Source organism: Halomonas beimenensis (genome assembly GCF_002549795.1).
Lineage (GTDB): Bacteria > Pseudomonadota > Gammaproteobacteria > Pseudomonadales > Halomonadaceae > Halomonas > Halomonas beimenensis.
In genome coordinates this window covers 2,237,979-2,352,504 of record NZ_CP021435.1, presented here as the reverse complement: position 1 = coordinate 2,352,504, position 114,526 = coordinate 2,237,979, and the positions used below count along the sequence as shown (strand labels likewise).

101 protein-coding genes (2 of these 101 only partly in view) are annotated in these 114,526 nt (G+C 66.6%); 68 read left to right on the top strand and 33 right to left on the bottom strand.

The features are described from left to right. Window positions 1–95 carry the 3' portion of a serine/threonine protein kinase gene (locus BEI_RS11060; RefSeq protein ID WP_097789586.1) on the top strand. Its footprint begins 892 nt before the window's first position, so the window shows 95 of its 987 coding nt (coding positions 893–987); its start codon lies beyond the left edge, outside the window; the stop codon is at window positions 93–95. 57 nt (window positions 96–152) lie between these two features. On the opposite strand, the gene BEI_RS11055 is transcribed toward BEI_RS11060, so the two are convergent. Further along, window positions 153–668, bottom strand: a complete 516-nt coding sequence (locus BEI_RS11055; RefSeq protein WP_097789585.1) for a TraB/TrbI/VirB10 family type IV secretion system protein — start codon at window positions 666–668, stop codon at window positions 153–155. 283 nt (window positions 669–951) lie between these two features. Between BEI_RS11055 and folE the strand changes: the two genes are divergently transcribed. The 3 genes from folE (at window position 952) to BEI_RS11040 (ending at window position 3,488) form a co-directional block, all read left to right on the top strand. Further along, complete coding sequence (folE, locus tag BEI_RS11050) at window positions 952–1,509, top strand: GTP cyclohydrolase I FolE (protein WP_097789584.1); 558 nt, start codon at window positions 952–954, stop codon at window positions 1,507–1,509. A gap of 11 nt (window positions 1,510–1,520) precedes the next feature. Beyond that, window positions 1,521–1,931: a dihydroneopterin triphosphate 2'-epimerase gene (gene folX / locus BEI_RS11045; RefSeq protein WP_097789583.1), complete on the top strand. Its 411-nt coding sequence runs from the start codon at window positions 1,521–1,523 to the stop codon at window positions 1,929–1,931. A gap of 96 nt (window positions 1,932–2,027) precedes the next feature. Further along, window positions 2,028–3,488 (top strand): NAD-dependent succinate-semialdehyde dehydrogenase, encoded by a 1,461-nt coding sequence (locus BEI_RS11040; protein WP_097789582.1) that lies wholly within the window; start codon window positions 2,028–2,030, stop codon window positions 3,486–3,488. A gap of 269 nt (window positions 3,489–3,757) precedes the next feature. On the opposite strand, the gene purH is transcribed toward BEI_RS11040, so the two are convergent. From purH to dsbD, 7 genes are all read right to left on the bottom strand, one after another. Then, window positions 3,758–5,335, bottom strand: a complete 1,578-nt coding sequence (purH, locus tag BEI_RS11035) for a bifunctional phosphoribosylaminoimidazolecarboxamide formyltransferase/IMP cyclohydrolase (protein WP_097789581.1) — start codon at window positions 5,333–5,335, stop codon at window positions 3,758–3,760. A 78-nt stretch (window positions 5,336–5,413) separates the two neighbouring features. After that, complete coding sequence (gene fis / locus BEI_RS11030) at window positions 5,414–5,752, bottom strand: DNA-binding transcriptional regulator Fis (protein ID WP_097789580.1); 339 nt, start codon at window positions 5,750–5,752, stop codon at window positions 5,414–5,416. Continuing rightward, a complete protein-coding gene (dusB, locus tag BEI_RS11025) occupies window positions 5,749–6,807 on the bottom strand; it encodes a tRNA dihydrouridine synthase DusB (protein WP_097789579.1) in 1,059 nt (352 codons plus the stop codon). Before dusB ends, fis begins: the two co-directional genes overlap by 4 nt. 76 nt (window positions 6,808–6,883) lie before the next feature. After that, on the bottom strand, window positions 6,884–7,828 hold the full coding sequence (prmA, locus tag BEI_RS11020) for a 50S ribosomal protein L11 methyltransferase (protein WP_097789578.1): 945 nt from the start codon (window positions 7,826–7,828) through the stop codon (window positions 6,884–6,886). A 75-nt stretch (window positions 7,829–7,903) separates the two neighbouring features. Continuing rightward, on the bottom strand, window positions 7,904–9,244 hold the full coding sequence (accC, locus tag BEI_RS11015) for an acetyl-CoA carboxylase biotin carboxylase subunit (RefSeq protein WP_097789577.1): 1,341 nt from the start codon (window positions 9,242–9,244) through the stop codon (window positions 7,904–7,906). A 29-nt stretch (window positions 9,245–9,273) separates the two neighbouring features. Continuing rightward, a complete protein-coding gene (gene accB / locus BEI_RS11010; RefSeq protein WP_097789576.1) occupies window positions 9,274–9,744 on the bottom strand; it encodes an acetyl-CoA carboxylase biotin carboxyl carrier protein in 471 nt (156 codons plus the stop codon). Between the two features lie 194 nt (window positions 9,745–9,938). After that, window positions 9,939–11,771: a protein-disulfide reductase DsbD gene (gene dsbD, locus BEI_RS11005; RefSeq protein WP_227644449.1), complete on the bottom strand. Its 1,833-nt coding sequence runs from the start codon at window positions 11,769–11,771 to the stop codon at window positions 9,939–9,941. A 293-nt stretch (window positions 11,772–12,064) separates the two neighbouring features. Here dsbD and BEI_RS11000 point away from each other — a divergent pair, with 293 nt between their 5' ends. Further along, window positions 12,065–13,309 (top strand): DUF2333 family protein, encoded by a 1,245-nt coding sequence (locus BEI_RS11000; protein ID WP_097789574.1) that lies wholly within the window; start codon window positions 12,065–12,067, stop codon window positions 13,307–13,309. A 70-nt stretch (window positions 13,310–13,379) separates the two neighbouring features. On the opposite strand, the gene ppa is transcribed toward BEI_RS11000, so the two are convergent. Further along, the gene (gene ppa, locus BEI_RS10995; protein WP_097789573.1) at window positions 13,380–13,910 is read right to left on the bottom strand and encodes an inorganic diphosphatase; all 531 of its coding nucleotides are present in this window, start codon (window positions 13,908–13,910) and stop codon (window positions 13,380–13,382) included. A gap of 203 nt (window positions 13,911–14,113) precedes the next feature. Here ppa and BEI_RS10990 point away from each other — a divergent pair, with 203 nt between their 5' ends. Continuing rightward, window positions 14,114–15,835 carry a bifunctional protein-serine/threonine kinase/phosphatase gene (locus tag BEI_RS10990; protein WP_097789572.1) on the top strand — a complete coding sequence of 574 codons (1,722 nt, stop codon included), beginning with the start codon at window positions 14,114–14,116 and terminating at the stop codon, window positions 15,833–15,835. Window positions 15,836–16,008: 173 nt separating this feature from the next. Here the strand turns inward: BEI_RS10990 and BEI_RS10985 are convergent, their stop codons facing one another. After that, window positions 16,009–17,268, bottom strand: a complete 1,260-nt coding sequence (locus tag BEI_RS10985; protein WP_097789571.1) for a 6-phosphofructokinase — start codon at window positions 17,266–17,268, stop codon at window positions 16,009–16,011. Window positions 17,269–17,525: 257 nt separating this feature from the next. On the opposite strand from BEI_RS10985, the gene mpl reads away from it, so the two are divergent. The 3 genes from mpl (at window position 17,526) to BEI_RS10970 (ending at window position 20,265) form a co-directional block, all read left to right on the top strand. After that, window positions 17,526–18,905 carry a UDP-N-acetylmuramate:L-alanyl-gamma-D-glutamyl-meso-diaminopimelate ligase gene (mpl, locus tag BEI_RS10980; protein ID WP_097789570.1) on the top strand — a complete coding sequence of 460 codons (1,380 nt, stop codon included), beginning with the start codon at window positions 17,526–17,528 and terminating at the stop codon, window positions 18,903–18,905. Continuing rightward, complete coding sequence (locus tag BEI_RS10975) at window positions 18,898–19,527, top strand: flavin prenyltransferase UbiX (protein WP_097789569.1); 630 nt, start codon at window positions 18,898–18,900, stop codon at window positions 19,525–19,527. Before mpl ends, BEI_RS10975 begins: the two co-directional genes overlap by 8 nt. A gap of 114 nt (window positions 19,528–19,641) precedes the next feature. Further along, entirely contained in the window at window positions 19,642–20,265 is a 624-nt protein-coding gene (locus BEI_RS10970) for a LysE family translocator (protein WP_097789568.1), read from the top strand. Window positions 20,266–20,445: 180 nt separating this feature from the next. On the opposite strand, the gene BEI_RS10965 is transcribed toward BEI_RS10970, so the two are convergent. The 3 genes from BEI_RS10965 to BEI_RS10955 all read right to left on the bottom strand — a co-directional run bounded on the left by BEI_RS10965 (window position 20,446) and on the right by BEI_RS10955 (window position 23,725). Beyond that, window positions 20,446–21,849 carry a bifunctional DedA family/phosphatase PAP2 family protein gene (locus BEI_RS10965; protein ID WP_097789567.1) on the bottom strand — a complete coding sequence of 468 codons (1,404 nt, stop codon included), beginning with the start codon at window positions 21,847–21,849 and terminating at the stop codon, window positions 20,446–20,448. 78 nt (window positions 21,850–21,927) lie between these two features. Further along, window positions 21,928–22,863 (bottom strand): GGDEF domain-containing protein, encoded by a 936-nt coding sequence (locus BEI_RS10960; RefSeq protein ID WP_097789566.1) that lies wholly within the window; start codon window positions 22,861–22,863, stop codon window positions 21,928–21,930. Beyond that, entirely contained in the window at window positions 22,856–23,725 is an 870-nt protein-coding gene (locus BEI_RS10955; RefSeq protein WP_097789565.1) for a hypothetical protein, read from the bottom strand. Before BEI_RS10955 ends, BEI_RS10960 begins: the two co-directional genes overlap by 8 nt. Before the next feature lie 91 nt (window positions 23,726–23,816). On the opposite strand from BEI_RS10955, the gene BEI_RS10950 reads away from it, so the two are divergent. From BEI_RS10950 to lipB, 11 genes are all read left to right on the top strand, one after another. Further along, window positions 23,817–25,109: a glutamate-5-semialdehyde dehydrogenase gene (locus BEI_RS10950; RefSeq protein ID WP_097789564.1), complete on the top strand. Its 1,293-nt coding sequence runs from the start codon at window positions 23,817–23,819 to the stop codon at window positions 25,107–25,109. A 29-nt stretch (window positions 25,110–25,138) separates the two neighbouring features. Next, complete coding sequence (gene nadD, locus BEI_RS10945) at window positions 25,139–25,765, top strand: nicotinate-nucleotide adenylyltransferase (RefSeq protein WP_097789563.1); 627 nt, start codon at window positions 25,139–25,141, stop codon at window positions 25,763–25,765. An 86-nt stretch (window positions 25,766–25,851) separates the two neighbouring features. Then, the gene (gene rsfS, locus BEI_RS10940; protein WP_097789562.1) at window positions 25,852–26,220 is read left to right on the top strand and encodes a ribosome silencing factor; all 369 of its coding nucleotides are present in this window, start codon (window positions 25,852–25,854) and stop codon (window positions 26,218–26,220) included. Next, complete coding sequence (gene rlmH / locus BEI_RS10935) at window positions 26,217–26,684, top strand: 23S rRNA (pseudouridine(1915)-N(3))-methyltransferase RlmH (protein WP_097789561.1); 468 nt, start codon at window positions 26,217–26,219, stop codon at window positions 26,682–26,684. Before rsfS ends, rlmH begins: the two co-directional genes overlap by 4 nt. Window positions 26,685–26,706: 22 nt before the next feature. After that, window positions 26,707–28,602, top strand: a complete 1,896-nt coding sequence (gene mrdA, locus BEI_RS10930; RefSeq protein WP_097789560.1) for a penicillin-binding protein 2 — start codon at window positions 26,707–26,709, stop codon at window positions 28,600–28,602. Between the two features lies 1 nt (window position 28,603). Then, entirely contained in the window at window positions 28,604–29,764 is a 1,161-nt protein-coding gene (rodA, locus tag BEI_RS10925; protein WP_097789559.1) for a rod shape-determining protein RodA, read from the top strand. Between the two features lie 33 nt (window positions 29,765–29,797). Beyond that, window positions 29,798–30,856 carry a lytic murein transglycosylase B gene (gene mltB / locus BEI_RS10920; protein WP_097789558.1) on the top strand — a complete coding sequence of 353 codons (1,059 nt, stop codon included), beginning with the start codon at window positions 29,798–29,800 and terminating at the stop codon, window positions 30,854–30,856. Further along, window positions 30,853–31,758, top strand: a complete 906-nt coding sequence (locus BEI_RS10915) for a septal ring lytic transglycosylase RlpA family protein (RefSeq protein WP_097789557.1) — start codon at window positions 30,853–30,855, stop codon at window positions 31,756–31,758. Before mltB ends, BEI_RS10915 begins: the two co-directional genes overlap by 4 nt. A gap of 56 nt (window positions 31,759–31,814) precedes the next feature. Next, complete coding sequence (locus BEI_RS10910; RefSeq protein ID WP_227644448.1) at window positions 31,815–33,029, top strand: D-alanyl-D-alanine carboxypeptidase family protein; 1,215 nt, start codon at window positions 31,815–31,817, stop codon at window positions 33,027–33,029. A 70-nt stretch (window positions 33,030–33,099) separates the two neighbouring features. Continuing rightward, window positions 33,100–33,414 (top strand): HP0495 family protein, encoded by a 315-nt coding sequence (locus BEI_RS10905; protein ID WP_097789555.1) that lies wholly within the window; start codon window positions 33,100–33,102, stop codon window positions 33,412–33,414. Between the two features lies 1 nt (window position 33,415). Beyond that, the gene (gene lipB, locus BEI_RS10900; protein ID WP_097789554.1) at window positions 33,416–34,063 is read left to right on the top strand and encodes a lipoyl(octanoyl) transferase LipB; all 648 of its coding nucleotides are present in this window, start codon (window positions 33,416–33,418) and stop codon (window positions 34,061–34,063) included. A 167-nt stretch (window positions 34,064–34,230) separates the two neighbouring features. Here lipB and lipA read toward each other — a convergent pair whose 3' ends face one another. Next, the gene (gene lipA / locus BEI_RS10895; protein ID WP_097789553.1) at window positions 34,231–35,292 is read right to left on the bottom strand and encodes a lipoyl synthase; all 1,062 of its coding nucleotides are present in this window, start codon (window positions 35,290–35,292) and stop codon (window positions 34,231–34,233) included. A gap of 101 nt (window positions 35,293–35,393) precedes the next feature. Further along, window positions 35,394–36,380 (bottom strand): LysR family transcriptional regulator, encoded by a 987-nt coding sequence (locus tag BEI_RS10890; protein WP_097789552.1) that lies wholly within the window; start codon window positions 36,378–36,380, stop codon window positions 35,394–35,396. A 92-nt stretch (window positions 36,381–36,472) separates the two neighbouring features. Here BEI_RS10890 and BEI_RS10885 point away from each other — a divergent pair, with 92 nt between their 5' ends. The 4 genes from BEI_RS10885 (at window position 36,473) to BEI_RS10870 (ending at window position 43,207) form a co-directional block, all read left to right on the top strand. Further along, window positions 36,473–37,384, top strand: coding sequence for an ATP-binding protein (locus BEI_RS10885; RefSeq protein WP_097789551.1), 912 nt, complete (start codon window positions 36,473–36,475; stop codon window positions 37,382–37,384). Between the two features lie 116 nt (window positions 37,385–37,500). Continuing rightward, a complete protein-coding gene (locus BEI_RS10880; protein WP_097789550.1) occupies window positions 37,501–39,867 on the top strand; it encodes a DUF3141 domain-containing protein in 2,367 nt (788 codons plus the stop codon). Window positions 39,868–40,106: 239 nt separating this feature from the next. Next, entirely contained in the window at window positions 40,107–42,746 is a 2,640-nt protein-coding gene (topA, locus tag BEI_RS10875; RefSeq protein WP_097789549.1) for a type I DNA topoisomerase, read from the top strand. After that, window positions 42,743–43,207, top strand: coding sequence for a DUF6586 family protein (locus BEI_RS10870; RefSeq protein WP_097789548.1), 465 nt, complete (start codon window positions 42,743–42,745; stop codon window positions 43,205–43,207). The genes topA and BEI_RS10870 overlap by 4 nt, the downstream gene beginning before the upstream one ends. A gap of 9 nt (window positions 43,208–43,216) precedes the next feature. Here BEI_RS10870 and BEI_RS10865 read toward each other — a convergent pair whose 3' ends face one another. After that, window positions 43,217–43,669, bottom strand: a complete 453-nt coding sequence (locus BEI_RS10865) for an ion channel (RefSeq protein ID WP_097789547.1) — start codon at window positions 43,667–43,669, stop codon at window positions 43,217–43,219. Between the two features lie 140 nt (window positions 43,670–43,809). On the opposite strand from BEI_RS10865, the gene BEI_RS10860 reads away from it, so the two are divergent. After that, complete coding sequence (locus BEI_RS10860; RefSeq protein WP_227644447.1) at window positions 43,810–44,274, top strand: 2-hydroxyacyl-CoA dehydratase; 465 nt, start codon at window positions 43,810–43,812, stop codon at window positions 44,272–44,274. A gap of 67 nt (window positions 44,275–44,341) precedes the next feature. Then, window positions 44,342–45,580 carry a GspE/PulE family protein gene (locus BEI_RS10855; protein ID WP_097789546.1) on the top strand — a complete coding sequence of 413 codons (1,239 nt, stop codon included), beginning with the start codon at window positions 44,342–44,344 and terminating at the stop codon, window positions 45,578–45,580. On the opposite strand, the gene BEI_RS10850 is transcribed toward BEI_RS10855, so the two are convergent. Next, window positions 45,564–47,987, bottom strand: a complete 2,424-nt coding sequence (locus BEI_RS10850) for a phosphoketolase family protein (protein ID WP_097789545.1) — start codon at window positions 47,985–47,987, stop codon at window positions 45,564–45,566. The two genes, BEI_RS10855 and BEI_RS10850, sit on opposite strands and share 17 nt — an antisense overlap. A gap of 124 nt (window positions 47,988–48,111) precedes the next feature. Here BEI_RS10850 and BEI_RS10845 point away from each other — a divergent pair, with 124 nt between their 5' ends. From BEI_RS10845 to BEI_RS10770, 16 genes are all read left to right on the top strand, one after another. After that, entirely contained in the window at window positions 48,112–48,738 is a 627-nt protein-coding gene (locus BEI_RS10845) for a L,D-transpeptidase family protein (RefSeq protein WP_097789544.1), read from the top strand. A 180-nt stretch (window positions 48,739–48,918) separates the two neighbouring features. Next, window positions 48,919–49,182, top strand: coding sequence for an Lpp/OprI family alanine-zipper lipoprotein (locus BEI_RS10840; RefSeq protein WP_097789543.1), 264 nt, complete (start codon window positions 48,919–48,921; stop codon window positions 49,180–49,182). A 715-nt stretch (window positions 49,183–49,897) separates the two neighbouring features. After that, window positions 49,898–51,211 (top strand): collagen-like triple helix repeat-containing protein, encoded by a 1,314-nt coding sequence (locus BEI_RS10835; RefSeq protein ID WP_193765097.1) that lies wholly within the window; start codon window positions 49,898–49,900, stop codon window positions 51,209–51,211. Window positions 51,212–51,520: 309 nt separating this feature from the next. Continuing rightward, on the top strand, window positions 51,521–53,152 hold the full coding sequence (locus BEI_RS10830; RefSeq protein WP_097789541.1) for a ShlB/FhaC/HecB family hemolysin secretion/activation protein: 1,632 nt from the start codon (window positions 51,521–51,523) through the stop codon (window positions 53,150–53,152). Window positions 53,153–53,226: 74 nt separating this feature from the next. Further along, window positions 53,227–53,463 carry a Flp family type IVb pilin gene (locus BEI_RS10825; protein ID WP_097789540.1) on the top strand — a complete coding sequence of 79 codons (237 nt, stop codon included), beginning with the start codon at window positions 53,227–53,229 and terminating at the stop codon, window positions 53,461–53,463. An 82-nt stretch (window positions 53,464–53,545) separates the two neighbouring features. Next, window positions 53,546–54,490 carry a Flp pilus assembly protein CpaB gene (cpaB, locus tag BEI_RS10820; RefSeq protein ID WP_193765096.1) on the top strand — a complete coding sequence of 315 codons (945 nt, stop codon included), beginning with the start codon at window positions 53,546–53,548 and terminating at the stop codon, window positions 54,488–54,490. Between the two features lie 81 nt (window positions 54,491–54,571). Further along, entirely contained in the window at window positions 54,572–55,903 is a 1,332-nt protein-coding gene (locus tag BEI_RS10815; RefSeq protein WP_227644446.1) for a type II and III secretion system protein family protein, read from the top strand. 69 nt (window positions 55,904–55,972) lie between these two features. Then, window positions 55,973–57,163, top strand: coding sequence for a TadA family conjugal transfer-associated ATPase (locus BEI_RS10810; protein WP_227644445.1), 1,191 nt, complete (start codon window positions 55,973–55,975; stop codon window positions 57,161–57,163). Continuing rightward, window positions 57,160–58,038 carry a type II secretion system F family protein gene (locus BEI_RS10805; protein ID WP_097789537.1) on the top strand — a complete coding sequence of 293 codons (879 nt, stop codon included), beginning with the start codon at window positions 57,160–57,162 and terminating at the stop codon, window positions 58,036–58,038. The genes BEI_RS10810 and BEI_RS10805 overlap by 4 nt, the downstream gene beginning before the upstream one ends. Window positions 58,039–58,060: 22 nt before the next feature. Continuing rightward, window positions 58,061–58,969, top strand: a complete 909-nt coding sequence (locus BEI_RS10800) for a type II secretion system F family protein (protein WP_097789536.1) — start codon at window positions 58,061–58,063, stop codon at window positions 58,967–58,969. Between the two features lies 1 nt (window position 58,970). Then, window positions 58,971–59,705 (top strand): tetratricopeptide repeat protein, encoded by a 735-nt coding sequence (locus BEI_RS10795; protein WP_097789535.1) that lies wholly within the window; start codon window positions 58,971–58,973, stop codon window positions 59,703–59,705. Window positions 59,706–59,736: 31 nt separating this feature from the next. Then, window positions 59,737–60,072 (top strand): DUF3613 domain-containing protein, encoded by a 336-nt coding sequence (locus BEI_RS19275; RefSeq protein ID WP_097789534.1) that lies wholly within the window; start codon window positions 59,737–59,739, stop codon window positions 60,070–60,072. Continuing rightward, window positions 60,072–61,898, top strand: a complete 1,827-nt coding sequence (locus tag BEI_RS10785; RefSeq protein ID WP_097789533.1) for a pilus assembly protein TadG-related protein — start codon at window positions 60,072–60,074, stop codon at window positions 61,896–61,898. The genes BEI_RS19275 and BEI_RS10785 overlap by 1 nt, the downstream gene beginning before the upstream one ends. 282 nt (window positions 61,899–62,180) lie before the next feature. Continuing rightward, window positions 62,181–62,621 (top strand): TadE/TadG family type IV pilus assembly protein, encoded by a 441-nt coding sequence (locus BEI_RS10780; RefSeq protein WP_193765095.1) that lies wholly within the window; start codon window positions 62,181–62,183, stop codon window positions 62,619–62,621. Beyond that, entirely contained in the window at window positions 62,618–64,972 is a 2,355-nt protein-coding gene (locus BEI_RS10775) for an EAL domain-containing protein (RefSeq protein WP_097789531.1), read from the top strand. Before BEI_RS10780 ends, BEI_RS10775 begins: the two co-directional genes overlap by 4 nt. Continuing rightward, window positions 64,969–65,931: an EAL domain-containing protein gene (locus BEI_RS10770; protein WP_097789530.1), complete on the top strand. Its 963-nt coding sequence runs from the start codon at window positions 64,969–64,971 to the stop codon at window positions 65,929–65,931. Before BEI_RS10775 ends, BEI_RS10770 begins: the two co-directional genes overlap by 4 nt. Window position 65,932: 1 nt before the next feature. On the opposite strand, the gene BEI_RS10765 is transcribed toward BEI_RS10770, so the two are convergent. Both BEI_RS10765 and mfd read right to left on the bottom strand, forming a co-directional pair. Next, window positions 65,933–66,997 carry a L,D-transpeptidase family protein gene (locus BEI_RS10765; RefSeq protein WP_097789529.1) on the bottom strand — a complete coding sequence of 355 codons (1,065 nt, stop codon included), beginning with the start codon at window positions 66,995–66,997 and terminating at the stop codon, window positions 65,933–65,935. A gap of 238 nt (window positions 66,998–67,235) precedes the next feature. After that, a complete protein-coding gene (mfd, locus tag BEI_RS10760) occupies window positions 67,236–70,685 on the bottom strand; it encodes a transcription-repair coupling factor (RefSeq protein ID WP_097789528.1) in 3,450 nt (1,149 codons plus the stop codon). Window positions 70,686–70,866: 181 nt separating this feature from the next. On the opposite strand from mfd, the gene BEI_RS10755 reads away from it, so the two are divergent. The 24 genes from BEI_RS10755 to BEI_RS10640 all read left to right on the top strand — a co-directional run bounded on the left by BEI_RS10755 (window position 70,867) and on the right by BEI_RS10640 (window position 98,380). Next, complete coding sequence (locus BEI_RS10755) at window positions 70,867–72,330, top strand: glyceraldehyde-3-phosphate dehydrogenase (protein ID WP_097789527.1); 1,464 nt, start codon at window positions 70,867–70,869, stop codon at window positions 72,328–72,330. Between the two features lie 286 nt (window positions 72,331–72,616). After that, window positions 72,617–73,966 (top strand): Na(+)-translocating NADH-quinone reductase subunit A, encoded by a 1,350-nt coding sequence (locus tag BEI_RS10750; RefSeq protein ID WP_097789526.1) that lies wholly within the window; start codon window positions 72,617–72,619, stop codon window positions 73,964–73,966. Beyond that, window positions 73,966–75,192, top strand: a complete 1,227-nt coding sequence (locus BEI_RS10745) for an NADH:ubiquinone reductase (Na(+)-transporting) subunit B (protein ID WP_097789525.1) — start codon at window positions 73,966–73,968, stop codon at window positions 75,190–75,192. Before BEI_RS10750 ends, BEI_RS10745 begins: the two co-directional genes overlap by 1 nt. Beyond that, window positions 75,192–76,004 carry a Na(+)-translocating NADH-quinone reductase subunit C gene (locus BEI_RS10740; protein ID WP_097789524.1) on the top strand — a complete coding sequence of 271 codons (813 nt, stop codon included), beginning with the start codon at window positions 75,192–75,194 and terminating at the stop codon, window positions 76,002–76,004. The genes BEI_RS10745 and BEI_RS10740 overlap by 1 nt, the downstream gene beginning before the upstream one ends. 2 nt (window positions 76,005–76,006) lie before the next feature. Further along, window positions 76,007–76,675 carry an NADH:ubiquinone reductase (Na(+)-transporting) subunit D gene (locus tag BEI_RS10735; protein WP_097789523.1) on the top strand — a complete coding sequence of 223 codons (669 nt, stop codon included), beginning with the start codon at window positions 76,007–76,009 and terminating at the stop codon, window positions 76,673–76,675. Window position 76,676: 1 nt separating this feature from the next. Further along, complete coding sequence (gene nqrE, locus BEI_RS10730; protein WP_097789522.1) at window positions 76,677–77,294, top strand: NADH:ubiquinone reductase (Na(+)-transporting) subunit E; 618 nt, start codon at window positions 76,677–76,679, stop codon at window positions 77,292–77,294. A 67-nt stretch (window positions 77,295–77,361) separates the two neighbouring features. After that, window positions 77,362–78,594, top strand: coding sequence for an NADH:ubiquinone reductase (Na(+)-transporting) subunit F (nqrF, locus tag BEI_RS10725; protein WP_097789521.1), 1,233 nt, complete (start codon window positions 77,362–77,364; stop codon window positions 78,592–78,594). 168 nt (window positions 78,595–78,762) lie between these two features. Next, on the top strand, window positions 78,763–79,023 hold the full coding sequence (gene nqrM, locus BEI_RS10720) for a (Na+)-NQR maturation NqrM (RefSeq protein WP_097789520.1): 261 nt from the start codon (window positions 78,763–78,765) through the stop codon (window positions 79,021–79,023). 138 nt (window positions 79,024–79,161) lie between these two features. Beyond that, window positions 79,162–80,553, top strand: coding sequence for a Si-specific NAD(P)(+) transhydrogenase (sthA, locus tag BEI_RS10715; RefSeq protein WP_097789519.1), 1,392 nt, complete (start codon window positions 79,162–79,164; stop codon window positions 80,551–80,553). A gap of 569 nt (window positions 80,554–81,122) precedes the next feature. Further along, window positions 81,123–81,914, top strand: a complete 792-nt coding sequence (locus BEI_RS10710) for a phytanoyl-CoA dioxygenase family protein (protein WP_193765094.1) — start codon at window positions 81,123–81,125, stop codon at window positions 81,912–81,914. 40 nt (window positions 81,915–81,954) lie between these two features. Next, complete coding sequence (locus BEI_RS10705) at window positions 81,955–82,593, top strand: formyltransferase family protein (RefSeq protein WP_097789517.1); 639 nt, start codon at window positions 81,955–81,957, stop codon at window positions 82,591–82,593. A gap of 118 nt (window positions 82,594–82,711) precedes the next feature. After that, the gene (locus BEI_RS10700; protein WP_097789516.1) at window positions 82,712–83,929 is read left to right on the top strand and encodes a type III PLP-dependent enzyme domain-containing protein; all 1,218 of its coding nucleotides are present in this window, start codon (window positions 82,712–82,714) and stop codon (window positions 83,927–83,929) included. A gap of 44 nt (window positions 83,930–83,973) precedes the next feature. Continuing rightward, complete coding sequence (locus tag BEI_RS10695; RefSeq protein WP_153045785.1) at window positions 83,974–84,582, top strand: sugar transferase; 609 nt, start codon at window positions 83,974–83,976, stop codon at window positions 84,580–84,582. A gap of 55 nt (window positions 84,583–84,637) precedes the next feature. Then, window positions 84,638–85,666: an ATP-grasp domain-containing protein gene (locus tag BEI_RS10690; RefSeq protein WP_097789515.1), complete on the top strand. Its 1,029-nt coding sequence runs from the start codon at window positions 84,638–84,640 to the stop codon at window positions 85,664–85,666. Window positions 85,667–85,810: 144 nt separating this feature from the next. Next, window positions 85,811–88,015: a polysaccharide biosynthesis tyrosine autokinase gene (locus tag BEI_RS10685; RefSeq protein ID WP_097789514.1), complete on the top strand. Its 2,205-nt coding sequence runs from the start codon at window positions 85,811–85,813 to the stop codon at window positions 88,013–88,015. 165 nt (window positions 88,016–88,180) lie between these two features. Continuing rightward, complete coding sequence (locus BEI_RS10680; RefSeq protein ID WP_097789513.1) at window positions 88,181–89,983, top strand: ABC transporter ATP-binding protein; 1,803 nt, start codon at window positions 88,181–88,183, stop codon at window positions 89,981–89,983. 94 nt (window positions 89,984–90,077) lie between these two features. Further along, complete coding sequence (locus BEI_RS10675; RefSeq protein ID WP_097789512.1) at window positions 90,078–90,968, top strand: ATP-grasp fold amidoligase family protein; 891 nt, start codon at window positions 90,078–90,080, stop codon at window positions 90,966–90,968. 3 nt (window positions 90,969–90,971) lie between these two features. After that, window positions 90,972–91,682: an AAA family ATPase gene (locus tag BEI_RS18985; RefSeq protein WP_153045784.1), complete on the top strand. Its 711-nt coding sequence runs from the start codon at window positions 90,972–90,974 to the stop codon at window positions 91,680–91,682. A gap of 59 nt (window positions 91,683–91,741) precedes the next feature. Then, complete coding sequence (locus BEI_RS10665) at window positions 91,742–93,130, top strand: hypothetical protein (protein WP_097789510.1); 1,389 nt, start codon at window positions 91,742–91,744, stop codon at window positions 93,128–93,130. Then, window positions 93,127–93,969, top strand: coding sequence for a glycosyltransferase family protein (locus BEI_RS10660; RefSeq protein WP_097789509.1), 843 nt, complete (start codon window positions 93,127–93,129; stop codon window positions 93,967–93,969). Before BEI_RS10665 ends, BEI_RS10660 begins: the two co-directional genes overlap by 4 nt. A gap of 33 nt (window positions 93,970–94,002) precedes the next feature. Further along, complete coding sequence (locus BEI_RS10655) at window positions 94,003–94,701, top strand: hypothetical protein (protein ID WP_097789508.1); 699 nt, start codon at window positions 94,003–94,005, stop codon at window positions 94,699–94,701. Then, entirely contained in the window at window positions 94,682–95,875 is a 1,194-nt protein-coding gene (locus BEI_RS10650) for a glycosyltransferase family 4 protein (protein WP_097789507.1), read from the top strand. Before BEI_RS10655 ends, BEI_RS10650 begins: the two co-directional genes overlap by 20 nt. Window positions 95,876–95,926: 51 nt before the next feature. After that, on the top strand, window positions 95,927–97,105 hold the full coding sequence (locus BEI_RS10645; RefSeq protein WP_097789506.1) for a DegT/DnrJ/EryC1/StrS family aminotransferase: 1,179 nt from the start codon (window positions 95,927–95,929) through the stop codon (window positions 97,103–97,105). Window positions 97,106–97,219: 114 nt separating this feature from the next. Further along, window positions 97,220–98,380, top strand: a complete 1,161-nt coding sequence (locus tag BEI_RS10640) for an O-antigen ligase family protein (protein WP_193765093.1) — start codon at window positions 97,220–97,222, stop codon at window positions 98,378–98,380. Window positions 98,381–98,419: 39 nt separating this feature from the next. Here BEI_RS10640 and BEI_RS10635 read toward each other — a convergent pair whose 3' ends face one another. The 9 genes from BEI_RS10635 to leuS all read right to left on the bottom strand — a co-directional run bounded on the left by BEI_RS10635 (window position 98,420) and on the right by leuS (window position 107,219). Beyond that, complete coding sequence (locus BEI_RS10635) at window positions 98,420–99,370, bottom strand: IS481 family transposase (protein WP_097787867.1); 951 nt, start codon at window positions 99,368–99,370, stop codon at window positions 98,420–98,422. A 105-nt stretch (window positions 99,371–99,475) separates the two neighbouring features. Next, window positions 99,476–99,898, bottom strand: a complete 423-nt coding sequence (locus tag BEI_RS10630) for a DUF488 domain-containing protein (RefSeq protein WP_097789504.1) — start codon at window positions 99,896–99,898, stop codon at window positions 99,476–99,478. Further along, window positions 99,895–100,863, bottom strand: coding sequence for a PA2778 family cysteine peptidase (locus tag BEI_RS10625; RefSeq protein ID WP_097789503.1), 969 nt, complete (start codon window positions 100,861–100,863; stop codon window positions 99,895–99,897). Before BEI_RS10625 ends, BEI_RS10630 begins: the two co-directional genes overlap by 4 nt. A 15-nt stretch (window positions 100,864–100,878) precedes the next feature. Beyond that, complete coding sequence (locus BEI_RS10620) at window positions 100,879–101,274, bottom strand: PA2779 family protein (RefSeq protein ID WP_097789502.1); 396 nt, start codon at window positions 101,272–101,274, stop codon at window positions 100,879–100,881. Between the two features lie 110 nt (window positions 101,275–101,384). Next, window positions 101,385–102,509 carry a GGDEF domain-containing protein gene (locus tag BEI_RS10615; protein ID WP_097789501.1) on the bottom strand — a complete coding sequence of 375 codons (1,125 nt, stop codon included), beginning with the start codon at window positions 102,507–102,509 and terminating at the stop codon, window positions 101,385–101,387. Continuing rightward, a complete protein-coding gene (locus tag BEI_RS10610) occupies window positions 102,506–102,979 on the bottom strand; it encodes a molybdopterin-dependent oxidoreductase (protein WP_193765092.1) in 474 nt (157 codons plus the stop codon). The genes BEI_RS10615 and BEI_RS10610 overlap by 4 nt, the downstream gene beginning before the upstream one ends. Before the next feature lie 85 nt (window positions 102,980–103,064). Next, a complete protein-coding gene (gene holA, locus BEI_RS10605; RefSeq protein ID WP_097789499.1) occupies window positions 103,065–104,120 on the bottom strand; it encodes a DNA polymerase III subunit delta in 1,056 nt (351 codons plus the stop codon). Continuing rightward, a complete protein-coding gene (locus BEI_RS10600) occupies window positions 104,117–104,608 on the bottom strand; it encodes an LPS-assembly lipoprotein LptE (protein ID WP_097789498.1) in 492 nt (163 codons plus the stop codon). Before BEI_RS10600 ends, holA begins: the two co-directional genes overlap by 4 nt. Window positions 104,609–104,636: 28 nt before the next feature. Then, a complete protein-coding gene (gene leuS / locus BEI_RS10595; RefSeq protein ID WP_097789497.1) occupies window positions 104,637–107,219 on the bottom strand; it encodes a leucine--tRNA ligase in 2,583 nt (860 codons plus the stop codon). Between the two features lie 228 nt (window positions 107,220–107,447). On the opposite strand from leuS, the gene BEI_RS10590 reads away from it, so the two are divergent. Together BEI_RS10590 and BEI_RS19480 are read left to right on the top strand one after the other, a co-directional pair. Further along, window positions 107,448–107,969, top strand: a complete 522-nt coding sequence (locus BEI_RS10590; protein ID WP_097789496.1) for a zinc ribbon-containing protein — start codon at window positions 107,448–107,450, stop codon at window positions 107,967–107,969. Window positions 107,970–108,162: 193 nt separating this feature from the next. Next, window positions 108,163–108,597: an REP-associated tyrosine transposase gene (locus tag BEI_RS19480; RefSeq protein WP_097789495.1), complete on the top strand. Its 435-nt coding sequence runs from the start codon at window positions 108,163–108,165 to the stop codon at window positions 108,595–108,597. Between the two features lie 206 nt (window positions 108,598–108,803). On the opposite strand, the gene BEI_RS10580 is transcribed toward BEI_RS19480, so the two are convergent. The 5 genes from BEI_RS10580 to BEI_RS10560 all read right to left on the bottom strand — a co-directional run. Continuing rightward, the gene (locus BEI_RS10580) at window positions 108,804–110,138 is read right to left on the bottom strand and encodes a hypothetical protein (protein ID WP_097789494.1); all 1,335 of its coding nucleotides are present in this window, start codon (window positions 110,136–110,138) and stop codon (window positions 108,804–108,806) included. Window positions 110,139–110,390: 252 nt separating this feature from the next. After that, the gene (locus BEI_RS10575) at window positions 110,391–111,398 is read right to left on the bottom strand and encodes a GlxA family transcriptional regulator (RefSeq protein WP_097789493.1); all 1,008 of its coding nucleotides are present in this window, start codon (window positions 111,396–111,398) and stop codon (window positions 110,391–110,393) included. A gap of 9 nt (window positions 111,399–111,407) precedes the next feature. Further along, window positions 111,408–112,142: a class II aldolase/adducin family protein gene (locus tag BEI_RS10570; protein ID WP_097789492.1), complete on the bottom strand. Its 735-nt coding sequence runs from the start codon at window positions 112,140–112,142 to the stop codon at window positions 111,408–111,410. 15 nt (window positions 112,143–112,157) lie between these two features. Beyond that, on the bottom strand, window positions 112,158–113,642 hold the full coding sequence (locus BEI_RS10565; protein ID WP_097789491.1) for an aldehyde dehydrogenase family protein: 1,485 nt from the start codon (window positions 113,640–113,642) through the stop codon (window positions 112,158–112,160). Window positions 113,643–113,673: 31 nt separating this feature from the next. Then, window positions 113,674–114,526 carry the 3' portion of a PDR/VanB family oxidoreductase gene (locus BEI_RS10560; protein WP_097789490.1) on the bottom strand. The gene runs 98 nt beyond the window's last position, so the window shows 853 of its 951 coding nt (coding positions 99–951); its start codon lies beyond the right edge, outside the window; the stop codon is at window positions 113,674–113,676.

The following is a 114,526-nucleotide window of genomic DNA, read 5'->3' as shown; positions in this document are numbered from 1 at the left end:
CCTGGCTGGCGGATGCCGGCTACTGGGACGCCCATGTCCGCCAGCTCGAGCAGCAGCGCCAGGTGCTCGACACCAATACCCTCTGGCTGGCCTGACGCCGGAACGACGCACGCCCCCGGTCGGGGGCGTGCGGATGCGCGGGCGGCCGGGCCTTATTCGGTCGTGTCGTCCTGTTCGTGCTGGCGGCGACGCTCGTTGATTTCCGCCGAGGGATTGGCCTGCTGTTCGATGCTGACGGGATGGGTCAGGGTCAGCATGAAGCGGTCGGCCGGTGTCAGGCGGCAGACGCCGTCGTCGCAGGCGGCGATGCCGAATCCGCCGTCGCTGTCGTAGGCGCCGGCGGTGAGCTCGCCGCTGTAGATCGCGCTGTCGCCGCCCTCGGCCTCGATACAGGTCAGGGCCTGGGTGGTCATGCGGATGCGCTCGCCGTCGCGCTGGGCGTCGCCGATCACCACGCAGTAGTCGGGAAGCTGGTGGGAGCCGGCACCATCGGCCACGGGGCGCAGGACCACGTCGGCCCGGCGCGGGGTTTCGGCGTCGAGGACGAGGTCGTCCACGACCTCCATCTCCACGCGGGCATCGGCAGGCAATTCCAGGGTGTCGCCCAGGGCGAGGCTCGGCAGGAGGAGCGCGGTGGCCATCAGCAGCAGGCTAGGGGTCTTGATCATGTCGGCTCTCGGGTGGCTTGGGCACAGCATGAAGGTGGCGTCACTCTACCACAGGGCGGGGCGCCGGGCAGCCGCCTGCCGGGGTGGCGCATCGCGACATTCTGTCACTGCCGATGGGGTCGCCGTCGGTACTGGCACTGCGTGCCCCTTCGCCATGCGCTAGAATTATCGCCTTCCCGATCCTTTTGCTTGTACACTGACCGGGATTTGTATAACTTTTCTATAGGGGTGTGGGCCGGGCCAGCGCCGACGCACCGACATCAAGACTGCATGGGGCCTGACCATGACCGATCGACTCGCCAACCACTATCGCCAGATCATCGAGGAGCTCGGGGAGAACCCCGACCGGGAAGGGCTGCGGGACACGCCGAAGCGGGCCGCCAAGGCCATGCAGTTCCTCAACCACGGCTATCACCAGTCCCTCGAGGAGATCGTCAACGGGGCGGTCTTCGAATCGGATACCGACGAGATGGTACTGGTCAAGGACATCGAGCTGTACTCGATGTGCGAGCACCATCTGCTGCCCTTCATCGGCAAGTGCCATATCGCCTACCTGCCTCGCGGCAAGGTGCTGGGCCTGTCCAAGTTCGCGCGCATCGTCGACATGTACGCCCGTCGCATGCAGATCCAGGAGAACCTCACTCGGCAGATCGCCGAGGCGGTCCAGCAGGTCACCGAGGCCCGTGGCGTGGCCGTGGTCATCGAGGCGCGCCACCTGTGCATGATGATGCGCGGGGTCGAGAAGCAGAACTCGAGCATGACCTCCTCGGTGATGCTCGGCGCCTTCCGCGAGCTGCAGAGTACCCGCCAGGAGTTCCTGACCCTGGTCCACGGCCGCTGAAGGAGATCGCCATGCCGATGCATGCCCTGGGCGATGCGCATCTCGACCACGACCTGGCGACGATACGCATCAAGAACCTCCGCCTGCGGACCCACATCGGGATCAAGGAGGAGGAAATCAACAATCGCCAGGATGTGGTCATCAATGCGGTGATCCGCTATCGCGCCGACCGGGCGGTCGCCTTCAACCACATCGAGCAGGCGCTGAACTATCGCACCATCACCAAGCAGGTCATCGCCCATGTGGAGGACCATCGGTTCCTGCTGCTGGAACGCATGACCCGGGAGGTCCTCGACCTGATCATGAGCTTCGAGCAGGTGCTCAGCGCCCAGGTGGAGATCGACAAGCCCCATGCCCTGCGCTTCGCGGACTCGGTCTCCATCACCCTGTCCGACTCCCGGGAGCCCCGCCCCCGGGCCTGAATGGCGGGACGCGCATGAGCGGTTGGCGTGTCGGGGAGCTTGCGCTTAGCATGAGGGGCAACCCTCACGAAGTCCTCACACGGCCAGGAGTCGACCATGGAAGCCCTGAAGGAAACCCAGCTCTACTGCCCCTTCGCCTATATCGACGGGAGCTGGGTCGCCGCCGATAGCGGCGAGCAGATCGATGTGATCAATCCGGCCACCGGCGAGACGATGGGCAACGTGCCGCGGCTGGGGCGTGCCGAGACGGAGCGAGCCATCGAGGACGCCGATGCCGCCTTGCCGGCCTGGCGGGCCCTGACCGCCCAGGAGCGCGCCGACATCCTGATGAAGTGGCACGACCTGATGCTCGAGCATCAGGACGACCTGGCCATGATCATGACCCACGAGCAGGGCAAGCCGCTCAAGGAGGCGGCGGGGGAGATCGTCTATGCCGCGAGCTTCCTGCGCTGGTTCGCCGAGGAGGCGCGCCGGATCTACGGCGAGACCGTGCCCGCCGCCAAGCCCCAGCAGCGCATCGTGGTCACCAAGCAGCCGGTCGGCGTGGTCGGCGCCATCACCCCCTGGAACTTCCCGGCGGCGATGATCACCCGCAAGGCCGGCGCCGCCCTGGCCGCCGGCTGCACCTTCGTGGTGAAGCCCGCCAGCCAGACGCCGTTCTCCGCCACCGAGCGCGCCCTGCTGGCCGAGCGGGCCGGGGTGCCGCGGGGCGTGTTCAACGTGGTGCCGGGACGCGCCTCGGAGATCGCCGCGGCCCTGACCGAGTCGCCGATCGTGCGCAAGATCACCTTCACCGGCTCGACCCAGGTCGGCCGCGAGCTGATGGCCCAGGCCTCGCGCCACGTACAGAAGATCTCCCTGGAGCTGGGCGGCAATGCCCCCTTCATCGTCTTCGAGGACGCCGACCTGGATGCCGCGGTGGAGGGGGCCATGGCGGCCAAGTTCCGCAACGCCGGCCAGACCTGCGTGTGCACCAACCGCTTCCTGATCCAGTCCAGCGTGGTCAACGCCTTCTGCGAGAAGCTGGCGGTGGCCATGAACAGCGAGCTGAAGGTGGGGGACGGCACCCAGGAGGGCATCAACATCGGGCCGCTGATCGACGACAAGGCGGTGGCCAAGGTCTCCGAACACGTCCAGGACGCCGTGGACCATGGCGCCGAGCTGCTGCTGGGCGGCCACCCCCATCCGCTGGGCGGCAATTTCTTCACCCCGACCCTGATCAGCGACGTCAAGGATTCCATGAAGGTCGCCCAGGAAGAGACCTTCGGCCCCCTGGCCGCGGTCTTTCCCTTCGAGGACGAGGAAGACGCCGTGAGCATGGCCAACGACACCGAGTACGGCCTGGCGTCCTACTTCTATTCCCGCGACCTGGGGCGCGTGTGGCGGGTCGCCGATGCCCTGGAGTACGGCATGGTGGGCATCAACACCGGCCTGATCTCCAACGCCGCCGCGCCCTTCGGCGGCGTCAAGGCCTCGGGCCTGGGCCGTGAGGGCGGCCACCAGGGCCTCGAGGAGTTCCTCGAGACCAAGTACCTCTGCATCGATCTGGGCGCCTAAGCGCCGAGCTACAAGCGCCGAGCTACAAGCGCCGAGCTACAAGCGCCGAGCTACAAGCGCCGAGCTACAAGCGCCGAGCTACAAGCAAAACCCCCGAAGGTGGAAGCCTTCGGGGGTTTTGCTTTTGCGCAGTCCGGGATCAAGCTGCTGACTTGCAGCTTGCAGCTTGCAGCTTGCAGCTTGCAGCTTGCAGCTTGCAGCTTGCAGCTTGCAGCTTGCAGCTTGCAGCTTGCAGCTTGCAGCTTGCAGCTTGCAGCTCGCCGCAGGCGTCAGTGCCTGAAGTGGCGCATCCCGGTGAACACCATGGCGATCCCCGCCTCGTTGGCGGCGTCGATCACCTCCTGGTCGCGCATGGAGCCGCCGGGCTGGATGACCGCGGTGATGCCGGCCTTCGCGGCGGCGTCGATGCCGTCGCGGAAGGGGAAGAAGGCGTCGGAGGCCATCACCGAGCCGGGCACCGAGAGGCTCTCGTCGGCGGCCTTGATGCCGGCGATCTTCGCCGAGTAGACGCGGCTCATCTGGCCGGCCCCCACGCCGATGGTCTGGCCGTCCTTGGCATAGACGATGGCGTTGGACTTGACGTACTTGGCCACCTTCCAGGCGAAGGCCAGGTCGCGCATCTCCTGCTCGGAGGGCACCCGCTCGGTGACTACGGTCAGCTCATCGCGACCGACCATGCCCAGGTCGCGGTCCTGGACCAGCAGCCCGCCGGTGACGCGCTTGAAGTCGTGGGCATGTTGACGCTCGCCGGGCCAGTGGGCGCTGATGTCCAGCAGGCGCACGTTCTTCTTCTCGGCGACGATGTCCCGTGCCTCGCCCTCGACTCCGGGGGCGATGATCACCTCGACGAACTGGCGATCGATGATGGCGCGGGCGGTCTCGGCATCCAGGGCGCGGTTGAAGGCGATGATGCCGCCGAAGGCGCTGGTCGGGTCGGTGGCGAAGGCCTTGTCGTAGGCCTGCAGCGGGGTGGCGCCCACCGCCACGCCGCAGGGGTTGGCGTGCTTGACGATGACGCAGGCGGTGTCGGTGAAGGTCTTCACGCATTCCAGGGCGGCGTCGGTATCGGCGACGTTGTTGAAGGACAGCGGCTTGCCCTGCAGGGTCTCGGCGGTGGCCACGCTGGGCTCGCGGCAGTCGGCCTCCACATAGAAGGCGGCGGCCTGGTGAGGGTTCTCGCCGTAGCGCATGGCCTGCTTCTTGTGCAGCTGCAGGTTGTAGGTGCGCGGGAAGCCGTCCTCGCCGCCTTCGACCCGCTGGCCGAGGTAGTCGGCGATGGCGGCATCATAGCCGGCGGTGTGCTCGAAGGCCTTCACCGCCAGGTCGAAGCGGGTCGCCTGGTCGATGCCGCCCCGATCCAGCTCGCCGAGGACGCGGGAATAGTCGCCGGCGTCCACCACGATGCTGGTGTAGGCATGGTTCTTGGCGCAGGCACGGACCATGGTCGGGCCGCCGATGTCGATGTTCTCGATGGCGTCTTCCAGGGTGCAGTCGGGACGGGCCACGGTGGCCGAGAAGGGGTAGAGGTTGACCACCACCATGTCGATGGGGGCGATGTCGTGCTCGGCCATCACCGCATCGTCCTGGCCGCGCCGTCCCAGGATCCCGCCGTGGATCTTCGGGTGCAGGGTCTTGACCCGGCCGTCCATGATCTCGGGGAAGCCGGTGTGCTCGGAGACCTCGCCGACGGGAATGCCGTGTTCCTGCAGCAGGCGGAAGGTGCCGCCGGTGGAGAGCAGCTCGACGCCCCGGTCGCTGAGGCCACGGGCGAAGTCGACGATGCCGGTCTTGTCCGAGACGCTGATCAGGGCGCGGCGAACCGGGGTAATGGTGGAGACTTGGGACATGAGGGTCACTCTGTTACGGGCGTGGGCATGGATCGGTCGAGGGACAGGCGAGGCCGCCCCGGGGGCGGCCTCGCGTGGTCAAATCAGGCCATAGTGCTTGAGCTTCTTGCGCAGGGTGCCCCGGTTGAGGCCCAGCATCTCGGCGGCGCGGGTCTGGTTGCCCTGGGCGTGCTCCAGCACCGAGGCCAGCAGCGGCGCCTCCACCTCGGCGATCACCATGGCGTGGAGATCGGTCACGGTACCGCCGTCCAGGTGATCGAAGTAGCGGCGCATGGCGGCCTCGACGGCTTCGCGCAGGGGCATGTCGGTGACCGATCGGGGACCGGCTCCCTCCGCGGCCTTGGTCAGGTCGCGGGAGGCGCGGGCATCCAGCTCGGTCAGCGCGGGGTTCTGGTCAACGGCTTGGCTGCTGGTCATGCGGCACAGGTTCCATCCGGCGTCACGGCCCGGGCCACGCGGGCAGGCGCCATGGCGGGGTCGTGACGAAAGAGTTCGTCGATGAAGCGGCACTGGGCAGCGGCACTGTCCAGGCCATTGAAGGTGGCGCGCAGGGCGCGGCGTGCGGCCTCGTCGAAACGGGCATCCCCGGCCAGGTACCAGCCGAGGTGCTTGCGGGCGATGCGCACGCCCATGTACTCGCCGTAGAAGTCATGCAGGGCCGCCAGGTGGCCCCTCAGCACCGACGCGCGCTCGGCATCGTCGGGGGGCGCCAGGCGTCCGCCGTGCTGCAGGTAATGGTCGATCTCGCGAAACAGCCAGGGGTTGCCCTGGGCGGCGCGACCGATCATCACGGCATCCGCTCCAGTATAGTCGAGGACCCGGCGAGCCTTCTCGGGGGAATCGATGTCCCCGTTGGCGAACACCGGCAGGTCCACGGCGGCCTTGATGGCGGCGATGGTGTCGTATTCGGCCTCGCCGCCATAGCGCTGCTGGCGGTGGCGGCCATGGACGGCCAGGGCCTGGATGCCGGCCGCCTCGGCGAGACGGGCGACGCGCACGCCGTTGTTGCTCTCGGCGCACCAGCCGGTACGAATCTTGAGCGTCACCGGGATGTCCACGGCGCCTACCACCGCGTCGAGGATCTCGCCCACCAGGCCTTCGTCACGCAACAGGGCCGATCCGGCGGCCTTGTTGCAGACCTTCTTGGCCGGGCAGCCCATGTTGATGTCGATGATCTCGGCGCCCATGGCCGCGTTGAGGCGCGCCGCCTCGGCCAGCATCTCGGCATCGCCGCCGGCGATCTGCACGGCCCGGGGACCGGGCTCTCCGCGGTGATCCATGCGCAGCCGCGACTTGCGGGTATGCCACAGCCTGGGATCCGAGGTCACCATCTCGCCCACCACCAGGCCTGCCCCCAGCCGCCGACAGAGCGCCCGGAAGGGGCGGTCGGTGACGCCGGCCATGGGGGCCAGGATCACCCGATTGGGCAACCGGTGGCGTCCGATGCGTGGCAGGGGGCGAGAGTCGGTCATGGTCGGGCTCGATGGCTCGAAGGGGGACATATCATACGCCCCCCGGTGGCTGCGGTGAAGGTGGCGTTCGGTCGCGTCAGGCGGAGTGTCGCCCAGCGGAGTGCCGCCCAGCGGGGCGATACCCGGTCAAGCGAACCCAGCCCTCGCGCACCTCGGGCTCGTCCATGACCAGGCCGCGGTCGCGATAGGCATCGAGGACCGCCTCGGCCTGGCGCTCGAGGATGCCCGACAGGGCCAGGCGCCCGCCCGGTGCCACCCGACCGGCGATCTCGTCGGCGAGCTCGACCAGCGGCCCGGCCAGGATGTTGGCGACCACCAGCGGGAACCGAGCCCCGGCCTCCAGCCGTTCCGGGTAGCAGAGCCGGAAGTCCGCCTCGGGTACGGCATTGCGCTCGGCGTTGTCGCGGCTGGCGGTGAGCGCCTGGGGGTCGATGTCGGTGCCCGTGGCGTGTCGCGCCCCGAGCTTCAGGGCGGCGATGGCCAGGATGCCCGAGCCGCAGCCCACGTCGAGTACCTCGATGTCCTCCAGGGCGCCGGCCGAGGCCTGGCCATCGAGCCATTCCAGGCACAGTGCCGTGGTGGGGTGGGTGCCCGTGCCGAAGGCCAGGCCCGGGTCGAGGTGCAGGTTCACCGCCCCGGGGTCCGGGGCCTCGTGCCAGCTGGGCACGATCCACAGTCGCTCGCCCATGCGCAGGGGAGCGAAGTCGTCCATCCAGGCGCGTTCCCAGTCCCGGTCGTCGAGCAGCTCGTGCTCGATGGTCGGGCAGGGTTCCCCGGGCACGGCCTCGGCCCAGGCGGCCGCGAGCCGCTCGAGCATGGCCGAGAGCCCTTCGAGGTCGTCGTAGAGGCCGGTGAGCACCGTCTGGTCCCAGAGCGGGGTGGTGCCGCGTTCGGGCTCGAAGACCGGCTCGTCATGGGCGTCCTGGAGGGTGATGGCGGTGGCGCCTTCGGCCAGCAGGAGCTCTTCGAGCAGTTCGGCCTGTTCCGGAGCGATGCGGGCCTTGAGTTGCAACCAGGGCATGGGAGGCTCCCGAGATGGATGGGGAAAGACGACGGGGCGGCAGGTGCCGCCCCGTGGGGGAGAGTCGGGCGGGGATCAGAGCCCCAGCTTCTTCTCCAGGTAATGGATATTGACGCCGCCCTGCTGGAAGTAGCCGTCGCGGACCAGGTCCTTGTGCAGGTCGGTGTTGGTCTTGATGCCTTCGACCAGCAGCTCGTCCAGGGCGTTGCGCATCCGGGTCAGGGCCGTCTCGCGGTCGTCGCCCCAGGTGATCAGCTTGCCGATCAGGGAGTCGTAGTGCGGCGGCACCGAATAGCCGGTGTAGACATGGGAATCCATGCGCACGCCGAGACCGCCCGGCGGATGATAGAGGGTGACCTTGCCCGGCGAGGGCATGAAGGTCCTGGCGTCTTCGGCGTTGATGCGGCACTCGAAGGCGTGGCCCCGGAGCTCGACCTGGTCCTGGGTGATCGACAGCGGCAGGCCGGAGGCGATGCGCAGCTGTTCGCGGACGATGTCCACCCCGGTGACCATCTCGGTGACCGGATGTTCCACCTGGACCCGGGTGTTCATCTCGATGAAGAAGAACTGGCCGTCCTCATAGAGGAACTCGAAGGTGCCGGCGCCGCGGTAGCCGATCTCGATGCAGGCCTCCCGGCAAGCCTCGAGGACCTTGCCGCGCGCCTCGGGGTCGAGGGCGGGGGCGGGAGCCTCCTCGATGACCTTCTGGTGGCGACGCTGCAGGGAGCAGTCGCGGTCGAAGAGATGGATGGCATTGCCCTGTCCGTCGGCCAGCACCTGGACCTCGACGTGACGCGGCCTCTCGAGGAACTTCTCCATGTAGACGGTGCCGTCGCCGAAGGCCGAATGGGCCTCGGTGCGGGTCACGGTCACCGCGGAGAGCAGGTGCGCCTCGGTGTGCACCACGCGCATCCCCCGTCCGCCGCCCCCGGCGGCGGCCTTGATGATCACCGGGTAGCCGATGCGCCGGGCGGTCGCCAGGATCTCGCCCTCGTCATCGCCCAGCGGGCCATCGGACCCCGGCACGGTGGGCACGCCGGCCTGCTTCATGGCCTCGATCGCACTGACCTTGTCGCCCATCAGGCGAATGGTCTCGGCCCGGGGGCCGATGAAGGTGAAGCCCGAGCGCTCCACCTGTTCGGCGAAATCGGCGTTCTCGGAGAGGAAGCCGTAGCCGGGATGGATGGCGCTGGAGTCCGTGACTTCGGCCGCGCTGATCAGCGAGGGGATGTTGAGGTACGACTGCGCCGAGGCGGCGGGACCGATGCATACGGCTTCGTCGGCCAGGCGAACGTGCATCAGCTCGCGATCGGCCTTGGAATGAACCGCGACGGTCCGGATGCCCAGCTCCTTGCAGGCGCGCAGGATGCGCAGGGCGATCTCGCCGCGATTGGCGATGAGAACCTTGTCCAGCATGAGGGAGTCCGTCTGGTGGAATGGGAAGATCAGGAGAGGACGACCAGCGGCTGCTCGAACTCGACCGGCTCGCCGTCTTCGACCAGGATGGCCTCGATCACGCCGTCACGGTCGGCTTCGATCTGGTTCATCATCTTCATGGCCTCGACGATGCAGATGGTCTCGCCCTTCTTGACGCTCTGGCCGACCTCGGCGAAGGGCTTGGCGCCCGGCGCCGGCGCGCGGTAGAAGGTGCCCACCATGGGGGACAGCACCTCATGGCCCTGGTAGCCGGGCGCCTGGTCGGCGACCGGGGCGGCGGGCTCGGCCGCCGGCTGCGGTGCCGCGGCGGGCTGGGCGGGGGCCTGGGTCGGGGCGGCCGGGGCGGGTGCCTGGGGATAGGCGGCGCCGTTGGGATGGCGGCTGATGCGCACCGATTCCTCGCCTTCCTGGATCTCGATCTCGCTGATGTTCGACTCTTCCAGCAGCTCGATCAGCTTCTTGACCTTGCGGATATCCATATGACGTGTCTCGATCGGGTGGATTCTGGGGTGGCGGCCGGCGCTGTCAACCGGGGCCAAGTTGCCATAGATCGCGGCAAGATGGCGTCTCTTGCCGCCTCTATCGCCTTCGAAAGCGGTGTCGGCGGAGTTTGCCGAAAATCCGTGTCGATGTCCAGCGGGGGCGAACAGCGTTCGCTCGGGACCCGGTCGTCTCAGCCTTGCCGTTCTCCGAGCCAGGCCTTGACCCCCTCGAGGTGGCCGGCCAGGCGGTCGGCGTCGACCTCGCCCTGGATGCGAGCATCGCGCAATTCCCGGCCGCCGTCGAAGAATAGCAGGCTGGGCGGACCGAACAGGGCGTAGTGCTCGAGCAGGGCGCGGCTGCCGGCGTCGGTCTCGGTGACGTCCACCTCGATGCGCCGGAAATCGGCCAGGGGGGCGGCCACCGCCGGGTCGGGGAAGACCTCCCGCTCCATCACCTTGCAGGAGATGCACCAGTCGGCGGTGACGTTGACGAAGGCCGGTCCCGAGCCGTCGCTCAACGCCGTCTCGAGTTCCGGCAGGGTCCGCACGACGCGAATGTCGCGAACCGGGGCCTCGGCGCCGGTCGACGCCGGGGACGGGGAGGCGGCCAGCGGCCGCAGCGGGTCATGCGCGCCCCGGGAGGCACCGATCACCAGGGTCACGCCCCAGGTCAGCAGCAACAGGCCGGCGGTCTGGCGGACCCGGGGCCAGCCCCGCGGCGTGTTCCAGGTCAGGGCGCCGAGCGCGAGGGCCGCGCCGATGGCGAGGGTCGCCCAGAGCAGCAGGGCGAGCGGGGCCGGCACCAGGCGCTCGATCAGCCAGACGCCGATCCCCAGCAGGAGGAAACCGAAGGCGGTCTTGACCCCGGTCATCCAGGCGCCGGTGCGTGGCAGCAGGCCGGGGCCGAGGGTGCCCACCAGCAGCAGGGGGAGTCCCATGCCCAGGGACAGGGCGAGCAGGGCGGCCCCGCCCATCAGGGCGTCGCCGGTGGAGGAGATGAAGACCAGGGCGCCCGCCAGCGGTGCGGACACGCAGGGCGAGACCACCAGCACGGACAGCGCCCCGGCCAGGGCCAGGCCGGCGGGGCCGGCCTGCTGGGCCCGGGCCTGCCAGGCATCGATGCGGCCGGCGAGCCGCGGGGTCAGCCGCAGGTCGACGGCGCCGAACATGGCCAGGGCGAAGAGGACGAAGAGGGCGGCGAAGGCGATCAGTACGGGCGCCGACTGCAGCCGCGCCTGGAGGTTGAGGCCGGCGCCGAACAGGCCCATCAGCACGCCGACGGCGGTATAGGTGGCGACCATGCCGGCCACGTAGCTGGCCGAGAGGAGCAGGGCGCGTGGCCGACCGGGCCGCTGGCCGACGATGATCGACGACAGGATCGGCACCATGGGCAGCACGCAGGGAGTGAAGGTCAGCCCCAGCCCGGCCAGCAGGAACAGGCCGAGGACCACGGGCAGCTCGGCCTCGCGGATCAGGGTGCTGAAGCGACCATCCTCGCTGACGGGCGCCGCGAGGCCGGGGCGGGGCGAGGCCCCCTCCGCGCCGATCGCGCCGGAAGCGTCGGCCCAGCCGGCGAAAGCGGCCGGCGGCGATCCCTGGGGCGCCACGAGGGTGACGCGCTCGGGCGGGTAGCAGAGCCCGGCATCGGCGCAGCCCTGGAAGCCCAGCGTCAGGGCCAGCGGACCGGAGGCCTCGCCCTCGAGGGGGACCGCGAAGACCACCCGGTCGTAGAAGACCCGCACGTCGCCGAGGAACTCGTCGGTCTTGGCCTCGCCGGCCGGCAGGCGAGGCTCGCCGAGGGCGATGTCGTCGGCCTCCACGTTGAAACGGTGCCGGTAGAGGTAATAGCCCTCGGCGTTCTCGAAGCCGACCATGAGGGTCTCGCCGTCGTGCCAGGCGCTGGGCTGGAAGGCTTCCTGCACCGGCAGGAAGTCCGCCTGATCGTCGCCGAACCACTGGGCCTGGGCGGCCAGGGGAAACAGCAGGAAGGCGAGCAGGGAGAGCAGGCGGCGGGCGTACGACACGGGGCTTCCTTTCTTCACGGCGAACGGGGGCGCGTTTGAGACTCGCATGATGGCATGGGGTTCCACGGCAGGGGCCGCTATGATCAGATGCTGGGGCGTGTTCACGATAGCATGTACCACGCACGGGAACGGTGAGCGTTCTGGTCGAGGCGGCCTCGGCGATGCTTGGCGCAGCCGAGCGAGCCTTGACCCTAGGATATCGCAGCGGCGGGGGCTCTGTGGATGCCCGCCTTCATGGCCGGGGCGCGCCCGATCGTCGCGCCCCGGTCGGACATCGATAGGGAACAGGGATCATGGTGTTGAAGCGAAAGTCGACCGAGAGGCGGCGCAAGCGGGTCGAGGCGCTGGAGCGCCCGCAATACGGCTGGATCTGGAAGCCGCTGCTCGCGCTGGCCGGCCTCTACCTGCTGGTGGCCCTGGGACTCGGCGTCTGGTGGAGTCGCACGCCGCCGGCCTTCGAGGTGGAGGCGGTCGCCGAGCACCCGGGCGGCGCCGATGCCGGTCATGGCGCCGCGACCCTGGCCAGCCTGATGGCCCTGGTCGAGACCCTGCTCGACAAGCCCGGCGGCTATCTGCGCAACGACATCGCCCCGCCGGGACTGTGGCTCGACAACATGCCGGCCTGGGAGCTCGGCGTGCTCAGCCAGGCGCGTCGCCTGAGCGGGGCCCTGCCGGCGATGACCGGTGACGATGCCGTGGCCCTGGCGCGCGTCCAGGAGCAGCTCGCGGGAGACAGCACCGACTGGTTCTACCCGTCCACCGAGCACCGCCTGGAGCAGGCCCTGATCGGTCTCGAGGGCTACCTGGGGGAACTCTCTTCCGGCGAGGCGGCCTTCGGCGACCCGGGGCAGGGCGTCGCCCCCTGGCTGTCCGGCGTGGCACGCGGGCTGGATGACCTGGGGCGCCGCCTCTCCGCCAGCGTCGGCAGTCCCGAGGCCCTGGCCGACCTGGACCTGGAGGCCGAGGGGCTTCCCCGGGAGACCCCCTGGTACCGGGTCGACAATGTCTTCTTCGAGGCCCGGGGGCAGACCTGGGCGTTGCGACAGCTGCTCGTGGCGCTGCGCCACGACCTGGCCGACGCGCTGGAGGATGCCGGCGAGCTGGGGCGCCTGGACGCCCTGGTCGCCGAGCTCGAGCGCAGTCAGCGCCGGCTGTGGAGCCCCGTGGTGCTGAACGGCTCCGGTTTCGGCATCTTCGCCAACCATTCCCTGGTGATGGCCAATCATGTGTTGCGCGCCCGTGACCTGACCCGGGAGCTGGCACAGGCGCTGTCGCGGCCGTCCGCACCGGAAACGGTCGCGGAAGGTGCCGCCGAGGAAGCTCCTGCCGCGCCGGCCGAGTCGCAGGCGGCACCCCGGGAGGACGCCGAGCAATCCCCGGCCACGCCGGAAGCGGCGCGCCGGGAGGGTGAAGAGCAAGCCCCGGCCGAGCCGCAGGCGGCGCCCCAGGAGGACACCGAGCAATCCCCGGCCACGCCGATGGAGACCACCGAAGGCGTCGAAAAGGCGCCCGCCCTGGGCGCCCCCGAGGCCCGCTGAGCCATCGACGCGAAGGGGCCGCCCCGGTGGGCGGCCCCTTCGCTCCGTCAGGACGATCGGTCCCGGGGAATCAGGCCTTGTCGTAGGCGGCGGCGGCCTTCTCGATGGCCTTGCGGGCGGCCTCGACGCCCTCCCAGGATTCCACCTTGACCCACTTGCCCTTCTCGAGGTCCTTGTAGTTCTCGAAGAAGTGGGCGATCTGCTGGCGCAGCAGCTCCGGCAGGTCGGTGACCTCCTGGATGTCGTCGTAGAGGCTGGAGAGCTTGGGATGCGGCACGCATACCAGCTTGGCGTCCTCGCCGGCCTCGTCGGTCATGTTGAGGATGCCCACGGGACGGGCACGGATCACGCTGCCCGGCTGGACCGGATAGGGGGTCACGACCAGGGCGTCCAGGGGGTCGCCGTCATCGGCCAGGGTGTGCGGGATGAAACCGTAGTTGGCCGGATAGAACATCGGGGTGGCCATGAAGCGGTCGACCAGCAGGGCGCCCATGTCCTTGTCGATCTCGTACTTGACCGGCGCATGATTGGCCGGGATCTCGATGGCGACATAGACGTCGTTGGGCAGGTCCTTGCCGGCGGGAATGTTGTCGAAGTTCATGAGCGGGTCCTTCTCAGGCGGATGACCGTGTCGGGTGGAAAATCCGCCGAATTATACGAGCCCGCCCCGGCGATTACCAATCCGACCTAGGGCGTGTCTGCGGCTTTGGTGGACGAGCCAGCCGAGGCGTTGGGGGTGTATGATGAGCCCGCTAGCGAGCGAGGGCCCCGGGGTCCAGGAGTCGTCATCACAAGGAGTTCGTCTTGGCATCCGCGCAACTGTCACTGAGTCATGGTCAGGCCTTCGTGGCACCGGACCGTCGCCGGCATCGCAGCTCGATGGCGGTGCGTCGGCCGGAGGGCACCCTGCTCGCGGCCAAGGGGGCCTGCGCCCTGATCAGTGACTCCACCTCCCGCAATCCGCTGGCCAAGCAAGCCGGCGACCTGAGCGTCCAGGGGTTCCTCGCCGACTACTTCTCGACCCCGGATCACTGGGACGTCAAGACCTCGGCCACCCGGGTGCTGAGGGCGCTGAATGGCTGGTGCTTCGGGCAGAGTCGCCAGGTGAGCGATGGCGGCTACGTCAGCTCGCTGTCCGCCATGATCTTCCGTGCCCGGGAGGCCCACCTCTTCCACATGGGGGACACCCTGGTGTTCCGGCTGCGAGGGGCCGAGTTCGAACAGCTCTCCCGGGATCACGTCACCGACCTCGGCGGGTATCGCTACCCCTCGCGGGCGCTCGGCATGGACGCCAGCCTCGACATCGACTATGCCCGAATGCCGCTCAAGCAGGGCGACATCTTCCTGTTCACGACCCAGGTGGTTCAGGGCACCCTGATGCCCTCGGACTATGTGCGGCTGATCCGCCAGGACGCCAGCGACCTGGACGCGGCCTGCGACCGTCTGGCACAGACCGCCCGGGAGCGGGCTCAGGAGCGTGGCTACGGGGGAGACCAGTTCTGCTTCCAGCTGGTGCGGATCGATGCCCTGCCCGAGGAGGAGAGCGATCATCCGGGGAAAGTCTATGGCGACCTGCCCATCCCGCCCGAGCTTGCCGTCGGCGAGCGCCTCGATGGCCTGGAAGTGCGCGAGGTACTGTCGCGTACCGCCCAGTCCCGGGTCTACCGGGTGCGGGACGTGCACTCCGAACGGGAGATGGTGATGAAGGCGCCGAGTCCCGAGCTGTCCAGTCGCAACGCCTACCTGGAGCACTTCCTGCTCCAGCAGTGGGTGGTGGAACGGGTTCATTCCCCTTTCGTGGTGCGGGTCATGGAGCCGTCCCGGCCGAGGCGCTTCCTCTATTACCTGATGGCCTACGTCTCCGGAGAGACGCTCACCGACTGGGTCATGCGCCACCCCCAGGCGACCCTCGAGCAGCGGCTGGATATCGCCCGGCAACTGGGCAAGGCCGTCCAGGCCCTGCACCACCGTGATCTGCTGCATCAGCGGGTCCATCCGGACAACGTGCTGATCGACCGCCATGGCCAGGTGGTGCTCGCCGACCTCAGCGCCTGCCACCTGCGCGACGTCGACGGCCACCGTCGCTCCCGGAGCCTGCTCCGTCAGGTGGGCCTCACCGAGCACAGCGCCCCGGAGTATGCCCTGGACGATGAGGTCGGCCGGCGCAGTGACCAGTACTCCCTGGCGTCCACCGTCTACTGGTTGCTGACCGGGGAGCTGCCCTACGACGTGCCCGTCAAGGAACTGCTGCGTCACACCGACCTGGAGCGCATGCATTACCGGAGCGCGCGGCAGCGCAACCCCGAGGTGTCGCCCGCCCTGGACGAGGTCCTGCGCCGAGCCCTGTCGCCCCAGCGAGAGCTTCGCTATCGGCGTCTGTCGGAGTTCCTGCATGCGCTGCGTCTGCCCGAGACGCCGCCGGGCACGCCTCCGGGCCGGCGTCGGTGGCGCGAGCCGGCGGGGTTCTGGCAGGGGGTGGCGGCGGTGCTGACGCTGCTGCTGGTCCTGAGCTGGTTGTTGCGGTAGCGCCGAGCTACAAGCGCCGAGCTACAAGCGCCGAGCTACAAGCAAAACCCCCGAAGGTGGAAGCCTTCGAGGGTTTTGCTTTTGCCCGGTCCTGCATCAAGCTGCTGACTTGCAGCTTGCAGCTTGCAGCTTGCAGCTTGCAGCTTGCAGCTTGCAGCTTGCAGCTTGGCCGCTTAGATCTTGAATTCCGGCAGCTTGCGCTCCACCCGGTGCTTGGCCAGGTGCGCCACCCGCGGCAGGCCATTGGCGAAGGGCGGGAAGTCCTCGCCCTGGATCAGCGGCGAGAGGTAGCGGCGGCAGGCCTCGGTGATGCCGAAGCCGTCCTCGCGAATGAACTCGCGGGGCATGAACTTCTCGCGGTTGGCGACCTCGGCGAGCGGCGCCGCCTCCACGGTCCAGGCGTAGGGCTCGTCGGCGGTGCGCTTGATCGCGGGCATCTTGGCGTTCTGGCCGGCGAGTGCCAGCTCCACGGCCTTCTCGCCCACCGCATAGGCCTGCTCCACGTCGGTCTTCGAGGCCAGGTGGCGGGCGGAGCGCTGCAGGTAGTCGGCCACCGCCCAGTGGTACTTGTAGCCCAGGTCCTGCTTGATCATGCCGGCCAGGGTCGGCGCCACGCCGCCCAGCTGGCGATGGCCGAAGGCGTCGGTGTTGCCGGAGTCGGCCAGGAAGGTGCCGTCCTCGTAGCGGGCGCCCTCGGACACCACGATGACGCAGTAGCCGTATTCCTTCACGCAGGCCTCGACCCGGGCCATGACCGCGGCGCGGTCGAAGGCGACCTCGGGGAAGATCACCAGGTGGGGCGGCTCGCCTTCGCCCTGGCCGGCCAGGCCGCCGGCGGCGCCGATCCAGCCGGCATGGCGCCCCATCACCTCGAGCACGAAGACCTTGGTGGAGGTGGCGCACATGGAGGCGATATCCAGCGAGGTCTCCAGGGTGGAGGTGGCGATGTACTTGGCCACGCTGCCGAAGCCCGGGGAGTTGTCGGTGATCGGCAGGTCGTTGTCCACGGTCTTGGGCACGTGGATGGCGGTGAGCGGATAGCCCAGCTTCTCGGAGAGCTGGGAGACCTTCAGGCAGGTATCGGCGCTGTCGCCCCCGCCGTTGTAGAAGAAGTAGCGGATGTCGTGGGCGCGGAAGACCTCGATCAGTCGCTCGTACTGGGTGCGATGGGTCTCGATGTCCTTGAGCTTGTAGCGGCAGGAGCCGAAGGCCCCGGCGGGCGTATGGCGCAGCGCCGCGATGGCCTCGTCGCTCTCGCGGCTGACGTCGATCAGGTCCTCGGTCAGGGCGCCGATGATACCGTTGTTGCCGGCATAGACCTTGCCGATCCGGTCGGCGTGACGGCGGCAGGCCTCGATGACGCCGCAGGCGCTGGCGTTGATCACGGCGGTGACGCCGCCGGACTGGGCGTAGAAGGCGTTGTGCTGGGCCATGGGGCTATCCTGTTGCTGGTCGCGTCGAGGGGGCGTCCGTGGATAAGGGACGCGCCAAGGGTCGGTCGGGGAAGGCGAGATTCTAGCGTATCCCCCCTCCGGCTGCATCCCGCGTCGGCCGACCGGCAGGGCGATCGTCGATGAATCCGGCCCCGCTGCGATAGCCTTGGGCCGGCTGGAGCACCCGGGGGCGCCGTGCTAGGCTGCCGCTTTCGCCGGCGCACCCGGCTGAGCAGACGTTCGGCAGCGGAGATCCCATGCACCTTCATATCCTCGGCATCTGCGGTACCTTCATGGGCAGCCTGGCCCTGCTCGCCCGGGAACTGGGGCATCAGGTCAGTGGCTCGGATGCGGGCGTGTATCCGCCCATGAGCACCCAGCTCGAGGAGGCCGGGATCCGGCTCAGCGAGGGCTTTCGCGCCGAGAACCTGGAGCCGCGGCCGGACCTGGTGGTCGTGGGCAATGCCCTGTCCCGGGGCAATCCCGAGGTGGAGGCGTTGCTCGACACGGGCCTGCCCTACGTCTCCGGCCCCCAGTGGCTGGCCGAGCATGTGCTGCCCGGCCGGCGGGTGATCGCCGTGGCCGGCACCCACGGCAAGACCACCACGGCCAGCCTCGCCGCCTGGCTGCTGGAATCGGCGGGGCTGGCGCCGGGTTTTCTGATCGGCGGGGTGCCCCGCAACTTCGGCGTCTCGGCCCGTCTCGGCGCACCGGACGCGCCCTTCGTGGTGGAGGCCGACGAATACGACACCGCCTTCTTCGACAAGCGCTCCAAGTTCGTCCACTACCGTCCCGAGATCGCCGTGCTGGGCAACCTGGAGTACGACCATGCCGACATCTTCCCGGACCTGGCGGCCATCGAGCGCCAGTTTCACCACCTGGTGCGCACCGTGCCCGGCAAGGGTCGGCTGCTGGTGGCCGACGACGAGCCGGCCCTGGAGCGGGTCCTGGAGCAGGGCTGCTGGACCCCGGTGGAGCGTTTCGGCGCGGCGGCCGACAGCCCCTGGCGCGTCGAGCTCGAGCGCGACGACGCCAGCCGCTTCCGGGTCATCCGGCGCTCGCCGGAAGGCGAGGAGGATGCCGTGGTCGACTGGGGGTTGACCGGTGCCTACAACGCCCGCAACGCCCTGGCGGCCCTGGCCGCGGCCCATGCCTGCGGCGTCGACCTGGACCGTGGCTGTGCCGCCCTGTCGCGCTTCGAGACGCCACGCCGACGCCAGGAGGTGCGCGGGGAAGTGGCCGGCATCCAGGTCATCGACGACTTCGCCCACCATCCCACGGCCATCGCGGCCACCCTGGCCGGGCTGCGCGCCGCCACCCCGAAGGGACGGCTGCTGGCGGTGATCGAGCCGCGCTCCAACACCATGCGGCTCGGTACCCTGCGCGAGCGGCTGGCGGACAGCGTGACCCAGGCCGATGCCGCCTACTGGTATCAGCCGCCGGGCCTGGACTGGTCGCTGGCTCCGCTCGTCGAGGGCGTCGACCGGCCGGGGGGCGTCTTCGACGACCTCGAGGCCCTGGTGTCGACCCTGGTCGCCGAGGCTCGTCCCCGGGACCGCATCGTGGTGATGTCCAACGGGGGCTTCGGCGGGATCCACGAGCGCCTGCTGGTCGCCCTGGAGGTGGCTCATGGCTGAGGTCTTCGGTCCCCCGGTCACCGTGGCCCTCACCGGGGCCTCGGGCGCCCAGTACGGCCTGCGCCTGATCGAGGCGCTGGTCGCGGCGAACCGCGAGGTCTGGGTGATGATCTCCAAGGCCGCGCACCTGGTGATCGCCACCGAAACCGAGGCCGAGCTGCCGGCCAGGCCCGAGCGGCTGGCCGAGACGCTCATCGAGCGCTGCGGAGCCGGGCCGGGGCAGATCCGCTGTTTCGGCCGCGAGGACTGGATGGCGCCGGTGGCGTCGGGGTCGGGGGCGAGCTCGGCGATGGTGATCTGCCCCTGCTCCACCGGCACCCTCTCCGCGGTGGCCTGCGGAGCCAGCAACAACCTCATCGAGCGGGCCGCGGACGTGGCCCTCAAGGAGCGCCGCCGGCTGATCCTGGTGCCCCGCGAGACGCCGCTGTCGGCCATCCACCTGGAGCACATGCTGACGCTGACCCGGCAGGGAGTCGTGGTGCTGCCGGCCGCTCCGGGGTTCTATCATCGGCCGGCCACGGTGGCCGACATGGTCGACTTCATCGTGGCGCGGATCCTCAATCAACTGGGCATCGAGCATCGCCTGATGCCGCGTTGGGGGGCGGCGCCAAGCGCCGAGTAGCGGGTGGCAAGGGACGAGGGGTAAGGAGTAAGGAGGTTGCCGCTGGCCAGGTGCCAGGTGAAGGTCCTTGTCCCTTGCAGCTTGATCCTTGCGTCTTACATGGAGGTTGCTCGAATGGTCAGCCTGAGCCTGCTGTCGGTGTTCGTGCCGACCTTCCTGCTGGTGTCGCTGACCCCGGGGATGTGCATGACCCTGGCCATGGTGCTGGGCATGACCCAGGGGGTGCGGCGCACCCTGTGGATGATGGGGGGCGAGCTGCTCGGGGTGGGGCTGGTGGCGGTGGCCGCCGGTGCCGGGGTGGCGGCGCTGATGCTGCGCCAGCCCGGGTTGTTCGCCGCGTTCAAGTGGCTCGGTGGGGCCTACCTGGGCTACCTGGGGGTCATGATGTGGCGCTCGCGAGGGCGCATGGCGATCCCCGATGCCCTGGAGGGCCCCGCCCGGGCCGGGCGTCGCGAGCTGGCCATGCAGGGACTGGTCACGGCGGTGGCCAACCCCAAGGGCTGGGCCTTCTTCATGGCCCTGTTGCCGCCCTTCCTCGACGCGACCCGGCCGCTGGCGCCCCAGCTGGCGGGGCTGGTCGCCGTCATCCTGCTCATCGAGTTCGCCAGCCTGCTCGGTTATGCCACCGGCGGCCAGACCCTGCGCCACCTGCTGGGCCAGGCCGACAAGGTGCGCCTGCTCAATCGCCTGGCCGGGACCCTGATGGTGGGGGTGGGGCTGTGGCTGGCGTTGGGCTGACCCCGGGCTTCGTCCGGGAGCTATAAGCCATAAGCTGTAAGTCCCTGGCTTTGCCGGGAGCTGGAAGATCGTCCGCTTCGCGGCCGTAAGCTGCAAGCTCGAAGACAAACCCCTTGACTCGGCCTCTGCAGGTCGCATGTTGCCTTCCAGCTTCCAGCTTGCGGCCCCGGCCGAAGCCGGCTAGGCCGGTCCCAGCCAGACCACCCGAGCCGCGGCGAGCGCCAGCGACGCGGGCAGCAGGACCAGCCAGGGGCAGGGACGCAGCGTCTCCCGGGATTGCCGTTGCCAGATGAGCATCACCAGGGCGCAGACCACCAGGCCCAGCAGGGCGCCGCCCACCAGGTCGCTGAGCCAGTGGACCCCGACCACCAGCCGTGACAGGGCCATGGGCAGGATCACCGCGATGGCGGTCCAGTAGGCCCAGAAGCGGCGACGCAGCGGGAGCTCGCGGGCCACGAAGGCCGCGGCGAGGCCGACGAGCACCACGGCGGTGGAGGTGTGGGCGCTGGGATAGGACAGCGAATCGGCCAGGTGGGCGGGCGTCTCCGGCCGCACGCGACCGATGGCCGCCTTGCCGAGGATGTTGAGCAGGGCGACGCCGAGCAGTCCGCCGGCGAGATGGCCGAAGGCATCCAGTCGGCTGCGCGCCAGCAGCCAGACCCCCCAGGGCAGCACCAGGGCGATGACCCCGTAGAGATCGCCGACCTCCCCCAGGACCCGCCCCAGTCCCGTCAGGCCCGGAATCGCCAGGGCATCCATCACGCCGTCCAGGCGCCGGTCCATGGGCAGGGGGCCATCGACATGCAGCACCGCCAGGGTCCAGGCCGACAGGGCGGTCAGCGAGGCCAGCAGCAGCAGCCAGGTGCCCAGCGGCGGTTCCCTGTCGTGGGGCCTGGCCAAGAATCCCCATACCCAGCGCCCTCGGGGATGTCGGCGCAACAGCCGGGCCAGGCCCCGGTAGACCAGGCCATCGTGGTGGGTCTGATGACTCAGCCAGGAGAAGATGAGCGCCAGGACCACGACCAGGGCGCCGAGTCCCAGCAGCCAGGGGCGCAGGGCGTCCGGGAATCCCGGCAGGCGTTGCCAGGCCCGCCCCAGCAGGTAGCCCGGCAGCACATAGGCCGGCGCCCAGAGTGCCGCCGACAGCAGGTTGGCCCAGGTGAAGGCGCGCGGGGGCATGTGCATCATGCCGGCGATCAGCGGAACGACGGGGCGGACCGGGCCGACGAAGCGGCCGAGGAGGACCGACAGGGGACCATGGCGCTGGAAGAAGCGGGCGCCCTGGGCGAGCCATTCCGGGTAGCGGGAGAGTGGCCAGAGGGTGGTGACCCGTTCCCGCTGGCTGTAGCCGAGCCAGAAGCTCAGGCCATCACCGGCCACGGCGCCCAGGAACGCCGCGCCCATCACCGCCCCCACGGCCAGCTGCTGGTGGCCGGCCATGGAGGCCGCGGCGGTGATCAGCACCACTCCCGGGATCAGCAGGCCGATCAGCGCCAGGGATTCCACCAGGGCGATGGCGGCGATGAGCAGCAGCAGCAGTGGCGGCGAAGGGGTCAGCTGGTGCAGGAGGTCGACAGGGTTCAAGGGACGCTCCGTGGTCGGTGTCGGTCCGTCTGGGGAGGCCGGGGGATCGCCTGGCGTCGTCTCCGGCCGCGGTGCCCGCTAGCCCATGGCCTGGGCCTGGGTCATCGCCTCCAGGCGCTGCAGGAAGGCGGGCCAGGCCTCCCCCGGGCGAGGGGTCTCCAGTCGCATCCGGACGTCGAGGGGGCCGGTCTCCACCAGCACGGCCTGGTCCAGGGCCTGGCGGAGTCGCTGGCGGACCAGCAGGGCGCCGCTCTCGGTGGTGTCCGGCAGCACCAGCCAGAAGTCCGCCTCGCTCTCCCGGCCCAGGGTGTCGAGTTCCCGGCAGTGGCTCACCACGCCGCGACAGAAGGCATCGAGCATCGCCTGTCGCGCCGGGGCGCCGAATTGTTCCCGGGCCATGTCGAGCTGAGGCAGGTGGAGCAGCAGCACGGCCAGCGGGCGCTGCAGGAGCCGGGATCGTTCGAATTCGCCGGCCAGCCTCTCCCTCAGGCTGTCCCGGGTCATGGCCCGGCATTCCTGCTCCCAGGGATCCGTGGCGTGCAGCAGGGCCCGCTGGCGCAAGCGCTCCCAGAGCGCCAGCGAGGCCACGGTCACCAGCGCCAGGTAGCCCAGGGCCAGGTCCAGGTCGAGCTCGCCGTTGGCGAGCAGCGCGAGCCAGACGGGCGTGAGCGCCAGGTTGAGCAGCAGGGCGGGGCCGAGGGGCAGCAGGACCAGGGTCAGGATGGGGGGCAGTCCGATCCACAGCGAGGGGCGGCTCGATTGTCCCGGCAGTTCCACGGCGATGAGCAGGAAGCCGCAGATCAGCACCAGGTAGGCCGAGGCCCTGGAGGGGGCCTCGCCCGCGGTGGCCAGCAGGGCGGCGACCACCAGCACCAGGGCCAGCATGGCCGGCAGCAGGATGCGCCCATAGTGACCCATCAGGTAGAACCACAGCGCCTGCCCGATCAGCAGCAGGGTGCCGATGGCGAGCACCAGGCTGAACAGGCGGGGACGGGGGGGCTGGGACTCAACCATGAGGGGCGGTCTCCTTGATCTCGAGAGGGCCGGTCTGACGCGCCAGGGCCCGACGCTCGCGGGACAGGGAGCCAAGCCGGGGCAGGGCGACGACCCGGGCCCGTGAGCGACGGTCGAGGCTCGCCAGCAGCGCCTGGCGGCGGGCGTTCGCCTGGTCGGCATCGGTGCTGATCAGCAGCACCCCCAGGGTGCGGCGATCGAGCCGGTAACAGGGCTCGAACCGATGGGTCAGGTCGCATAGCCGTTCCGCCAGCCGCCAGAGCCGCCAGCGGCTGGTCCGCAGCAGCAGCAGTTCCACGTGGACGCCCTCCTGTCGGGCGCGGTGCCGCTCTTGCTGGACGTCATGATGGAGCTGATGCCCGGGCCACAGCGCCATCGCCGGCACCAGGCGCGCTCGATGACGGATGCGGCGACGCAGGGCTTGCAGCGCCAGGGAGCGCGACAGCCCCAGCAGCATCAGGCCCGCCAGCAGCAATCCCGCCAGTCCCCACTGTTCCAGGCCGAGCAGGTCGCGCAGGCTCCACCAGCTGGTCGCGGCCAACAGGGTATGGAAACCCAGGATCCAGCGTGGCTGGGGCAGCATCAACAGGATGGCCCAGGCCCACAGCCAGGTGAGGTGCCGCTCCGGGGAGACCCACAGCAGGGCGGCCAGCAGCAGGCCCGGCAACAGTTGCCAGGGGATGGTGGCCGGATGGCGGTGACTGAGCTCGACCTGGGTGGCCGTGACCCCGAGCCAGGCCGTGGCCAGGCCCAGCAGCAGGGCGTCCGGCAGGTTCTCGGAGGCGAGGGCCAGGCCGGCGGCCAGGCCGGCGGCGACCACCAGGTTGATCCGCATCAGGCCGACTTTGTACTTGCTCTGCATGGTGACTTAGTATGGGCTCCTTCCCGATTCGACTCGAGCCTGGGTCGCGGCCGCTGACGCTGCGGACCCCCTTCAGGAGACACTCTACGGCATGACAGCTCACGCCTCCCACTCCGAACACGAAATCGCCGACGTCGACGCCTACATGGTGCGCCTGGGCGAGCAGGCCCGGGCCGCCGCCGGCCGCATGCGGCGTGTCGATACCGCGGCCAAGAACGCCGCCCTGCTGGCCATGGCGGCGCACCTCGACCAGGCGCGCGGCGAGGTGCTGGCGGCCAATGCCAAGGACCTGGAGCGTGGCCGCGCGGGCGGTCTCGACGCCGCGCTGCTCGATCGCCTGGCGCTGGACGACGCTCGCCTGGACGCCATGATCGAAGGCCTGCACCAGGTCGCGGCCCTGCCCGACCCCGTGGGCGAGATCGATGGCCTGCGCTCACGGCCGAGCGGCATTCAGGTCGGCCAGATGCGTGTGCCGCTGGGCGTGATCGGCATCATCTACGAATCGCGGCCCAACGTCACCATGGAAGCGGCCAGCCTGTGCCTCAAGTCCGGCAATGCGGCCGTCCTGCGGGGCGGCTCCGAGGCGCGCGAGTCGAATGCGGCCATCGCCGCCTGCATCCGGGCCGGCCTCGAGCGAGCCGGCCTGCCCGAGGGCGCCGTCCAGGTCGTGGCGACCACCGATCGTGCTGCCGTGGGGCGACTGATCGACATGCCGGAGTACGTGGACGTGATCATCCCGCGCGGTGGCAAGTCGCTGATCGAGCGGATCAGCCGCGACGCCAGCGTGCCGGTGATCAAGCACCTCGACGGCGTCTGTCATGTCTACCTGGATGCCACCGCCGACCCGGACAAGGCCCTGGCCATCGCCGTCAACGCCAAGACCCAACGCTACGGCACCTGCAACACCATGGAAACGCTGCTGGTGGACGCGCCCGTCGCCGAGTCCCTGTTGCCCCGGCTGGCCGAGGCCTACGCGGCGCATGGCGTCGAGCTGCGCGGCTGCGAGCGTACCCGGACGATCCTGCCCGACATCGCCGTCGCCACGGAGGCGGACTGGGCGGCGGAGTACCTGGCGCCGGTGCTGGCGCTCCGCGTGGTCGACGGCATCGACGCCGCCATGGCGCATATCGAGCGGTACAGCTCGCGGCACACCGACGCCATCGTCACCGAGCACTACGGCCTGGCGCGACGCTTCCTGGCCGAGGTCGACTCCAGCTCGGTGATGGTCAACGCCTCCACCCGCTTCGCCGACGGCTTCGAGTACGGGCTGGGCGCCGAGATCGGCATCTCCACCGACCGCCTGCATGTCCGAGGGCCGGTGGGGCTGGAGGGGCTGACCACCCGCAAGTACGTGGTGCTCGGCGACGGGCAGATCCGCCGGTGAGCGAGACCTCGAGCGCGCCCCGTGTCGCCATGCTGGGCGGCACCTTCGATCCCGTCCACCTGGGGCATCTGCGCAGTGCCGTGGAGCTTCACGAGGCCCTGGGGCTCGACCGGGTCCACATGATTCCGGCCGCCAAGCCGCCGCTGCGTGGCGAGCCCCGGGTCACTCCCGAGGAGCGCCTGACCCTGCTGCGCCTGGGCATCGGCGATACCCCGGGACTGGTCGCCGACCCCCGAGAGCTGCGTCGCGACGGCCCCTCCTACAGCGCCGACACCCTGGCCGAGCTGCGCCGGGAATACGGCCCCGAGGCCAGGCTGGTGATGGCGCTCGGCCATGATGCCTTCCTGCGCCTGGCCGAGTGGCATGCTCCTTCGCGGCTGTTCGAGCTGGCCCATCTGGTGGTGATCGATCGGCCGGATCACGAGGCGCCGCTGCCCGACGCCCTGGCCGCCCTGGTGGCGGGGCGGGAGGTCGATGCCGTGGCGGCCTTGATGGCCGCGCCCTCCGGGGGGCTGCTGCGCCTGCGCCTGCCGTCGCGCATGGCGATCTCGGCCACCGAGTTGCGCCGCCGCCTGGCCGAGGGCCGGAGCGTGCGCTATCTGCTGCCCGAGGCGGTGGAGGCCCGGATCCTCGATCACGGCCTCTATCGTCAATAGGTGTCGCCGGACACTGCCAGCCCGCTCTCGAGTCGGTACAATAGGACTATGACCACTTCCCGCTGAGAGGGGCTGATACGAAGGGTATGCACATCGACGCACTCAAGACTCTGGTGCTGGACGCACTGGAGGAGCTCAAGGCCCGGGACATCGCCGTCCTGGACGTGTCCCGGCTGACCAGCGTGACCGACCTGATGGTGGTGGCCAGCGGCACCTCCAATCGCCATCTGGCGGCGCTGTCCGACAAGGTGATCCAGGCGGCCAAGGAGCAGGGCGTGCCGCCGCTGGGGGTCGAGGGAGAGGCCGGCGCCGACTGGGTGCTGGTGGACCTGGGCGATCTGGTTGTCCATATCATGCTGCCCGAGACCCGGGAGCTCTACGACCTGGAGCGGCTGTGGGCGGACCTGCCCACCGACGGCGTCGCCCTGGAGGAAGAGGCGCACGGCGCCTCATGAGGGTCCGGCTGCTGGCCGTCGGCACCCGGATGCCGGACTGGGTGACCCGGGGCGTGGAGGAGTATCGCAAGCGCCTGCCCCGGGACTTCCCCCTGGAGGTCGAGGAGATCGCGCCCGGGGCGCGAGGCAAGAACGCCGACACCCGACGGGCGGTGAGCCAGGAGGCCGAGCGCATCCGGGCCCGCCTCAGGGGCGACGAGCACCTGGTGGCCCTGGAAGTGGGCGGCAAGGCCTGGAGCACCGAGCAGCTGGCCCGCCAGGCCGAAGACTGGCGACTGGAAGGGCGCGACGTGGCCCTGCCGGTCGGCGGCCCCGATGGCCTGGACCCGAGCCTGTCGGCGAGCGCCGACCAGCACTGGTCGCTGTCGCCGCTGACCCTGCCGCACCCCCTGGTGCGCATCCTGCTTGCCGAACAGCTCTACCGGGCCTGGACCCTGATGGTCGGCCACCCCTACCATCGCTGAGCGCTCGAGGTCATCGCCTAGCATGCGTCCGCCCCGCGACACCCTGAAGAACCCCGAACAGGAGCTTCGCGTCTTCCGCCTGCGCGCCTTGCTGGCGATCGTCGTGGTCCTGGCTCTGACCGGGCTGCTGGCGGGCCGCCTGGCCTACCTGCAGATCGTCCAGCACGAGGTCTACAGCACCCGGTCCGAGAAGAACCGGGTCCGCGTGGAGCCGCTGCCCCCGACCCGGGGGCTGATCTATGACCGCAACGGGGTGTTGCTGGCCGAGAACCGGCCGACCTACAACCTGACCCTGGTGCGCGAACGGGTCGATGACCTGGACGAGACGCTGGCCTTGCTCGTGGAGCTCCTCGAGTTGCCCGAGGACAAGCAGCAGGCCTTCCGCGAGCGTTCCCGGCAGCGTCAGCGCCCCTTCCAGCCGGCGCTGCTGATGAGCGACCTCGACGAGGAGCAGATCGCCCGGCTGGCGGTGAATCGCCACCGGCTGCCGGGGGTCGAGGTGCAGGCCCAGTTGCTGCGCTACTACCCCGACGCCGAGGTGATGTCCCATGTGCTCGGCTATGTCGGCCGGATCAACGCCGAGGAGCTCGAGGACCTGGACGCCGGCGACTATGCCGGGACGCACTTCATCGGCAAGACCGGGGTGGAGCGGTTCTACGAGGACGTCCTGCACGGCCAGGCCGGCCTGCGCAAGGTGGAGACCAATGCCCGGGGGCGGGTGCTGCGCGAGCTGGGGCGCACCGACCCGATCCCCGGCGAGACCCTGACCCTGACCCTGGATCACGAGCTGCAGCGCCTGGCCGTGGAGCTGCTCGACGGGCGACGCGGCGCGATCGTGGCGGTCGCTCCCCAGACCGGCGAGATCCTGGCGATGGCCTCGGTGCCCGGCTTCGACACCAATCAGTTCGTCACCGGGATCGACGTGGCATCCTACCGGGCGCTGCAGGATGACATCGACCTGCCGCTGTTCAACCGCGCCATCCGCGGCAGCTATCCCGCGGGCTCGACGATCAAGCCGTTCATGGCGATCACCGGCCTCAAGGAGGGCGAGATCACCCCCGACGAGGTGATCTACGATCCCGGCTACTATCAACTGCCCAACGATTCGCGCCGCTACCGCAACTGGCTGCGCTGGGGGCACGGCCGCGTGGACCTGGAGCGGGCGCTGGCGGTGTCCAACAACACCTACTTCTACTCGCTGGCCCATGACCTGGGCATCGACCGGATCCATGACAGCCTGTCACGCTTCGGCTTCGGTCAGCGGGTGGCCGCCGATGTCGCCGGCGAGAGTTCGGCCCTGCTGCCGTCCCGGGACTGGAAGCGGGCGCGTTTCAACCAGCCCTGGTATCCCGGCGAGACGCTCTCGGTGGGCATCGGGCAGGGCTACCTGCAGATCACCCCGCTGCAGCTCGCCACCGCCACGGCCGTGCTGGCCAATCGAGGCGACTGGGTGCAGCCGCGGCTGGCGCTGGAGATCGGGGACGCCCCGGTGCCCACCGAGCTGCCCGACACGCCGCCGGATATCGAGCTGGACAATCCCGTGTGGTGGGAGCGCGTCTATTCGGGCATGGAGAAGGTGCTCTCCGGTCGCGAGGGGACCGCCCGGCGGTCGGGCGCGGGACTCGAGTACCGCATGGCCGGCAAGTCCGGCACCGCCCAGGTGTTCTCCCTCGGGCAGGACGAGAAATACGACGCCGAGGAGCTCCAGGAGCGGCTGCGCGACCACGCCCTCTTCATGGCCTTCGCGCCGGTGGACAATCCCCAGATCGCCGTCTCGGTGATCGTCGAGAACGCCGGGGGCGGCAGCAGCCAGACGGCCGGCCTGGCGCGGGCCATGACCGACTTCTGGCTGCTGGAGCGCCAGGACGGCGAGGCGCTCGCGGCCCGGCAAGACGCGTCCGAGGAGGAGGGCGGCTAGGATGCCGATGATCGATCTCGTGCCCGGCCGGCGGGCCTACCCGGTCAAGCCGCCCCAGAGCGGCATCTCTCGCAAGCGCAGCCTGTGGGAGCGCATCCATCTGGATCCCTGGCTGCTGGCCATGCTGCTGGTCCTGATGCTCTCCGGCCTGGTGGTGCTCTACAGCGCCAGCGGCCAGCGCCTCGAGGTGGTGATCGCGCAGGGGGTGCGCTTCGGGGTCGCCCTGACCGGCATGCTGATCATCGCCCAGTTCTCCCCCGCGACCCTGCTGCGCTGGGCGTTGCCGGCCTACCTGGTCGGCCTGGCCATGCTGGTGGCGGTGGAGGTGATGGGCGACATGGGCATGGGCGCCCAGCGCTGGCTGGTGATCCCGGGGGTGGTGCGCTTCCAGCCGTCGGAGATGATGAAGCTGGCCGTGCCGATGATGGTGTCGGCCTGGCTGTGCCGGCGGGAATTGCCGCCTCGCTGGCGTGATCTCGGGGTCTGCGCGGTGCTGATCGGGGCGCCGGTGCTGCTCATCGCCCGCCAGCCCGACCTCGGCACCTCGCTGCTGGTGGCCATGGCCGCGGTCTTCGTGATCCTGCTGGCCGGGCTTTCCTGGCGGATCATCCTGCTGCTCGGGGCGTTGGCGGCCTCGGCCTTGCCGCTGCTGTGGATGAACATGCACGACTACCAGCGCCAGCGCGTGCTGACCTTCCTCGACCCGGAGAGCGATCCCCTGGGGGCGGGCTGGAACATCATCCAGTCGACCACCGCCATCGGCAGCGGCGGGCTGTGGGGCAAGGGCTGGCTGCAGGGGACCCAGTCCCAGCTGGAGTTCCTGCCCGAGCGCCACACCGACTTCATCGTCGCCGTGCTCGGCGAGGAATTCGGCCTGGTGGGGATGCTGGCGTTCCTGGCGCTCTACCTGCTGATCGTCTGCCGCGGCCTGTGGCTGGCCGGTGCCGCTCAGGAGACCTTCGGGCGGCTGCTCGCCGGCAGCATCATCCTGACCTTCTTCATCTACGTGTTCGTCAACGTGGGGATGGTCAGCGGCATCCTGCCGGTGGTCGGGGTGCCGTTGCCCCTGGTCAGCTATGGCGGCACCTCCAGCGTGACCTTGCTGGCCGGTTTCGGTATTCTCATGGCCATCCATTCGCACCGCCGCCTGCTCCCCCGTTAGCGAGCAGGCAAGATGGCTCAGGGAGAGAACGGGATGACGGTGACGACTCAGGGACGCCGGACACGAGCCCTGGTACTGGGCGGGCTGCTGGCCCTGGCCTCGGCCGCCTGCCCGGCGGCGGATTTCGATCCGAGACACGGCGACGTCAAGGCCCTGGTCGATGACGTCGCCGGCCGTGGGGTCGACCGCGACTGGCTGGAACAGGCCCTGACTCGGGCCGAGTTCCGGCAGGAGGTGCTCGATGCCATGTCCGGGGCCGCCGAGCATCGCCTGGTCTGGCACGAGTACCGCGACATCTTCCTGGGGGAGGAACGCATCGCCCAGGGGGCGGCCTTCATCGAGACCCATGGGGATGCCTTCGCCCGGGCCGAGGCGGAGTACGGCGTGCCCGCCGAGATCATCGCCGCCATCCTGGGGGTCGAGACCCGCTATGGCGAGGTGACCGGCGATCATCGGGTGCTCGATTCGCTGTCGACCCTGGCCTTCCATCACCCCCGCCGCGGCGAGTTCTTTCGCGGCGAACTGGCCGCCTTCCTGGAGATCGCCTTCGCGCAGGGGATGGCGCCGGAGAACCTGGAGGGGTCCTATGCCGGCGCCATGGGCTACCCGCAGTTCATCCCCACCAGCTATCGCGCCTATGCCGTGGACTTCGACGGCGATGGTCGCCGTAACCTCTGGACCGATCCGGTGGACGCCATCGGCAGCATCGCCCACTACCTCGCCGAGCATCGCTGGGCTCCCGGCGCGCCGATCTATCACGAGGCCAAGGGGCCGGCCACGCCGCCCGGCGGTATCGCCTTCAACGAGGCGCGTCCCCCGCGCCTGACGGTATCCGACCTGCACGATGCCGGGATCGTGCCACGCGCCGAGCTGCCGGCGGATACCCGGGTGATGCCGCTGGCCCTCGAGCTCGCCGACGGGGCCATCCGCTATCGGCTCGGCCGCGACAACTTCTACGCCATTACCCGCTACAACCACAGCTATCTGTACGCGATGGCCGTCACCGAGCTCGCCGAGGCCATCGCCACGGCGCGCGGCCAGGGCCCCGACTGGCTCACCTCGATCGACACCGCCCCGGAGGAGCGCCCATGAGACCCTGGTGGATCTGGCTACTGGCGATGCTCTGGCTGGCCGGCTGCGCCGGCGGCGGGGGCGTTCCCCCTGCCACGACCGATGGCGACGACGCGGCCGGCGGCGGGGAAGGGGAGCGCTATGCGCTGAGCAGCGATGCCTATCCCGAAGAACCCCCGGACGTCAGCCGGGTGCCCGACGCCGTGCCGCGCGTGGAACCCCCCTCCCGGGCGGGGAATCGCCCGACCTACCAGGTGTGGGGCAAGACCTACCATGTGCTCGACGATGCCAGCGGTTACGATCGCCGCGGCATCGCCTCCTGGTACGGCAGGAAGTTCCACGGCTATGCGACCTCCAACGGCGAGATCTACGACATGTACAAGATGAGCGCCGCCCATCGCAACCTGCCCCTGCCGACCTACGCCCGAGTCACCCATCTCGACAACGGCCGTTCGGTGATCGTGCGAGTCAACGATCGCGGGCCCTTCCACAGCGAGCGGGAGATCGATCTCTCCTACGCCGCCGCGGCGCGACTGGGGCTCCTGGAGAGCGGCACCGGCCGGGTGCGGGTCGAGGCCATCGACCCCGAGGCCTGGCTGGCCGAGCGGCGACGGCCGGAAGCGGTCGCGTCCTCGTCCGCCGCCGAGGTCGCCTCCTCCGGCGCCGAACCCGCCTCGCCGCCTCCGGTCGATCCCGGTGCCGTCTATCTGCAGGTGGCGGCACTGGGATCCGCCGAGCGCGCCGGCGTTCTGCGGGCCCGGCTGCAGGCGTCGCTGACCCGCCCGGTCCGGGTGACCGGCGAGGCCGGCCTGTACCGCGTCCAGGTGGGCCCGCTGGCGAGCCGTGATCAGGTCGATCCGGTGCGCGGCGAACTGCGCCGTGCCGGCTTCGACGAGGCCTTCGTCGTCGAGGGTGCCGAGTGAGACGGTGCCCTGGCGAGTTTGCTGAATCCCCGATGTACCCCGAGAGACTAGCCTCCATGAAAGTGCTGCGTTCGCTTCGATTCCGCCGGCTGCTGCCGGTCCTGATGCTCTGCCTGTCGCTGGTCGCGACCCCTGTCCTGGCCCAGACACCTCAACCCCAGGGGCCCCAGGCCCAGAGCATGATTCCGGCCCCCCCACGGCTGGCCGCCAGCTCCTGGATCCTGATGGATGCCCACAGCGGGCGAGTCCTGGCACAGCACAATCCCGACGAGCGACTGCCGCCGGCCAGCCTGACCAAGCTGATGACCGCCTACCTGGTCGAGCGCGAGCTCAACAGCGGCAATATCGCGCCGGACGACCTGGTGCCGGTCAGCGAGAAGGCCTGGCGCACCGGGGGGTCGAAGATGTTCATCGAGGTCGGCGAGCAGGTGCCGGTCAGCGAGCTGCTGCGTGGCATCGTCATCGTCTCGGGCAATGACGCCAGCGTCGCCATGGCCGAGTACCTGGCCGGCGGTACCGGGCCCTTCGCCGACATCATGAACCAGCATGCCGCTCGCCTGGGCATGGCCAACACGCACTTCGTCAACCCCACCGGATTGCCCGACGAGAATCACTATTCCACGGCCCGGGACCTGGCGCTGCTGTCTCGGCACATCATTGAGGACTATCCCGAGCACTATCGGATCTACGAGCAGAAGCACTTCACCTACGCCGGCATCGAGCAGCCCAACCGCAACCGCCTGCTGTGGCGCGACGCCAGCGTGGATGGCCTCAAGACCGGCTGGACCGAGGACGCCGGCTATTGCCTGGTCGCTTCCGCCGAGCGCGACGACATGCGCCTGATCTCGGTGGTCATGGGCACCGGCTCCGAGGAGGCCCGGGCCCAGGAAACCCAGAAGCTGCTGAGCTACGGCTTTCGCTACTACGAGACCCTCAAGCTCTACGACCAGGGGGCCGTGCTGAACCGTCCGCGCGTCTGGGGCGGCGACAAGAACGAGCTCCGGGTCGGCGTGGATCGCGAGGTGTTCATGACCGTGCCGCGGGACCGTCAGCAGGAGCTCACCGCCAAGCTCGACATCCGCGCCGATCTCACCGCCCCCATCGCCGCCGGCGAGCAGGTCGGGCGAATGCAGGTCCGCCTGGGGGACGAAGTGGTCGGCGAGCGCCCGCTGCTGGCGCTGGAGGCCATCGAGGAGGGCGGCTTCTTCAAGCGGCTGTTCGACAAGATCCAGCGCTTCTTCACCAACCTGCTGGGCGGCCTGTTCGAGTGACGTCCCGCTGCCTTGGTGGCCCGGCGCCGGTCGCGTAGAATGGAGGTATATGCTTCCAGATGGGTGAGGGATGAGCGACAAGACCCTGCGTGACCTGCGCCGGCCCAGTGCCGGCCGCGGCGATGGCAAGCCGCCCAAGATCACTTTCCCCTGCGACTATCCGATCAAGGTCGTGGGCGATGCCAGCGAGGATTTCACCGCCATGGTGTGCCAGGTGGTATCGCGTCACGATCCCGCCTTCGATCCGCAAGGTATCCAGGTGGTGCCCAGCCGCAATGGCCGCTTCCAGTCGGTCCGCCTGACGCTGCGCGCCACCGGCGAGGCCCAGCTCGCGGCCCTGTTCGCCGAACTCAAGGCCAGCGGTCGCGTGCACATGGTGGTCTGAGGTGGAGCCCCTTCGACTGCATCGCCTGGGGCGGCGACCCTACGAGCCCGTGTGGCGGGCCATGCGCGATCTCACCGATACCCGCGACGGCGACACCCCGGATCAGCTGTGGCTGGTCGAGCATGACCCGGTGTTCACCCAGGGGCGTGCCGGCAAGCCCGAGCATCTGCTGATGCCCGGTGACATTCCGGTGGTCCAGACCGACCGGGGCGGTCAGGTGACCTACCACGGTCCCGGCCAGGTGGTGTTGTACCCCCTGCTCGACGTTCGCCGAGCGCGTCTCGGCGTACGCGCCCTGGTCAGTGCGCTGGAGGATGCCGCCATCGCCCTGCTCGCCGAATACGACATCGAGGCCCGGGCCCGACCGGATGCCCCCGGCGTATACGTGGGCGAGGCCAAGATCGCCTCCCTGGGGCTGCGTATCCGGCGCGGCGCCAGTTTCCACGGCATCGCGCTCAACGTCGACGCCGATCTCTCGCCCTTCGACCGGATCAACCCGTGCGGCTATGCCGGCATGGCCATGACGCGGCTGGTCGACCTGATCAACGAGGCGCCGCCCCGGGAGGCGGTGGCCACCCGGCTGGCCGAATGCCTGGCCAGGGAGCTGGGGCGGGAGCTGGTCGACGAGCCGCGGCAGGATCCGAGCTGACAGCGCCGAGTGGCAAGTGACAAGTCGAAAGTGAAGAGTAGAAAGTGACAAGAAAGCCCCGCCGGCATTCGCCAGCGGGGCTCTCTATCGACAGGAAGGGCTCAACCAGGGTTCCCTTGCTACTTTTTGCTTTCTCCTTGAACCTCGGCTTGGCAGCTTGGCCGCTTTCACCCCACGCTGCGGGTGGGGATGATGTTGGGGTCGGCGGCCTGCTGCCCCGGCACCTCGGCCGGGGAGGCGAGCTCCAGGCCCAGGTTGTTGTTCTCGAAGACCCGATCGGCCCGATAGCTGGAGCGGACCAGGGGACCGGAGGGCACCTCCATGAAGCCCTTCTCCAGGCCGAGCTGGCGGTAGCGCTCGAACTCCTCCGGGGTGACCCAGCGCTCCACCGGAAGGTGGTTGCGGGTCGGGCGGAGGTACTGGCCCAGGGTGACGATGTCGACGCCGATCGCCCGCAGGTCGTCGAAGGTGGCGAGGATCTCCTCCTCGGTCTCGCCGAGGCCCAGCATCAGGCTGGTCTTGGTGAGGACGTCGGGGCGGTGCCGCTTGGCATGGGCCAGCACGTCGAGGGTCTTGCGGTAGCCGGCGCGGGGATCGCGGACCCGACGGGTCAGGCGTTCCACCGTCTCGACGTTCTGGGCGAAGACCTCCAGGCCGGAATCGACGACCCGCTCGATGGCGGTCGGGGCGCCGTCGAAGTCCGGGGTCAGGGCCTCCACCGCCACCTCGGGGGTGCGGGCCTTGATGGCCTGAATGCACTCGGCGTAGTGGCGCGCGCCGCCATCGGGCAGGTCGTCGCGGTCCACCGAGGTCAGCACCACGTAGCGCAGCCCCATGAGTTCCACCGACTTGGCGGTGTTCTGCGGTTCCTCGGGATCCAGCCACCCCTTGGGATTGCCGGTGTCCACGGCGCAGAAGCGGCATGCCCGGGTACACACCGAGCCCATCAGCATGATGGTGGCGGTACCGTTGCTCCAGCATTCGCCCATGTTGGGGCAGTGGGACTCGGCACAGACGGTGCTCAGTCGATGCTGGGCCACGTTCTTCTTCACCGCGTCGAAGCGCTGGCCGCCGGGGATCTGGGCGCGCAGCCACTTGGGCTTGCGACCCAGGGCCGGGCTCTCCTCCACCCGGCCGCGCTGCTTCATGCCATCCTTGATGGCCGTCGCGCCGTGTTCGTTGCGGTACTTCTCGCCGCTGGACACATGCTTGCTGTTGTTGTCGCTCATGAGCTGGGAGCCTCTTCACTCGGCGGCCGCTCGCCGGGCCGGTCTCGAATCTAGCCGGTTAAGGTACCACACTCGCCGTCGGGCTGGACAGGCGAGGGTGGTCAGGGCGTGGCGTCGGGCAGGCAGGCCACGCCATGGCTGGGCAAGGGGGCGGGATCCGCGGCGAAGTGTGCGTGAAGTTCGTCCAGGTGTTGACGCACGAAGCGCAGGAAGAGCTCGGTGACCGGGGTCGGGAAGCGTTCGCGATGATAGACGGTGCACCATGAGTGCCTCAGCGGGAAGCCCGGCAGCTCCAGCGGGGCCAGCAAGCCGGCCTCGAGCTCCAGGCGCACCGCCAGGCGGGGGAGCACGGCCACGCCGAGCTGGGCCATCACCCCCTGCTTGACCGCCTCGTTGGTGCCCATCTCGATGGCGTGGTCCAGCGCCACGCCCTCCTCGGCGGCCAGCTCTTCCAGGGCACCACGCACCCCGGAGCCGGGTTCCCGCATCAGCACATAATGGTGCGCGAAGTCCGCCAGGGTGGGGCTCGTCGCCTCGAGCAGCGGGTGACCCGGCCAGACCACCGGGATCATCTCGTTGTCGAGGATGGGCATGAACACCAGGTCGTCGTCCTGCGGCACCCGCGCCATGATCACCAGGTCGTCGCGTCGCTCGGCGAGCCGCTCGAGGGCCTGGCTGCGGTTGCAGACCCTCAGGCGCAGCTGGACATTGGGGTAGTGGGCGCGGAACCGAGCCAGCAGGTGGGGAACCACGTACTGGGCCGTGGAGACCGCGGCCAGGTTGAGTTCTCCGGTAATGGTGCCGTCCAGGTCCGAGAGGCTCATCTGCAGACGGGACACCTGGCCGAAGATCGCCCGGGCGGAGGCGGCCAGGGCATCCGCGGCGGGAAGGGCATGCAGGGTGCGGCCGGCATACTTGAACAGCGGATGGCCGAGCGCCTGCTCGAGCTGGCGGATCTGGGCGCTGACCGCCGGTTGCGTCAGCCCCAGCGCTTCGGCCGCCCGGGAGAAGGACTGGCGCTCGTAGACGGTACGGAATACCTGAAGTTGTCGGAAGGTCAGGCGGTTGAGCAGCTTGGGCGTGGTCATGGATCGTCCGTTGGATCGGCGCCGTGGCGTCCGGCGGGCCTCGGCGTCATGCTAGCACCGCCTCGTTTCCTCTAGCCATTCGGAGATCTCTGATGTCGCACCCTTCCTATCCGGTGACCCGGATGCTGGTCCTCGGGGCCGGCGCCGGGGCCCTGCGCCTGTGCCAGGCCGGCGAGGAGCTGGGGATCGCCAGCCTCCGCCACCAGGGGCCTTCCGATCGGGCATGCCACCGTGCCCGGGAGCTCGGCTGCGACGCCGTGCACGCGGGGGAGCTGGCACCGGCGCAGCAGGTGCCGCTCGCCGAGCGGTGCCGACAGGCGGGGATCCGCTTTCTCGGTGTCGAACCCCGCCTGCTGGCCGCCATGACCGATGCCCGGGCGATGTCGGCGCTGATGCGCGAGGCCGGCCTGCCGCTGGCCGGCATGGGCTCGTCGGGGGGGCCGCGGGTACGGCTGTCGCTCCTCGCCGATCACCAGGGACAGGTGCGCTACCTGCCGCCCCGTCAGCGTCTCTCCGAGCAGTCGTCCCAGGCCCCCTTGCCGTGGTTGACCTCCGAGCGAACGCGCTACCTGGGGAAGCTGGCTGCCCGAGGAGTCGGCGCCCTGGGCCTGACGGGGCTCGTGGAAGCCTGCTTCGAGGCCGGAGGGAACGAGCTGGGCTTCGTTTCCCTGGCGCCGGGCCTCAGTGGCGAGGAGGCGCTCGACGAGACCCTGACCGGGCTGGACCCGCTCGCCGAGCAGTTGCGACTCCTGCAGGGAGAGCGACTGCGCGTGCGTCAGTCGGCCCTCGAGGCCGGCGGGCATGCCCGATTGTGGCGGCTGAGCCTGCCGCGTGGGGCGCGGCTTGCCGGAGGTCCCGGGCGGCGCCTCGATCACGCCGGGGACGGCGGTGAGTCGAGGTTCGTGGCCTGGGGCAGGCGTCCCGAGGACGTCCGTGCCCGCGCCGGTCATGCCCTCGCCGAGCTGCTGGCTGCCGCCCCGGGCCGGCGGACCCCGGGGGACTGATCGGGGTGAGGTCTCGCGGACGTCCCGATTCTGGGTTATATTGCATTGCAGCAAAGTCGATCCCGCGAGGCGTCTCGCCTTCGCCATCCACCATGGCTACCCATGGAGTCAACGACATGAATCCCCTGATGCCGAGTCTGTCGCCCGCCGCCCTGTCCTGGCTGGACCCCTTCGGCTTCGGCCGTGCCGCCTTCGACTACTGGCGCGACGCGGTGGAGCGCAGCACCCTCTACCTGGATGTCATGCGGCAACGCGGCAACCAGTATCTGGAACACATCGAGCAGACCAAGCCCAACGTGCTCGGCTTCGAGTCCGAGGTCGTGATCGACGGACGCGAGCTCTCGCGTCCGGTCAACTATGAACTGATGCGAATCCTGCCGCCCGACGGCGTCGAGACCGATCCGCTGATGCGCCCCTTCGTGGTGGTCGATCCGCGGGCCGGCCATGGCCCCGGCATCGGGGGCTTCAAGCCGGACAGCGAGATCGGCGTGGCCTTGCGTGCCGGTCATCCCTGCTACTTCATCGGTTTCCTGCCCTATCCCGAGCCGGGCCAGACCGTCGAGGACGTGGTCGAGGCGGAGGTCGCCTTCCTGCGCCATGTCATCTCCCTGCATCCGGACACCGCCGAGAAACCCATGGTGGTGGGCAACTGTCAGGCCGGCTGGCAGATCATGATGGCCGCCGCCCTGGAGCCGGACGTCTTCGGCCCCATCCTGATCGCCGGTGCCCCGCTTTCCTACTGGGCCGGTGAACGGGGCTACGCGCCCATGCGCTATACCGGCGGGATGTCCGGAGGAACCTGGATGACCTCGTTGCTCAGCGATCTGGGGGCGGGACTCTTCGACGGCGCCTGGCTGGTCCAGAACTTCGAACGGCTCAATCCCGCCAATACCTGGTGGGACAAGCAGTACGCCCTCTATTCCAGGGTCGACACCGAGGCGCGCCGCTACCTGGACTTCGAGCGCTGGTGGGGCGGCCATGTGGTGCTCGGCGGCCAGGAGATCCAGTACATCGTCGACAATCTCTTCGTCGGCAACCGGCTATCCACGGCTCAACTGGTGACCGCCGACGGTCGTCGCATCGACCTGCGCAACCTGCGCTCGCCGGTGGTGGTGTTCTGCTCCCGGGGCGACGACATCACCCCGCCGCCCCAGGCCCTGGGCTGGGTGCGCGACCTCTACGAAGACACCGATGACGTCATCGCCAACGAGCAGACCATCGTGTACTGCGTGCACGACACGACCGGCCACCTGGGGATCTTCGTCTCGGGCAGCGTGTCCCGCAAGGAACATGCCGAGTTCACCGCGAACATGGACTACATCGATGTCCTGCCGCCGGGTCTCTACGAGACCACGATCTCCCGGGCCGAGGATCGTCCCGACGCGGAGCTGATCGAGCGGGACTACCTGCTCGAGTTCCAGCCACGCAGCGTGGAGGAGCTCGATCGCGAGATCCAGCACCGTCCCGACGACGATCGCCGCTTCGCCACCGTGGCCCGGATCTCCGAGATCAACCTCGGCCTGTATCGGCGGTTCCTGCAGCCCTGGGTGAGGGCGCTGGCCACGCCGGAATCCGCCCACTGGATGCGTCTGATGCATCCCAATCGCATGGGGTATCGACTGCTCTCCGACCGCAATCCGCTGATGGTGCCGGTCCCCGTGCTGGCCGACATGGTGCGTGAGGATCGCCATGCGGTCGGCGAGGACAACGTGTTCCGTGCCCTGGAGAGGGTGGCGTCCAGCCAGATCTCCCACGGGCTCGACGCCTGGCGGGAGTTGCGTGACCGCAGCACCGAGCGGCTCTTCCTGGACGTCTATGGCCAGCCCCTGCTGCAGGCGCTGGTGGGACTCGGCGGCGACGCCCATGCGCACCGTCGTCGCCCGGGGGCCGAGCCCGAGCACCGCCGCTTCGTGGCGCGGCGCCGTGAGGAGATCCGCGCCAAGGTGGCCGAGGGCGGTAGTCACGAGGCGGTGATGCGTTCGGTGATCCATGTGCTGGGGGGCGCGCCGGCCACCGATGGCCGCAACTTCCAGCGCCTGCGGGCGTCCCGTGCCGAGCTCGAGCCGGATATCACCCTGGCGGACTTCAAGCATCTGGTGCGCGAGCAGTTCTTCATCCTCGAGAACGATCCCGAGGCGGCCCTGGCGGCGATCCCGCATCTGCTGGAGGGGCTGGACGCCGAGGCGATCGATGCCCACCTCGAGCATATCGAGCATGTGCTCGCGGCGAGTGGCGAGTTGAGCGAGCATGCCGCCCAGCGCTTCGAGCGCATCCGGGCACTGTTCGAGCATTCCAAGCCCGCGACCACCGACTCGCCCACGGGGGCTCCTGCTTCGGACACGGGAGGCAGTGCGCCTCCGGCGTCTGCCTCCGAGGCGCCTGGAGCGGTGCCGGAACCCGCCACGACCAAGCCGGCGAACCGGCGAGGGCGCTCGCGCAAGGCGTCGCCCCGCCGTCGCACCCCGTCCAAGGCCGACGACTGACGGTCATGGGCGTCGCCTGAAGACTCGCGCCCCCGCCGGTTCGCCGGCGGGGGCGCCTGGTTGAGGGCCGGCCCTTGCCGGGCCCCGGACGGCGGTCTAGGGTCAAAGGCCCGGCGTCGGCCCGACTGGCGTGTCGGCCGGTGCTGGGGTAGGGTAAGCGCATTTTTCACCCGAAAGAGGGTGGCCGATTACCGTCCGGCGCGGCCGAGTCGTCCGCGCCTACAGCATTTTGGAGCACTATGGGCAAGTCACTGGTCATCGTCGAGTCGCCTGCCAAGGCCAAGACGATCAACAAGTACCTCGGCAACGAGTTCATCGTGAAGTCGAGTGTGGGGCACATTCGTGACCTGCCGACCAGCGGCTCGGGCAAGGCGGCCTCGGACCCCAAGGAGCGTGCCCGGCAGGCCGCGGCGACCCGCAAGATGTCCCCCGAGGAGAAGGCCGAGTATCGCAAGCGCAAGGCGCACGAACAGCTCATCCGGCGCATGGGCATCGACCCCGAACATGGCTGGGAGGCCCACTACGAGATCCTGCCCGGCAAGGAGAAGGTGGTCGCCGAGCTCAAGAAGCTGGCCGACAAGGCCGATGCCGTCTATCTCGCCACCGACCTCGATCGCGAGGGGGAGGCCATCGCCTGGCACCTGCGCGAGACCATCGGGGGCGACGAGTCCCGCTATCGTCGGGTGGTGTTCAACGAGATCACCAAGAACGCCATCCACGAGGCCTTCGACCATCCCGGCCAGCTCAACATGCCGCGGGTCGAGGCCCAGCAGGCCCGGCGCTTCCTGGATCGGGTGGTGGGCTTCATGCTCTCGCCGCTGCTGTGGGCCAAGATCGCCCGCGGGCTGTCCGCCGGCCGCGTCCAGTCGGTGGCCATGCGCCTGATCGTCGAGCGCGAGCGCGAGATCCGCGCCTTCGTGCCGGAGGAATTCTGGGACGTGCATGCCGACCTGCGGCCGGCCGAGGATGCCGCGGCCGCGCCGGTCCGCTTCGAGCTCACCCGCCAGGACGGCCAGGCCTTCAGGCCGACCTCGGAGGCGGAGACCCTCGACCGCATCGAGGGCCTGAGGAAGGCGTCCCTGGCGATCACCTCGCGAGAGGACAAGCCGACGCGTTCCAAGCCGAACGCTCCCTTCATCACCTCGACCCTGCAGCAGGCCGCCAGCGGCCGGCTGGGGTTCTCGGTGAAGAAGACCATGACCCTGGCCCAGCGGCTCTACGAGGCCGGCTACATCACCTACATGCGGACGGATTCCACCAATCTCTCCCGGGAGGCGGTGGAGACCGTGCGTGACTTCATCGGCGACGAGTACGGGGCACGCTACCTGCCGGAGGCCCCGAATCGCTACACGAGCAAGGAGGGTGCCCAGGAGGCCCACGAGGCGATCCGCCCCTCCGAGGTGACGCGCCGCGCCACCGACCTGGCCGGCATGGAGCGTGATGCCGAGCGCCTCTACGAGCTGATCTGGCGGCAGTTCGTGGCCTGTCAGATGACGCCCGCCGAATACCTTTCCACCACCCTGACCGTGGCCGCCGACGGCTACGAGCTCAAGGCCAAGGGGCGGGTGCTGAAGTTCGACGGCTACACCCGCGTCATGAAGCCCATGGGCCGCAAGGATGAGGACCAGTCGCTGCCGGACCTGGCCGAGGGGACGCCGCTGCGCCTGGAGGCGCTGGACCCCCAACAGCATTTCACCAAGCCGCCGGCGCGCTATACCGAGGCGAGCCTGGTCAAGGAACTGGAGAAGAAGGGCATCGGCCGGCCCTCCACCTATGCGTCGATCATCTCCACCATTCAGGATCGCGGCTACGTCAAGCTGGAGAATCGGCGCTTCTATGCCGAGAAGCTCGGCGACATCGTCACCGAGCGGCTCAAGGAGTCCTTCCCCGACCTGATGGACTATTCCTTCACGGCACGCATGGAGGACAGCCTCGACGAGGTGGCCGAGGGGCAGCGGCGTTGGCGGGAGCTGCTCGACGCCTTCTATGCCGAGTTCCGTGAGGAACTGGCCGAGGCCGAGAGCGAGGACGGCATGCGGCCCAATCAGCCGGTGCCCACCGACATCGACTGCCCCAGCTGCGGTCGCAAGATGCAGATTCGTACCGCCTCCACCGGCGTCTTCCTGGGCTGCTCGGGCTACAACCTGCCCCCCAAGGAGCGCTGCAAGACCACCATCGACCTGCTGCCCGGGGACGAGGCCGTGGCTGCTGACGCCGACGAGGACGCCGAGACCGATGCCCTGCGGGCCAAGCATCGCTGCCCGAAATGCGGCACCGCCATGGACAGCTATCTCATCGACGAGACCCGCAAGCTGCACATCTGCGGCAACAGCCCCGACTGTGACGGCTACGAGGTGGAGAAGGGCCGATTCCGCATCAAGGGCTATGACGGCCCCACCATCGAGTGCGACAAGTGCGGCAGCGAGATGCAGCTCAAGTCCGGGCGCTTCGGCAAGTACTTCGGCTGCACCAACGAGGCCTGCAAGAACACCCGCAAGCTGCTCAAGAGCGGCGAGGTGGCACCGCCCAAGATCGACCCCATTCCCATGCCGGAGCTGCCCTGCCAGAAGGTCGACGACCATTACGTGCTGCGTGACGGGGCCAGCGGCCTCTTCCTGGCGGCGAGCAAGTTCCCCAAGAACCGCGAGACCCGTCCGCCGCTGGTCCAGGAGCTCAAGGCGCATGCCGAGGAACTGCCCGACAAGTATCGCTTCCTGCTCGACGCCCCCAGCGAGGATCCGGAGGGGCGTCCGGCCCAGATTCGCTTCTCGCGCAAGGCCAAGGAACAGTTCGTGATGACCGAGGAGAACGGCAAGGCGACCGGCTGGAAGGCGAGCTACCGCGACGGCAAGTGGCAAGTGGAGGACAAGCGCAAGTGACCCCGAGAGCCCGCACCAATCAGCTGCTGTACCAGGCCGAGCTGCTGCCGGCCGTGCCCGCCGGCGACGACGAGCATGCCGAGGCTCGTCGCATGGCCGGCGAGGAGGGCGCCCTGGCGCTGCTCGAGCTGGCCCTGGAGTCGCTGCTGCGCGAGGTCACCGAGCATGCCGGCCTCGAGCGCCATGACTGGCATGAGCTGCTCGCCCCGGAGGGGATGGCCCTGGCGGAGCTCGAACGCTTGCGCGGCCTGGCCGCCCGGCCGGACAGCTGGCTGGCGCGGCTGCTCGGCCGGATCGAGGCGCTGCACTCCTCCGAGGGGGTGGCCCGCCGCACCGGCGGCGCCGCCCAGGGCCTGATCGCCGTGGGCAGTGCCGCCGCCCTGGGCGAGGAGCTTCAGGACTGCCTGAGGGCGGCCAAGCGCGAGATCGCCGAGCTGCGCCAGACCAGCGAGGAGTGGTAGTCGACCGGCTCAGCCCTGATCGTTCCAGTGCCGCTGCATCTCCAGGAAGGTGAGCGATGCCGACCAGGTGATCAGCATGAAGCCGGTCAGCGATTCGGTACCCATCAGGAAGCGCAGCGGCCCCTCGGGGTAGACGTCGCCGTAGCCCAGGGTGGTGAAGGTGATCGCCGACAGGTAGACATAGTCCAGTCCATTGTGCAGGGCGGCGCCGACCACGGTGCCGCCGGTCTCCCCGACCAGCCACCAGGCCGCCAGCCCGAACAGCCAGATCTCCGCCACGTGGGCGGCCAGCAGTCCGAACATCAGGCCCAGGAAGCGCCGTCGTCGCGTCGGCGCCGTGCGCCGCATCAGGTGGCTGAGCACGCTCGAGACCTCGTAGTGCAGCAGCACGCAGGCCCCCACCAGGATCAGGGTGGTCAGGGCCACGAGCCAGTGGTTCGCATCGAACAGGGCATCGATCAAGGCGGCCTCCTGGCCAGGCGGTGGTCGGGAAGGGACGGGATGACTTGGATCAAGCGGCATCCGCGACCCACTCGGCTAGGATAACAGTAGCGGGGAGATGGGACCGGATCCTCGCGTCCACCGGCACGGAGGGATTGACCATGCGATATCATCAGGTGCGCGAGCTGGTGCGCTGGGCGGCGGACTATCATGGCCGTCTCGAGGAAGCCTATACGCGGCTGGCCGAGGGAGACGTCGGAGCCCGGGTGCGCCTGGCCCTGGAGTATCTCGCCGACCACGAGCGGCGCATGAAGCGCGAGCTCGAGGCCTACTTCCACGATGGCAGCGATCATCGCCCGGTGCTCGATACCTGGTTCGACGACCCCAACGACTTCCCCCATCTGCCGGTCCTCGAACGCCTGCCCGAGGCCCTCGAGGGCGACGGCGTCCAGGCATTGCTCTCCACCGCGCTGACCATGCATCGCACCCTGCAGGACCTCTACCGGCATCGCGCCGAGCGTGCCGTGGGGCGCGAGGAGCAGGAGTTCTTCGAGGCCCTGATGGGCGCGGAAGATGACGAGGTACGTCGCCTGGCCCGCGACATCCAGCGGCTCGAGGATTACTGAGCCGGGCGGCCAAACCCGGCAGGCTGCTAGGCTGTAGGCCGTGTCCCGCCCTGCCTCAGGAGCCCTCATGCACGAGCCCCCCGCCGCCTCCCCCACTCCGCGCTCCCCTCCCTTGCTCCCCTCGCTGGCGGAGGCCAGCGAGGAAGGCTCCATGGAGGCCCATGCCCTGCTGCACGATGCCTGGCAGGCTCGGGCCAGCGATGTCCATCTCGACCCGGTGGAGGACAGCCTGCGCCTCCGGCTGCGCATCGACGGTCATGTCGTCGGGGCGCCTAGCCTGGCCGCCGCCCCGGGGCAGCGTCTCCTCAACCAGCTCAAGGTGCTCGCCGGACTCGATCCCTTGCCGTCACGGACGACCACCGAGGGCAGTTTCGCCTGGGCGCCTCGCCGGGGGCAGACCCTCTACCTTCGGGCAACGGCCGTCAATTGCGTGGCGGGAGAGAAGCTGGCCCTGCGCTTCCTGGCTCCGCCGCGGCGCTTCGACGATCCCGAGTCTCTGGGACTCGGTGAGGCGGGCGTGCGGGGGCTGCGGCGCTGGATGGACGCCACCGGCGGAATGCTGCTGGTCGCCGGCCCGACCGGAGCCGGCAAGACCACGACCCTGTATACCCTGCTGCATCGGCTGCGGCTCACCGAGAGCCAGGTGGTGACCCTGGAGGATCCGGTGGAGTACGAGATCCCGGGCATCAATCAGGTGCAAGTGGATCCCGACCATGGCCTGGACTTCACCACCGGCACCCGCTGCATGCTGCGCCTGGATCCGGACTACGTGCTTATCGGCGAGATCCGGGACCCGGGATCGGCGGAGGCCGCGATGAGCGTTGCCAATGGGGGCCGATCCCTGATGGGGACCCTGCATAGCCGCGATGCGGTCGGGGTCGTCTCCACTCTGCGACAACTGGGCCTCGACGACGCCGAGATCAGCACCGGCCTGGGCCTGGTCATCGCCCAGCGACTGGTCCGTCGTCTCTGTACCCATTGCCGTCGCCCTACCGCCCCCGGTGCGGTGGAAGCCGAGTGGCTGGCGGCGGCCGGGGCGACGGTCCCGGCGCGTGTCTGGAAGGCCCCCGGTTGCCGGCATTGCCAGGGGCTCGGCTATCGTGGCCGGGTCGGAATCTTCGAGCTCTGGCAGCCGACCCTCGAGGATCACGGGCGGCTGCTGCGCCATGCCGACGAGAACCAGCTGCGTCATGCGTTGATCGAGCGGGGCGAGACCCTCTTGCTCGAGGACGGCCTGGCCAAGGCGTCCCAGGGGGTGACCTCCCTGGCCGAAGTGCTGCGCATGGGGGCTATCCTGGCCGCCTGACGTCGCGCAGCACCTCGGGATCGCCCTGGCCGGCCAAGGCGCGGCGTTCCGCCTCCGTGAGCAGGGAGGCAGGGGGCAGGCCCGCCGCCGTCGCGACGGCCGCGAGGGCGTGGGCCCAGGTGCAGCGATTGGCGAACAGCATGCCGAAGGTGTCCAGGGTGCCACCCTGGTTGCGGTAGCCCAGGAAGCGGCTGCCGCCACCGGTATCCAGGGGGCGCAGGGTGCCGGCGAAGACCTCGGGACGGCCATGGCAGAGGAAGACCCGGGCCGGGCAGCCGGGGACCAGGCGGTGCAGGTGCGTGGCGGGCTGCACGACTCTCCCTTCGGCGTCATCCCGGGGTTCCCGGAGGCGCCCCGGGGCGAGGAGTGCATAGAGTCCCGCCGCCACGCCGGCGGCCTCCAGGCGGTCCCGGGCCTTCTCCGCCTCGATGAGCTGATAGGCGCCGATGGCGAAGAGCTGCACCCGTGGGGCGGCCGGCTCGTGCAGCCCGAGCAGGCCATCCCGGGTCAACCGTCGGGCCTGCTCGGGCGTGAGGCGTACCGGAACCGCCCGCTTCGGCACGACCATCACGCCCACCCGCGCGTGGCTTAGGTAGAGGTCGCGCAGCGCCTCGATGGCGCTCGTCGCATCGACGGGAAAGAGGGTGGGGGCCACGTCTTCCAGCTCGCCCAGCCAGGCCTCGCAGAGGGTGGGATCCTGATGGGACTGCTCGTTCTTGCCGTTCTCCCAGAGATGGGAGCTGGCCAGCACGGGAACCGAGAGCCACCCCGGCACTCGGCCGGCCTCCCGGGCATGGCGGGCGAAGATGACCTCCTGGCGCATGGCGCCGAGCATCTTGACCGCGAAGGCTTCGTAGCTGGCGACCAGGTTCAGGCCTTGCTTGTTGGCCAGGGCCGCGTTGACCACGGCCTCTTCGTTCAGGGCGGTGATGACGGCGCCGTCCAGTGCCTCGGCGACGTCCGGTTCGGGATCCGTGACCCGGTGGCGCAACCGGTCCAGGGTCCTGTCGAGCCGATTGCTGCGCATCTCGTCGGGATTGCCGATTCGCACGCGCAGCTCGGGATTGGCCTCCACGACGCCGAGGATGGCCTCGTCCAGGGCCGCCATGGGGGAGACGGCGTCGCCGAGCGGGAAGGTGGGAGGCGCAGGAAAGTGGGGCAGGGGCACTCGAGGGTCGGCCAGGGCATGATCCCGCTCCTTGGGGCGGGCGGTGGCCGCGTGATTGCGCAGGCGGCCGATGGCGTCACCGAGCTCGCCGAGCGGCACGTGCAGGCGCGCCACGCCGGCATGGAAGCGGCGGCGCGCCTCGCTGTCCTCGGCCGGATTGGCCCCCAGGGGCAGGTTGTGGGCGGCATTGGTGCCGGCCCCGGGGAAGCCGTAGCCCTTGATCGTCTCGGCGATGACGTAGGGCATGCGGATCGGGTAGCGGGCACGGCCGGAGCGGATCAGGGCGCTGCGCTCGGCCAGTTCCGTCTCGGCGGTGAGGATCCCCCAGGCCACCGCCGCCGGGTCCCGGCCATCGACGGTCAGGGGCGAGAAGCCGTTGAGGGTCAGGTGATCCTGGAACCAGGCGGTGCCCCCGGCCTGGTTCATGCCGGTGCGCTGATCGATCCGCCGGCCGTTGGCGATCATCACCGGGACCACGGGGCCGCAATCCTCGGCCCGCCACCAGCGGGGCACCCAATCCGAGCCTCGCTGCTCCTCGAAGGCACCATCGCTCAGGAAGGCCACCAGAGCTTGCCCCGGCAGCGGCATGTGCACGTACTGAAGGCCGGTGAATCCCAGGTAGCCGCCCTCGGCGGCTCCCCCCGCGGTATGCGGGTTGACGTGGCTGCCCAGCGGTGACACGGGGCGGCCATCGGGGCGCACCCGGCACGCATAGAAGTCCTTCGCCAGCCGGGTCAGGCCGGTGTCGTCGAGGGCATAGCGGGCGGCATGGGCAGGCGTCGTGTTGTCCATCAGCACGTTGACCGCGTCGATCGCGGCCACGCAATGGCCCTGTCCCATGGTCCAGGCACGGGTTCGCCGCGCCATGGCGTTGGCGAGCAGGTAACCCACATAGCCGATCACCATGTTCAGGGCGCCACCGGTATGTCCCTCGGGGGAGCGCTTGAAGTCGACGGCGGCCAGTGGCTGCCCGTCCAGCTGGACACGGCGGGTATAGGTCATGTGCACCACCAGCCACATGCCCATGCTGGCCACGCGATCGGCGGCGTGCAGCAGTCGCAACCAGTCCTGCCGGTCGGCCGGGTCCCGCGCATGGTGGTCGAGCCACTGGGCGATCCGGGCGCGGGTCGTCGGCTCATGACGGATCATGGCGAGGCCACGGGCCCAATCCTCGAAGGCGGCGTCTCGGAAGCTGTCGCCGGATGGCGACGTGCCCGGGTCGTTCTGGCCATGGGACATGCGGATTCCTCCTCGAGCTTCAGGCGTCTTTCAGACTAGCCGCTCCACCGTGAGCCGATGCCACCTGACAGCCCGGGTGGAATGCGTTATAACGGCGTGCCCGCTTTCCTGCCACGATGAATTCATGACGAAGATGGACGACCTCCCCGCCCTGACCCGAAGACGGTTCGGCCTGCTGGCCCTGAGTCTGCCCTTCTGGTCCCCCGCTCAGGCGGCCTCCGACCTGATGACGAGCCTCTTGCGCCAAGCCGGCACTCCGCGCCATTCCCGGGAGCTCTGGGTGCTCGTCGAGGATCGCGAGGCGTCGCTGAGCATTTTTCGGGGGGAGGCGATGATCGACCGATTCTCTCCCATCTCCCTGGGACGCGGGGGGGCCAAGCCCCAGCGGGTCCGCGGCGACCGTGTCACGCCGCTCGGCGAGTTTCGCGTGATGCGTTTCAACCACGCCAGCAAGTATCACATCTTCGTCGGCCTGGACTATCCCACGCCCACCCATGCCCGCATGGCTCTGGAGTCCGGCGTCTACAGCCAGCAGGACTACGACGACTATTTCGCCCATTATCGCCGTCACGGCGAGCCGCCCCAGGAAACGGCCCTGGGGGGGTACATCGGCATTCACGGGGTCGGCGTGGGGGATCCGGAGATTCATCGACGTTTCCACTGGACCAATGGGTGTGTCGCGGTCACCGACGCCCAGGTCGAGGCCCTGTCGTCGATGATCGACATTGGCACGCGGGTCGTCATCCGCTAGGCTTTATATGCGTTAAGGACGTTCTAGTATTCAGACAAGCGCTGTCCCCTGTTTCCATGACATCGCTTGGTTGACGTGACATGCAGCAGCATCGTTGCTGTCGAAAGGGCCTGCAGAAGCAGGAAGCCTGTTCTTCAGGCATCACCAACGCAGTACCAAGGAAGACCCAAGGAGAACACCATGACTCTCAAGACCACTCTGAAGCTGTCCGCCGCTGCCGCCTCTCTCGCCGTTCTGGCCGGCTGTGCTTCCTCCAGTGCCCTGGAAGAAGTTCGCATGACCGCCGAGTCCGCCCAGGCCGATGCCGCCGAGGCTCGCAGCATCGCCACCCAGGCCCAGAACACCGCCAACCAGGCTCAGCGCGACGCACAAGCGGCCCTGCAGATGTCCCAGCAGAACCGTGAAGAGATGAACCGCATGTTCGAGCGTTCCATGCGCAAGTAAGGCGGTTGCGCAGGCCAGGCTCGGCGCCTGGTGATGCCATGCCAAAACCACCCCTGGCGACAGGGGTGGTTTTTTCTTGGGCGATTGCCTCCGAACCTTCCTCTTTCTCTCCTCCCCATCCGGCCTGCTCTTGCCCCGGGTACCCTGTCTTTGGGACATGGCCACCTGCTCTCCCTGTTGCCGACCCCTGCTGGACTCGATCTCCTTCGATGGTTCCCGACGTCGAGCCGAGGCGATCGCCCCATCGGTGCGTTGTGAGTGCGCTGAAAGCAGTGTAAGAGATCTCTTATGAAAGCGAGGGGTTATCGTCTTTTCTTCTTGTAAAAGTCATTTAAAAACAATGACTTGAAGAGTCGTCTGGGCATGGGGCGATGGTTTTTCTCCTGGAGGGCGCTGTGTAGAGTGCCATCAGGGCGAAGAGGTCCTGGAGCGATCGGTCCCCTCTTCGCGGTGTCACGACAGGCAGAGAAGACAGAGTGAGGCGATCATGGCAGGGAACAGCTCATCGACAACCCCCCCGTTCCTCCCCTTTTCCGCGCTGGTCCTGGCGGTGGCGCTAGCCGGCTGCAGTGGAACCTCGGAAATTTCGCAGTCGCCGGGTGGGGGGGGCAGTGGGGCGAATGGCGACGAGGATGGCTCCTCCTCGGCAGAGCTCACGAGCTCCGAGCGGGTCGTCAATGATGCCGCTGATGCCACTGGCGGGGCCGGCGAGGTGGTGAAGACCCTCGGTGGCACCATCCAGCAGCTGGATGCGCCGCTTCTCGGTGGGGTGACGGATGGGGCCGGTAACGTCGTCAACGACCTCGGTGACGGCGTCAACAGCCTGTCCGCCGGTCTGCGCCATGGCCTTGGCAACCTGACCGAGAACGACAACGCCCTGGGTACCACCCTGGCGGGGGCGACGGGGACCGTGGCGCATGCCGGCCAGGCCGTGTCGAGTCTGGGGGAGACCGTCGCCGCGCTCGATACCCTGCCGGTATTGATGCAGGTCGATGCCGAAACCGGTCTGCTGGCGAGCCTTGGCGGCACGGTGTCCCAACTGGGACTTACCGTCACCTCGACCGGCGATGCCCTGACGATGGCCCTCACCCGCGAGAATGGGCACCTCTCCGGGTTGACCGCCGAACTGACCGGGGTGGTGCGTCCCCTGGTGGTCAACGTCGAAGGCACGACGCAACGCCTGGGCGATGCCTTGATCGTGGGCCCCGTAGGCAATCGCCTGCTGAGCCAGGCCGGGGGGGGCGTCGTGGTTCTGGGCGAGCGACTGGGCGATGGCACCATCCAGCTGGCCGGGGTTGGCGACCTCGTCGCCTCCGGTGGACGCCTCATTGGCGATGCCGGCGGTCTGTTGACAGCGGATTCCGAGATACAGGATGGCCTTCTGGGAGTCGGCCTGCTGGACGGCCTGATGGGGGATAGCGGACTTCTGTCAGGTCTGTTGGGAGGCAACGGCAGCCTGCTCGAGGGCGAAGGTGCCTTGCTCGGTGGTATCGGAGGGCTGACCGGTGGGTTGCTGGTCGGCGAGGACGGCCTGTTGGCCGGCGATAGCGGCCTGCTGGGTGGGCTGCTAGATGGCGAGGGCGGGTTGCTCGCTGGCGAAGGCGGTCTGCTGGGTGGCGTGACCTCCGGCCTGCTGGGCGGCGAGGGCGGATTGCTCGGCGGCGAAGGCGACCTGCTGGGCGGCGTGACCGGCACCGTGGATGGCGTGACCTCCGGCCTGCTGGGCGGCGAGGGCGGATTGCTCGGCGGCGAAGGCGGCCTGCTGGGCGGCGTGACCGGCACCGTGGATGGCGTGACCTCCGGCCTGCTGGGCGGCGAGGGCGGATTGCTCGGCGGCGAAGGCGGCCTGCTGGGCGGCGTGACCGGCACCGTGGATGGCGTGACCTCCGGCCTGCAGGGCGGCGAGGACGGATTGCTCGGTGGCGAAGGCGGCCTGCTGGGCGGCGTGACCGGCACCGTGGATGGCGTGACCTCCGGCCTGCTCGGCGGGGAGGGTGGCCTGTTGGGGGGGCTATCCAGCTCCAACTGAACCATGGCAATCGGTGCCTGGGAGCGTAGTCGGCGGCCTCGGGCCGCCAATTATTCTTAGGAAAAGATTTTGACACTTGCTCGAAATCTGCTTAGATATATATGCCGAATTTGAATTCGGTACAGAGACGCCACCTGGTCCTTGAATACTTAGATGACAAATGGGCCACAGAAAGGGGCGGATCGCTGTGAAGGAGCAGGGAAACCCATGATGCCAAGGACAGGCTTGAGCAGGATTCGGCGAAGCCTGGCTTCGCTGGCAGTGGCTACGCCATTGGCGATGCCGGTAGCCATATACGCGGCGAGCGATTTGCCCGCCGTCATCGACGAGCGTCAGCCGACGTTGTCGCCCCCCTTGCGTGAAATGTTCGAGCAGCGCCGTGCCCGGGAGGTCGAGGTCAGCCTTCCCGAGGTCGCCGGTCGGCTGAGTCGAGATAGCCTGGTGGCAGTCTCGCGTATCGAGATTCTCGGGGGCAGCATCTTCGAGCTCGAGACGCTGACTGCCCCCATCCAGCCGCTGGTCGGCGAGGAGGTGCGCCTGGGCCGCTTGATCGCGGCCGTGGAAGCGATCACCCGACGCTATCAGGAGGCCGGCTACCCGCTCTCCTACGCCTACCTGCCCAGCAACAACTTCCGTGACGGCACCGTCTCGGTGGTCATCGTCGAGGGCTATATCGCCCGCAGCGAGATCGCCGTGGACGACGCCGCGGTCGCCGCCCGCGTCGAACGCCTGGTAGCGAGGATGCGGGCCGAACGGCCGTTGTCCCGTGAGACCTTCGAACGCTATACCGGCCTGATCGAGCGCATTCCCGGCGTCACCCTGGCGGTCAATGCCCCGGTGCCGCGAACGCCTTCCGGGGCCACGACCCTGCGCGTCGAGCAGCGGGATCGCCAGCGCATCGATGGTGGCCTGACCGTCGAGGGCGGTGACGAGGACGAAGCGCGCCTGCTGGCCAACCTGGCCTTCCGCAGCCATACCCCTTACGCGGAGTCGCTGTCCTTCGCCTCGCTGCTGCCCCTCGAGACCGAGGATGCCTTCCATGCGATGGAGTATCGCCAGGCCCTGGGCAGCGATGGCCTGCGCCTGATCCTGAATGCCCAGCGCTTCGAGGGCGAGGACGCATCGCCGCATCCCCGGGATGAGGCCATCGAGGTCCGGGAGGACAAGGTCCGCGATCGTTTCCGCTTCGGGGTCGATTATCCCCTGATCCTGGGGCGCGAACGCCGCTGGGATCTCGAGGCGACGCTGGAGCATCTCGACGAGACCGTCGACTATGCCTTCGTCTCGGACGGGCAGACGGCGCTGACGGCGCGCCAGGACGTGCGCTACTCGACACTGGAGCTGGGTAGCCGCTTCCTGACCGGCAGCGACCACCGCCGCCTGGAAGCCCGTGCCGAGGTGCGGCACGGCCTGGATCTCGGCGGCAACCGCAACGTGGTGAGCGTGGGCAATGCCTCCGCGGTCGGCGACGAGGAGCTCGACTTCACTCGCTTCGCCCTGCAGGGACGCTGGCTGGAGGCCCTGTCGCCGCGCTGGCGCCTGTCGATGCGCCTGGCCGGCTTCTGGACCGACGATGACCTGCCCACGGCCGAGCATGGAAACTACGGGGGCAACCGTTTCGGCCGTGCCTACCCCGATGGCCAGGCCGAGGGCGAGCGCGGTTACGCCGGTGAACTGGAGCTTCGTTATCGCCACGCGCTGGACATGGCCTGGCTGACGCGCCTCGAGCCCTATCTGGCCGTGGATGGCGCCCATACCGCCTTCACCGAAGGGGACGTCGAGCACGACCTGGGCTCGGCGGCCACCGGTATCGAATTTCGGGACGAGGGACGCTATCGCCTCGGCGTCGAGTACGCCTACCCCATCGGCGACCGCCCCGAGGACGACGAGAGCCGCCGGGGGCGCATCAATGCGCGCCTGACCTGGGACTTCGGCGGCTGAGAAGAATATCGCCGGCATCGCCGACGGTAACGCAGGGTGCAATACCCGACGACATCAAGACGAAAGGGATCTCCATGATGAAACTGACTTCTCTCCATCACGCCTTTGGCAAGGTCCACGCCGAACAAGGGAACGCCCAGCTCAATCGCCCGGTCTTTCGCCGTCAGCGCGGGGCGAGTGCGATCGAGTACGCCATTATTGCAGCGGTGATTGCATTGGCCATTTTTACTGCCTCCAGTGCGGGTGATGTCGATATCGCTGGTGCTTTTGAGACTTTCTTTACCAAGATTCAAAATGCGTTGAATTCCTGAAAATGAAAGCGTTTTGAAGTGATCGGGTAGCGCTGCCTCCTGGATGACGGTTCTTCATAGAGAGTCTGTGATGTCACCAAATATGTTAAAGGGTATCGCCGCCCTATTGGTGGTGATCGCCATGGGGCTGGCCTTCGCCGGCTGGCGCATGGCTCGGGACGTGCCGGCGCCCGTGGCCTCGTCGCCGGTGGTTGCCACCGCCGACTCCGAGGCGGGGCATCCGGTGCTGACCGCGGCTCGGCGACTGCCGGTGGGGACTCGGCTGGAGGGGCTCGGCGAGGGCGAGACCTCGCCGCTCCAGCGGATCGACTACCCCCGGCCGCTGGATGCCAGCTTCGCCGACTTCACCGAGGTGGAAGGGCGGGTGCTGACTCGCCCCCTCGCGCCCGGGGATGTGCTCCGCCCCGAGCACTTCGCCGCCGGCGGCCTGCTGGCCGAGGCCGTGCCGCCGGGCAAGCGGGCCATCGCGGTGGGCGTCGACGAGGTGATCGGCGGGGGCGGCTTCGTGGCTCCCGGGGATCATGTCGACGTGCTCTTCTATGCCCAGGATGACGATGACGACCGCACCCGGCTGGCCCGTCGGGTGCTGGCGGACGTCGAGGTGCTGAGCTTCGGCGAGGCCCTGCAGGGCCAGCCGCCGGCCGAGGGCGAGGGAGCCAAGCGCAGCGGTCGCACCGCCGTGCTGGCCCTGGAAGCGGATCAGGCGCCTCGGCTGCTGCTCGCCGAGGCCACCGGCCGGTTGCGGCTGGCGGTGGTCGGCGCCGAGGAGCGCCGGGCCGCGCTGAACCCGGGGGAGTCGCCGGCGGGTAGCTGGCTGATGCCGGCCACACTGGCGTCGAGCGCCCCGGAAGGCGAGGAGGATGAGGCCAGGGATCTGGGCGAGGCCGTCGAGTTCGATGCGCTGATGGGTCGCGAGGGCGAGACGAGGCGCCCGGCGGCGCCCTCGCGCGGTACATCTCGTCCCGCCGGGCGGCAGGTGGTCCAGCAGGTGGGTCGCGAGGTCCGCACGGTGCGCGTGGGCGGCTGATGGCTCGCCCCGTCGAGGCCGCGTGATAACGACATGGAATGCGTAGGGAATAAGGATACGAAGAGCATGAGCAGCTCCCGAATGCGATCGTGGTGCCCGGTGTCCCGCCCGAGCCGGGCACTGCTCCTGGCCTGGCTGATTCTGCTGGCCGGCTGGGCGCCCCCGGCCCTGGCCAGCAACGAAGAACGACCCATGACCCTGCTGGTGGGGGAGCAGAAGCGTCTCGGCTATGGCCGGGATATCGTGCGTACCGCCGTCGGCAGCGGGGGCATCGCCGATGTCCAGGTCGTCGATGCGCGCCAGTTGCTGGTGACCGGCATCGGCCCCGGGGCGACCTCGCTCCGGGTCTGGCTCGCCGGGCGCCGAACTCCCCAGGCGCTGCGCCTCGAGGTCCGACCGGCGGCGGCCCGGGGGCTCGAGGACGAGTATCACCTGAGCCTCGACGCCGGCGTTCCGCGGCTGGCAGGCGAGACGGTCTCCCTGGAGCGTCACGATCAGGCCCTGGTCCGCTTCGGCGAGGCCGCGCCGGTGGATGCCACCCGCCAGTCCGGGCCGGTGCAGGTGCAGACCGATATCCGGGTCGTGGAGGTCAGCCGTCGCCGCCTGGAGTCCGCCGGCTTCTTCCTCGGCCGCGACAACGGCGGCAACACCCAGTTCGCGGTGGGCAGTACCGACAGCGGCAGCGCCTTCCTCAACGACGGCAGCGTGCTGTCGCCGATCTCGGTGGACGGCGGCTTCTCGATCATCGGCGGCAACGCCAACGAAGGGATCCTCGGCGTGATCAGCGCCCTGCGCAACAACGGCTTCGCCTACACCCTGGCCGAACCCAGCCTGGTGACGCTCTCCGGCCAGAGCGCTTCCTTTCTGGCCGGCGGGGAGTTTCCCTTCCCCAGCAATGCCAGTGACGGCGACGTCTCGGTGGACTTCAAGGAGTTCGGCATCCGCCTGCGGCTGACGCCCACGGTACTCGACGGCGATCGCATCATGCTCAAGGTGGCGCCGGAGGTCAGCGAGCTGGACTTCACGCGCGCGGTGCAGTCCAGCGGCATCGCCGTACCCTCCCTCAGCGTACGGCGCACCGACACCACCATCCAGCTGGGGGATGGCGAGAGCTTCATCATCAGCGGCCTGGTCAGCAATTCCACGATCCAGAGCGTCGACAAGTTTCCCGGCCTGGGGGATCTCCCGGTGCTGGGGGCCTTCTTCCGCTCGACCCGCTTCGAGCGTGAGGAGAAGGAACTGATCATGATCGTTACCCCGCATCTGGTCTCACCCATCGCCGCCGGCGTCGAGCTGGGCGAGCTGCCGGGCGAGGCCCTGGGGCGCTATGACCCGAGCTTCCTCGAGCTGCTGTTCGACCCCCGGGACGCCCGCGAGATCGAGCGCCTGGGCAACGTCGGGTTTTCCCGCTAGGAGGTGACCATGGGCGCATGGCGCTCCCTGAGCCGGCATAAGCCGTCTCAGGCACGAGAGCAGGTCGACTTGTCCGACGGGAGCCTCAAGGCGGCGCTGCACCGCGAGGTGATCGAGCGCCTGGAGGACGACGAGAGCCTGTTCGGTGACGAACCCTCCTCCATGCTGGTGCGCATCGAGAGCCTGGTGCGTGAATACTTCGACCAGCGTCACCAGTTCGTGCCGCTGGAGGCCCTGGAAGTCCTGGCCAGGGAAGTGCTCAACGAGGTGACGGGCTTCGGCCCCCTCCAACCGCTGCTCAAGGATGAGGATATCTCCGATATTCTCATCAATGGGCCCGACCATATCCTGGTCGAGCGTCGGGGGCGACTGGAACGGGTCGAGGAGCGTTTCATCAACGACGCCCATGTGCTGCGCGTGGTGCGCCGCATGCTGGCTCCCCTGGGCCGCCGCCTGGACGAGTCCAGCCCCATGGTGGACGCGCGGCTGCCGGATGGGTCCCGGGTCAACGTGGTGATTCCGCCGCTTGCCCTGGATGGGCCCTGCGTGTCGATCCGCAAGTTTCGCCGCGAGGCGCTGACCGCGGAGGATCTGGTGCGCGGCGATGCGGTGACCGCGCCCCTGATGGCGTTGCTGCGCCAGGCGGTGGCCGACCGGCGCAACGTGCTGATCAGTGGTGCCACCGGCTCGGGCAAGACGACCTTGCTGAATATCCTCAGCCGCGACATTCCCCATCACGAGCGAGTGGTGACCATCGAGGATGCCGCCGAGCTGCAGCTTGGCAACAGCCACGTGGTGCGCCTGGAGACCCGGCCGCCCAACAGCGAGGGGGAGGGCGAGATCACCGCTCGGCAATTGGTGCGCAACGCCCTGCGCATGCGCCCGGATCGGGTCATCCTCGGCGAGAGCCGGGGCGACGAGGCCCTCGACATGCTGCAGGCCATGAATACCGGACACCTGGGGTCGATGAGCACCGTGCATGCCAACTCCGCCCGGGACGCCCTGGTGCGGTTGCAGATGATGGTGCGACTGGCCGGCTTCGAGGCCAGCGATGGACTGGTCAACCAGATCATTGCCACGGCGCTCGACCTGGTGGTGCATGTCACCCGGGACGGCCAGGGGCATCGCCATGTCGTCGAGGTCCAGCAAGTGCGTGGCCTGACCGAGGACCGGGTGAGCCTGGCGACCCTCTACCACCGCAACGATCGGCGATTGGTCGATGACATCGACTGGCAAAAGCGTATCGAGGAGCCGGCATGAGCGCCTGGCAACTCTGGTCGATCACCATGCTGCTGCTCTTCCTGGCGGCCGCCTTGCTGTGGCGCAGCGCTTCCCGGGAGAGCGATCGGGCGATCCGAGTCAAGCAGGGGCGTCGCCTGCGACGGTTGCCTCGGGAATCACTCATGCACTGGCTGCTCGATTACCTGACGGCGGCGGGCGTGCATGCCACTCCTCGAGGCGTGGTGGTCGTCGGTGGCGTTGGCGTGGCGCTGATCGTGCTGGCGCTGATGGTCTTCGCCCATCGGTCAGGCGCCTTGGTGATCCTCGGGCTCTTGCTGGGGGGCAATCTACTGCTGCGGCTGCGTGCACAGCAGTTGCGCCAGCGCATCCGGGCCCGTCTCCCCGGCCTCATCGAGCAGGTGGTTCGTGATCTCGGCACCGGGGCAACCATGGAAATTGCCTTTCGGCGCAACGGCGAGCAGGGCGATGGCCCGCTGCGCGAGGCTATCGGGCGGGTCAATCTGCGCCGGGAACTGGGCATGGAACTCCACGAGGCCCTGCGTCGCGAGGCGCAACTGCTGAAGATCCAGGAGTTCGATCTCCTGGCCACGGCGGTGGAGGTCAATCAGGTCCATGGCGGCAGTCTGAGGGACATTCTGAGTAGTTTCGTCGAGCTGCTGCGCCAGCAGGAAAGGGGCCAGCGGGAGTTGCGGGCCCTGACCGGCGAGACCCGGGTCACGGCCTTCGTGCTGGCTTGCGTGCCGGTGGGCCTGGCGGCCTTCCTGTGGATCAGCAACCCGGCCTTCATGGCGCCGATGTTCGACACCGCCGGGGGCCGCATGGCGTTGTGGGCCGCGGTGCTGCTCGAGCTGGGGGGCTGCGTGGCGCTATGGCGAATGCTGAAATCGATCTAGGGCGTGCCGGAGGGAGGTCAGGATGACGCTACTGTTGACGAGTTCGCTGCTGACCCTGGTGGCCGCCGCCCTCTGCCTGCGTCTGGCCCGGCTGGTGCGCTCGCCGCGTCGCGGGCCGAGGGTGTCGTCCGGCGTTGCGGATCATCGTCGACAGGCCGCGGCGCTGGAAGCCCGCCTGCTGGGGGGCGGTCGCGTACTGTGGCGGCGTCAGACCAGCGATCGGCCCTGGCTGGCGGAGCTGGCGTTGATGCTGCGTCAGGCGGGATACATCGGCAGCCGCGCCCAGCTTTACCTGCTGTTCGCCAATGCACTGATCGTCTTCGGCGTGTTCAGCGGCGGGGTCCTCTATGGCATGCAGCTGGGGCTCGCCTGGCCCCGGGTACTGGTCGCGGGCCTGGCCTTCGCCGGCGCGGCGGCCGTGATGGTCTGGCTGTGGCTCAAGCGTTGTCGTCAGCGCCGGGTCGCGCGTCTCGACGAGGAGGCCGACATGGTCATCCAGGTCACCCGCATGCTGTGGGAATCCGGCATGACGCTGGAAGGGGTGCTGAGAGGCCTGATTCACAATCTCGACGAGGCTTGCCCGGAGAGCGTCCGTGAGCTTCGCCTGGTCCTGCTACGCATCGAGGCCGGCCAGGCGCGGGAGGAGGTGCTCGAGGATCTGGCCGCCATCCAGCCGAGCGAGGGGCTCGAGGACCTGCTCAAGCTGCTGGCGCAGATCTCGGCCTCCGGTGGCGGAGCGCGTCGCGCCCTGCTGGATCTCGGACATCGGCTGAGGGATCGCCGGCGTCTGCGCATCCAGGAGGCGGTCTCGAGCCTGTCCGGGAAGATGTCGCTGGTGATGATGGTGTTCCTTTTCCCGGCGTTGCTGATCGTGCTCGCGGGGCCGGCGGTGATCAACCTGGGCGGCATGCTCGGCAACCTGGGGAGCTAGGATGACGATGTCCACCATGAAACGGTATCGCCATGGCCTGGTTCGCGGGTTCCTGCTCGCCGGCCTGTTGCTCCTGGGAGGCTGTGCCGGCTTCCAGGAGCGGATGCCTAGGCTGGTATTCGACGAGGCTCCGGAGGGGCAGGGACGCGAGTCCGTCGGCCCCTGCGGGGAGCGCTATGCGGCGGAGATAGGCCTCAGGATCGACATGATCCGCCAGCAGTTGGAGCAAGACCGTCCGCGCTCGGCCCTGGCGCATCTCGAGACCCTCGGTCTCGATTTTGCCGAAACTACCCTGATGCGCGCGGATGCCCTGAGAGCCATCGGCCGCCGTGACGAGGCGGATGCGGTCTACGAGACCCTGGCCACCGGCTGCCTGGCGGCGGATGCCTACCATGGGATGGCGCGTAACGCGGTGGCCCGGGGCGAGCGCCATGAGGCCCTGCTATTGATGCGTGAGTCGCGACTGGCGCGCCCCGCGGACCCGGACATTCGCAACGACCTGGGATACCTGCTGTTGCTCGAGGGGCGACGTCGCGAGGCTCGTGAGGAACTGCTCACCGCCCTGGAGCTCGGCGGCGACCGGTCCCGTGCCGCCAGCAACCTGGTGATGCTACTGATGCAGGAAGGCCGGACGGCCGAGGCGCAGCGACTGGCGGCCCGTTACGGCGTCGATGGCGAGCTGGTGGAGCGCTTGCGTCGACTGGCTCGGTCCGAGCCCGGCGAGGGCGATGAATGACGGAAAGCGGTAACCAAGGAAAGGAGACGACATGCACCAATTCGAGCGTGGGCATCACACCCTCAGCCCCCTGGCCCTGCTGCTGACCGCGGCCTTACTCGCTCCCGTCGGGGTGGCGGGGGCGAGCGATGCAGCGCCACCGAAAGCGACGGCCGAGGTCAGGCAGACCGCATACGCCCATCGACGCGGCATGGCCCCCGGAGAGCGAGCCGCCCGGCTGCTGGAAACGCAGCGCAGTGGCCGCCTGGCCACGTCGAGGGCCCAGACGCTGTCGGGTGCCGTCCAGGCGCGTATCTATCGACGCTATGTGGACAGCTTCAGTCATGCGATCCCCGACGACTACATCGACATGGATTTCGGTGAGTGATGAGACGTAACGGTTACCGATGGAGCCGGCGCCAGGCCGGCGCCATCGGCTTGCTCGGCGCCTTCGTCATGCTGCTGACGGTGCTGTGCATCGCCCTGGCCCTGGATACCGGGCGGCTCTACATGGAGAAGCGCAACCTGCAGCGTGTCGCCGACTTGGCGGCGCTCGAGGCCATGGCGCAGGTCTCGCTGCCCGAGGCCGACAACCTCGACGCCCTGGCGCGGGCGGCGGCATCGCGCAACGAATTCGATGCTGACGCCGCGGATAACACCCTCGAGGCCGAACTCGGCAGCCTGAGGGTCGAGAACCACAGGCGTGTGTTCGTCACCGGAGGCGTCGGCCTCGACAACAGCCTGCGCGTGGTGGCCTCGAAGGAGGTGCCGACCAGCCTGGTAGCCAACCTGGCGGCACTGGGCGGTGCAGAGGCACCCTCGACATTGACCCTGTCCGCTGAGGCCGTGGCGAGTCGGAGCGGGACGGCGGCCTTTACGGTCGGCACCAGCTTGCTCAAGGTCGACAGTGACAGCTCACCGCTCCTGGCTCCCCTGTTGAGGGGGGTGCTGGCCGAGAGCCATCTTGATCTGTCGCTGATCGATCATCAGGGCCTGCTGGATACGGATATCACCCTGCTGCAGCTGGCGGAAGCAATGCCCCTGGTCGGTCTGGAGGCGGTGTCATCCATCGACGAGCTGCTCAACGCCGACCTATCGGTATCCCGGTTCGTCGAGCTGATGGCCGAGGTGCTGCAGCGTCGCCAGGAGGAGGGAGAGCTGGCCGGCATCGACCTCGGGCTGCTCAGCCTGATCGAGGAAAGCGCCGGCATCGGGCTCAGGGATATCACCCTTGGTGAACTCCTTGCTTTGGAGATGCCCGGCGGTGGGCGGGACGAGGCACTCGAGACTCAGCTCCGACTGGGCGATCTGCTGGGGGTCGGGTTACTGGTCGCCAATGGAGACAATGTTATCGATCTGGACGTCAGCTCGGAGGCGCTCGGAGAGGGCATCGACGAACTCGACAGCGTCCTCGATCTGGATATCGGCTTGACGATCGTCGAGCCTCCCAAGCTGGCCATCGGTCCCCCTGGTCGACTCGCGTCGCCCGACGGCCATCGCCACTGGCGGACCGAGGTCATGTCCCCGCAGGTGGCGCTGACCGTCAGTACCTACCTCGACCTGGGGCTGGTCAGCCTGGACCTCGGCCTGCGCCTGGATGCGGGAAGCGGCAAGGCGGCCTTGGCCGAGCTGGGCCCCGGTGGCGAGGTCGAGATCCTGGCCAAACCGACGCTGGCGGCCCTTTACCTCGGTGACAGCGGCGATCTGGGTGATCCCTTCGGCATGCCGCCGGCCCCCTTGTCGGTCAATATTCTGGATGCCGATGATGCTTCCTTGGTGGATATCCGAGTGTCCGCCGAAGCCGTGGCCGCGCGACGCGGGGGGCTGGTGATCGACGAGGGTGATGAGCGTCTGTCGTACTCGCCGCCTTATCCGCACACCCAGGAGGTCGAGCTGGAACCCGGCAATTCCCTGGGGGGGCTGCTATCGAGTCTGGGCAACAACCTGGAGGTCGATGTCGACCTGCTGAGTAGCGGTGACGGTAACTGCGGCCTGCTGGAACTGGGGTGCGTCATCGACGACATCGTGGACACCGTGGTCAAGGGTGTCCTGGAGCCCATCCTGCAATTATTGATGAATGTGCTGAGCCCGCTCGTCGAGAACATCGGGACCGTCGTTCTGGGGCCTCTACTGGAACTGCTGGGAATCCGGCTGGACGTGCTCGAGGTGCAGGTCATCGATGCGAGCTCGGGACGGGTGGAGTTGGTGAAATGAGTCGTTCCAGGGTCCTGAAGACGGCGCTGCTGTTGCTGATGTCGGCCTGGAGCCCGATGGCTTCGAGTCAGGCCTTCCATGGCTGTGACAGCCGGCAAGCGGCCGAGCTGAAAACGCGCCTGACGGCCCGGCTCGAGACGTGGGCGGCACAGCAGCCGCGTCAGGCACTGGCCTGGGCCCAGCGGCTTGAGCATCGTCGAGGTGACTACCTTCGCCAGGGACATAATGCCTGCAGCCTGTATCGTCAACTCCTCGACGAGCTCGATCGGCAAGGGGGGCCTCATGAAGCGTCGTGAACGAGGGGCGGTGGGAATCGAGTTCGCCATCGTCTTTCCGCTGTTCCTGTTGATCTTCTACGCCATCGTCAGCTATTCGATCTGTTTCGCCGTCCTCCAGAGCCTGCATGGTCTCAGTGCGGAGGCGAGCCGGGCGGTGCTGAGCGTGGAAAGGTCTTCGCTGTCGATCGGCAGCGAACCCGTGCAGCAAGCCATCGAGGCCGAAGTCGGTCGAGTGCTGCAGGACTCCTGGCTGGACACCGCCCTGATACAAGGCTGTGGACGTGAGGCGCTCTATGAGATCCAGGACGGTGTGCTCGAGGTCTGCCTGAGGATCGGCATCGGGCCCGATCATGATCCGGGAATCGCCTTGCCCAAGCTGGAGCTGCTGGGTGTCGAGATCCCGCATCTCGAGCGAGTCGAGTCCACCTCAAGGATTCGCCTATGAGGCACGGCAGCGCCCGGCGGCTTCGCTGGATCCTCCTGGTCGCGCTATGGGTGGCGTGTCCCCTGTGGGCCGGTGAGACGCTGCTGGTCATCGTCCCGGGACACCCGGGGCAGGTCCTGGATCGCGCCCTGCTCGCCGAGCTCGGTGATCGGGTCGAGGCCGAGAGGGGGCCCGGCAGCCTGGAAATCGTCTATCTCCGGGAAGGCGAACTGTCGCCGGCGGAGCTGGGCCAGGCGCTACGACGACGCGACCTGATCGAGGTGCAGGACGTCATGCTGCTGCATGATCCGGCGGTCACGGCCTATGCCGAGCTGCTCGAGGCAGGCGTCGCGCCGGCGCAGCGTGTCGTGGCGTACGGTGCCTTCGCGCCGGCGCATCGCCGCTGGCTGCGCCGGCAAGGCATCGCCCATCTCGATCTGTTGCCGGTGCTCACCCGTCTCCTGGCCTGGTTGCGTCAGGGAACCGAGGCGAATCGCCTGGTGGGATGGGTGAGTGATGCTTCGCCGATGCCCGCGCTGGCAAATGTCTTGCGTCAGGGCCAGGCGCGCCTCGATGCGCTGAAGGTAGTGGGCGAAGCGCCATTGCCGCCCCCCGTCAGCGGAACCGAGCATGTCTTGCTCGCCTTGCCCTATCAAAGGCATCGACGAGAGGCCGCCTCACTGCTGGGGACGCCGACGGCTGCGTGGTGTCTTATGCCCGAGTGGTTCAAGGACGGCTGCCTGGGAGGGATTCAACCCCGTGTATCGGGCGTGGCCGAGCGCTTGCTGGCCATGCTGGGCTCGGATCTGGAGGAGACGGCGCCAGCCGGACCGGTCGTTTGGCATGCCGCCCGTACCCGGCTCCGGGAGGGATTACGCGACGAGCTGCGCTACCGAGGCGTGCCGGCGGACGAGGCACAAAGGCGTAGCCTGGGAAGCTGGCTACAGTGGTCCTCTCTGGGGCTGGGCGGTTTTGCGATGCTGGTTCTTGGGGCGGCGGCTGCGATCGAGAGGCATCGGCGTCGCCGTCGAGAAGGCTTCGGCTATGACACTACCACCGGGTTGCCGGGTCGGCCGTTACTCGAACACCGTCTAAAGCGCTATCTGGACAGTGACCATGCTTTCCAGCTCTGTTGGATATGCTTCGATCGCCTGGAGGGGCTTCGAGAGACACTGGGTCCCGAGGGCGCCGAAGAGGCCATTCGTCGCATTGCCAAGCGCTTGCGCCGGACCGTGCGGGGAGAAGGGTACGTCGCTCGTCTCGAAGGAGAGGTCTTCGCGATAATGAGTTTCCATCCGAGGCACGAGACGGGGCGGTCGCCGGTGGGCATGGTCTTCGCCGAGCGGCTCCAGGAAACCCTTTCCGCCCCCTTCCAGGTGGGCCGTGAAGACAGGCTGCTGCTGCCGCGAATCGGGGTCGCCTTGTCCGGTGGCGACATGACTCCCTTCGCCTTGCTCGAGGAAGCCCAGGGCGCCGCCCGCCAGGTCATGAGAAGCGCGGACCGTCAGCCTCGGATGCTTGTTCCCGAGGATGTCGCCCCCGATGAGCGGTGCCTGGCCCTGACCGAGCTCCTGGGACGCCTGTCGCCCGGGGAGTTGGCCGAGCAGTTGAGCCTCTCCCTCGAGCCGCGTTTCCTGCTGGCGGATCGCCGGCCATGCGGGGGGGAGGTCCATGTCCGCTGGCACTCTCCACGCTGGGGTACCGTAGAGCAGGACGAGCTGGTCCGACTCGCCGAGGGGGCGGGCCATCGGGCCTTGCTGGATCGCCTGATCTGCCGGAGGGTGGTCGATGAGCTGGCCGGAGGCGCCATGCCCGAGGATGAGCCGGAAGGTCCCCGCTCCGGGCGGACGCTATGGACGATCCCGGTCGGCCTGTCCCAGCTGGTCGATGGTGACGTCATCGAGTCCTTGTTCGCGGCGTGCGAGGAGCAGGGCCTGGACAGCTCGCGGCTCGAGCTGCAGTTCCGGGGGGAGGAACTGCTCGAGACCGAGAGGCTGCAGCCCGCGCTGCGACGCTGCCGGGAGATCGGGATCGGCGTGGCCATGCAGGCCCCGACCCGCTCGGGGCGGGCGCTGGACGCCATCTTTCGGCTCCCCCTGTCGCGGCTGGTCCTGGAGCCGGCGCTGGTGGCCAGGGTCCCCCATGATCAGTCGGCGATCCTGATCCTCAAGAGCCTGCGCGACATGGCCAAGCTGGCCGGGCGGCATATCACCGTGACCGGTGTCACCACCTCGGACCAGCTGGTGGCGGTCCGAGGGATGAACTTCGTGTCGGCCCAGGGCCGGCTGCTCGGTCCGTCCCGCCCCTTGTCGGCGCCGGACGGGGTGTCCCCGTCAACGGCCCCCGGCCATCTGGCCCCGGAGTCGTCATGACGGCCCTGGCCGGGTTCTATGGCCTGCTGGCCGCCCTCTCGCTGACGGCGGCCTGGCTGCTCTGGCGGCGCACCTCCGTCATGTCGTCGCCAGCGGACCCTGAAGCGCCAGTCGAGCCGGGGGACGCCGGGCTACAGCGGGCCGGCCAGCTGGAGCAGGCGCTGCGTGAGGCGCTCGCCCGAGACACGCCATTCTTCGAACTCTACCTGCAGCCACAACATCGTCTCGTCGGCGGCGAGCTCGTCGGGGCCGAGGTGCTGATCCGCTGGCAGGACGAGCGGTTCGGCAGCGTATCCCCGGGGGAATTCATCCCCCTTGCCGAGGCGACGGGGCTGATCATCCCGCTGGATCGTCGGGTGCTCGAGGCCAGCCTGGCTTGGCTGGCGGCGCTGCCCGCGGAGGCGAGTGACCTGAGCTTGTCGGTGAACTGTTCCATTCGGCACTTCACCGACCTCGAGTTTCCGGGATGGCTGAACTCGCGTTGCCGTCGCTATTCGATCGATCCTGCCCGCCTCGAGATCGAGCTCACCGAGCACGTGGCCTTCGAGGACCTGGACACGGTCCGGCGGGTGATGTCACTGCTTCGCCATCACGGCTTCGGCATCGCCCTGGACGATTTCGGCACCGGCTACACCTCGCTGAGCTTCCTGCAGCGGCTGCCCTTCTCCAAGGTCAAGCTCGACAAGGCCTTCATCGATCCCATCGACAGCCAGCGACGCAGCCGGGTGCTGGTCCAGAGCCTGATCACGATGGCCGAGGCCCTGGGGCTGGAGGTGGTGGCCGAAGGCATCGAGGACCGCGGACAGCTCGAGTTGCTCCAGCGCATGGGCTGTCCCGTGGGACAGGGATACCTCCTCGGCCGTCCGGTGCCGGCGGATCGCTTCCTGGCGGCCTGGCTCGGCGGGGCCCCGCCCGAGGGGGCGCGGCCCGACCGGGCACCGGCGCCCGCCGACGCCTGACTCAGCCGCGGGGACCGTCCTCGACCTCGGCGGCGACCAGCTCCAGGCGGTCGTAGAGCGACTCGGGAGCCGGGGCGGGGGCCGGCTCGGGGTCGGCCTCCGGCGAGGCTTCCAGGGCGACGGGCATGCCGCCCGGAACCTCGACCACCTCGCGCAGGCGGGCGTAGTCCACCGGATAGGCGAGCCCCTCGACGCTGGCGTCGACCAGGCCGAGCGCTTCGGTGACCCGCTGGATGGTGGTGCCCTGTTCCTCGTCCAGGTAGGGGTAGGCCTGGACATAGAGGGTGCCGTCGGACCAGCCGAGCTTGAAGCTCTCGTTGATCAGCCGGACCTGTGTACCCACCGAGATCTGATCGAACAGGTGCTCCACGTCCTGCGGCAGCATCCTCACGCAGCCATGGGAGACGCGCATGCCCACCCCTTCCGGCTTGTTGGTGCCGTGAATCAGGTAGCCGGGAATGCCCAGGCGCATCTTGCGGGTGCCCAGCGGGTTGTCGGGGCCGGGCGGAACCACGCTGGGCAGGGGGTCGCCGGCCTCGGCGTGCTCGCGGCGGATGGACTCCGGCGGGTACCAGGCCGGGTTCTCGACCTTCTGGGTGATGGTGGTGTTGCCCAGCGGCGTCTCCCAGTCCTGGCGGCCCACGCCGAGGGGGTAAGTCTGGACGATGCGCGGCTGGTCTTCCTCGGCCGGCGGATAGTAGTAGAGGCGCATCTCGGCTACATTGATCACGATGCCCGTGCGTGGTGCGTCGGGCAGGATGAACCGGCCGGGAATCGTCACCTCGGTGCCTTCGCCGGGATACCAGACGCTGACGTCCGGGTTGGCGCGGACCATGGCCCGGTAGCCGATGCCGTGTTCGTGGCCGATGTCGATCAGGGTGTCTTCCTCGTCGGCCACCACCGTATAGACCTCGCCGACCAGGTCGCCTTCCTCGGGCAGCGGATAGTGGCCCCGGGGCCATTCCTCGCTGGCCTGCAGGGGGGCGGCGAGGGCGGCACCCAGCCCGAGCAGCAGGAGGGTGCGGGTCAAGGAGCCGCGAAGGGGGGAGGGAGTCATCTGGGTCATGGTCTCGGATCGGTTCGTCTTGGGGGCCGCCCTGTCCGGCAGGGGACGGCAATCGCGTTAGATTGCCCGAGCCGGCGAGGGTTCGCCAGTGGGGCCGGCGGAAAGCGACAAGTGCCAAGCCGCCAGGGCGAGTAGAAAGTGACAAGTGGCGAGTCGCAAGTAAAAAGGCTCCTCATTCTACGGTTTCCTTTCTACTTTCTACTTTCTACTTTCTACTCGAGCCTACGCTTGTGGCTGCTCATGCCGCCTCGGCCTTGCGGTTGAGCGACTCGAGCAGTGCTTCCACCACGCGGAAGCGGGTCTCCTCGTCGGCCATCTCGGCCTCGAAGCGCAGGGTGTCGGCCCCCTCCAGGCGGTAGCGGCTGGGTTCCCGCTGGATCATCTCGACCAGCAGCAAGGGGTCGACCCGGGTATGGCCGGCGAAGATCACCCGTCCCTTCTCGGGGCCGGCCTCCAGCCGGGCGATGCCCAGGCGTTCGGCACGCTGGCGCAGCCGAGTCTGGCGCAGCAGGGTCTTCACCGGGGCCGGTAACAGGCCGAAACGGTCGATCATCTCCACCTGCAGCTCCTTGAGTTCGGCCTCGGTCTCGGCGCTGGCGATACGCTTGTACATGACCAGCCGCTGCTGGACGTCGTGCAGGTAGTCGTCGGGGATCAGCGCCGGCAGGTTCAGGCCGATCTCCACGCCCTCCGCCAGCGGGGCCTCGATGTTGGGCGTCCTGCCCTCGCGGATCGCCTTGACCGCGCGATCGAGCATCTGCATGTAGAGGCTGTAGCCCAAGGCCTCCATCTGGCCGCTCTGCTCCTCGCCGAGCAGCTCCCCGGCGCCGCGGATCTCCATGTCGTGGCTGGCCAGGGTGAAGCCGGCGCCCAGGTCCTCGGCCTGGCCGATGGCCTCGAGGCGCTTGACGGCATCCCGGGTCATGGCGCGTGGCGGCGGGGCCAGCAGGTAGGCGTAGGCCTGGTGGTGGCTGCGGCCGACCCGGCCGCGCAGCTGGTGCAGCTGGGCCAGGCCGAACTTGTCGGCGCGCTCGATGACGATGGTATTGGCGCTGGGCACGTCGATGCCGGTCTCGATGATGGTCGAGCAGACCAGCACGTTGAAGCGCTTGTGGTAGAAGTCCGACATGACCCGCTCCAGGGAACGCTCCGGCAGCTGGCCGTGGGCCACGCCGACCCGGGCCTCGGGCACCAGGCCGCGCACCGTCTCGGCGGCGGTCTCGATGGTCTTGACCTCGTTGTGCAGGAAGTAGACCTGCCCGCCGCGCAGGATCTCGCGAAGGATCGCCTCTTTGATCACCGCCTCGTCGCGCTGCTGGACGAAGGTCTTGACCGAGAGGCGCCGGGCCGGGGGAGTGGCGATGATCGAGAGGTCGCGGATGCCGCTCATGGCCATGTTCAGGGTCCGCGGAATCGGCGTGGCGGTGAGCGTCAGGATATCCACCTCGGCGCGCAGGCTCTTCAGACGTTCCTTCTGGGCGACCCCGAAGCGATGTTCCTCGTCGATGATCAGCAGCCCCATCTTCGGGAAGCGCATCGACTTGGAGAGCAGCTTGTGGGTGCCGATGACGATGTCCGCCTGGCCCTCCTCGATCCGTTTCCTGGCCGCTTCCTGTCCCTGGCCGCCGGTGAAGCGCGAGATCAGCTCGATGTTCACGGCGGTGTCGGCGAAGCGGTCACGGAAGTTCTCATAGTGCTGGCGGGCGAGCAGGGTGGTGGGCACCAGTACCACCACCTGGCGGCCGGAATGCACGGCCAGGAAGGCGGCCCGCATGGCCACTTCGGTCTTGCCGAAGCCGACGTCGCCGCACACCACCCGGTCCATGGGCCTCGGGGCGGTCATGTCGCCCACCACCGCCTCGATGGCGGCGCGCTGGTCCGGGGTCTCCTCGAAGGGGAAGCTGGCCGCGAAGCGAGCGTATTCGGTGTCCGGCGCCTCGCAGGCGAAGCCCTCCTTGGCCTCGCGGCGGGCATAGACGTCGAGCAGTTCGGCGGCGGTGTCGCGGATCTTCTCGGCGGCCTTGCGCTTGGCCTTGTCCCACTGTTCGGAGCCCAGTCGGTGCAAGGGGGCCAGCTCATCGTCGACGCCGGCATAGCGCGAGATCAGGTGCAGGCTGTCCACGGGCACGTAGAGCCTGGCGCCGTCGGCGTATTCGAGGGCGACGAACTCGGCGGCCTGGCCGCCGGCCTCGAGGGTCTCCAGGCCGCGATAGCGGCCCACGCCATGGGCCTGGTGGACCACCGGTGCCCCAGGCTTGAGTTCGGCCAGGTGTCGGATGGCCAGCTCGCCGTCGTCGGTGACCTTCTCCCGGCGCCGGCTCTGGCGGACCACCTCGCCGAACAGCTCGGTCTCGCTGATCACCGCTAGGTCGGGGGCCTCCAGCCACAGACCGGCGTCGATAGCCCCTTCGGTGATGGCGGTGCGGGCGTCGCCGGCCAGGAAGGCCGTGAAGTCGTCGACATGGGGCAGGGACAGGCCGAGCGGGGACAGCGTCTCCTCCAGGGCCTCGCGGCGGCCCCGGGACTCGGCCACGAACAGCACGCGCGTCGCCGCATGGGACGCGAGGAAGCCCTCGACCTCGGCCAGGGGATGCTTGGCCCGGGCGTTGATCGGCACCACCGGCGATGGTCGGGCGCCCGGCGTCAGGGCATGGGGATGGTCGGCGTCGTCGGTGAGCTCGACCCGCGGATGGCGCTTGATGGCGCCGAACACCTCGGCCACCGGCACGAAGGCGCGATGGGGAGGCAGCAGCGGTCGCGTCGGGTCGACGCCGAGGTTTTCATAGCGGCTCTCGATCGCGGCCCAGTGATGCTCGGCGGCGTCGAAGGCCCCAGGCAGCAGGGCCACCCGGGTGCCCTCGGCCAGGTGGTCGAACAGGGTGGCCGTCTCCTCGAAGAACAGCGGCAGGTACTGCTCGAGGCCAGGGGAGGGGATCCCCTTGAGGGCGTCGACGTACAGCGGGCACTGGCGCGGGTCGACGTCGAACAGCGTCTCGAAGCCCTCGCGGAAGCAGGCGATGGCCGAGCGCGACAGCGAGTACTCGTGCGCCGGCAGCAACTCGACCCGCTCGACCTTGTCGGCGCTTCGCTGGGTGTCCGGATCGAAATGACGCAGGCTGTCGACCTCGTCGTCGAAGAGGTCGATGCGCAAGGGCGAGTCGCTGCCCATGGGGAAGAGATCGATCAGGGCGCCGCGCAGGGCGTATTCACCGGGTTCGTAGACGGTTTCCACGGCCCGGTAGCCGGCCCGGGACAGGCGCTCGCGAAATCCCTCGCGGTCCAGGGTCATGCCCACTTCCAGCGTCATGACCCGGCCGGCGATGTAGTCCACCGGGGCCAGGCGCTGCATCAGGGTGTTGATCGGCACCAGGACGATGCCGTGCTCGCCGTCCTGGAGCCGGCGCAGGGTGCGAAGCCGGGCGGAGACGATGTCCTGATGCGGGGAGAAGCTGTCGTAGGGCAGGGTCTCCCAGTCGGGGAACGGCATGACCGGCAGTCGCGAGTAGAAGGCCAGGTCGCCCTCCAATCGCTGCGCGGCGGCGGTGTCGGCGGTGATCACCAGCAGCGGGGCGTCCTCGGCCAGATGGGCCAGGGCCAGGGCGGTGGCGCTGCCGGGCGGCGTCTGCCAGTAGAGGGTATCGCGCAGCCCCCGGGGACGTGGCGGATCGAGTGGCGAGAAGGTCGGCATGGCGTCGTGTGCGTCGTGTCGAATGGGTGACTGAGCGCATCATACCAGCCTGGCGGCCTCGTGTAGTGAGCGGCGAATTCCTGTAAATCCCCTACAGCGCCTGCGACCATCCCGCGATTGCCCTGGCGCGTCGGGGGTCGGATAATACCGCCGACATCTCAACCCCATAGAGAGGCCCCTCGTGAGTCAGCAACCCCTCGATACCGTCTTCCAGGATTGGCACGACAACCAGGCGATCGCCGAGCAGATGATTCCGCTGATTGGCAGCCTCTACCGGCACAACAACGTCGTGACCACGCTGTACGGACGTTCGCTGTTCAACCGCAGCGTCATCCGCATCCTCAAGGACCATCGGTTCGTACGCAAGGTCGAGGGGACCGAGCTCTCCGTCAAGGATACCTTCCCGCTGGTCAAGGCCATGACCGAGCTCAACCTGGGGCCGGCCCACGTGGACGTGGGCAAGCTGGGCGTGGCCTACAAGAAGCGCGGCGGCGGTGATGCCGTGGCCTTCCTGCGCGAGGAGCTGGCCGAGATCGTCGACGCTCACGACCCGGATGCCGGCAACGGCGAGCCCAAGGACGTGGTGCTCTATGGTTTCGGGCGTATCGGCCGCATCCTGGCTCGGGTGCTGATCGAGAAGGCCGGCGGCGGCAACCTGCTGCGCCTCAAGGCCATCGTGGTGCGCGGTCGCGGCGACATCGCCAAGGACCTGCAGAAGCGGGCCAGCCTGCTGCGCCGCGACAGCGTCCATGGGCCCTTCGAGGGCACCATCAGCGTCGACCCCGAGGCCCGGACCCTGACCGCCAACGGCAACGTCATCCAGGTGATCTACGCCGATTCGCCCGCCGACGTCGACTACACCGCCCATGGCATCGACAACGCCGTGGTGGTCGACAACACCGGCATCTGGCGCGACGAGGACGGCCTGGGACAGCACCTGGCCTGCAAGGGCGTGGCCAAGGCGATCCTCACCGCGCCGGGCAAGGGCGACGTCAAGAACATCGTCTACGGCATCAATCATCAGGACATCACCGCCGAGGATCGCATCATCTCCGCGGCGTCATGCACCACCAACGCCATCGTGCCCACGCTCAAGGTGCTCAACGACGAGTACGGCATCGAGCATGGCCACGTCGAGACGGTGCACTCCTACACCAACGACCAGAACCTGATCGACAACTATCACAAGGGCGATCGCCGTGGCCGCAGCGCCCCGCTCAACATGGTGTTGACCGAGACCGGCGCCGCCAAGGCGGTGGCCAAGGCCCTGCCGGAGCTGGGCGGCAAGCTGACCGGCAACGCCATCCGGGTGCCGACTCCCAACGTGTCGATGGCGATCCTCAACCTGACCCTGGAGCGCGAGACCGACGTCGAGTCCCTCAACGACTACCTGCGTCGGATGTCCATCGACTCCCAGTACCAGAAGCAGATCGACTACGTCGACTCGCCCGAGGTGGTCTCCACCGACTTCGTGGGGAACCGTCACGCCGGCATCGTCGATGCTCAGGCGACCATCGCCAATGGCAAGCATGTCGTGCTCTACGTGTGGTACGACAACGAGTTCGGCTACAGCTGCCAGGTGATCCGCATCCTCCAGCACATCTCCAACGTCAACTTCCTCAAGCTGCCCCGCGCCCAGGGGTGAGCGACCACTCCGCCCCGGCCGTCGGCCGGGGCGGAGCTCCTTCCAAGTCCCTCTCCCGTCAACGGTTTTCTCACCCTCCGTGACAATCTGTCCCTTGTCGCCGATGGCCTCGTGCGACCTAAGGGCAGGTGGTCATCGCATCGGCTTGTCTTTATAATACCGGGGATTTTTTGGGGTGGTCCGAGCTCGCCTCGGGCCCGACTGGTAACCTTCTGACAACCAAGAAGAATCCGATCCATTCGCACCCCTTTCCTTCATCTATCCGATCCATCAACTGGGCGAGACTATGATCGAAGTCAAGAAAGGCCTGGATCTCCCCATCACGGGAGCCCCGGAGCAGCGCGTCGAGGATGCGCGTCCGGTGCGCCATGTGGCCGTCCTGGGTACCGACTACGTCGGCATGAAGCCGACCATGGAGGTCCGGGAAGGGGACAAGGTCAAACTGGGCCAGCTGCTCTTCACCGACAAGAAGATCGATGGCGTGCGTTTCACCGCGCCGGCCGCCGGTGAGGTCGTGGCGATCAACCGTGGCGAGAAGCGCAAGCTGCTCTCGGTGGTGATCAAGGTCGACGAGAGCGAAGAGGCGGTGGAGTTCACCGCTCATGGCCGTGACAAGCTGGGCTCTCTCGAGCGCCAGGCCGTGGTCGACCAGCTGGTCGAATCCGGACTCTGGACGGCACTGCGTACCCGCCCCTATTCCCGGACGCCCGCCATCGACGGCACGCCGGAGAATATCTTCGTCACCGCCATCGACACCCATCCGCTGTCGGCCGATCCCGCCGGGATCATCAACGAGCGCCCCGACGCCTTCGAGGACGGCCTGAAGGTCCTTTCCAGGCTAACCGAAGGCAAGGTGTTCCTGTGCACCGCGCCCGACGCCCAGGTGCCCGGCGGCGACGTCCAGGGGGTCCAGGTCGAGACCTTCGCCGGCCCGCATCCGGCGGGGCTCGTCGGTACCCATATCCATCATCTCTCGCCCGTAGCCCTGCACAAGCGGGTCTGGCACGTCGGCTACCAGGACGTGATCGCCATCGGCAAGCTGTTCGCCGAGGGCAAGCTCGACGTCAGTCGCGTGGTGGCCGTGGGTGGCCCGCGTGCCGAGAAGCCCCGTCTGCTGCGCACCCGCCTGGGGGCCAGCACCGAAGAGCTGCTGGACGGCGAGGTCCGTGAGCCCGAGGAAACCCGGGTGATCTCCGGATCGGTGTTCGCCGGTTTCACGGCCGAGGGCAGCCTGCGCTACCTGGGACGGTTCCATAACCAGGTCAGCCTGCTCGAGGAAGGCAACAAGCGGATCTTCATGGGCTGGATGTCGCCGGGCAGCAACCGGCATTCCGTCCTGGGGATCTATCTCTCCAAGATCAAGGGGCTGCGCAACTTCGCGCCGACCACCTCCACCAACGGCTCGGAGCGAGCCATGGTGCCGGTGGGGGTCTACGAGGAAGTGATGCCGCTGGACATCCTGCCCACCCAGCTGCTGCGCTCGCTGATCGTCGGGGATATCGAAACCGCGATGCAGCTCGGCTGTCTGGAGCTGGATGAGGAGGACCTGGCGCTGTGCACCTATGTGTGCCCCGGCAAGTACGAATACGGTCCCATCCTGCGTGACAACCTCACCATGATCGAGAAAGAGGCCTGATGATGGGTATCCGACAGACACTCGACAATCTCGAGCCGCACTTCCACAAGGGCGGCAAATACGAGAAGTTCTATCCGCTCTACGAGGCGGTGGACACCATCTTCTACAGCCCGCCCAGCGTGACCAAGACCACCGCCCATGTGCGCGATGGCATCGATCTCAAGCGGATCATGATCACGGTCTGGCTGTGCACCTTCCCGGCCATGTTCTTCGGCATGTGGAACGCCGGCTGGCAGGCCAACCTGGCCATCGCCGACGGCTACGGCGCCCTGGGCGGCTGGCGCGAGGCCATCGTCATGACCCTGGCGGGCAGCCATGACCCGGGCAGCCTCTGGGCCAACTTCGTGCTCGGCGCCACCTACTTCCTGCCCATCTACCTGGTGACCTTCGTGGTCGGCGGCTTCTGGGAGGTCCTGTTCGCCGTCAAGCGCGGCCACGAGGTCAACGAGGGCTTCTTCGTCACCTCCGTGCTCTATGCCCTGATCCTGCCGGCCACCATTCCGCTGTGGCAGGTGGCGCTGGGCATCACCTTCGGCGTGGTGATCGGCAAGGAGATCTTCGGCGGTACCGGCAAGAACTTCCTCAACCCGGCGCTGACCGGCCGTGCCTTCCTCTACTTCGCTTATCCGGCGCAGATCTCCGGGGACGCGGTCTGGGTGGCCGCGGATGGCTTCACCGGCGCCACGCCGCTGTCCACGGCCTTCCAGAGCGGCATGGCCGCCCTGAGTGAGCAGTACAGCTGGTGGGATGCCTTCCTCGGCTTCATCCCCGGCTCCGTGGGGGAGACCTCGACCCTGGCCATCCTGATCGGCGCGGCGGTGCTGCTGTGGACCAAGATCGCCTCCTGGCGGATCATGCTCGGCGTCTTCCTGGGTATGGTGGCGACCAGCTTCCTGTTCAACCTGATGGGCTCCGACACCAACCCGATGTTCGCCATGCCCTGGTACTGGCACCTGGCGGTGGGCGGTTTCGCCTTCGGCATGGTGTTCATGGCCACCGATCCGGTGTCCGCCTCCATGACCAACCCCGGTCGCCTGATCTTCGGCATCCTGATCGGCGTCATGACCGTCCTGATCCGCGTGGTCAACCCGGCGTTCCCCGAGGGCATCATGCTGGCGATCCTGTTCGCCAACCTGTTCGCGCCGCTGATCGATCACTTCTTTGTTCAGGCCAACATCAAGCGTCGGATGCAGCGTACCGGCGTGCCGGCCGAGGAGACCGCCTGATGGCACAGAGCAACAACTCCATCAAGAAGATCCTGACGGTGGCGTTCGCACTTTGCATCGTGTGTTCGATCATCGTCTCCACCGCCGCGGTGGCGCTGCGCTCCAAGCAGCAGCTCAACCAGGAGCTGGATCGGAAGTCCAACATCCTGTCGGTGGCCGGCCTGTACGAGCCCGGCACCGACATCGAGGAGGCCTTTCAGCAGGTCACGCCGCGCGTGGTCGATCTGCGCACCGGCGAGTACACCGACCAGTTCGACCCGGCGACCTATGACAGCTTCCAGGCCGCCAAGGATCCGGCTCAGTCCCGTACCCTGTCCGGGGAGAAGGACATCGCCGGGCTGTCGCGCCAGGAGAACTACAGCACCGTCTACCTGGTCGGCGATCCGGACGATCCGGAGCAGGTGATCCTGCCGATCCGCGGACAGGGCCTGTGGGGCCTGATGCGCGGCTACCTGGCAGTCCAGGGCGATGGCAACACCATCGAGGGGATCACCTTCTACTCCCATTCCGAGACCCCGGGGCTCGGCGGCGAGGTCGACAATCCGCGCTGGAAGGCCCAGTGGGAAGGCAAGGAGATCTACGCCGACGCCGACAGCGCCCAACCGGCCATCCAGCTCGTCAAGGGCGGCGCCAGCGACGAGACCGAGGTCGATGCCCTCTCCGGTGCCTCGCTGACCAGCAACGGCGTGACCAACCTCGTGCAGTTCTGGCTCAGCCCCGAGGGCTTCGGCGAGTATCTCGCCCGGTTCCGCAGTGGCGTCGACCGGGAAGAGGTGCAGGGCGCGTCCACCGACCAGACTGAAGGAGCCTGATGATGTCAGCACCGACTCCCAAGGGCGTCCTGACGACGCCGATCTTCAAGAACAACCCCATCGCGCTGCAGATCCTCGGCATCTGCTCCGCGCTGGCGGTGACCAGCAGCATGAGCGTGTCGCTGGTGATGACGCTGGCGGTGATCTTCGTCACGGCCTTCTCGAACCTGTTCGTGTCGCTGATCCGCCACCACATCCCGTCCTCCATCCGGATCATCGTGCAGATGACCATCATCGCCTCGCTGGTGATCGTGGTGGACCAGATCCTCAAGGCCTACGCCTACGAAATGTCGAAGCAGCTCTCGGTCTTCGTCGGCCTGATCATCACCAACTGCATCGTGATGGGCCGCGCCGAAGGCTTCGCCATGACCAACAGCCCGGGTCTGTCCTTCCTGGACGGCGTCGGCAATGGCCTGGGCTACGGCTTCATCCTGATGACCGTCGGCTTCGTGCGCGAGCTGCTGGGTTCCGGCTCGGTGTTCGGGGTCACCGTACTCGAGACCGTGCAGAATGGGGGCTGGTACGTGCCCAACGGCCTGCTGCTGTTGCCGCCGTCCGCCTTCTTCATCATCGGCCTGATCATCTGGGTGCTGCGTGCCGTGAACCCGGAGCAGATCGAGGAGACCGAGTTCAAGATGAAGGAAAACAGCCAGCCCAAGGAGGCCGTGTAACATGGAACACTATCTGAGCCTGTTCATCGCCTCGGTCTTCGTCGAGAACATGGCCCTGGCCTTCTTCCTGGGCATGTGTACCTTCCTGGCCGTGTCCAAGAAGGTTTCCTCGGCCATCGGCCTGGGCATCGCCGTCGTGGTGGTCCTGGTGATCACCGTGCCGGTGAACAACCTGATCCTGAAGTACCTGCTGGCGGAGGGAGCCCTGACCTGGACCGGGATCGCCGGCGCCGAGAACATCGACCTGTCGTTCCTCGGCTACCTGAGCTACATCGGCGTGATCGCCGCCATCGTGCAGATCCTGGAGATGTTCCTCGACAAGTACGTGCCGGCGCTCTACAACGCCCTGGGCGTGTTCCTGCCGCTGATCACCGTGAACTGCGCGATCCTCGGCGCCACCCTGTTCATGGCCGAGCGAAACTACAACTTCGGCGAGTCCGTGGTCTATGGCCTCGGCGCCGGCGTGGGCTGGGCGCTGGCCATCACCGCCCTGGCCGGCATCCGCGAGAAGCTGAAGTACAGCGACGTTCCCGGCTCCCTGCAGGGCCTGGGCATCACCTTCATCACGGTGGGCCTGATGTCGCTGGGCTTCATGTCCTTCTCCGGCATCCAGCTCTGACCCGGTCGTGCCGCCGGCGGCGTCCGCGCCGCCGGTGACCAGGCAACGCAAGCAATAGGAAACCGACATGGTTGATACAACAGTCATCTTGCTCGGTGTGGTCATGTTCACCGTGATCATCATCGGTCTGACGGCGGTGATCCTGGCCGCCCGCAGCAAGCTCGTCAGCACCGGGGACGTGACCATCGAGATCAACGACGATCCCGATCACACCCTGACCACCCAGGCCGGCGGCAAGCTGCTCAATACCCTGGCCGCCAACGGCATCTTCCTGTCCTCCGCCTGCGGCGGCGGCGGCTCCTGCGCCCAGTGCAAGTGCCGCGTCGAAGAAGGCGGCGGCTCGATCCTGCCCACCGAAGAGTCCCATTTCACGCTGCGCGAGAAGAAGGACGGCTGGCGCCTGTCCTGCCAGGTGCCGGTGAAGCAGGACATGAAGATCGAGGTCCCCGAGGAGGTCTTCGGCGTCAAGAAGTGGGAATGCGAGGTCATCGAGAACCCCAACGTCGCCACCTTCATCAAGGAGCTCAACCTGCGCCTGCCCGAGGGCGAGGACGTGGCCTTCCGCGCCGGCGGCTACGTGCAGCTGGTGGCCCCGCCCTACGACATCAAGTTCTCCGACTTCGACATCGAGGAGGAGTACCGGGGCGACTGGGAGAAGTTCGGCCTGTTCGACATCTCCCACAAGAACACCGAGGAAGTCATCCGCGCCTACTCGATGGCGAACTACCCGGAAGAGAAGGGCATCCTCAAGTTCAACATCCGCATCGCCACCCCGCCGCCCAACACCAACCATCCGCCGGGCCTGATGTCCACCTATGTCTTCAGCCTGAAGCCGGGTGACAAGGTCACGGTGATGGGGCCCTTCGGCGAGTTCTTCGCCAAGGACACCGATGCCGAGATGGTCTTCGTCGGTGGCGGCGCGGGCATGGCGCCGATGCGTAGCCATATCTTCGACCAGCTCAAGCGCCTTAACTCCAAGCGCAAGATCTCGTTCTGGTACGGCGCGCGCTCCTGGCGCGAGACCTTCTACAACGACGAGTACGACAAGCTGGCCGAGGAGCACGACAACTTCGAGTGGCACCTGGCGCTGTCCGACCCGCAGCCGGAGGACAACTGGGAGGGGCCGACCGGCTTCATCCACAACGTCCTCTACGACAACTACCTCAAGGACCATCCGGCGCCCGAGGACTGCGAGTACTACATGTGCGGGCCGCCCATGATGAACGCCTCCGTGATCAAGATGCTGCTTGATCTCGGCGTCGAGCCCGAGAACATCATGCTCGACGACTTCGGCGGCTGATCCGCCCCGGCACCTCCAGGGCTGGCCCAAGGGCCAGCCCTGTTCGGTTCCGTCACCCGATATGCCGATCATGCGGTCGGCATATCAGGCAACGGATCCCCAGGAGTCGAACCTCCATTCGCGCGGTCTCAAGGGGACCCCCCCATTTCACCTTCATTGGAGCATCCTATGAGCACCTTCCTGGTGGTACTGGCCTTCATGCTGCTCATCGTGGCCGCCATGGCGGTCGGCGTGATCCTCGGTCGCAAGCCGATCGAAGGATCCTGCGGTGGCCTCAACAAGCTCGGCCTCAAGCAGGGCTGCGAGGTCTGCGGCGGCAAGGACGAGGTCTGCGAGGAGGAGAATCGCAAGGCGCAAGCCGGCAGCGCGCGCCGGCGCAGCGACGAGAGCCGCGGGGCCGATCTCGGTTACGACGCGACTAAGCGCTGATGCGCCCATATGCAAGCGCCGAGCAGCAAGTGACAAGTCGAAAGGGGCAAGGGGAGCCTGGCTACTCGTTACTTGCTACTTGAACCTTGGTTTGTACGCTTGCCGTCGGATAGGGATTCAGGGAGACGTAGGCAAATCATGGCAGTCCATAACTACGACGTGGTGGTGATCGGCACCGGCCCGGCCGGGGAGAGCGCCGCGATCAACGCCGCCAAGCACGGCAAGCGGGTGGCGGTGGTGGAGAAGCAGGCCGTGGTGGGGGGCAACTGCACCCACTGGGGCACCATCCCCTCCAAGGCGTTGCGCCATCAGGTCAAGCAGATCCTGGCCTTCAATACCAACCGAATGTTCCGCGACATCGGCGAGCCGCGCTGGTTCTCCTTCCCCAAGGTCATGGAACGCTCCCGGGTCACCATCGATCAGCAGGTGGCCATGCGCACCAACTTCTACGCCCGTAACCGCATCGACCTCTTCAACGGCGTCGCCCGCTTCAAGGATCCCCATACCCTAATGGTGCGCGGGGAAGGCGAGGGCATGGAGGAGCTGGTCGCCGAGCGCATCATCATCGCCACCGGCTCCCGTCCCTATCGGCCCGCGGACATCGATTTCCACCACCCGCGGATCTACTGCTCGGACACCATCCTCAGCCTGAACCACACGCCGCGCACCCTGATCATCTTCGGGGCCGGGGTGATCGGCTGCGAGTATGCCTCGATCTTCTCCGGCCTCGGCGTCAAGGTCGACCTGATCAACAACCGCGGCAGCCTGCTGTCCTTCCTCGACGACGAGATCAGCGATGCCCTGTCCTACCATCTGCGCAAGCACGGGGTGCTGATACGCCACAACGAGGAGTACGAGCGGGTCGAGGGCGACGACTCCGGTGTCACGGTGCACCTCAAGTCCGGCAAGCGACTGCGCGCCGACGCCTTCCTGTGGGCCAACGGGCGTACCGGCAACACCGACGAGCTGGGGCTGGAGACCATCGGTCTCGAGGCCAACGGCCGCGGCCAGCTTCGGGTCGACGACCACTACCGCACCGCCATCCCCCACATCTATGCCGCCGGCGACGTCATCGGCTGGCCGAGCCTGGCCAGCGCGGCCTACGACCAGGGCCTCAACGCCTGCGACGAGCTGCTCGATCGCGACTACCGCTATGTCACCGACGTGCCGACGGGGATCTACACCATTCCCGAGATCAGCTCCTTCGGCCGCACGGAGCGTGAACTCACGGAGGCCCGCGTGCCCTACGAGGTGGCTCAAGCCTTCTTCAAGGACACCGCCCGTGCCCAGATCACCGGCGACACGGTGGGCATGCTCAAGATCCTCTTCGACCAGGACACCCTGGAGATCTACGGCATCCACTGCTTCGGCGATCAGGCCTCGGAGATCGTTCACATCGGCCAGGCGATCATGCAGCAGGCAGGCGAGGCCAACACCCTCCAGTACTTCGTCCGCACCACCTTCAACTACCCCACCATGGCCGAGGCCTACCGGGTGGCGGCGCAGAATGGGCTGAATAGAGTTTTTTAATACCTGAACCATGAGCTTCTTCATGCTAGCGCCGGTCTTAGACCGGCGTTTTTCGTTGGGTATCGGGAAACGGGCTATCGAGCCAACTAAGGGATCAGCCAGCTGGGATAGCACTAGCATGAAAGGCAAGCCTGGCATCCGATGTGATTCCTGAGCAGCAGGGAATGAGAAAAATAACCCGGGCAAGGAATGGATCTGAATGTAACCTTATGTATACGCAATTTCTGCATTTGTATTATTTCGAGAGACTGATTACAAAGCAGTCACAGAACCTGCTGACAGGCTGGATTGGGCATCTCGGATGCTGCTATGGGTAGCTTCCTCGGCGGTAGCGTGGCCGAAGACATGGAAGCGGGATGACTCGGCGGGTTGGACCAGTACCCGTCTTTTTATTAGATTTTTCATACATCCTCATGATATCAGAACCTGGTTCTTGTGTTCTCTCCTGACGTTTCCCGGTGCTGGCTTATCGTACCGGTATGGTAAATCAGCCCTCGATCCTCGGTGATCGGCAGGGTGTGGCTCGTCTTCGTCTCGAAACGAATGTCGATAGAGTGAGAGGCTTTGATATGTCCATCAACATGACGCTAGTGGACTATGACCGTGCGATGGAAGAACGGGGATGGGTCATCTTCGAAAAGGCCATTTCTGATGAATTGGTGATGGAGATGAAAAAGGATGTCCTCGCCTGGATCGAGATCTGCAAGGAATATCAGATACGCAATGGCATCAATGAAGATGGAGATGGTACGGCCCATCAGACGATAGGCCGAAATGACAGTATCGATAAGTTCTATGCCATGCACCTCTTTCATGACTATATATCGAGATATTTCGGGGGGAAACCCTATATATTGAGCTGTAGCACGCCTACGGCTGGGTATGCCCACAAGCCGAACTATTTGCAGAGAGTCCACCGTGATGTTGGGACGTATATTGATGGCTATAACCTTAGGCTGAATCTCATCGTCATGCTAGACGACTTTACCGAGGAAAATGGGGCCACAAGGATTCTTTCCGGTTCACACTGCAAGGAAGAGAAGCCAACGGACGAAGAGTTTGAAGCATCCTGTCAAAGCATAACAGGTCCAGCTGGTTCAGTTGTTCTTTTTAACTCTTATCTGTGGCATCGAGGAGGGGTGAACAGGACCAATAACACGAGGGTTGCCCTGACATCCGGGTTTACGCGCCCCTTCGTCAAGCCACAGACCGACTATGCAAGAATGCTGGGTGAGGAGTATGGAAAAGGGCTGTCAGAGTTGACCAGGCAACTTCTGGGTTATAACTCCAGGGTGCCGGTCAGTTTGGATGAATGGTATCGTCCTGATCCTCGTCGACTATATCAGAAGGGGCAAGGTTGAAGTAGAGTCTTGCCTCCAATTCTGATCAAGAGGAATAAGAATGGACAAGGTCATAATCGTGATCGCCTCTACGAATGGGGCAGTGTTTGATCGAGCCATGTACGTGGAGGAGTGCAGAAAGAACATCTCTATGCTGATCTCTGACCGCCATTGTGGTGCCGTGGAGAGTGCTATCCATCACGGGGTTCCTGCAGTCGTGTTAGACAGCTCTAGTGGGGAGCAATTTTCCGAGGCTCTTCACGAGTATTTTAACGGTAAAGCGGTAGACTTTTTTATTTCATCTTACACAAGAGTCTTCGCGGGCCGTTTCCTTGAAAAATATCAGGGAAGGATCGTAAACTTCCATCCTGCTTTGCTGCCTGCCTGTCCAGGACTCGATGGGTTCGGAGATACTGTGCGTTCAGGTTGCCAGTTTATTGGTTCTACGGCCCATTTTGTGGATGAAGGCATCGATACAGGAAAGCCTATCCTGCAGGCGGTAGCACCTTATGATCCGCATGCATCGCTTGAGCACAATAGACACAAGGTCTATGTGCAATTATGCAAGATGTTCGTTCAGACAGTGGACTGGATGGCGCAAGGGCGGATTGGGCCCGGTGGAGTAATTGGAGGGAGCTATCTTTCATCGGAGTTTATCCCTAATCTTGAGAGTGCAGCTGCCCTGCAGTTAAGGGAGTAGTCTATTTTTTGCCACGCATGTCGTGGTCGCTAGGATGATTATAAAGTGGGTTTGCTAGCAGAGAAGTTGAACGGGTCATTGGAGAGGCTAGGCAAGTTTTATAACCTCGGGAGTGGCTATGATATTGCAACATGACTTTCTTGATAGGGTGTCACGTAATCAAGGAGGAGCCTTCTATATATTTGATGGTTCTCTTTTTGAAAGCAATATCTTGCGCTTCAGAAAGCAGCTTCGAGAACATTATGAAAATAGTGAAGTGGCGTATGCGTGCAAAGCAAATTACATGCCGCAGATAGGAAAGATTCTATCCAGGATAGGATGCATGTGCGAAGTGGTTTCGCGGTTTGAATATGAAGTTGCCACTCGATATCTAGACCCCGAAAACGTGGTGTTCAATGGGCCCGTAAAAAGAATAAATGATCTGAAAGAGGCGCTTTCCAGAAGCTGTATGGTGAACATCGATTCTTTCAGAGAAATCCAATATTTGGAAACGATATCTCCTTGCGTTGAGAGGATCGAGATTGGGTTGCGTATCTCTCCACCTTGGGACCGACAGGATGGTCCCAGTCGGTTCGGTTTCAGACCCGATGAGAAAGAGCTGGACCGCGCATTGGAAATGCTTCGCCGAATACCCAACCTGACCATCATCGGTTTGCACTGTCACGCCAGTGGCCGAGGAAGAGGAGTCGACCACCATGTCATGCGAGTTCACGAGTTAATGAAACTGCGTGAAACTCTGAAAAAAGAACCCAAGGTGAATATCAGTATCATCAATGTGGGTGGAGGCTACATTGGTGAAATGCCGCATAGCTTGAAATGCCAGTTTCCAGATGACTTGCCTTCAATGAGGGACTATGCCAAGGCTATAGGCAAGGAGATGTTGCTTCATGAGAATGGGGAAAGCGTGAAGTTGATTGTTGAACCCGGCGTATCAATGGTTGCCAATACGATGTGCCTCATCGCCGAGGTCGTTGAGATAAGGAAGAGAGGGGAAAAAAATCAAGCATTACTCGATACCAATATCAATCAAGTCAACCCCACCCGTTCGCAGAGAAGGCCTGTGGTGAGTCAAGTCATAAAAAAACGGAAAGATGCATCATGTCGTGAGAATTATCGCTTGGTAGGTAATACATGCATGGAGCATGATGTTCTAGTAGAGGAATTCGTCGGCTGCCTGGAAGAAGGGGACTTTGTAGCATTCGAGAATCGAGGGGCTTATTCAATTAACTACACGCCACCGTTTATCGTGCCTGCGCCCGCAGTTGTCGACGTCAGAGGGGAAGTTCTTAAGTCACCGGATACTTTCGAAACTGTGCTTCAGGCGTATGTAGAGTAAACGGCTGTGACATACTCTGAGATTCTTTGCCATTCGGGGGGTATATGATAAAGCGTACCTTAGATATTATTATCTCTCTGGCTGTGCTGATATTTCTTTCTCCCGTGCTTCTCGTATCAGCCGGGCTTATATGGTGGAGAATGGGGCGGCCTGTTTTCTTTACGCAAGAACGTCCAGGCTTGCATGAAAAGTCCTTCAAAGTAATCAAGTTTCGCACCATGGTAGAAGCATTCGATAGGGAGGGGAGACAGCTTCCCGATGAACAGAGGGTCACTCGATTAGGTCTTAAGCTGCGACGCTGTAGCATCGATGAGCTGCCACAGCTCATTAACGTCCTGAAAGGAGAGATGTCTCTTGTCGGCCCGAGACCACTACTGAGTGAATACCTCCCTTACTATACTCTTCAAGAAAGGAGGCGCCACTTGGCCAAGCCGGGCCTGACTGGCCTGGCACAAATATGTGGACGACAAGATATCTCATGGGAAGAAAAGTTAAGGCGCGATGTCGAATATGTGGAGAAAGCCAGTTTGTTGTTGGATTTGAGGATTCTGATAGCAACGGGCGTTCTTGTTTTACGTCGGCAAGGGATTCTCTTCGCAGCTCCACAAGGTCGCTTCGATGATTATCGTCGAAAGTTGAGGTCAGATTCCTGACATGCCCATTTCTGGTAACACCTCTTCCCTGCCTGGCCTACTGTGAGGTGGCTAGATGAACGTTCTCTTCACTTGTGCTGGCCGAAGAAATTATCTGATACATTTCTTCAAGCGAGCCCTTGATGGGCAGGGTGGGGGAAAAGTATTGGCAGGAGATATGAATCCCTATGCGCCCGCTTTGGGGGATGCAGATGAAAGTATCGTGCTGCCATCGCTAGCCCATGACAACTATGTCGATGACTTACTATCCTATTGCCGTCGACGTTCGGTGAAGATGTTGTTCTCGCTCAATGATGATGAATTAGCGCTGCTGGCCGAGTGCAAGGAAAGCTTCGCACGCCTTGGTACGCGTGTGGTGCTGTCATCACCGGAAGTCATTGATATCTGTTCGGATAAAGTCAAGACCTTCGAATTTTCCCGGGAGATCGGCGTATCGGCCCCTCAGTGCTACCGAGATCTAGCATCGGCGAGACAGGCTCTCGAAAGGGGCCACATTCATTTCCCGTTGTTTATCAAGCCCCGTTGGGGAACGGCCTCCCTGTGCGTAGAGAAGGTGCTAGACGACGAAGAGCTAGAGTGGGCTTGGAGGTTCGGGAATCGAAAACTATCTCGGTTGGGGCTCAGGCGAGAGGAGACAGGAATAGGGGGACTGATCATCCAAGGCGCCCTCCAAGGGGATGAATATGGACTGGACGTCATCAATGATCTCGATGGAAATTATCGTGCGACCTTCGTGAAGAAGAAGTTGTCGATGCGCTCGGGGGAAACCGAACGGGCCGTGACAAAAGATAACTCCATGCTCCTCGAACTGGGGGAACGGCTCGGACGAAGATTGAATCATGTCGGCGTACTGGATTGTGATGTCATCCTCAACGGGAATAAATGTCACGTGATTGACCTGAATCCCCGCTTCGGCGGGGGGTACCCTTTCGCAGATGTAGCAGGTGCCAGGGTGCCGGAGGCCTTGATTGCTTGGCATAAGGGTAAGATTGCCCCCTATGACTGGAATACCGTGAGACCCGGGGTCGTGTCCAGCAAATACGACTGTATCCAGACCGTCGATCATGCATCGCCCCTCATTTGACCGCCGTCGAGACTAACGTCGTTACCATCCCGACAGGTGTGGCGCTCGGTGCATCATCGTGTGTGAAAGACAAGACAATGAAGAGTATTAACTGCGTGAGTGCTTCTCCCCCAAGGAAGAGGGGATTAGCCCAGGGGGCATGACATGAATAGAGTGGCATCCAATCAATATGAAGACGTGGACCTGGGTCGAGTCATGGCATTGCTGGCGGGAAAGAGGGGATTGATTTTCCTCATCATGGGCCTGTTCACATTGGCGGGAGCTACCTATGCGTTATTGGCGACGCCTATCTATCGTGGGGATGCGCTCGTGCAGGTCGAGCGTATGCCGACCAGTCCACTCGAAGATGTTGCCAGCACCATGCTGGGCGAGGATCCCGAGAGTAGCACGGCGGCGGAGGTGCAGATCCTGCAATCCCGTATGGTATTGGGGCAGGTCGTGGAGCGTACCGGACTGGATACGGCTGTTCTCCCCGAGCGACTCCCCTTGGTGGGGGATTTTCTCGTTCGGCGAGGTATTCCTCGGCCGAGTTTCATGCAGGAACGCCCCGAGGTCTGGGCAGGTGAGTCCCTCGAGCTGGGGATCTTGCAGGTCGATGAGCCGCTGCGAGGCACTCCCTTGCGGGTGCAGACCGGGCAGGACGGCAACTTCATGGTGTTCATGGAAGGAGAGCGGCCTCGCTTTCTCGGCGCCGGACAGGTCGGTGAACTCCTCGAGTTCGAGGAGGGCGCGATACGGCTCAGGATCGCCAATCTCCAGGCGCCGCGGGGGGCTCGCTTCATGCTGATCAAGTATACGCGCGCGGCCGCTATTGAAGATTTCAGCCGGCGTCTTCGGGTACAGGAAGTCGGGAGCGGGCGAGCCGCCAGCACCGGCATGCTACGCCTGACCCTGACAGGAGAGGACCGGGAAGAGATTCGTCTCTCCCTGAATGAAGTGGCGGAAACCTTCCTCCGTCAGAACATCCAGCGGCAGTCGGCCGAGATCGAACAGAGTCTGGCGTTTCTGCGTGAGCAGGCCCCCGAGCTCCGTGAGCAATTGCGTGTGGCGGAGGATAGTCTCAATCGCTATAGGGTGGAACAGCATAGCGTCGATCTGAGTTCCGAAGCTCAGGCAACCATCCAGCAATTCGTGGCCCTTGACAGTCAGCTCAATGAACTCGAGTTCCAGGAAGCAGAATTGTCGCAGCGCTTCAAGCCGAACCATCCCACCTACCAGGCGCTGCTTGAACAGAAGCGGCATCTGCAGAACGAGCGTGACGAGCTCAATGCGCGCGTCAATGAATTGCCCCTGGCCCAGCAGGAGGTGGTGCGCCGCACTCGCGATGTCGAGGTGACTCAGGCGATCTACGTCAATGTCCTCAATCGCATGCAGGAGCTAGAGGTAGCCCGCGCCGGCACGGTCGGAAATGTTCGTATCATCGACAAGGCGGAAGTGGGTGTGGCTCCCATAGAACCGCGCAAGCCGATCGTCGTGTTGTTGGCCACCATGGGGGGGGGCTTGTTTGGCGTCGGGTTGGTATTGGTGCAGGGGGTGTTCAATCGTGGCATCGAGTCGCCCGCGCAGCTCGAGAATGCCGGCCTGCCGGTCTATGCGACCATTCCGCTGTCGGACGAGCAGAAGAAACTGGTCAGACGGGTCAAGCATCTGCGAGCACGCCGCTCCCATGAGGTCATGAGCGATGTGCTGGCGTCCCGCAATCCTTCGGCCCCCGCCGTCGAGGCACTGCGTGGCCTGCGTACGAGCCTGCACTTTGCCATGTTAGAAGCCGCCGACAATCGTCTGATGTTGACGGGGCCGAGTCCGGGCATTGGCAAGAGCTTCATTTGTCTAAATCTTGGTTTCATCTGTGCTCAGGCGGGACAGAAGGTTCTGGTTATCGACGCAGACATGCGCAAGGGACGCATGCATCATGCCTTTGGTGGACGCGGTGAAGGAGGGCTATCCGAGGTCCTGTCCGGAACTATGAGGCTTGAAGAGGTTGTTCGTACCACCCAGCAGGAGGGACTCTGCTACGTGGCCCGGGGTGTCATCCCTCCCAATCCCTCGGAACTGCTGATGAATGCGCGCTTCAGCGAGTTCCTGGCGGCCGTGAGCCGACGCTTCGAACTGGTTATTCTTGACACCCCCCCTGTGCTGGCTGTTACCGATGCTGCCGTAGTGGGAGCGCAGTGTGGCACGGCGTTGTTGGTGGCACGATTCCAGGACAATCCAATGCGCGATATGCAGATCTCCAAGCGACGACTGGAAACGTCGGGAGTAAGCGTCAAGGGGGCAATCCTCAATGCAATGGCGCGCAAGGCCTCAGCCTATTACGGATACTGTAGAGAATACTACCACTATTCGTAATGGGTGGTGGGAAGCGTCGTGACCGCCCTGAAGGCTGATTGCGCCCTGAGCCACTCGTGTCGTCGGGGGTGACTCGCTTAATGCGTCTCGGTGGTACTCCCTCGATAGAGCGTCCGACGTATCGCCAAGGGCGTCGAGTCTGCATGATTTCACCGGGTGAGAAGCATGCTGCGTAATCTTACCGAGCTGTTCACCTTGTTGACCAGAAAGCAGCGGAGGGGGCTGTTGTGGCTACAGCTGCTGGTAGTCTTGATGGCCTTTGCAGAGGTCACGGCGGTGGTAGCCTTTGGCCCTTTCATGGCGCTGGTCGGGGATATCGAGCGCCTGGATACTTCCTCTCCCCTGGTCAGGGTATACACGGAGCTGGGGTTCGAAGACCCCCTAAACTTCCTGTTCTGGATGGGACTTGCCGTACTGGGCGTGCTGGTACTGGCCTCATTTATTTCAATGTATACCGTCTGGAGACTCTCTGTCTATGGTCAACAGGTGGGCGCCGAGATAGGGATGCGGCTTTATCAGCACTACATGGGCAAACCGTGGTTATTTCATGCACAAGGAAGTAGTGCCCATTTGACCAGCAAGATTTCGCAGGAATGTACACGTATCACGGAAAAGGTTATTGCACCCTTGATGAAGATGAATGCCAGGGTCGTCATGGCAGTATTCATGATCGGTGCTGTCTTCCTTTATAATCCGGCAGTCGCGGCCACGGGTGTCCTGTTTTTCATTCTGGCGTATGTCTTCCTGTACATGACCGTCAGGAGGAGGTTGACCCGCTACGGGGTCTCCATATCCAGGACACAAAGCGAGCGCTTCAAGCTCATGGCGGAAGGGTTTGGTGGTGTGAAGGATGTTCTGGTGTTGGGGCGTCAGCCCGTCTTCAACGGTCGCTTCGCGACGGCGAGCCGCACCTTGGGACGTGCTCGTGGCGTGAGCAAGGCCCTGTCCGAGGTGCCGCGATATGCGATGGAACTCATCGCATTTACTTCGGTGATATTTCTCTTGATTTACCTGCTTAATACTTACGACGGAGACTTAGGGAAGATTCTTCCTCTGATATCGATATATGCCCTGGCTGGGATCAAGCTGCTTCCAGCGTTCCAGCAGATCTATGCCTGCATTTCCACCATAAAGAGTAACTTGTCGGCCTTTGATGCAATCCGGGAAGACCTCCTGGAGAGTCGTCATGCTGAGCCTGAAGTCCAGGAAGACGATAGGCTGCACGAATGTCTCGTGCCGAAGGCGTCCATATCCCTGCAAGACGTTACCTTCCATTATCCGGGAGACCGGCTGCCCGTCGTCGAGGGTATATCCCTGTCTGTACCGGCCAATACGGTCGTGGGCATCGTAGGGCCGTCCGGGGCGGGGAAATCCACTCTGATCGATATACTGCTAGGCCTGATCGTGCCGGACGAGGGTGTGGTGAGAATCGATGATGTGCCCTTGACCGACGAGAATCGCCGATCTTGGCAGAATTGCCTCGGCTTCGTATCTCAATCGATCTTCCTGGCCGATGCCTCGATAAGAGAGAATATCGCCTTCGGCCTGCCCCAGGACGAAATCGATCATGAGAGGGTCGAGCGCGCCGCTGAAATGGCACATCTCGGTTCTCTCTTGTCACAATTGCGTGACGGTTTGGACACCCGGGTGGGGGAAAGAGGCATCCAGCTTTCCGGCGGTCAGCGACAGCGGATCGGCATTGCCCGTGCGCTCTATGATGATGCCAAGGTACTGATTCTCGATGAGGCAACGAGCGCCCTCGATGGTATTACCGAGCAGGGGGTCATGGAGTCGATTCATGAGTTCAATGGCAGGAAGACGATTGTCATGATCGCACATCGGTTAACCACTGTGAAGCGATGCGATGTCATTTATGTCATCGAGGATGGTCATGTTTCCGATTGGGGGAGCTATGATGAGTTGAGTCGCCGAAACCTGATCTTTCAAAGAATGGCACATCATGGATAGTTCTTCATTAAGAAGGGAAAGCGGCTAGTCTGTAGTGCGTGCTTATGGCTGGCTTTTGAGTTGTCGAAAGTATCTAAAGTACGGGTTAAAAGGCATGGTCAAGAATATTGCCAGGCTCTTCTCCAGGGCGTTGTTGGGCCGTGCAGCCTACGAAAGGATTCAGTTCCGTCGTCATGTTGGATACTGGCCGAGGCTCAGCGCTCCCGTAAGCTTTAATGAGAAAATTTGCGCGAGAAAAATGGCGGGCGATACTCCCGAGGCCATCATACTTCAGGACAAGTGTGAAGTGAGAAGAGTTGTGAGTGAAAGGGTGGGCGACAGTTATCTGACCGAGCTGTTTGGTGTTCTTGATTCGCCAGAAGAACTGGATTATGAGGCCCTGCCAACTTCATTCGTCCTGAAAAGCAACAATGGGTGTGGTCCCAAGAGTATCTTGATCGTAGAAGACAAGTCGCATTGGAGTGAAAAGGCCTTGAGGCAGCGAGTGGCCAGTATCTTTGAGCGTAGTGAGAATTGTTTTGAACGGTTTTTCTATTATACCAATGAGTGGTGGTATGGGGAAATACCGACGCGGGTGATCATCGAGGAGTATCTGAACGAAGGAAGCGGGGGAGTGCCGCTGGATTACAAGTTTTTCGTCTTTCATGGAAGAGTGGCGTTCATCCAAGTGGATTTCGGTCGCTTTGTCAAGCATACGCGCACATTCTATGACAGGGACTGGGAGCGGCAGCCCTTCATACTAGGATTTCCCTCGGGCCCGGATGTCCATAAGCCGAAATGTCTGACGGATATGATCAGGGTGGCCGAAACTCTTGCCAACGGATATGAATTTCTGAGAGTCGATCTTTATGAAATCGATGATGACCGAGTTGTTTTTGGGGAGGTTACCTTTGCACCTGATCTTGGGCACGGGAGGTTTGAACCATTGGAGTGGGATAACAAATTAGGGAGTCTGTGGAGCTACAAGGCCATACGTAATGGTTGAGCCATGAAAAAAATATTAGATAACTATCTCTATAACAGGGCTGGCTTCAAAGCTTATGAACTTCTCCATAGCCCGCTACCCCCTATTGTATTCGATGTGATCGGGCCGCCAGGTGTAGGAAAATCTTTTTTCATTCAGGCGTTGATTTCGGGTGGCGTCATCAAGTACAGGTCTCATAGGTTTACAAAAGACGTGCGGTTATGCAGTGCCCGATCCAGGCTGCTGTCGCTGCTAGCATTGAATCGAGATGACCTGGAGGTGCTGAGGAGAAAATCCGCCAAGTTGCTCTACGACTTGAACATCATGTCTTCGGCATCGCGCTTGATAGTCGATGAGGGGGTTTGTCACCACTTTTCCAAGGAGTTGATACAGCTTTCAAGAACCTCCAGGGAGGACTTTTTGACCATCATGCGGGGGAGAGGTGTCATTAACCTGACTGCGCCACCGGACGTCATCACGAGACGAATCGCCATTCGTTACCGGCAGACTGGGAAAATTCTGAAGTATCATGAAGGAAAATCCGAATATGAACTTCAGGAGTTTAACTCGACGGCGCTGCAACAGCGTGACGAGTTATGTGGCCTGATGCGGGAAGTCGGTTGTCCGACGATCAGTATCGATGTCAGTGAGTCAAATTTCACACGCTCTTGGGTCAGGGGGTTCAAGGAAACGATGAGTGAAGTGGATGTCGGCATCAGGGGATGCCACTTGTAGCAAAGTCTCTTTGCCATGACGCGGTCCGGTCTTTTGCATAGGGCGAACGAGTTCACAATATGGATGATGACCTCATGCTGGCCCACTCATTGAGTGAAAGCAATACGCCTCGACTCGTCTGGCGCCTGCTTTTTCTCACTCTTCCGCTGGCGTTGACCACTCTGGTGGGGGCCCTCGATCCCGATATGGCCGCCTTCCTGGGGCTAGCCATGAGTGGCGGGCTCGCCGCCCTGTCTCCCATCTATGCCTTTCCGATGATCCTCTATGGCGTAGCCCTCAATAATCTGACATTCATAGCCGGGGTGCATTTCGGTTGGATGATCATCGCCGGCGGTACCCTAGGTAGCCTGGTGCACATCCTGTTACGACGTGAGGGGGTCAAGTTCAGCATCCTCTTCCTGGTGATGGTGATCAGCTTCATGCTGCTCGAGATCAATGGCGGCCTGCTGAGGGGAAGTGTGCGTCTCGACAGGCTGTTTGCTCTTGCCTTTCTGCTTGTATATCTCGGTTTGCTGACGAGTATGAACCTCTTCCATCTGCTGTACGGTGTCTTTGGTGATGATCCTCGAAAGGCCTTTGTCTATATGGTGGCATGTGTCGGAGTGGCGGTGGTGGCCAGCATCCTTACCATGCTCTCATCACAAGAGTTCAGCATGGCCCGCAGCGGCGAGCTCGGGCTGAGCATAGGCGATACCGAGTCCTCTCCCCGTTCCCTATCGAATATCCTCGGCGTCGTCGTGGTCACCAGTGTCATGTCAGCTGCATCACTATCCGCTAAGCCTCTCGACAAGATGATCTGGGTCAGCGTGGCGTTCGCCTCCTTCATGGGGATGGTCTATACCGGCTCCAGGATGCCCGTGGCATCCGTTGGCTTCGGAATCACCCTGGGGCTTATTGCCCATGTAGCATTTTCCGGAAGGTCTTCCAGGCCCATAAACTCGCTCTGGTTTCTAATATTCCTGGGTTTCGTGTATCTGTTGACCGAGTCGCTCTTGTCCATGGGGCCAGAAGTCTTGCCCTTTATCGGATCGCATGTTTCCGAGCTACGATTGCTTCGGCCCCCCGATATTGGATCCAACGTCAGGTTCGAGATGTGGGGTGCGTATCTTGCCGAAGTGAACTATCTTAAGCTCATTTTCGGAAGTGGTATCGGTGAACTGGGTAACCCCCACTCTCTATATATCGGAACCTTGGGAGCCTTTGGGCTAATAGGTTTGAGCCTTCTCTCGGCGTTCATTGTTTATTTCCTGATAAAGGCGATTAGCAATCGCTCCGCAGTAGCCGTGTCTATTATCGCCTATACCGTATTGGTACTGGCCAGTTCTTCGGACGTCGACAAGTCGTATTTTTGGGTCATGATGACCATCGCGATTATTTTCCTTCGTATCGATGCCGAGGCCATGCTTACTGATCCGGAATCACAGCCGCTGTCGAGAGGTGTGGCATGAGGGAATCGCTGGGGGTCATTTATCTTGCACTGGGTCGCCCATACTTATCCATGGCGTTGCTGTCGGCATCGTCTCTCCGAGACAGCAACCCCGACATGCCCTTTACCATGGTAACGAACGTGATGAGGGAGCCGCCGGTCGGCGATGTCTTCGAGGAGGAGCGGGATTCCTGGTTCTTCGTCGATGTGGATACCAAGGATAACCGACTTCTGAAAACTGATATCCTGAAGTATTGCCAGTATGAAAAGGTGATCTACCTGGATTGCGATACCTTCGTGCTGGGTGACTTGGGAAGTGCTGGGAAGATACTCGATTATTTCGATATTGGCATGCGATTGAAGAGGAAGCCTCAGAGGCGTGTCGGGAAGGGGGAGGTGGACGTTCTGGGGGGGATGAAGGTACAGGATCTGCCCCACTGGAATAGTGGTGTAATCCTGGCGCGAAACACTTCCCTCGCATGGCAGTTCTTTCAGGATTGGCACGATAAGTATGTCGAGCTAGGAAATTGCTATGACCAGGTGGCCCTGGTTCCCGTCGTCTTCCAGAGTCCGGCCAGGTTCCTCTCCCTGGAGGATCGCTGGAACGCCACCGACCCCGGCATCGGAAGGAAGGCCTGGAAGAAGGAGGTCATTGTTTATCACTATGCAACGAATATTTGTGATCGCTTGTTCAACCAGATAGTAAGCAAGGATCGACTCATCTTACCCGATCAGTACTCCGCCGAGGAAACGCCACGATTTCTGCGAAGGAAACGTCTGTTGAAACGCTCACAGATGTCATACTTTCGGTATCTGGCCATCAATGCACTCTGGCGGATCTCGTCTCCGATCGGTTCTTGATCGCGGGCATCGCCATTAGTTCACGGCAGGATCATGACGGTCATCTATGAGTTCTGCGGTCGGCCCGGAGCCGGCAAGACCCATGTGTGCCGCCTGCTGCTGGCCCATCTCCTTGACGCGACAGGAGATACCGGCGTGATGCCCATCCTGTCTCGGCGGCGTCCCTTCGTGAACCCCTTGCTCAAGCTGTGGGGTGCCGCGCATGGCGTGCTCTTTCGCACGGGACGAACCCTTGACCTTCTGCGCTATCGGCGAGCCGTGATATCGGCAACCGGTCTGTCCAGGGCCTTTTCCATTTACCTGAACGCGCTCTATCTCGACGACTGCCTGTCGAGAGGCATGGGCGACTACGATCTGGTACTCATCGACCAAGGCTTCATGCAGCTCTGTTGGAGTCTCCAGACGGAGGTGGGGCAAACGATAGCCAGGCGATTCTTGCATGATCTCTATGCCCCCTATGCGTCAGCGCCGCTCCACCTGGTATGGGTTCAGGCCTCACCGTCGGTGGTGGCCTATAACCTGTGCCAGCGTGACGACCTGCAGGGGACGATAGAGCCCCAGTGCCGTCGCTTCGACTCGGCGGGATTGCATCGACTGACCGGCGAGCTCCTGTCTCGCCGTGAATTATCTTTCGTCCATTTTCGCAACGACGCCGTGGACCGTATCGATATTGGTGCGCTTCTCCAGCGTCTGACAGCTTCAGGAGATAACCGTGGCCAGATGCATCATTAGACGCCCCCTGCTGGTGACCGCCATCACATCTCCCCTGAGTGCCACCCTGGTCCGTGGGCAATTACAGTTCATGAAGGCCAATGGGTTCAGGCCCATGTTGGTATCCTCGCCGGGGGAAAACGTCAGGGCGCTCGCGGCGACGGAAGGCATCGACCTTGTGGAGATCCCCATGGCGCGGACGCCACACCCGTTCAAGGATCTGGTGTCGTTAATCCGATTGATACACCTCTTCCTCCGGGTGCGGCCTGAGATCGTCAATGCGGGAACCCCGAAGGCCGGCTTGTTGTGCATGCTGGCAGCGGCGGCGACGTCGGTTCGGGTGAGGATCTATACGATACGGGGCTTTCGCCACGAGTCCATGACGGGGTGGCGGCGCCGTCTGATGGTAGGGGTGGAGCGCTTGACCTGCCTGGCATCGAACCGGGTGGTGTGCGTCAGTCGCAGCGTCGCCGACCTGGGCGTGAGGGAAAGCATCCTGGAGCCGAATGGCTTCCACGTACTGGGCCTGGGGAGCAGCAACGGCATCGACCTGGAGCGCTTCAACCCGCAGCGGAAGGACCTGATGGACCGCGATGACCTGCGCGCTACGCTCGGCCTGTCACCCCAGGACCGGGTCATTGGGTTCGTAGGACGCATCATTCGGCGCAAGGGGGTCGACGAACTCGTGGCGGCCTTTACGCGGCTGAAATCGCGGCACCCGGGCGTCAAGCTCCTGATCGTCGGGCCGCTCGAGAACGAGCAGCCGATCTCCGCCTGGACCCGTCAGCGCATTAACCTCGACGATGACATCCTCCATCTCGGCTACGTTCAGGGTGTCGAGCACTATTATCCGCTCATGGATCTGTTCGTGTTGCCGGCGTACTGGGAAGGGTTCGGTAATGTGTTGCTCGAGGCCGCCGCCATGGGGGTGCCGACCGTGGCCTGCGATGCTACGGGCTGTCGGGATGCCGTTTCGGATGGGGTCAGTGGGACCCTGGTGCCCGTGCAGGATGTCGAGGCCCTCGAGCAGGCGATGTGTCGCTACCTCGAGGATGATGCCTTGCGGGCCGGTCACGCCCGCAATGCTCCCCTGTGGGCGGCCCGCTTCGGCAATGTCGCGATCTGGTCCGGCCTTCTCGAGTTGTACCGGGCGTCGCTGGAGGATGCCGGACTCGGCGTCGCCGGTGCCGAGTAACCCGGTTGGCATCATGCGAGCTCGATCCTCCTTGACCTAGCGGAGTCGCCCATGCCTGCTCCCAGCTTTTCCCCTTGGCCAAGCTTCGGTGACGAGGAAGTCGGCGCCGTAGAGCGGGTCCTGCGCTCTAATCGTGTCAACTACTGGACGGGCGAGGAATGCCGGCACTTCGAGTTCGAATTCGCCGACTTCGTGGGCGTGGAGTACGCGATAGCCGTGTGCAATGGCACGGTCGCACTGGAGCTGGCCCTGAAGGGGCTTGGGATCGGGTCCGGTGATGAGGTGATCGTGACCGCGAGAAGTTTCATGGCCTCGACTTCCTGCATCGTGGCGGTGGGAGCCGTGCCCGTCTTCGCGGACGTGGATCCGGCGTCGCAGAATGTCACGGCCGCGACCATGGCGCCACTGATCACCTCCCGGACTCGCGCGGTAATCTCGGTGCATCTCGCGGGTTGGCCCTGCGAGATGGATGGGATCGTCGAACTGGCCGAGCGGCACGGCCTGTACGTCATCGAGGATTGCGCGCAGGCCCATGGCGCCATGTTCCGGGGGCGGAGCGTGGGGGGAATCGGCCACGTCGGATGCTGGTCCTTCTGCCAGGACAAGATCATGACCACCGGCGGTGAGGGGGGCATGGTCACTACCAGCGATGAAGCACTTTGGCGGCGCATGTGGGCCTACAAGGATCACGGCAAGTCCTGGGAGGCCGTCCATGCGACGACCGAGGATACCGGCTTCAAGTGGCTCCATGAGAGTTTCGGGTCCAACTTGCGCATGACCGAGATGCAGGCCGCCATCGGCCGAATCCAGCTGCGTCGATTGTCGGCTTGGAGGGCCAGGCGTCGTGCCAACGCCACCCGAATCTGGGACACCGCCGCGGACTGTCCCGGGCTGCGTGCTCCCGTGCCTCCTTCCCACCTGACGCATGCCGCCTACAAGTGCTATGTGTTCGTCGAGCCCTCCCGACTCAGAAGGGGGTGGGATCGCGAGCGTATCAGGCGAGCGATCAACGACCGTGGAGTGCCCTGCCTGGTGGGCAGCTGTGCGGAGATATATCGAGAGAAGGCGTTCGACGGGACAGGGTGGCGACCCTTGACCCCGTTGCCTGTGGCCAGGGCATTGGGTGAGACCAGCCTGATGTTTCTCTGCCATCCGACGCTGACCGAAGACGAGGTGCTCAGGAGCTGCGAGGTGCTGCGCGATGTCATGGGTGAGGCAGGGGAGCGTTGAGGAGGCGCGGAGCGTGAAAGACTATCGATGAAGCGGTCGTGCGTCATGTCGTATCTCACGGGAATCGCGGTGTGGTGGTGGTGGGCCCTGTTGCTCCCTTTTCCTCGAGGATGGTTGCCGGCGCTGATCCTGTTGTCGCTGCTGGCCTTGTGGCGGCCCGCGGAGCGGGTCGTGGCCCTGAAAGCCTCGGCCTGCTGGCCGGCGCTGGTGGTGATGCTGTTCGGACTGGTCTGGATGGCCATGGGGGCCTGGCATGGGGATGCGGGGCCGGCCTGGGCATTGACCTGGCCGTGCCTGCTGGCGTTGCCCGTCAGCCTGGCGCTGTCGTCGCCACGTCCTTCCATGGCCTGGCTATGGTCTGGCGTGGCGGTGGGCGGCGTGGCCAGTGGTGCCTGGGGGAGCATCCAACGCCTGCAGGGTGAGGCGCGGGCCGAGGGGCTGGGAAGCCTGGATGCCATCCTGTTCGGCAATCTTGCCTTGCTGCTGGGCCTGTGCTGTTTCGCGGGGCTGGGGTGGGCCCTGTCGCAACGCCGGCGACGCGGTTGGGGCGTTCTCTTGCTGGCCGGTGGGGTAGGCGGGCTCCTGGCCTCGTTGCTCTCGGGCACCCGGGGAGGCTGGGTGACGCTGCCACTCTTGCTGCCGGTGTTCTATGCCGGCTATGGCCACAGGGCGACTGCGCGCCAGCTGGTGGGGGGGCTCGGGCTGGTGCTGATCCTCGGCATGGGCGCCTATGCGGTGCCGCAGACGGGGATACAGGATCGGCTGCAACTGGGCATGGGCCATGTGTCCCGTTATCTGGACGGCGAGCGAGGGGTGGAGGTGGCCGCACGGGTGATGATCTGGCAGACGAGCCTCGAACTGATCGCCGCGCGGCCGCTGACCGGCTGGGGCGAGGAGGGGGCCTGGCAAGAACGCTCTCGGCGCTATCCCTCCTTGACCCGGTATCACCATGCCCACAACGATCTGCTCGAGGCTTGGGTGACGCGTGGTCTCCCCGGTGTGCTGGTCTTGATCGCACTCTACCTGCTACCCCTTCGACTCTTCTGGCCGGGATTGAGGGCCGGCGATCCAGCCCGTAAATCCCTGTCCGTCTGCGGTGTACTGTTGCCGGTAGCCTTCTTCGGTTTTGGCCTGAGCTACAGCTTTATGGCCTATCCCGTCGGTATCGCGGCTTATTGCGGCTGGCTCTTGGTGCTATGGGCGTATTGGCAGGGAAACGAGACGAAGGCATCGCAGGGGCTTTCCCCGCTAGCGAGGCGCCCGACCGGAAGGTGATCTCGAGATCCTGAAGAAGCCACTCGGAAGAGGAAGCGCCTAGATGTGTAAACCCACCAGGTTGTTCACGGAAAGTCCCAGCCGACTAATCGGAGGCTGATAATTCAGACTGGCATGTGGCCGATGCCAGTTGTACTGGTGGAGCCAGGCGGGCAGATGCTCGCCTCGTTGCTCTGAGCTCTGATAAGACCAGGCATAGGCCCATTCGCGCAGGGCGGTTTGAATGAACCGCTCTGCCTTGCCATTGGTACGGGGCGTAAAGGGGCGAGTGCGCTTGCGTTTCAGCCCTAATCGGCGGCACAGGCGGCGGAATGGCTTGGACTTGTAGCATCCGCCATTGTCGGTCAGTACCCGGCTAAAGTGGACCCCCAGACGCCTGTAGTACCGCACGGCCTGCAGCAGCGCACGGCAAGCGCTCCACTTGGTCTCATCCGGCAGGATGGTGCTGAAGGCCACTCGCGAGTGGTCGTCGATGGCCACATGGACGTACTCCCAGCCAGCGCCTCGTGTGTTCTGCTGGCGATTGCCGGTGACACGATGCCCTGGGCGCTCGAAGCGGCCGAGCTTCTTGATGTCCAGGTGCAGGAGCTCTCCCGGGGCGTCATGCTCGTAGCGGTTCTCGAGAGGAGCGGGCGCCAAGACCGAGAGACGATTCAGCCCCTCGCGCTCAAGGAGTCGCGCGACCGTACTGTGTCCGATGCCCACCTGTTCGGCAATCTGGCGGTAGGTCTGGCGCTGCCGGCGGCGTGCGATGACCTGCGCGCGGATCGCGTCTGGGGTCTCATGAGGACAACGGCATGGGCGAGAAGAACGGTCCAGGAGACCGGCCTCGCCCTCGTCCCTGTAACGGCGTACCCACTTGTAGACCGTCCGCACACTGACGCCTTGCGCCTGGGCCACCTCCGCTGGCCGAAGCCCTTCCCTGATGACTCGGCGGACCAGCAGGGCTCGACCATGCACTGTGAGACGGGCATTCTTATGGGTGTTCATCCGGGCCTCCTGGAGGTTGGTTTGGGTCGCACCTCCAATTGTCCGGGTAGGTTCCGGATGAACAACCTACCGAGAGATCACACCTAGACGCTTCCTCTTTAGGCATTAGCCCTTGGACTCCTGACCATAGCAGGGGGGCGAGCTGGGCTCGCGGTCCTCGGCGTCTTCCTCCGCCAGCGCCTGGAGCAGCGCCTCCCGCAGGATCGGCAGATGCGAGGCCTCCAGGTCCCGTGCCGCCGAGAGCAGGGTCAGGCGGCCGTCGCGTGCCCGCCGCATCAGCGGAAGCAGGCAGTCGGGATCGTCGCGCAGCTCGCCGCGGTAGCGGGCGGCGAAGACGGCTTGGCTGATCTCCCCCTGGTGGTACTGGCGGCGCAGGGCCGGGGAGGGCGAGGCGTCCCGGTACCAGTCGGCGAGCGCCAGGGATTCGCGGCGCTTGCCCCGGGGCCAGAGACGGTCGACCAGCACCCGGGCGCCGTCATCCGCCTCGGGCGCCTGATAGACCCGCTTGAGGACGATGTCATGGCTCATGCGTCGATCTCCGTGTCGAGGGCCTCTCGTGCATCCCGAGCCCTGTCTTGCCATGGTCCGGGGATCGCCGCGGCTCGCGAAAACGCCCGCCGGGCATCGGCCAGGTCGCCGGCCTGCCGTGCCAGCTGGCCCAGGTTGAGCCAGGCCGGCGCCAGTTCGGGATCGGCCTCGGTCGCCCGTCGAAACGCGACCCGGGCACCGGCGATATCGCCGGTGGCATGCCGGGCATTGCCCAGGCCGAAGAGCGCCATCGCCCATTCGGGCTGTCGATCGGTCAGCGCCCGCCAGGCGGGGAGGGCCGCCCGGCTGCCCTGGACCGCCTCGAAGTCGGCGATGGCACGCAGGGCGCCGGCGAGAGTCGCGGCGGGCAGCTCGCCCGGAGGCAGGGCGACGAAGGCCCAGCGGTCGCCGCGGGCCCAGGTGGCGTCGAAGCGTCCGAAGGCTACCTCCCGCTCCGGCGTCATGCCGGTGTGGAGGGTCAGGGTCTCGCCGGACAGGTCATAGCCGATGGCCACGGCATAGTGCCACAGCGGCCAGGCGGGGAGGGCGAGGTTCTGCAGGACGACGACCGGATGGCCCGCGGCGAGCTCGGTCAGCAGCGCCGTGAAGCGTCCCGGAAGCCGATAGGCCACCAGGCCGTGACGCCGCACCGTGGCGAGCATCTCCGGCTGCACGCTGCCTTCCCGGCCGGGCAGGAAGACCTGGGGGATCAGGGTGTCGACGGAGACGTCCCGGCCGGCCGCCTGCAGGGCCATCGCCAGTGAGGCCGGGCCGCACTGGTAGTCGCGTTGGCCGTGGAAGGGCACGTCGTCCAGCTGCACCCGCTCGGGCAGCGCCTGTCGGGTAGCGGGGGCGAGGTGCGGCGCCGAGGCGCATCCCGCGAGCAGAAACAGACATGCCACCAGCACAGGAACGCCCGCGATGCGGGCGTTCTTGCGTCTGGATGGCCGGAACGCGCCGGTCATGCGGTGTCTCGCCTTTCAGCGGGTGAAGGGGTAGACGTCGGTGAGGCCGAGGATGTCGGTCACCAGCAGGATGACGAAGACGGCGAACAGGGCGCCGACCACGCTGGCGCCGGCGGGCAGCTGGTCCAGCCGCTCGGCCATCTCGCGGGCCTCGGCGTCGGAGAGGGCGGCCACGCGGTCCTCGACCTGGCGGGGCGAGACGCCCTGGAGGAGCAATTGCTGCCGGACGTCCTCCCGGGCCAGGATGTCACGGATCTTGGCCCGATCCCGCTGAGCTCCCTGGGCGTCGAGCGCGGCCGTCGTGGCGATCAGGTCCGAGAGAGCCGTCCCGGGGGTGGCCATGGCGGGGAGGCTGCCCAGGACCAGGGCGGCGATCAGGAGCGGGGTGAGGAGGCGGCGGAGTCGCTTCATGGTGGAGATTCCTTGTGTCTCGGTGGTCCGGCTCGTGTTCTTTCCCTTCGGCGCGTCCATGCCCTTCGGGAGCGATGCTTGCTCAGTATAGAGGATAAGCGAACGGCGTTTCACGAATTCGTATGGATTTCCAGCCGGTTGCGCCCCTTCTGCTTGGCCTGGTAGAGCGCGGTGTCGGCCCGGGAGTAGAGCTGATCCAGGTCCTCCTGGCCGGCGTGCGTGGCGGCTAGCCCCAGGCTGATGGTAAGGCGATGTCCTTGAGCCCGGTCAGGGAGGGCCAGGCTCGCCGTGGCCTCGCGGAGACGCTCGCCCAGCCTTCGCGCCCCCTCGATGCCGGTATTCGGCATCAGCACGGCGAACTCCTCCCCCCCGAGCCGCGCCACCAGGTCCGACTCGCGGCTGAGGCGAGCGAGCTCTCGGGAGAAGGCCTGGAGGACGGCATCGCCGGTCGGATGGCCGAAACGGTCGTTGACGTGCTTGAAGTGGTCCAGATCGGCCAGTAGCAGGCTCAGTTCGCCTTCATCACGCCGATTGAGCGCCAGCTGCTGCTGGGCCCGGTCCCAGAGCCGGCGCCGATTGGCCAGCCCGGTCAGCTCGTCGGTCACGCTGAGTTGGTGCAGCGAGAGCCACTGACGATGGATGCGGGCGAGCGCCAGCATCAGGGCGCCGGCGACCATCAGTACCAGTAACAGCAACACGACCACGGCGAGGCTCAGCCGTTTCATCAGTCGACGCTGTTCCGCCGCGGCCCCGTGGATGCTGTCCAGCAGGCGGCTGTAGGCCCAGGCCAGGGTCGACTCCAGCTCGCCGCCCAGCTGGTTCACCGTGCCGGCGTCGGGGGCCTCTCGCGCCAGGGCTCCCTCCAGGGCCTCCAGGGTCTCGGCGGCCTGATCGAAATCCCCCAGTACCTCGCTGTAGTCCGTGCGAGGCAACTCGCTGCGCCTCAGGGCCTGGCGAACGCCCGCCATGCGCTCCGGCAACAGCCACAGCAGCTTGCCGACCCGTTGCCGATGGAAACTGTCGCCGGGTGCGCGCATCAGCCCCTCCAGGGCCAGGCGCAGCTCGGCCGTCTCCTCCTGGGCGCGCACGATATCCCCGGCCAGGGCCGCGTAATCGGCGCCCAGGTGGCGCCCGGACTGGCTCACGTAGGCCCCGGTGGCCAGCGCACCGAGCACGGCCATCAGGCAGAAGCCCAGCGCCAGCCCGATCCGCAGCCGTGCCGAGGGGCTCCTCACCGGGCCTGGATCTCCCGGATGGCCCAGATCCACTGGCTCATGGGGGCCTCACCCTCCAGCACCGCCTCGGCGTCCGCCGGAACCACCAGCATCAGGGGCCCCAGCTGGTCGGGCCGCAGCGGCTCGCCATCGAGTCGGGTGGCCAGCATGTAGTCCCGCTCCTGACGATCATGGGGCGTCAGGAAGGTGGTGTAGTCATCGATCGCGATGAAGCGCAGCCGGCCGGCCTCGTCCAGGCCCTGATCGGCCAGGAAGTCCTCCAGCCAGACGCCATCGAAGGTGCCTTCCGGCCCCTCGAAGTGGCGCATGGTGACCCGGGCGGCCTCGCTCCGTTCGATCTCGGCGAGGGTCAGCTCGCGGGATTCGGCGCCCTGCTGGATCGTCAGGATCGGCTCGGCGACGGTGGTCAGGGCCGGGGCAAGGGCGGCGGCCAGCAGGCCAGCCAGGGTCAGGCGGTGCAGCGACATCATGGAACTCCTCAACAAGATTTTTCGCATGATGGCAAGAACCCGAAGAGAGGGCCATGGGCGGACGCTCACGGGCCGCCCACGCGGCTCAGCCCACCCGATAGGAGGCGGGCAACTCGGTGAGGGGGCCACGGCCGCCGGCCAGGGTCAGGGCCAGGTCGTGCAGGCCGTCCCAGAGGGGCAGGGGGCTGGCGCCCTTGATCGCCAGGTCCAGGCGCTGGGCGAACAGCAGCAGCTTGTGCAGGCGCTTCATGGGCAGGCGGCCCAGCGCCTGCTGGTAGGCCGGTCGCCGCTTCTCGAAGATCGGCGGCTTCTGCGCCTTGCAGGCATGCTCCAGGCTCTGGCCCTGGTCGAGATGCTGGTGCAGCGACAGCAGAAGTCGCAGCTCGCGCGTCAGGGCCCACAGCACGATGGGGGCCTCCACGCCCTCGCCCCGGAGCCCCGCCATGATGCGGGACACCCGCGCCCGTTCGCCCTTGAGGCAGGCATCCATCAGGGTGAAGACGTCGAAGCGGGCGCTGTCCTCCACGCCCCCGGCCACCTGCTGCGGCGAGATGCGCGCTCCCGGTGGGCAGAGCAGGGCTAGCTTCTGCAGTTCCTGGTCGGCGGCGAGCAGGTTGCCCTCGGTGCGCTCGCCGAGCAACCGGGCCGCGTCCAGGTCCAGGGACAGGCCATGATGGCCGGCCCGGTCGCGCAGCCAGAAATGGAGCCGAGAGGCGTCCACGGGCCACACCGGCACGAAGAGCCCGGCCTTGTCCAGGGCCTTGAACCAGGCGCTCTTCTGCTCGCGGAAGTCGAGCTTGCCCGCGGCGACCAGCAGCACGTTATCGCCGCCCATGGTCTCGGCGTATTCGCGCAGGGCCTTGGCGCCCTCCTGGCCGGGCTTGCCGTTGCCCAGGCGCAGCTCGATGAGCTTGCGCGAGGCGAACAGCGACAGGCTGGCGGCGGCTTCGGTGAGCCGTCCCCAGGCGAAGTTGGCCTCCACGTGCAGCACCTCGCGCTCCTCGATGCCCGCACCACGGGCGGCGGCGCGCACGGCGTCGCAGGCCTCGCGGTGCTGCAGGGGCTCGTCCCCGGCGACGATCACCACCGGCGGCAGCGACTTGGCCAGCGCCGCCTCGAGCTTGTCGGGGAAGACCTTCATGGGGCGTCCAGGGCGATCAGGCGATCGAGCAGCCGACGGGCCGCCGCGTGGCGCAGCCGCTCGAGGACCGCCTCGCGCTGGGTGTCGCCCGCCAGCAGGTCGTCGTCGCTCGTCGCATAGCGCTCGACGACCGTCATGTCCTGGCGGGGGAGCCGATAGGCACCGTCGGCTCGACGCTTCAACGAGAAGGGGACCGTCAGGGTCAGTTCCCGTTCCTGGCTGCCCGCATCCAGCACCGAGAGGCGGCGCTCCTCGATGCGTTCGGCGCCAAGGGTCATCACCAGCGGGGCATCGTCGCGGATGGCAGTGCCGGCGGCCTCGAGCCGCGCCCCGACCAGGCGCGAGAACTCGTCCTCGGGCCCGGCGAGGGCCAGGGCGGCCAGTGGGGGGCCGGGGCGATCGAGCCCCCTCAGCCGGAACCCGCAGCCGCTCAGCCCCAGGCCGGCGCCGCCGGCCAGGGCGAGGCGCAGGAAGTCACGCCGTTGCATCTCGACTCTCCTTGGCCATGGGACGGGTTCAGCCGACCACGATGTTGACCAGCTTGCCTGGCACCACGATGACCTTGCGCACCGTCTTGCCCTCGACGTGACGCTGCACGTTCTCCGCGGCCATGGCCTGGGCCTCGATGGCGTCCTTGTCCGCATCCGCCGGCACGTCCAGGCGGGCCCGCAGCTTGCCGTTGACCTGGACCACCATCTCGAGGGTGTCGCGGGCCAGCGCCGCCTCGTCGACGACCGGCCAGGGCGCGTCGATGGCCGGGGTGTCGTGGCCGAGCTCGTCCCAGAGGGCATGGCAGGCATGGGGCGTGATGGGCGCCAGCAGCAGCACGCAGGCCTCCACGGCCTCCCGGGCCACGGCCAGGCCCAGCGGCGAGGCGTCGTCGAACTTGCCCAGGGCGTTGGTCAGCTCCATCACCGCCGCGATGGCGGTGTTGAAGGTGGTGCGCCGACCGATGTCGTCGGTGGCCTTCTGGATGGTCTCGTGGGTCTTGCGGCGCAGCTCCCGCTGGGGCTCGCTCAGGGCGTCGACGTCCAGCGTGCCGGGGGTGCCGGCGGCCAGGTGCTCGGCGACCAGGCGCCACAGGCGCTTGAGGAAGCGATGCGCGCCCTCCACGCCGGAATCCGACCACTCCAGGGACTGCTCGGGGGGCGCGGCGAACATCATGAACAGGCGCACGGTGTCGGCCCCGAAGCGATCGATCATCGCCTGGGGGTCGACCCCGTTGTTCTTCGACTTGGACATCTTCTCGATGCCGCCCATCTCCACCGGCTGACCATCGCTCTCGAGCACCGCGCTCAGCGGCCGGCCCTTGTCATCGCGCCTGACCGCCACGTCGGCCGGGTTGAACCAGTCCTTGCCGCCGTTCTCGGTGGGGCGATAGAAGGTCTCGGCGATCACCATGCCCTGCGTCAGCAGGCGCTGGAAGGGCTCGTCGGAGTCGACCAGGCCGAAGTCACGCATCAGCTTGTGGAAGAAGCGGGCGTAGAGCAGGTGGAGGATGGCGTGCTCGATGCCGCCGATGTAGAGATCCACCGGCAGCCAGTAGTCGGCGCGTTCGTCGAGCATGGCCTCCGGGTTGTCGGCACAGCAGAAGCGCGCGTAGTACCAGGAGGATTCCATGAAGGTGTCGAAGGTATCGGTCTCGCGGATCCAGCCGTCCCCCAGGTCGCTGAACTCGGGCATCCGTTTCAACGGCGAGCCGGAGGCATCCACGGTGACTTCCAGCGGCAGCTCCACCGGCAGCTCGTCGTCGGTGAGCGGCACGGTCTGGCCCTCGGGGCCGTACTTGACCGGAATCGGTGCGCCCCAGTAGCGCTGGCGGGCCACGCCCCAGTCGCGCAGGCGGAAGTTGGTCTTCACCTCGCCGTGGCCCTGCTCGGCGAGCCTGGCGGCGATGGCGTCGAAGGCCGCCGGGAAGTCCAGGCCGTCGAACTCGCCGGAATTGATCAGCACGCCGTAGTCGTCGTGGGCGCCCTCGCTGAGGTCCGGCACCTCCCCGTTCTCGTCGGCGATCACCGGCTCGATGGGCAGGTCGTACTTGGTGGCGAACTCCCAGTCGCGCTGATCATGGGCGGGCACGGCCATGACGGCGCCGGTGCCGTACTCCATGAGCACGAAGTTGGCCACGTACACCGGCACCCGGCGCCCGGTGAGGGGATGCACCGCCTGGTAGCCGGTGTCCATCCCCTTCTTCTCCATGGTGGCGAGCTCCGCCTCGGAGGTGCCGCCGTGGGAGCACTCCTCGAGGAAGGCGGAAAGCGTGGGGTTACCCTCGGCGGCGGCCTGGGCCAGCGGATGACCGGCGGCCACGGCCACGTAGGTCACGCCCATCAGGGTGTCGGGGCGGGTGGTGTAGACCCGCAGCGGTTCCAGGGCGTTGTCGTCGTGGTCGGCCACGTCGAAGGCCAGCTCCACGCCCCTGGACTTGCCGATCCAGTTGCGCTGCATGGTCTTGACCTGCTCGGGCCAGTCGACCTTGTCCAGGTCCGCCAGCAGCTCCTCGGCGTAGTCGGTGATCTTGAGGAACCACAGCGGGATCTCCTTGCGCTCCACCGGCGCGCCGCTGCGCCAGCCGCAGCCGTCGATCACCTGCTCGTTGGCCAGCACGGTCTGGTCCACCGGATCCCAGTTGACCGTGGACATCTTCTTGTAGACCAGGCCCTTCTCCACCAGCTTGGTGAAGAACCACTGCTCCCAGCGGTAGTAGTCGCTGTCGCAGGTGGCGAACTCGCGGCTCCAGTCGTAGGCGAAGCCCAGCGCCTTGAGCTGGCCGCGCATGTAGTCGATGTTCTGGTAGGTCCACTTCGCCGGCGGGACCTGGTTCTTGATCGCGGCGTTCTCCGCCGGCATGCCGAAGGCGTCCCAGCCCATGGGCTGCAGCACGTTCTTGCCCTGCATGCGCTGGTAGCGGGTCACCACGTCGCCGATGGTGTAGTTGCGCACATGCCCCATGTGCAGCTTGCCGCTGGGATAGGGGAACATCGACAGGCAGTAGAACTTCTCGCGGCTGGCGTCCTCCACCGCCTTGAAGCACTGATTCTTCTCCCAGAACTGCTGGGCGTCGCGTTCGATCTCTTGGGGCTGGTATTGTGCGTCCATCGCTGTCTTCGGGTACCTTGCTAGTCGAGAGCAGCGCCCGCGGCGCTGCGCATGTCAGCGGGCCTTGTCCGGCGTCAAGGTCATCTCCGGTCGGAGGGAGAAGTCATTGATTCGCCGACGGCATGTCGTCTAAATGGAACAACCTTTGGGGCGCAAGGATACCCCAGCACGGCGGGCCCCGGCTATGGTGGCCTGCGCCGTGACCCGGCTCGGACAGGAGGAGACCCCATGAGCGAGCATCAGGATCGGCACCACCAGGACCACCGCCTCAAGGCGGCCTACGAACGCGTGCTGGCGCGCCTGAAGGAGGGGGCCGGCGAACTGAACCGGGAGACCCTGCAGCAGGAGCTCGATGAGGCCATCGAGTTCGAGGCCGACGTCGAGGAGTTCACTCGGGACGAGCTGTCGCTGCTGCGCGCCTGGGTGGAACGGGATCTCAAGGAGATGCGCCGCTACCTGGGGGCCGGCGGCGAGAGCGTGGCCAGCTGGCTGGGCATCGACCTGTCGATGCTGTCGCGCAAGGTGGTGGAGTCGCTGCTCTCCATCGCCGATCGCGGCATGCTGGAGCGCGAGCGCTTCGAGGACGACCTGGAGGCCTCCCGGGCCGACTACGTCGCCGGGGAGATGGCCGCCCCGGGCCGCATGGCCTGTACCCACTGCGACGCCATCGTCGAGCTCGATGCCGTGACCCGCATCGAACCCTGTCACCGGTGCGGGCATCGCTACTTCGTGCGCGCCCCGCTCGACTGACGCTTGTCGTGTGGGAGCGCTCTTTAGAGCGCGAATAGGTTACCTGCTGGCCAGCCGCGAATCGCGCAGCAAGCTGCGCTCCCACTCCCAAATTCGCCCCGGTGCTCGAATTCACCGGTGGGAGCGCTCTTTAGAGCGCGATTGGAGGTTCAGCTGCTATGTTGGGGGAAGTCACCCACAGTGATCCTTCACCATGTCGGCACCTCATTCATGCCGCCTCAGGAAGGGGCGGCGTTCGTTGCCTGGGTATTGTTATTTGCTCACCATGGTGACGGCTTCCCGCTACCCAGTATTCCTCCATCCCGGACATGCCGCCGCCGCATCCCGAGAGTTCTATGCGTCGGCTGTCCTCAAGCATGGCGATACCCTCTGCTATGTGGTCATGCCTGATCATGTGCATTGGTTGGTGCAGTTGAAGGGTGACCTGTCAGTCCTGGTCAGGGTCTACAAGTCACGTGTGTCCATGGTGGTCGGGAAGCCAGTCTGGCAATCGGGTTTCCATGATCATGCCCTTCGGCTTGAGGAAGATCTCAGGGCCACGGCCCGATACGTCGTTGCGAACCCCTTGAGAGCCGGGCTTGTGACCAACATCACCGATTACCCCTATTGGAACGCGGTCTGGCTGTAGTCCTCTTCTTGAAACCTCATCACGCAGCAAGCTGCGCTTCCACAGGACGGAGTGATGCCCCGTTCGTGGGAGCGCTCTTTAGAGCGCGATGCGGTGTTTGATGGCTTGCTGCTTGTCGCGCAGCAAGCTGCGCTCCCACTCCTGAATTCGCCCCGGTGCTCGAATTCACTGGTGGGAGCGCTCTTCAGAGCGCGATCGAGATGGGATCACGAGGACAGCAGCCAGATGGCCGCCACCGCCAGGGCGGCCATCACCAGCGCATAGCGCAGGTTCTCGCGCATCATCCGGGTGCCGCTGACGCCGTAGCGGCCCTGCAGCGAGAGGTTGATCCCGGACAGCGGCCCGACGCTGGTGCCCACCGCCCAGGCGGCCAGCGCCGTGAAGGCGAACAGCGTCTGCTCGGCGGCGGCGAGGTCCAGCACCGAGGCCAGCACCGAGACGCCGATGATGGGATGCAGGCCGGCCACGGCGCTGGCCACCACCGCCAGGAAGCTGGCGATGGCCTCGCCCGTGCCGAAGGCGTCGAACAGCGTCCAGCCCCCCTCGGTGGCGGCATTGGCCAGGGTCGAGAGGCCCTTGGTCAGCAGGCCCGCACAGAGGAACAGCGAGATCTCGCCGCGCATGGCCGGCAGCCGCGTCAGGGCATGGCGATGCAGCCGGCCCAGGGTCCAGCGCGGCCCCTTGGGCAGGTTGGCGACCAGGGCCGAGGCCGGCATCAGGAAGGTGATGATGCTGACCATGGACAGCTCAGGCGTCAGGCCGTAGTGGAAGCCCATCACCAGCGCCGCCATGCTCACCGGCAGCAGCAGGCTGCGCGGCGACATCGAGAAGCCGGCGGTGTCGCTCAGGTCGAAGCGGCGGGGCAGCTCGATCATCGTCACCAGGCCCGCGCACAGGGCCAGGGGCAGGCCATGGGCCAGGACCGTCGCGTAGTCCATCGCCGGGGCCAGGGTCATGACGATGCCCATGGAGGCGAAGAAGGGCGACCACAGCGCCGCGCTGGACAGGCCCCGGTTGAGCCCCAGCAGTTGCGGCATGGTGAGCGGCGCCCGGCGGGCCAGGCGGTCGCCGACCATGAACACCGTCGAGAGGTTGAGGATGGTGCCGAGCAGGTGCACCCCCAGCCAGGTGCCGGCGAGCCCGCGCCGGCCGGTCACGGGGTGGCCCGGCGGGCGTGGCCTGCCCCGCAGGTTGCCGATCAGGCCGATGAAGCTCACCCCCACCAGCATCGCCACCACGAAGCTGTTGCCGTCGAGCATCGCCGCCCAGTCGATGACCGCCCCGTAGCCGAAGCGGGCGAGCAGCAGCAGGCCCAGGCCGAGGGCGGCGAGCCAGCCCGCCTGGCGCCGGGTGCGACCGGGGATGTCCGGCCACAGCAGGGCGGTGGCCAGCCAGAAGGCGTAGCCGGTCAGGTGCGGGTCGAGCGCCAGGGGAGTGAAGCCCAGGATCTGGCACAGCAGGCCGGCGAGGATGGCCAGGCCGGCCAGGGCATGGCGCGGGGCGACGGCCGCCTCGGCGGCGGGGGCGGTGGGCGACGACATGGCGTTACCGGGTGGCGAGAAACGTAGCATCCTAAGCAAGATGCCCGCCCGCCTCAAGGCGCGGGCAGAAAGCGGGGCAAGGGAAGCGCTGATTTACGTCGCGAGCGATGGGAGGCTGGCCGCCGCCGGAACGCAAAGACCGGAGTTTACACAGCGGTAAATGAGGATCTTGACGGGGGTGCCGAGTCCGGGCTGGCGCACCAGTACCGCCGACGGTCAGGATCTCGAGCGCAGCAGTAAAGCAGCGTTTCCCTAGTCGTGGCGGGGCAGATAGCGCACCGGCAGCACCGGCGCGTCCCGGGACTGCAGGCGATCCTGGCTGGGGGCACAGCCGAAGAAGCGGCGGTAGGCCCGGGAGAAGTGTTCCAGGGAGCCGAACCCGGCGCTCGAGGCCACCTGGGCGACGCTCAGGTCGGTCTGCTGCAGCAGGCGATGGGCGCGGTTGATGCGCAGCCAGAGGTAGTAGCGCTTCGGCGTGACGCCCAGCTCGGCCTTGAAGCGTCGCTCGAGCTGGCGCACCGAGAGCCCGACCCCCTCGGCCAGTTCGGCGCTGGACAGCGGCGACTCGATGGCCCGGCGCATCAGCCGGATCACCCGGCGCATCTGGGCCGAGGTCTCCGGCTGGCGCTCCGGGGCGGCGGCGAGCTGGACGGCGTCCCCGGCGCGTCGGCGACGCTCCAGCAGGTGGTTCTGCAGCTCCTCCATCAGCGGCGCCTCGACCCGTCGGCCCAGCCAGGCCAGCATCATGTCGAGCACCGCCGTGCCCCCCGCGCAGGTCAGGCGGCCGCCGCCCAAGGTGTAGAGCTCGCCGACGGCTTCCACCCGGGGGTAGAGCTCGCGGAAGCCCTCCAGGTTGTCCCAGTGCACCGCCGCCCGTCGGCCGTCGAGCAGGCCCGCCGCGGCCAGCACCTCGCTGCCCATCTCGATCCCGCCCAGTTCGACCCCGGCGGCGGCGCAGTGGCGCAGCCACATGGCCAGGGGGCGGTCCCCGGTGAGCGCCTTGGTCTCGAAGCTGGCCAGCACCAGGACGCCGTCCAGCTCCGTGGGGGCCGGCCAGTCGACCTCCACCCCCAGGGGCACGCCGTTGGAGGCCGGCACCGTCGCCTCGCCGCCCAGCAGCCGCCACTCGAAGCGCGGCTCCTGGGCCAGCCAGTTGACGATGAACAGCGGATCCAGCAGCGCCCCCAGGCCGGCGAAGGAGAACTGCGGCAGCAGCAGGATGCCGAGCCGATGCGGGGTGGGGTCTGGGGTCCTGGCCATGGTGCGATCTCAACTCCGGTAGTCGTCGCCCTCCTTGTCGAGCAGGCGCATCAGCGCCGCGAAGTGGGCCTGGGGTGCGCCCGCCCGGGCATAGTCGTCCCACTGGGCGGCGGTCTTGCGGGCCACCTCCGGGGCCACCGGCGCCAGCGGCAGTCCGCTGGCCCGGGCCACCAGGTAGGAGCGGCAGGCGCGCTCGAAATAATAGAGGTTGTCGAAGGCCTCGGCGACATCGGCGCCGGTGGCGATGACGCCGTGGTTGCCCAGCAGCAGGATCGGCGCCTCGCCGGCCAGGCGGCCCAGGCGTTCGGCCTCGTCGCCGAGGCCCATGCCCTCGAAGCCTCGGTCGACCGCCACGCGCTCGAAGAAGCGCATGGCGTTCTGCTCCACCGGGGGCAGCTCGGGCTCGGCCAGGCAGGCCAGGGCGGTGGCGTACAGCGAGTGGGTGTGCAGGATGCAGCCCACCTCGCGGCCCTGGCGGTGCAGGGCGCCGTGGATCGCCCAGGCGGTGGGGTCGAGCCCGGCGGGGCGCTCGCCGCCCCGGGCCTCGACCTCCAGCAGGTCGCTGGCGCGCAGCTCGGCGAAGTGCCGGCCCGCCGGGTTGATCAGGAAACGCTCGCCGCCCTCGGCGGTGGCCAGGCTGCAATGGTTGGCGGTGGCCTCGTGCAGGTCCAGGCGGGCCAGCCAGCGCAGGGCGCAGGCCAGCTGTTCCCGGGCGTTGCCCGGGACCTCGGGAATCTCGCTCATGGTCGGCTCCTCGGCTCAGTAGTGGATCCAGCGGGTCTTCAGCGCCATGTACTTGTGCATGCCGGCCAGCTCGTAGTCGCGGCCGATGCCGGACTGCTTCATGCCGCCGAAGGGCGTCTGGGGACTCACGGCGTCGACGCCGTTGACCGTCACCGTGCCCGCCTGCAGGGCGTCGCACAGGCGGTGGGCGCGGCCCAGGTCGGCGGTCCACAGCGAGGCGGCCAGGCCGTACCGGCTGTCGTTGGCCAGCGCCACGCCCTCGGCCTCGTCGGCGAAGCGGCTCACCGCCAGCACCGGGCCGAAGATCTCCTCGCGGAACAACCGGTGCTCGGGGGTGACGCCGGTGAACACCGTGGGGGCGACGAAGAGCTCGCCGCCGGCGGCGGTGAGCGGTTCCCCGCCGTGGCGCAGGGTGGCCTCCCGCTTGCCGATGGCCAGGTAGTCGCGGACCTTGTCGAACTGGGCGCGGCTGACCAGCGGCCCCAGCCGGGTGTCCGGATCCAGGGGATCGCCGGGGACCAGGGCCTCCAGGCGCTTGTCGAGTGCGGCCAGGAAGGCGTCGTGGATGCCGTCCTGGAGCAGCAGGCGGGAGTGGGCCGAGCAGACCTGGCCGGCGTTGGTGAAGATGCCCGCCACCGCGGCGTCCACCGCCGCCTCCAGGTCGGGGCAGTCGTCGAAGATCACCAGCGGGCTCTTGCCGCCGCATTCCAGCCAGACCGGCTTCATGTTCGACTCCCCGGCATAGACCTGGAAGCGCTTGCCGATCTCGGTGGAGCCGGTGAAGCCGAGGGCGTCCACGTCCTCGTGGCGACCCAGGGCCTCGCCGGCCAGGTGGCCATGGCCCGGCACCACGTTGAGCACCCCGGTGGGCAGGCCCGCCTTGTCGCACAGCTCCGCCAGGCGCAGGGCGGACAGCGACGACTCCTCGGCGGGCTTGAGTACCAGGCTGTTGCCCGCGGCGAGCGCCGGGGCCAGCTTGACGGTGGCGTTGTGCAGCGGGTAGTTCCAGGGCACCACGGCCCCCACCACGCCCAGCGGCTCGTGGGTGACGGTGGCCTGGACGCCGGCCGGGGCGGGGGCGACCCGGTCGTAGGCCTTGTCCTGCAGCTCGCCGTACCAGTCGAAGAGCACCGCGGCCTCCTCGGCGTCCTCCAGGGCCTCGGTGATGCACTTGCCGGCCTCCAGGCTGTCGAGCAGGGCCAGCTCCTCGCGGTGGATGCGGATCTCGGCGGCGATGGCCAGCATCACCCGGCGCCGCTCTCCGGGCTCGGCCCGGGCCCAGTCGCCGGCCACGAGGGCCGTCCGGGCGGCGGCCACGGCGCGGTCCACGTCGGCCGCGTCGCAGGCCGCCACCGCGGCCACGGCCTCGCCGGTCATGGGGTTGATCGAGTCCAGGGTGGCGCCGCCCGCGGCCGGGCGGCGGCGCCCGTCGATCCAGGCGCGGCCGTCGACCTCGAGGGCCGCGGCGCGGCGCTTCCAGTCATGATGGGTCAGGGGCATGGGAGGTTCCTCGTCGTCTTGGGTCGGGTATTCAGAGGTCGAGCACCAGGCGCGCCCCCGCGGGGCGGGAGACGCAGGCGTAGAGGGTGTCGTTGGCGGCCTTCTCGGCATCGGACTGCAGGACGTCCCGGTGGTCCACCTCGCCCTCGATCACGCCGCAGGCGCAGGTGCCGCAGGCGCCCTCGCCGCACAGGGTGGGCGGGGCCACGCCGGCGCGGTCGAGGCCCTCGAGCAGCGATTCCTCGGGAGCCAGGGTGAGGGTCCGGCCGCTGCGCTCGAGCACGATCTCGCAGTGGCCGTCCCGCGGGGCGGCGTCCGGCGCGGTACCCCGGAAGCGCTCCAGGCGCAGGCAGCCCGCCGGCCAGGCGGCGGCTGCGGCCTCCAGGGCGGCGAGCAGGCCTTCCGGCCCGCAGGCGTGGACCCGGGTGTCGGCGTCCACCTCGCCGACCAGGGAGGCCACCTCGGCGCGGCCGTCCCGGGCGGAGACATGCAGGCACAGCGCCCCCTCGGGCAGCAGGGCGGCGAGTTCCTCGGCGAAGGCGGCGTCCGCCTCCCGGCGCACCAGGTAGTGCACCTCCGGCGTGATGCCCCGGGCGCACAGCCGCCGGGCCATGGCCACCAGCGGCGTGATGCCGATGCCGCCGCCGATCAGCACCTGGCGGCGGCCCGTCTCGTCCAGCGGGAAGCGGTCCCGGGGCAACGAGGCGGTCAGTCGCAGGCCCTCCGAGGCCTGGTCGGCCAGGAAGGCCGAGCCGCCCCGGGAGTCGGCCTCGCGGAGCACGCCCAGGCGGTAGCGGCCCTCGGCGCCGTCGTCGAGCAGCGAATAATGGCGCACCAGGCCGTCCGGGAGCTCCAGCTCCAGGTGGGCGCCGGCGGGGGCCGGC

Excerpts from the sequence above, each read along its gene's own strand:
- dusB (WP_097789579.1), bottom strand. The coding sequence starts at position 6,807 with ATGACCGACTCTCGCCCCCTGCCACGCATCGGACGCCACCGGTTGCCC.
- BEI_RS10785 (WP_097789533.1), top strand. The coding sequence starts at position 60,072 with ATGAGACGTAACGGTTACCGATGGAGCCGGCGCCAGGCCGGCGCCATC.
- BEI_RS10565 (WP_097789491.1), bottom strand. The coding sequence starts at position 113,642 with ATGCCCCTGACCCATCATGACTGGAAGCGCCGCGCCGCGGCCCTCGAG.
- BEI_RS10970 (WP_097789568.1), top strand. The coding sequence starts at position 19,642 with ATGGTCAGCCTGAGCCTGCTGTCGGTGTTCGTGCCGACCTTCCTGCTG.
- BEI_RS10825 (WP_097789540.1), top strand. The coding sequence starts at position 53,227 with ATGATGAAACTGACTTCTCTCCATCACGCCTTTGGCAAGGTCCACGCC.
- BEI_RS10735 (WP_097789523.1), top strand. The coding sequence starts at position 76,007 with ATGTCAGCACCGACTCCCAAGGGCGTCCTGACGACGCCGATCTTCAAG.
- BEI_RS10630 (WP_097789504.1), bottom strand. The coding sequence starts at position 99,898 with ATGAGCCATGACATCGTCCTCAAGCGGGTCTATCAGGCGCCCGAGGCG.
- BEI_RS10880 (WP_097789550.1), top strand. The coding sequence starts at position 37,501 with ATGAATCCCCTGATGCCGAGTCTGTCGCCCGCCGCCCTGTCCTGGCTG.
- BEI_RS10600 (WP_097789498.1), bottom strand. The coding sequence starts at position 104,608 with ATGCAACGGCGTGACTTCCTGCGCCTCGCCCTGGCCGGCGGCGCCGGC.
- BEI_RS10610 (WP_193765092.1), bottom strand. The coding sequence starts at position 102,979 with ATGATGTCGCTGCACCGCCTGACCCTGGCTGGCCTGCTGGCCGCCGCC.
- folE (WP_097789584.1), top strand. The coding sequence starts at position 952 with ATGACCGATCGACTCGCCAACCACTATCGCCAGATCATCGAGGAGCTC.
- accB (WP_097789576.1), bottom strand. The coding sequence starts at position 9,744 with ATGGATATCCGCAAGGTCAAGAAGCTGATCGAGCTGCTGGAAGAGTCG.
- BEI_RS10770 (WP_097789530.1), top strand. The coding sequence starts at position 64,969 with ATGACGGCCCTGGCCGGGTTCTATGGCCTGCTGGCCGCCCTCTCGCTG.
- nqrF (WP_097789521.1), top strand. The coding sequence starts at position 77,362 with ATGGTTGATACAACAGTCATCTTGCTCGGTGTGGTCATGTTCACCGTG.
- nqrE (WP_097789522.1), top strand. The coding sequence starts at position 76,677 with ATGGAACACTATCTGAGCCTGTTCATCGCCTCGGTCTTCGTCGAGAAC.
- BEI_RS10740 (WP_097789524.1), top strand. The coding sequence starts at position 75,192 with ATGGCACAGAGCAACAACTCCATCAAGAAGATCCTGACGGTGGCGTTC.
- mrdA (WP_097789560.1), top strand. The coding sequence starts at position 26,707 with ATGCGTCCGCCCCGCGACACCCTGAAGAACCCCGAACAGGAGCTTCGC.
- BEI_RS10775 (WP_097789531.1), top strand. The coding sequence starts at position 62,618 with ATGAGGCACGGCAGCGCCCGGCGGCTTCGCTGGATCCTCCTGGTCGCG.
- BEI_RS10590 (WP_097789496.1), top strand. The coding sequence starts at position 107,448 with ATGAGCGAGCATCAGGATCGGCACCACCAGGACCACCGCCTCAAGGCG.
- BEI_RS10695 (WP_153045785.1), top strand. The coding sequence starts at position 83,974 with ATGATAAAGCGTACCTTAGATATTATTATCTCTCTGGCTGTGCTGATA.
- BEI_RS10910 (WP_227644448.1), top strand. The coding sequence starts at position 31,815 with ATGAAAGTGCTGCGTTCGCTTCGATTCCGCCGGCTGCTGCCGGTCCTG.
- purH (WP_097789581.1), bottom strand. The coding sequence starts at position 5,335 with ATGTCCCAAGTCTCCACCATTACCCCGGTTCGCCGCGCCCTGATCAGC.
- BEI_RS10655 (WP_097789508.1), top strand. The coding sequence starts at position 94,003 with ATGACGGTCATCTATGAGTTCTGCGGTCGGCCCGGAGCCGGCAAGACC.
- BEI_RS10850 (WP_097789545.1), bottom strand. The coding sequence starts at position 47,987 with ATGTCCCATGGCCAGAACGACCCGGGCACGTCGCCATCCGGCGACAGC.
- BEI_RS10885 (WP_097789551.1), top strand. The coding sequence starts at position 36,473 with ATGTCGCACCCTTCCTATCCGGTGACCCGGATGCTGGTCCTCGGGGCC.
- BEI_RS10975 (WP_097789569.1), top strand. The coding sequence starts at position 18,898 with ATGGCTGAGGTCTTCGGTCCCCCGGTCACCGTGGCCCTCACCGGGGCC.
- leuS (WP_097789497.1), bottom strand. The coding sequence starts at position 107,219 with ATGGACGCACAATACCAGCCCCAAGAGATCGAACGCGACGCCCAGCAG.
- BEI_RS10620 (WP_097789502.1), bottom strand. The coding sequence starts at position 101,274 with ATGAAGCGACTCCGCCGCCTCCTCACCCCGCTCCTGATCGCCGCCCTG.
- BEI_RS19480 (WP_097789495.1), top strand. The coding sequence starts at position 108,163 with ATGTCGGCACCTCATTCATGCCGCCTCAGGAAGGGGCGGCGTTCGTTG.
- BEI_RS10580 (WP_097789494.1), bottom strand. The coding sequence starts at position 110,138 with ATGTCGTCGCCCACCGCCCCCGCCGCCGAGGCGGCCGTCGCCCCGCGC.
- BEI_RS10795 (WP_097789535.1), top strand. The coding sequence starts at position 58,971 with ATGACGATGTCCACCATGAAACGGTATCGCCATGGCCTGGTTCGCGGG.
- sthA (WP_097789519.1), top strand. The coding sequence starts at position 79,162 with ATGGCAGTCCATAACTACGACGTGGTGGTGATCGGCACCGGCCCGGCC.
- folX (WP_097789583.1), top strand. The coding sequence starts at position 1,521 with ATGCCGATGCATGCCCTGGGCGATGCGCATCTCGACCACGACCTGGCG.
- accC (WP_097789577.1), bottom strand. The coding sequence starts at position 9,244 with ATGCTGGACAAGGTTCTCATCGCCAATCGCGGCGAGATCGCCCTGCGC.
- BEI_RS10705 (WP_097789517.1), top strand. The coding sequence starts at position 81,955 with ATGGACAAGGTCATAATCGTGATCGCCTCTACGAATGGGGCAGTGTTT.
- prmA (WP_097789578.1), bottom strand. The coding sequence starts at position 7,828 with ATGCCCTGGTTGCAACTCAAGGCCCGCATCGCTCCGGAACAGGCCGAA.
- BEI_RS10765 (WP_097789529.1), bottom strand. The coding sequence starts at position 66,997 with ATGACCCAGATGACTCCCTCCCCCCTTCGCGGCTCCTTGACCCGCACC.
- BEI_RS10845 (WP_097789544.1), top strand. The coding sequence starts at position 48,112 with ATGACGAAGATGGACGACCTCCCCGCCCTGACCCGAAGACGGTTCGGC.
- BEI_RS10960 (WP_097789566.1), bottom strand. The coding sequence starts at position 22,863 with ATGGTTGAGTCCCAGCCCCCCCGTCCCCGCCTGTTCAGCCTGGTGCTC.
- BEI_RS10660 (WP_097789509.1), top strand. The coding sequence starts at position 93,127 with ATGAGGGAATCGCTGGGGGTCATTTATCTTGCACTGGGTCGCCCATAC.
- cpaB (WP_193765096.1), top strand. The coding sequence starts at position 53,546 with ATGTTAAAGGGTATCGCCGCCCTATTGGTGGTGATCGCCATGGGGCTG.
- mpl (WP_097789570.1), top strand. The coding sequence starts at position 17,526 with ATGCACCTTCATATCCTCGGCATCTGCGGTACCTTCATGGGCAGCCTG.
- holA (WP_097789499.1), bottom strand. The coding sequence starts at position 104,120 with ATGAAGGTCTTCCCCGACAAGCTCGAGGCGGCGCTGGCCAAGTCGCTG.
- mltB (WP_097789558.1), top strand. The coding sequence starts at position 29,798 with ATGACGGTGACGACTCAGGGACGCCGGACACGAGCCCTGGTACTGGGC.
- rsfS (WP_097789562.1), top strand. The coding sequence starts at position 25,852 with ATGCACATCGACGCACTCAAGACTCTGGTGCTGGACGCACTGGAGGAG.
- mfd (WP_097789528.1), bottom strand. The coding sequence starts at position 70,685 with ATGCCGACCTTCTCGCCACTCGATCCGCCACGTCCCCGGGGGCTGCGC.
- BEI_RS11040 (WP_097789582.1), top strand. The coding sequence starts at position 2,028 with ATGGAAGCCCTGAAGGAAACCCAGCTCTACTGCCCCTTCGCCTATATC.
- nadD (WP_097789563.1), top strand. The coding sequence starts at position 25,139 with ATGCTGGGCGGCACCTTCGATCCCGTCCACCTGGGGCATCTGCGCAGT.
- ppa (WP_097789573.1), bottom strand. The coding sequence starts at position 13,910 with ATGAACTTCGACAACATTCCCGCCGGCAAGGACCTGCCCAACGACGTC.
- BEI_RS10710 (WP_193765094.1), top strand. The coding sequence starts at position 81,123 with ATGTCCATCAACATGACGCTAGTGGACTATGACCGTGCGATGGAAGAA.
- nqrM (WP_097789520.1), top strand. The coding sequence starts at position 78,763 with ATGAGCACCTTCCTGGTGGTACTGGCCTTCATGCTGCTCATCGTGGCC.
- BEI_RS10855 (WP_097789546.1), top strand. The coding sequence starts at position 44,342 with ATGCACGAGCCCCCCGCCGCCTCCCCCACTCCGCGCTCCCCTCCCTTG.
- rodA (WP_097789559.1), top strand. The coding sequence starts at position 28,604 with ATGCCGATGATCGATCTCGTGCCCGGCCGGCGGGCCTACCCGGTCAAG.
- fis (WP_097789580.1), bottom strand. The coding sequence starts at position 5,752 with ATGACCAGCAGCCAAGCCGTTGACCAGAACCCCGCGCTGACCGAGCTG.
- BEI_RS10635 (WP_097787867.1), bottom strand. The coding sequence starts at position 99,370 with ATGAACACCCATAAGAATGCCCGTCTCACAGTGCATGGTCGAGCCCTG.
- BEI_RS10780 (WP_193765095.1), top strand. The coding sequence starts at position 62,181 with ATGAAGCGTCGTGAACGAGGGGCGGTGGGAATCGAGTTCGCCATCGTC.
- BEI_RS10805 (WP_097789537.1), top strand. The coding sequence starts at position 57,160 with ATGAGCGCCTGGCAACTCTGGTCGATCACCATGCTGCTGCTCTTCCTG.
- BEI_RS10750 (WP_097789526.1), top strand. The coding sequence starts at position 72,617 with ATGATCGAAGTCAAGAAAGGCCTGGATCTCCCCATCACGGGAGCCCCG.
- BEI_RS10690 (WP_097789515.1), top strand. The coding sequence starts at position 84,638 with ATGAACGTTCTCTTCACTTGTGCTGGCCGAAGAAATTATCTGATACAT.
- BEI_RS10860 (WP_227644447.1), top strand. The coding sequence starts at position 43,810 with ATGCGATATCATCAGGTGCGCGAGCTGGTGCGCTGGGCGGCGGACTAT.
- BEI_RS10800 (WP_097789536.1), top strand. The coding sequence starts at position 58,061 with ATGACGCTACTGTTGACGAGTTCGCTGCTGACCCTGGTGGCCGCCGCC.
- BEI_RS10985 (WP_097789571.1), bottom strand. The coding sequence starts at position 17,268 with ATGGCCCAGCACAACGCCTTCTACGCCCAGTCCGGCGGCGTCACCGCC.
- BEI_RS10570 (WP_097789492.1), bottom strand. The coding sequence starts at position 112,142 with ATGAGCGAGATTCCCGAGGTCCCGGGCAACGCCCGGGAACAGCTGGCC.
- BEI_RS10700 (WP_097789516.1), top strand. The coding sequence starts at position 82,712 with ATGATATTGCAACATGACTTTCTTGATAGGGTGTCACGTAATCAAGGA.
- BEI_RS10745 (WP_097789525.1), top strand. The coding sequence starts at position 73,966 with ATGATGGGTATCCGACAGACACTCGACAATCTCGAGCCGCACTTCCAC.
- topA (WP_097789549.1), top strand. The coding sequence starts at position 40,107 with ATGGGCAAGTCACTGGTCATCGTCGAGTCGCCTGCCAAGGCCAAGACG.
- BEI_RS11000 (WP_097789574.1), top strand. The coding sequence starts at position 12,065 with ATGGTGTTGAAGCGAAAGTCGACCGAGAGGCGGCGCAAGCGGGTCGAG.
- BEI_RS10645 (WP_097789506.1), top strand. The coding sequence starts at position 95,927 with ATGCCTGCTCCCAGCTTTTCCCCTTGGCCAAGCTTCGGTGACGAGGAA.
- BEI_RS10815 (WP_227644446.1), top strand. The coding sequence starts at position 54,572 with ATGCGATCGTGGTGCCCGGTGTCCCGCCCGAGCCGGGCACTGCTCCTG.
- BEI_RS10625 (WP_097789503.1), bottom strand. The coding sequence starts at position 100,863 with ATGACCGGCGCGTTCCGGCCATCCAGACGCAAGAACGCCCGCATCGCG.
- BEI_RS10575 (WP_097789493.1), bottom strand. The coding sequence starts at position 111,398 with ATGGCCAGGACCCCAGACCCCACCCCGCATCGGCTCGGCATCCTGCTG.
- BEI_RS10905 (WP_097789555.1), top strand. The coding sequence starts at position 33,100 with ATGAGCGACAAGACCCTGCGTGACCTGCGCCGGCCCAGTGCCGGCCGC.
- rlmH (WP_097789561.1), top strand. The coding sequence starts at position 26,217 with ATGAGGGTCCGGCTGCTGGCCGTCGGCACCCGGATGCCGGACTGGGTG.
- BEI_RS10915 (WP_097789557.1), top strand. The coding sequence starts at position 30,853 with ATGAGACCCTGGTGGATCTGGCTACTGGCGATGCTCTGGCTGGCCGGC.
- BEI_RS10665 (WP_097789510.1), top strand. The coding sequence starts at position 91,742 with ATGGATGATGACCTCATGCTGGCCCACTCATTGAGTGAAAGCAATACG.
- BEI_RS10675 (WP_097789512.1), top strand. The coding sequence starts at position 90,078 with ATGGTCAAGAATATTGCCAGGCTCTTCTCCAGGGCGTTGTTGGGCCGT.
- lipA (WP_097789553.1), bottom strand. The coding sequence starts at position 35,292 with ATGAGCGACAACAACAGCAAGCATGTGTCCAGCGGCGAGAAGTACCGC.
- BEI_RS10950 (WP_097789564.1), top strand. The coding sequence starts at position 23,817 with ATGACAGCTCACGCCTCCCACTCCGAACACGAAATCGCCGACGTCGAC.
- BEI_RS10680 (WP_097789513.1), top strand. The coding sequence starts at position 88,181 with ATGCTGCGTAATCTTACCGAGCTGTTCACCTTGTTGACCAGAAAGCAG.
- BEI_RS10955 (WP_097789565.1), bottom strand. The coding sequence starts at position 23,725 with ATGCAGAGCAAGTACAAAGTCGGCCTGATGCGGATCAACCTGGTGGTC.
- BEI_RS10840 (WP_097789543.1), top strand. The coding sequence starts at position 48,919 with ATGACTCTCAAGACCACTCTGAAGCTGTCCGCCGCTGCCGCCTCTCTC.
- BEI_RS18985 (WP_153045784.1), top strand. The coding sequence starts at position 90,972 with ATGAAAAAAATATTAGATAACTATCTCTATAACAGGGCTGGCTTCAAA.
- BEI_RS19275 (WP_097789534.1), top strand. The coding sequence starts at position 59,737 with ATGCACCAATTCGAGCGTGGGCATCACACCCTCAGCCCCCTGGCCCTG.
- BEI_RS10685 (WP_097789514.1), top strand. The coding sequence starts at position 85,811 with ATGAATAGAGTGGCATCCAATCAATATGAAGACGTGGACCTGGGTCGA.
- BEI_RS11055 (WP_097789585.1), bottom strand. The coding sequence starts at position 668 with ATGATCAAGACCCCTAGCCTGCTGCTGATGGCCACCGCGCTCCTCCTG.
- BEI_RS10890 (WP_097789552.1), bottom strand. The coding sequence starts at position 36,380 with ATGACCACGCCCAAGCTGCTCAACCGCCTGACCTTCCGACAACTTCAG.